Source organism: Fredinandcohnia onubensis, from assembly GCF_002734285.1.
In the GTDB taxonomy this organism is placed as follows: Bacteria; Bacillota; Bacilli; order Bacillales; family Bacillaceae_L; genus Ferdinandcohnia; species Ferdinandcohnia onubensis_A.
The window spans coordinates 57,672-173,014 of sequence record NZ_NSEA01000019.1 but is presented as its reverse complement, the minus strand read 5'-3'; the positions used below and the strand labels follow the sequence as shown (position 1 = coordinate 173,014).

Genomic DNA, 115,343 nt, shown 5'->3' with positions numbered 1-115,343 from the left:
AAGGTTAAATGTTTTTGGAAACCAATCTGGTGGCATTTTTACAACAGCAGCACTATTTTTTAGAGAACTAGTAATTAGCCAATACAGAGGAAATAAACTTAAGAGCGCAAAAAATATGACTATAATATTAGAGACTATGTCGAATGCATCTCTTTTGCGTTTATTCTTTCTTTTAAACATTGATTTCACCTCTATTTCTTAAACATAGATCTAAGCTGTGGAATTGATAATAAAAGTGCAATAACAAACATAATTACACCTACAGCAGATGCTATGCCAAGTTGATTGTATTTGAATGCATTATTGTAAAGGAAATACATTAATGTAGTGGAAGCATTATTTGGTCCTCCACCAGTTAATAGCTGAATAACTACGAATATCTTTAATACGGCAATAATGTTGATAATGATAATGTATAAAGTAATAGGCTTTACTAAAGGTATCAATATTTTAAAAATAATGGTACGACGGTTGGCACCATCAACTTCAGCTGCCTCAAATAATTCTTTTGGTACACCGATCATAGCTGCAATATAGAGAATAATAGCCTGACCAACGTTTGTTGCAAATGTTACAAAGATAACCACTGGTAATACTAAGTTCTTATCACCAAGGAAGTTAACAACTGGTAATTCCAGTTCCCTAGCAAAATAAGGGATGAGTCCGTTAGCAGGATTCAATAAAAAGCTCCAAATCATACTCATTACAACCATTGAGACCATAACAGGTATATAGTAACTTCCTCTAATAAACGATACATATTTAGAATTTTTATCAAAAATAGAGGCTGCAACAAATAAAGCAAATGTCACGGTTAATGCTACGATTGCAACAACAAAGACAACCGTATTTAGCGTAGCCTTCATAAAGACTGGGTCATTAAATAACGCAGTATAGTTATCAAATCCAACGAACGTCATATTTTGATAGTTAATTTTATATAAACTTAGGCGTATTCCTTCAAAAATTGGATAAACAAGAAATATACAAAAAAACAAAAGTTGTGGTGTAATAAAAAGGTAGCCAGTTAGATTGCGCTTTATTGCATGGTGATTTACTTTCATAAGCACCCTTTCCTTTCCAATAGGTAAGCCCCAAAAAACTGGGGCCTACTTATAGAAACTAAATTCGACTATTTATTAAAGATTACCGAGTCAGCTTTTGACTTTTCAATTACGTCATTACCTTTTTTCTGATAATCAGCGACTACTTCTTCAGGTGTTTTTTCTCCGATGTATAATGCTTGAAGCTCAGGATATAGTACTTGTCTTAATTCACTATAACCAGGTACGTTTCCTGTAAAACTAAACATGTACTCTGCGTTTGCGTCATATGCAGCAAATAATGGATTTTCGTCTTTATATTGATCAGCTACGCTCGTACGAACAGGTACACCATTTTTAGATGATTTCACAAGTTCAGGATCAGAAGAGAAGAATTTCACAAAATCCTTACTCACTTTCATTCTTGTTTCATCCCCTGTATCAAATACAGCAGCACCAGTTACATAAGTGAATGATAATGGGTCACCACTAGCTGATGGAATATTAGCAAGTCTTGCATCAAATTCAGGCACATTTCCGCCTTCCATATCTGCTTTTAAGTTATTAAATAGCACTGAGTTCGTAAAACTAACGCCAAGTTGTTGGTTTTGAAACATTGCATTTACATCATTTGATGATACAGATTCAGCACCTGGATTCGTTAGGCCTTCATCATAAATTTTCTTCAACCAAGCTGTGGCCTTGGCACCGTTTTCATCATCAAGTACAATATTGCCATTTTCATCAAAGAATTCATTTCCAAACATTCTTAAATATGCAAGATTCCAAGTGTCTCCTTGATTATTTAAAGCATATAGACCCATTGGGAATGCATTTGAATATTTATCTTTAGGTGTATTTTCTTTAAGTCCGTTAAGAATTTCTTCATACTCTTCTAATGACCACGTTTTAATCTCATCTTCAGATCCGATATATTTTTCAAGACCTGCGTCTTTGAACATATCAGCGTTATAGACTAACGTACCAGGCATATGTGAGTACGGATAGAAATAGATATCTTCCCCAAAAGTTACCGTATCCCAGTAGCTCTGAGCAATATCACTTTTTGCTTCATCATCCACAATATCATTTAAAGGAACTAGAGCACCTCTGTGAACATAATCTCCCATAGCAAATACACTTTCATAGAAAATATCTGGAGGTGTACCACCATTTAAATTAACGTTTAGCATTTCGTCCCTTTGGTCTGAAGCAATGACTTCAACGTTAATTTTTACATTGTATTCATCATATTCTTCAGAAAATCTCTCAGCCGCATGTTTAAAGAAGCTATCATAATCTGCGCCTTCTTCAGAACCATCTAAAACACCTTTCCATTGTGGTGTTAGCCATAAAGAAAGTTCAACTGTGTCTTTACCATTGTCTTTTTCATTTGAAGCATTTTCCGACTTTTTGTCACTACTACAAGCTGTTAAAAAAATCGAGAAAAGTAACATAAAACTTACCATGGATAATAAAGATTTTTTAAACATTATTATTTCCCCCTCCAACTATCTCTGTTATTTTGTTTTGGACTAGTTGTGCAGTAAGCTTGTGACCCACTTCATCTAGATGCATATAGTCAATGTTATTCATTGATACTTTTTTGCCTAAATTCAAAAAGTGAATATTTTCGCGGAGTAACATCTCTTCTAAATACGTTGGAAATTCTTCTGATTTTATGTCACAATGTTCTCCCATCGAATGTCTAACATTGCTACTATCATAACCTTTACCGATTGGTGGTGGTGCTACTACCAATACTTTCGGATAGCAACCATCAATTCCTGCTGCTGTTCTACTTGCCTTTTGTGCTAATCTAGTAATCCCTTGGGCGATATTAAATGCGGTTAGTCCAAACCTTTCTTTTGTATCATTTGTACCAAGCATTATAATCACAAGATCCAAAGGCGAATGACTCATTAGGCACGGATGAATATAGGTAAACGCATTCAATCCTTCAAATAATGGATCATCTACTACACTCGTTCTACCAGATAAACCTTCTTCTATTACTTGGTAATCACCCCCTAGATTCTTTTGCAAAAGGCATGGCCACCTAATCTCTTCAGAAAACCTAGTTAAATTTGCAGCATTAAATCCCCAAGTATTTGAATCTCCAAAGCACACGATTCTTTTTTTCATAGCTAGTTTTCTTCACTCCATTTTGAAATGGTAGAATAATAGATTAATCCGTAAACGCTTACGAACAATGTTTTAAAATGGCTTCATCAATCATCACTTTGATTTGTTCAACTTGTGATAATTCTTCCTCATGAACTACTTCTAATGGTGCACGTACACCTCCAAGTTCTAATCCTCTTAATTTTAGAACCTCTTTGATAACGGAATACATATTCCCTTTGAGTGAGGTTAAAGCGATAATAATGTCATTAATATCACTTTGAATGGCTCTAGCATTCGCAAATTGTCCGCTTGATACGAACTCCTCTGCCTTTAAATAAAGTTCTGGCATCGCACCATATGTTCCACCAATACCGCTATCTGCACCGATTAAACGACCAGAAACATATTGTTCATCAGGTCCATTGAATACGATAAATTCTTCTCCACCAGTCGTTTTAAATCTTTCAATATCAAGAACAGGCATGGAAGAATTCTTAACACCGATTACTTTTTCATTCTTTAGTAATTCTTTAAATAGATTCATTGAAAGATTATATCCGGTCGTCTGAGGTATGTTGTAAATAATAAACGGAAGATCTGTCGAATCCATAATGTCAGACCAATATTTATGAATGGAACTTTCCGGTAGACGAAAGTAAATTGGTGGAATGGCTGATAATGCGTCATATCCTAATTCGGCAGCATATTTAGCTAATTCCACACTATCCCGTGTTGATGGAGCACCAACATGGGCAATTAACGTCATTTCTCCTTTTACATGTTCCGCTACATATTTGAGTGTTTCTTTTCTTTCTTCAAGATTTTGATAGATGCACTCGCCTGAGCTACCTCCAACATATAATCCATTTACACCCTTTTGTTGAAAGTAATCAACCAAAGCTTTCGTTCTCTCTTCAGATATCTCTCCCAAATCAGTATAACAAGCATAAAAAGCAGGGAAGACACCTTTAAATTTATCCATTACCATCTTTTGTTGCCCCCTTAAATCGTCGAAAAATGTAATTTAAACGCTTTCAAGGTAAATATAACACTAGTTTTTGTTTTTGTAAATAATTTTCACCATTTTCAATAATTTTTGGGGGAAATTTTCATTTTTATTTGGCAATATGCTATTATGATTTGTGAGACTAGGAACCTATTAAAAAGGTGGTGCTTCTAAGTGAAAGTTAGGAAAACGTATAAAACAGATGTGTTGGTGGTTGGATCTGGGATTGCAGGAATAAAGGCAAGCTTTGATTTGTTAAATCAGGGAGTAGATGTTTTATTAACGACTAAAACAATTGTTGTATCTGGCTCCAGCTTCTTTCCATTAAAGGCTTCATTAGGTACTCAGGTGACCCGAGATGAAGCGGATAGAGAAATATTTATATCAGATATCGAGGCGGTCAGTCACGGCATGCACGATGATGAGCTTGCACGAGTGTATGTGGAAGAAATCCCTGAGGCAGTTAAAGAATATAAAGAAATAGGGATAGACGTCACTAAACTAAGTGGGACAAGGAAAGCATGTTTTGCAAATCATGAGCGAGATATCTACCTATTACAGGACTGGGAGAAGATACGTAAAAATGTAAATGAGATTTTCAGTCAGTATGATCGTCTTCAAACCATCGAAAACTGTCATGTTTTTTCGATAGTAAAAAAAGATGAAAAAATTGTTGGCGCTTTCCTAATTGATAAGGACGGAGAATTTGTTTTTGTTAACTGTAAAGCGATCATTCTTGCGAGTGGTGGATTTGGTAGTATTTATAAGCATAATCTAAACCCAAATGACGTGGATGGTTCAGGCCATATCCTTGCGTATGAATCCGGTGCAAAACTAGTAAATATGGAATTTATTCAATTTATTCCTGGGATTACATCTCCAAATTATAAAACGCTATTTGGAGAGCAAACACTCTCGTATTGTGTTGATATCGTGGATGATGAGGGTAAAAGTATACTGGATGAGCATCTACCTTCTGGAGTAGATAAGCGAGAAGTACTTGATGTTAGAAGTTCCCATGGACCCTTTACACATTCATTTGTGTCCAGATATTTTGACATTGCCATGATGAAACGAATTATCAAGGATCATAATGAAAAAGGCTATAGATTGCTTTATAGCAAGGAAATTTATGATAGCAAAGAGCAATTTTTTACCGTTTATTTAGATTGGTTAAAAGAAAAAGGGATCGATGTGGTGAAGGATGAGGTAAAGATTGCACCATTTGCTCATGCAAGTAATGGTGGGGTTGTGATTGATTCCTGCGGACGAACCGGAGTGAATGGATTATATGCCATTGGTGAGCTTTCAGCAGGAGTTGAAGGAGCGAACCGACTTGGAGGAAATTCAACGGGTTCATGTATGGTATTTGGAAAAAGAGCGGCAAGTGCTTGCTATGAATATATAAAGGAGAACGAATTCCAGCAAGTGAACCCACAAATTGAGCTTGATGAGATTAGCGCAGGATGGGCCATAAATGATGGAGTATATACCCCACGTCAAGTAATCGATGAAATACGAAACATCATGTGGTATCACGGCAATGTGATTCGTAACGAGGAAGGTTTATCCTTTGCTTTGGAAAAAATAGAGGAATTAAGAGCGAACTTTTCGGTAGCAACCTATATGAATCAACCTTCTCAACGAAAAGGGACAATGAAAGCTAGAAATTATATCGAGCTTGCAACCATCCTCTTAACAGCTATGAAAGAACGAAAAGAAAGCAGAGGCGCTCACTTCCGCGAAGACTTCCCTGAGGAAAGAATCGAATATAACAAGAGATTGTATATATCAAAGTGGGATATGAAGACTGTTTTCTAGTGTAGGATAACAAAATAATATTGTTCAAGAGTTATAAAAAAAGGCCTAACGTGCGGTTCTGAAACATCACGTTAGGCTTTTTGGTGTGGCACAAGGGACCTCCCTTTGTTCCAATGGTGGGGAATTGCGCGTTTTGTGATGATTTTTGAGTTTTAATTCGGGTAATTGTGTTTTATCGCAGGGGAATTGCGTTTTATTTTGAAGAATTGCACCTTAAGCAGGAATAATTGCGTGATAAGGTATTAAGCCTACGAACCGCATTTTTTTCTACATGCCAATCCAAAAAAACTAGCAACCAATTGCTTGATTGCTAGTCGTTTGGTTATATTTGGTGGGACAAGGGACCTGTGTCCCATTAGCCTTTGACTGCACCGAGTGTGATTCCTTGTGTGAAGGATTTTTGGAATAATAGGAATATGACAATCATTGGAATGGATGCAAGTGTGGCTCCCGCCATCATGACTCCGTAGTCTGTCTTATATTCGCCTTGCATCGTTGCCACTCCTAGAGGAAGTGTCATCATTTCTGTTGATCTCGTTATAACAAGTTGGCTAAAGTAGTCATTCCAGCTTAGCATGAACGTAAAGATAGCCAAAGCACCAATAGCCGGCTTAAGCATTGGAAGAACAATCGAGTAAAACGTTCGTATTTCACTAGCCCCATCCATTTTTGCTGCTTCTATGAGTTCGTTTGGTATGGTTTGGGCAAATTGTTTCATCAGGAATACTCCAAACGGCCAACCGATTGCAGGCAGGATCAATCCGTGATATGTATCCACCCATCCGAAGTCTGCTAGCATTGTAAATAGTGGAACTAGAATAACTTGTTTAGGTAATGCCATTGCGGCAATCAGAATACCAAAGATCAGCTTGCGTCCAGGAAACACTTTCTTTGCAAGGACATATCCCGCTGTTGCACTCACAAAACATACAGCCACCATCTCGCTGAAAGAAATAAAGAAACTGTTGAATGTCCAGCGCAATACCGGGTTATTAAATAGTGTTATCCAGTTATCAAGAACTGGCTGGAGCGGAAACCATTCAGGCGGTATAGTTGTCGCCACAACCTGAGGTTTAAATGCACCCGTAATGATCCAATAAAAAGGAAATATAAAGAATCCTGCCGAAAGGATTAAAATAATGGTCGAAAACACTTTAAAGAAACTCAATTCACTTATGTTCTTTCGTAACGCACTTATTACAGTGTGTTGCTTCTTTCCATTCCTATTCAACTTTCCATTCACGTTAATTTGTGTTTGAGCTTTCACACTTATCTCCCCTCTTTCTAATACTCAACATCACTGCCGAAATATTTAAATTGAATAATAGATATAAGACCTATGATTACTGCCAGAACTACACCCATAGCAGAAGCTAATCCAAAGTTACCAAGTAAGAAGGCTTGTTCATATACGCCATACATCACTGTCGAAGTACTATATACAGGACCACCTGAGGTTAGTAGTTGTATAAGAGCAAAAATTTGAAATGAATTAATCGTTGTGATGACAATGACATATAGATTGGTCGGCATTAAAAGAGGCCAAATAACTTTACGGAAGATTTGTCCCGATGTTGCCCGATCAATTTGTGCTGCTTCAATATAGGTGGTAGGAATATTCCCTAATGAGGCAATATATAAAATAATCGGCTGGCCAACAGACGTTGTAATCAAAATGACAGTAATCGCCATCAGTGCAGTTCTTATATCTCCAAGCCAAGAAATCGGTTCAAATCCAAAAAAACCGGTAATGTAGTTAAGCACACCATAGTTAGGATGATAAATCCAACCCCAGACAACCGTTACGCTAACAACAGAGGTGACTGCAGGTAAATAAAACACCCCTCGATAAAACGATCGAATAAATTCAGCCTTTTTATAGATGGCCATGGCCACAAAAATAGAAAATGCAATGATGATAGGGACTGCAACAGCTACAATTAAAACGGTGTTCCTTAACGATTTGTGAAATACCTCATCATGGTAAAGCGTAATATAGTTATCAAACCCAATAAATTTAAAACTAGTAATGTCATAGTCGAATAGGCTAATATAAACACCTTTTAACATCGGAAACAGTACAAAAATGATGAAAAACGTAAGTGCTGGCAATAAAAACAAATAACTCATGAACCAGTCACGATATACATTTTTCCTTGACTTGAGAGCTGAAGTTGCCAATTATACGAACCTCCTATTCTAAGAAAGGAGCAGCGTATGACCGCACGCTACTCCTTTTTTACTTACTTGTTTGATTTTCCACTTTCAATTGCAGCATTTGCTTTTTCCGCAAATTCATCCAGTGCTTCTTGAGGAGTTTTTGTTTCTAAAATGGCTTCTTGTAGCGCTGGGAACCAGAACGTACGAATTTCTGCGTAACCATCGGCAATTGTTGGTGGATCCGTTATGAACTTGCGGGCAAGCTCTGAATATTCATACTCTGATCCCTCATATAAACCTGTAATCGAGTTACGGGCAGATAGTCCACCTGTTTGAATTAAATTTTTCTTGCCCCATTCCGGATCATTTACAATAAAATCGATCAGTTTCTTCGATGCTTCAATTCTTTTTTCATCATCGTTATTAAAGATGGCTAGACCGCCTAGGAATGGTTCCAGCTTTGGTGCTGATCCATCCGGAGTCGGATAAGGTAGGAGCACATCTTCAAAGTCTTCTGTTTTATTTGGTGCAAAAAGAGATTTTAAAACAGCAGAATAGTTAATCGCAAAGGCCATTTTCCCCTGTAGGAATAAGTCATTATGATCGCCAGCATCTAATGATGCAGAACCTGGTGCGACCAATCCTTCTTTGTTAGCCTCTACTACCCATTCGAGCGCCTTAACGCCACCTTCTGAGTTGATTGCAACTTCGCTATAGTCTTCATTTAAAAATCTAGTTGCACCTAGGTTAGTAAGGTATCCACGGGTACCTTGATCCCCAGCTACACTCTTCGCATAAAAACCTGAAGGAATAACTTCAGGAGCTTTTTCTTTTACTGCACGTAAAGCCTTCTCGTATTCCTCAACCGTCCAGGTCCGGTCTGGTCGATCCAAAGGAAGTAAATCAAGCGCTCCAATCTCTTCGAACAACGTTTTATTAACTGCCATCATGAATGGACCTGTGTTGAATGGATACATGTAGATGGTATCTCCCACCATAGATTGCTTCATCAATGCCGGTGAAATATCGTTTCTTACCTCGTCTGGCATCATGTCATTTAATGGAGCAAGTAGCCCTTTTTTACCCCAATCAATGATTCGACCTGGGGCGTCGTAAATGACATCAGGTGCTGTATTTGAAGCGATTGCCAGGTTAAGCTTTTCAGGCCCACCTTCATAACTAATCATTTCTAAATTCACTTTGATGTCTGGATGCTTTTCATTGAATGCTTTGATGATCTCCTTTTCATACTTACCTAATTCACCATCTAATGGTTGGAAGTTCGGAAAAGTCCACCATGTAATTTCTACTGATCCATCGCTACTCTCTGCATTCCCCGAATTCGTGTTCGTTTTACCACTACAAGCAGACAATAATAGTGATAATAAAAGTGTAATTGCAACTAACAAGATGAGTCTTTTTTTCCTTACCATCCCATATCCCCCTTTAATTTTTCAATTTTAAGCGCTTTCAAATTCTATCATTATCATAGAATGTATTTCTATCAATAACAATCCCATGGATTTTACATTCATAGGTCATTTCTGACATGTATTTGAAGAATCTTATTTTTGATTAGAAGTAACAAAAAACTGTTACAAAAAGGAGATTACTAATCTCTTTGTAACAGTTTGATAGTCAAGGTATTTGCTTACTGTTTTTTGGCTGCTATACGAACCTTATCCTCTAATTTGATAGCTCCCTCATTATTTGTATAAGCTTCACCATATACATTGTAAATGGAAAGATCCTGGTCAAATTGTAGTTCAAAGTCGTATGCTCTAGGTAATAAATTTGGGATAGTTCCTTCAAAAACAAACTTATTTAAATCAACTTGCTTCACTAATTCGAATGGTAGCTCGGCACCTCCGATTAGGCCATGAAGACGTTTATTCCCCATCAACATAACAAAATCATCAAATACCACTTCCACTTGAATTTTATCCCCTGGACGATACACATTTGGAAGCTGCGATACAGCTTTGATTGATTCTAATTTAGGTTTCGGTGCTTGTTTAATCTTTTCCCATTTTAGATAATCGATATTAAACTTGATATAATCCATAACGGTATTTGCTGTACCCTCGTAAAACAGGCCAATTTCACCATTAGGCAGATTGGTTAGACTAGAGTAACCGTACGCTCCTTCTTTCACCAGTTGCTCGTACTTCCAGTCGAAAGTATATTTGGTGCGACCATTTTCATGAGTCCCGTTTTCTTCGATTAGACCTACTCTTACAGCACCATTAATACGGCTTCTTGAATCGCTCGCACTTGAGAATATAACTGCTTCCTTTCCATCAATTTGTCCTTCATAACGAATGGCAGACATTTGACTATAAGGAGCAATTAACGATTGTTCAGTAACAACCTCAGAATCCCATGTTTCTCCGCCATCAAAGCTTGTTGCTATTTGAGCATAACCTGAATGATTTCGCGCAAATAACTTAAGCTGGCCGTCTGGCATTTCCACTACTTGAGACTCTGTAATTTCGTAGGAAGTGTTCGTAAAGTCTTTTTCATTAATAACTTCTCCATCTCCGACTACTCTACCTTCATTCGGTGACTCTCCACGATGCCATGTTTCTCCGTTGTCATCACTGTAAATAACAGCACTTGCTTGCCTATTATAATCGTTTAAGAAATAGACTGGAAATACGAGTCTTCCTTCATAAGGTCCTTCGGTTAATTGAATGCCATTTCCAGGCCCTGTGCCTAAAAAGATCATCCATTCTTCTTTCACTTCATCATTCAAATCAATAGGACCTTCCCATGTTTCTCCCTCATCATCACTGTAGTACAATTCCAGGTATGATGTTTTAAAAGGTTTTAATGGAGAAGTCTGGCTGAAAATATTGTCAATTTTTTCACCGTTTTCGTATAGGTTGCGATCTTGATCAACTGTAAATGTCGTTAATTCTCCCGCATCATCATACACTTTTCCTTCTTCTCGGATTGTGTATTCTTTCCCACTCTCATCATTTAGGAACATATATTTTTTACCATCGATTGTCTTAAAACCAGTCCCTTTGTAGGCATTATTACCAAATCCGCCCATTAGACCGGCACCGTGAGGAAAACCATCAACTAAAGCAAAAATTCGTTCATTTGATTTATCTTGTAGTAAAGTCAGGTCGATATTTGATGCCTGATCAGGGTAATCATTGATGACAATTCCCTCTTCTTCCCAAGTCTTACCTTGGTCAAAACTTCTTCGAATAACCGCATCAATATTGTTAGGCGAATCTCCCCCATGAACTACGCGGCGGTCTATGCCTGCAATGAGTGTATTTTTCTCCGTATTAATCAGTGCAGGAATTCTGTAATTGTTTGAGTCCATAAATCCTGGATAGAAAACGGCATAAGGATCTGTAACATGAGCTGTCTCTGGCATTGGATTTAACAATTCTAATGGATCAGCAAACGTTTCACCAGTAATGTTTAGAAGCACATCATCTGCAAGTGGTTCGCTATAAACTTCTGCAAAGTCAATATCACCATTGAAAATATATTGATTTCCACCAGATGCTCGTTCCGTTTTTCCTAATTGTGCACTATTTGGTTCATAAATGTTACTTAAGAATTTCCTAGGAGACTGTGAATCTTCTTTTACTAATTTACCATCTAGAAAATACTTATACCCTACTTCCTTGTCCATTACCATTGCTAGAGTATGAACCTCTTTTTCTTTCAAAATTACCTGAGTGTTAATATGAATGTTTGTTTTAGGCTCACCCGGTTTTTCTAGACGATTTTCACTTCCCACTACTGATGGCGTAATATATAAATTAAAATGACCATCACGCACACGATTATTACTCAAAGAAAAAAGTGACATAACGGACGAACCTGTGTGCCTAAATCTTACGATAATCGTCCCTTCATCCAATTGTTTCAATTGATCCACCTTATCGCTAACATCATAACCATTTGTAAGACTCTGATTTTCAACGCGTAAAAGTGGTTCTGGTAAATCAGTGGAAGACGTAGCAGCAACAGGCAGCACCTGACTAAAGAAAAGGAAAGCTACAACAATTGAAACTACTATACTAAGCCTTTTTTTCATATCCTCATTCTCCTCCTTAAATATAATTAGTAAAGCGTTTTCAAACCTATCATAGGTTTCAATATCAAGTTTATCAATCCCACGGACTTTACATTAGTAGTCCTATTCTTACTTCATTCTCAAAGTCTATTACTTCACTTGAACTGTTCCTATTAAATTATCAGATTTTTTAGTACAATATGAAGTAAATCATTTTTTACCATCAAATCAATGGGGGACATGTCATGTATAAATTGATGATTACAGAGGATGAACCTCTTGTACGGGCTGGTTTAAAGCAATATTTTGATTGGGATGAGCTTGGAGTTCATAGTATTGTCGAAGCTGAGAATGGCAAAGAAGGAATGGAAGTCGCTCTTCGTGAACGTCCGGACTTAATCATAACTGATATTCGTATGCCTGAAATGGATGGACTAGAAATGATCGGAAACCTACGTCCTAAACTTCCCGACGTTCAATTTATAATTTTGACTGGACATAATGAATTTACGTATGCCCAAAAGGCGATTCAATATGGGGGAGTTCATGCTTACCTCCTAAAGCCCTTGCAATATGAAGAGAGCCTCCAAACGATGGTAAGCTGCATCGAAAAGCTACAAACAAAAAGGATTGAGGCTCAATCTCGTTCTATACCGGAGCATCATGCTAGCCCAAACGGAAAAATTATAAAAAAGGAAAAGAACAGCTCAGAAGACCTCAAACTTTTCAACCAAATTGAAGCCTTTATACTAAAACATATTAATCAAGAGCTCACGCTAAGTATGGTTGCAGAGCACTTTTTTTATAATCCATCTTACTTAAGTCGCCTATTCAAATCGAAATTAAATAAAAATTATAAAACATTTGAAGCGGAAATTCGAATTCAATACGCGCAAAAATGTTTATTACAGCCTCAGTTCTCAATCACAGATGTTTGCAATATGTGTGGATACAAGAGTTATAAACATTTCGTGAAAGTTTTCAAAAGCGTTACGCAAATGACGCCAACAGAATTCAGAAGAGAGATTCGGTATTGAACCTATGAAAATACTAAGGTGGGTATCAAAAAACCTTCAATTTAAACATGTGAATCATCAGATTTTTGTGCTTATGATTGTAACCATTACTATACCGCTTGTCATTATGTCTGTGGTTACTTATATATATTCAGTTAAATCCGTTAAAAATGAATTCCAAAATAGTTCGTATCTGATCCTAAACAATCTATCATTCAATATTGATCAGTATCTACACAGCATCGAAATGGGAACGCTTACTGCACAGATGGACCAAAAACTTCAGGATGCGCTAATACACTGGAATAATACTGAAGATAAAGAAGCCCTTGAAAGTATACAATACCAAAATGCCATCGAACATTTTATGAGTACCATTGAAATGACCATTAAAAATGTGGATAGTGTTCAAATTTTTGTAAATGACCGTGTATTTTATTCGACTAGTTCAAGAAGCGTTGATTATGATATTCATACCTTTTCAAATAAAGATTGGTATAAACAGACGCTTGAACGTAAAGGTGGAATCGTATTATTAGGGACTCATAAACCATTCCATCGAAAATCTTCAAGTGAATCAATTCTATCTGTCGCGAGGGTGATTAACAAAAAGGGTACAAGACAACCGTTAGGTGTACTACTTATAAACATTCGTTCAAAATCACTAAGTGAAATTCTAGATCTTTCAGAAAGCCATGACCGAAACTTCGTTATTCTTGATGAGAAGGGAGAACTAATATATCATTCTGAGGATACTCAAATTGAACTAACTAAGAAGAATGGATCTTTCCTTACCATTAAAGAAAATGAAACAGGTAGTTTTTATACACAGATTGATGGAGAAAATTCATATCTTAATTTTGTAACTTCACCATACTCTGGTTGGAAGGTTATTCAATATATAGATGAAGAAAAAATGACCAAACAGGCGGACTTACTTCGTAGGATCACACTGGGGTTAGCTTTGGGTTCACTTGTTACTGCCCTTTTATTTTTATATATATTGTATACTCGTGTCACCAAGCCTATAATTTTTTTAAGTGAGCAGGTTAAATTGGTAGGCAAAGGCAAATTCGATGTTAACCTTAGTAGCACCCGCCAGGATGAATTTGGTGTCCTTTTTCAAGGAATTCGAAAAATGGTCTCTGACATTCAGAACTTTATTGAACGCTCTTCTGTCTTAAAAGCCCAACAAAAAATAGCACAATATCGAGCGCTCAAAAGTCAAATCAACCCGCACTTTCTAGCGAATGCACTCGAATCGATTCAAATGAAGGCGGTGTTAAACAAGCAACGCGATATAAGTGAAATGGTCGGTTTACTAGGCCGTCTATTTCGAAGTTATATACAAACTGGAAAAGAAACAGTCTCACTGAATGAGGAACTAAATCATACCCGTCTATATGTTAAAGTACAACAAATGCGGTTTGGGGATAAAATTCAATATGTTGAAAACTTAGCTCCAACTAGTGATTCTGTAAAAATCCTACATTTTTCTTTACAACCACTTATTGAAAATGGAATTGTTCATGGATTGGAACGTAAAAATGGCCCTGGTATGCTCGAAGTAACCACTACATTTTCAGGCAAAGAGCTTCACATTATGGTGAAGGATAATGGAGTGGGTATGGATTCAAATCAGCTTCAAGAAATTAGACTTCGGCTCTCTCAGCCTTCAAATACCTTGGCCGAAGAGCATATTGGCATCAAAAATGTACACGATCAAATACAATACTACTTCGGAAACCAATACGGAATAGAGATTGACAGTAAACTTGGTGAAGGAACAACCGTCACTATGCGAGTCCCATCAGAATAGGAACAAAGGGCTCCTTCATGGTGTGGGTCGCAGGGACAGGTCCCCTGTCCCACTCCCACTAAAAACAAACAGGCACAATGAGTGGTATATCAGCCACTCGTTGCGCCTTATCTTTTTCTCAAATAATTTCACGTGGACTCTCCCCACTATAACAGCCTATTTTCACATCTCGAAATTCCGTCCAAACAAACGATTGATTGAATATCGTTCTTTAGGTTGCTATTGATTTAGAGTGCTAAACAAACGTTTGTTTGAAATTAAAATTCTTGATTAGTACAGATTTTATTAAAGTGGAATTTCACTATAGTGGAATAGGGTCGAGGGACCTGTCCCTCTGACCCACCTGCCTTTTCCCCGTTATGGGCTTACGCTTAAAATCTCAGATAATAGGTAGCCCCCGTCACTTGGGTTTTGCTTGGTTTGGTTCATGGCATCTAGATCGTTGAAGTGCCACCACTCTGATGCCAGTGGTGTGAGTCCAGCATTTGTTAGATATGTTTGGAGTGTTGTTGCTGACTCATTCATTGTGTCTGCTAGGACTGCATTTTTCCATGCTGTTGGAGATGATGATGGGACGGGCTTGGTAAATGTAATGGATGCCAAGCTTAATTCATGAATAGGAGTTGGCATCGTATACTCCGTGTAATCCGTGATGTCGGTAACTAAATATTCACCAATTGCAACTTCTTCCTTTGATTCAACCTTAGCCAAAGTTACATCAATCGCATATCCCATTTGGTGGTTCGAAATGTTTCTAGCGATAAACCAACCTGTGCTCCACGGAGCTGTATTTATGCCAGCCATCACAGCCATATCCTCATATGCGACAGAAGTCAATGCATCTACTACTGCTTTTTGAACTGAATACGGTCGATATCCTTCATAGATGACAAGCGTATCCCCATTCGCAAGTGCTTCTTGTTGTGCGAGATGTATTTTTTTTGACATGGAATACAAAACTGGCACTATAAATTCTTCTTTTCCAAGCCTCTCATTAAAAATGTTCCCCTCATACAAGGCTTGTCCCGTTATTCCTGGGATTTCAATTCCAGACGACACGAACTTAGAAGAATAAGTGTTGCTGCTATCATATACAATGGAAGGAATCACGTCGGGAAGGTTAATAAAACAATACGTACTATCAATCCAGCCTTCCGAGGTGGGGTCTTTCACGAACCACCAATTTCCTTCCTCTTTTATGATTGTAAAAGCTGTTCCAGCATTTAGTGTTTCAATAGTTTCAGAGTCTTGATTCGGAGAAGTTTTTAGGTTTAAATCGACCGATGTATATCCTGTAGCACCATTAATCGGCAACTCCAAATCCCCCTCATATTTTTCAGGAGTCGGGATTGGCTCTAACTCTTCCAGCGGAACGGTCTCTTGAACATTCGCCACTGCTTCTACGGACTCTTCAACAGTCGCTTCTTCTGTAACGTTTGAGCAAGCTGCAAGTACCAGTAAAAATGAAATAAATGCAAGTATCTTAAATCTGGACATATACCCTCCCCCTAAGCGTAAATCACGTATTTTATAATATATAAAACGATTAAATGTAATGGATAAAAGACATAAAAGCCCCATTTTAAAAGGTTTGATTTACGACCACGTCTACCTTTGTACATCAGTAACAACGGGATGGCTAAGAAAATTCCGATTTGATACGCATGATGCCAGCCCATATTGATGATTTGAGGTATGATATGCGCAAAAATCCCGATAAGTACAAAGCTGATAATTTGTTTTTTCAATTGGTCTCGATAGATCCCGAAAAAAACAATCCACAATACGGCCACGAAGTTCCAATCTGCCGGATACGCAAGCATACAGCATAAGAACACTAGGGCAAGTTTCGCATACATTGGGAGCTTTTCACTTTTTACAATCGTCAAAGCAATTAGGCCCAACGCGAGGCCCCACATGACGCTCGTCGTTTTCCACGGGGACAATTTAAAGTATAGTACATACGGAAAGTGAGAGATAGCTGCAAATATAACCAGTCTTTCGATATACTTTCTAATATTGGATGTGTAAAAATATCCCATAGCAATAAAATAGCAAAAAATCGGAGCTACAACCCTTCCCGGAATCCGCAAAACAAAACCAGCTACCGTTTCCTGAGGGATAAAACCTGCAAACAGATGATCAAAAAACATCGCAATAAGAGCTATGTACTTCAAAGCATTTGAAGTCAAATCCCTCTGAAAAATAGTATCCTGAAACATATCCTTCTGATAAGTAGTATACTGCATCAAAATTCCCTCACTTTTTGTGGATTGGGGTGTGGGTCGCGGGGACAGGTCCCTCGTCCCAAGTTCCGCAACTACATGCCAAAAAGGCACAACGAGCATTTTTATTACACTCATTGTGCCCTATTCAGTGAAAAATTATGGGAGGATGAAAAAGGCACAGAGCTTTTTTTACTCATGTGCCTTATCGATAAACACCTTATATAAACTACATTTTTAAGCTGTTTCATACTTATCAATACGGCTGGTTGATAGACAATTTGTGGGACACTGAACCTCTGCCCCGTAGGATTAGATCGGTGTGTATATGTTCGGATCCAAGCTCCTTCTGCAGTGCAGATATTGAAGGAGCGGATAACCTTTTTAACTTGTTATCTTCATTATAAAATTTAATTTCAAAGTGATCGGATAAAAAATCCAGATATGAATTCAGGTTTACTCCCGCTTTTTCTAGGTACCGACTGTCAAATTCAACAATTCCTTTGATTTCACGGCAGTTTTTTAGGAGATTTATCATTCCTTTTAACACGCTGTACTCATACCCTTCGACATCAATTTTAAATAAGAGTCTGTGATTTTCTAGAGTTTCCTGTTTAAAAAGAGAATCAACTGTGATCGCAGGTACTTCCGTCTTTTCAATGGTGTTTTTATCTGAGATTTGCACGCCTGATGAAGTACCAGACCAATGGGTATCAATAAAGAAAGCTTGGTCCTGATTTTCATTTTCTCCCGCAAAGGCATGAATGATGTTAATTTGATCCCGATTGACGTGTTGTTGGCGGGAACGCTCGATGTACTCCATCAAATATTTATTCGCTTCAATTCCAACAATTGTCGTGTCCTGTCCATACTGAGTAGAGAAAATGCACTCTCCGTAATTTACGCCAATGTCCAAAACGAGTGACGGCTTGTACGATTTCACGGCTTTTTCCCAGAATTCGGTCACTCGCGATTGCGTAATCCCATCACTTATTAAAAGCGCCCGCCCCCGGTTTTCAGCATTATTGATATAAATAATATTTCTAGAAGGAAGCGTAATTTTATTTGGAATGTTAGCCAATTTTAGCGTCTTATACTTTAGAAAAATACCAACATTAATGACTGCCTTTGAAAAAAGCGGATAATTCTCCCAAAGCTTCACAAAAACAGGCTTATTCAAAACACCTTTAGGAATAGCCATATTTGATTATCTCCCCTTTTGTGGGTCACGGGGACAGGTCCCTCGTCCCATGACTAATTTATCTTCCATTATAGAAGGGGATTATTGAGGGCTTGTTAAGGTTTGGTTACATAAAATATGATTTCATCGACAAAACCTGCATGTCACACGCACAAAAAATAGTCTAGTTTACTGATTGATCTCCGAAACTATTTTGTCCCTCGTCTCACATGAAAAAAAAAGACCAGGAGCTTGCCCCTAGTCTGTTAGTTTCCATTTTTCTTATCAATGGTTTCTCTTATTTTCTGGTTACCTTCGTCAATGTATTCACGTCGTTCTCGGTTACCGTTATCGATGGATTCCCTTCGGAGTTGGTTACTTGTATCGATCCCATATCGTCTTTTGGCATTCGTGTAGTCGATAACCATAGAGCGTACATCTCGGACTGGATGGTCATAATCCTCGAAACGTTTCTCAAGATACTCCTGTGCTGCTTTCATTTGCTCTTTTTCACGAAAGGCCTTTTCCTTCACGCTTTCTTTTGTGTCAAAAGCAATTTTCTTTTTTTCCTCTTTTATATCGAAGGCTTGCTTCTTCCCAGCTTCTTTCCATTCGAACCATTTCTTTTGGATCTCTTGATACTGCGCTCTCATATAATTTTTAAGATCCCGTTCGGAGTTAACATACGTGAACTCACCATTTCCAGCACTCGCTACTTCCTTAAGAAGCTTTTGACCTTCATTATCCACATCAAAACCAATAATATTGACGACTGTTTGGATATCGGATGAAACGAGGTTTTTCGCCTCTTGCACTGGATTACCGTTACAGGTCTCAATCCCATCACTTACGACATAAACCACAACATCGTCAGTTCCCTCTGGAATATCCCCCTTTACCATTTGCAATCCAAGCGCGATAGGCGTCCATCCAACCGGCTTCACTTGTGACAACGCATTTTGGAATCCTGCCGTTTCAAAACTACTATTAAATAAAACCTCCGTACTGTCACAAGACAGGCCTTTATCAGCATTAGAGTTTGAACCCTTGTGTCCGTATACACGGAGTGAAATCGTTGCATTCTCCGGTACTTGTTCCGCGAATTCCATTACAGCTTCCTTCGCAGCTTCCATTCTTGTTTTTCCACCAACCTTTGCCGCCATACTGCCGCTGGCATCCACTAAAATGGCGTAGTGAGCTGTTTTTAAGGTAGGAGAATCGACCGTTTCATCGGGGCGATCAATTTCTACTTCAATCGTCGAATCGAAAGTAAGGAGCGTCTCCACTTCCTGATGATAATCCTCTGTCAATAAATACTTCAGTTCTTCCATATACTGTTCCTTTGTAAGGTTATCCGGCAACTGGTCGAGTGCTTCATGAACTTTTGCCTCATCGTAGTTGTCACCACTAAAAATCCCTGGATGTTGCAGCATTTCTTGTTCAAGCTCTGTGAGCTCACGTTCGACACCTTCAATTTCATAGTAAGCAACTTCTTTCGGAGTATAAGTTTCCTCCTCTTGCTCCTCATCTTTTCCTGCCTTAGTTGTTTCCTCCGATTTTGGTTCCTCTGGTTCAGCTTGGGCCGGCTGACTCTCGTCCTTCGAACACGCCGACAACACAAGCATCAGCATAACCAAACTCATTAAAAGTTTCCTCAACTTTAATTCCCCCTCCAACAATGGGACACATGCCCTCTGTCCCTATCAAAATCACACCATTTACATACTACTACATTGATCACCCATATTTTCCTAAATTAGTAAAATTAGTTAATAAGTCTTATGTACAAAAGCACAAGTATAGGTTTAAGGACAGATGCCCTTTTTTGCCTGATTGATATCTATAACTATGGTAAAAGGGGGTTCAGAGTTGCTGAAAATAAAAATAATGGCTAGCAACGATATTCAGGAGTATTCACAGTTTTACGATTTTGAGGAATTTAAAACCAATATTGAAATTTGGCTTATCGATCATCAACAGAACTTCACACGAGGAGAAATGTACGGGTTAAATCAGTTAATTCAATTATCTTCAAGGGTTCCTGGGGTTTGCTTTGAAGCCATGAGAACGATCGTATGTTGCCCAGACAAGGGTTTGGGCGAACCAGCCTTTTCCCTCTCAACATTTAAGCGCGTGGTTTATAAGTGTATACGTCTTGGGATGTTAAAAGTCTATGAAACTGAAGACAAAGATGGTGCTCAAGGCGGTAACCTCTATGTATTTAATCCCTATCCTGGTTGGGATGCTGGGACAGGGTCCTCGACACACACTATTAGTAAGGTGGGACAGTGAACCTGTCCCACTGTCCGCGTAAATGTGTAATTTTACATATTTTAATAGAAAAGGAGTGATTCTTATGAGTTGGATTCAAGATGCTGGGCATGGTGGTAGTGATCCGGGTGCGGTAGCGAATGGGAATACGGAGAAGATATATACACTAGAAGCTGCACTTTATGTGGACAAACGGTTGGCTGAATTAGGGATTTCAAGTGAATTGACTCGTTCAAGTGATGTTACAATAAATCCCGAGCCGAGAACCTCGAAGGTGAAGAAATATAAAAAATGTATTTCCCATCATTTTAACTCAGGTGGAGGAAGTGGAGTTGAAGCAATCCATTCGATTTATTCTAATGGTAACTTTGAGCAAATCCTAATTGAAGAATTTAGAAAAGCTAGATATCCAGTTAGACCACGACCTGTGTATACCCGCAAGAATTCTTCGGGAGGGGATTATTACTATATGCATAGACTTACAGGAAATTGTCGTACTACTATACTAGAATATGAATTTGTAGATGGCTCACAATCAGAGAAAATCAAAAATAAGTCATATCGTGAAGGCATGTATGAATGTGTGGTCAGCGCTATTTGTCTTGATGAAGGTGTTAGTTATGTTGGACCTGAATCTGAACCAGTACCTAAAACCGAGCCAAAAATAGTTAATCCACCTAAAGAAAACTTAGTTGTTGATGGATATCTCGGTCCGAAAACAATCAGCCCCCTCCAAAGATATTTCGGAACACCCGTTGATGGTTACATTAGCAAGCCCTCAATCGTCATAAAAGCATTGCAAAAATGGCTCCGCGTTACACAGGACGGGTACCTAGGGCCAATCACAATCTCAGCCTTACAAAAACGACTAGGAACACCAGTTGACGGAGTAATAAGCAAACCTTCTCTAGTCATAAAAGAACTGCAAAGGCGTTTAAACAAAGGGAACTTGGGCTAAGGTTGCGGAGCACAGGGACAGGCCCCCTTGTCCCACCAGTTTTTTCCTGGTACGAGGGACCTGTCCCTCTGTCCCATTCGACAATCTTCGGGGCGTCACTGTGACCATTTCTACTCGGAAAATACCTTATTAATGATATCTCTTTCCTCTTTCTCCTTATATTCTCTATTGATCTGTTTAGCACTCGGTTTGCTATTTACATATCGTGCAATCCCTTTTTCTCTTACAAAGTCATCAATTTTCTTAATATTTTCAGCACGGTCCATTCCTCTCGCATCCCAGACATCTATGTAAGTTCCATCACTAAAATTCAAAAAGTAGGCTCCATTTGACTCACGCATTCCACCATCCCGAGCGGCAATGTTTACATACTCTACTTCATCCCAGCTGTACACCTCTGTTTTTCCGACTGACAAAAACGGGGACCAAGTAATTTTGTTTGGGCTAATAGATAGATAATGATCGAAACTGAGCACTAATATAGCTATGAAAACAATGGAAGGAATATAAATCTTAAAAATAGGCCTTACTTTTAGAGGAGGCATTTCACCTTTTAATAGACTCTTAATAGCGATTATTATCAGTAGAATCCCCAAAAACCCCATGCCTATGGTAACGTCGAGAGCTGCTGTTATAAACGCATCATGGTCAGAGAAAACAACCTCCTGCAACCAAAAAACGCCAAAAATATAAACAAAAACTAACCCTAGAAAGACGACTCCTATTAGCAGTTCCATTTTCTTGTTTCGCTTCTTTTCCCCTACCTTAGGTTCAGACATTGTAAAACTCACTCCCTACTATATAGTAAGTAATACGTTAGAAACCGGAAAATGGTTTCATTTTTGGGTCACAGGGACAGGTCCCGTGACCCACCATTTTTATCCGGGACAAGGGACCTGTCCCTCTGTCCCATTCGACAATCTTCGGGGCGTCACTGTGACAGAGAGGCCACAGAGGGGCATCCCCCTCTGCCCCACTATCTTTCGTAAAGTTCTAATGGTAAGTTGTCTGGGTCTTTAAAGAAGGTGAATTTTTTACCGGTTACCTCGTCAATTCGTATATCTTCTACTTTGATTTTTTTTGCTGTTAGCTCTCTCACCGCTTCTTCTATATCGTCTACCTCAAAGGCTACATGACGTAGACCTGCTGCCTCCGGATAACTTAGTCTTTTTGGAGAGTCCGGAAATGAAAATAACTCAATTTGATAGGTATCCCCGACAGCTAAATCAAGTTTGTACGAATCACGTTCAGCACGAAACGTTTCATTTACTATCGTAAAACCTAGTTTATTTACATAAAAGTCTTTTGACTTCTTGTAATCCGTACAGATAATTGCAATATGATGAATACGGTTGATTTTCATATTGTCCATCCTTTCTCTGTAATTGAAGAGTACAGTAAAAGTATAATAAAAAGAGAAGTGCTTGAACACACTTCTCTTACGGCAATTTATTCTCCAAAAATAGTAACTAGAGACAGGTCCTTGGCCCACGCAAAAGTGGGACGAGGGACCTGCGTTCCAAAGCTTTTTATTTTATTAGGACGTATTCGAGGTCAACTAGTTTGGCATAGGTTATGATTTGGTCTGTTGTTAACTTCAATGAAACAACTGTATGGTGGCCGCCGCCGTTTTCAATCCACGCTTTGACGCCATCTTGGAAGTTTGGCTTTACCTCCCAAAGCACACGCGCTACTGGAAGATTTGGGGCTGGAATGGATGGTTCAAATGCGCAAACTTCATTGATTAATAGTTTGTAATGGGTACCAAAGTCGGCCATCGAGACGACGACACCTTCTCCTGCCTTCCCGTCAAATACTAAGCGTGCGGGATCTTCTCGATCACCGATGCCGAGTGGTGATACAACAATTTTCGGTCTATTGGTTGCTAATGTTGGGTCTACTTCGAGCATGTGTGACTGGAGAACTGATTCCCTACCAGGAGCCAACTCATACGTATAGTCTTCCATAAACCCCGTTGATTGGTTATGGCTCATTACCTTTAGTAAGCGATCCAGTGCTGCCGTCTTCCAATCGCCTTCACCCGCAAACCCATAGCCTTGTGCCATTAAACGCTGAACTGCAAGACCAGGTAATTGTTTCATGCCATATAAATCTTCAAAGTTCGTTGTAAAAGCATTGTATCCACCGTCATCAAGGAAACGCTTAATCGCGATTTCATAGCTTGCTTGCACTTTTACGCTTGCTTCCCAGGCCTCTCTCTCGTAACTTCCATAATCAAATTCATAAAGCTCTTCATACTCTGCAAACAAGGCTGCGATTTCATCTTCCTTAACCTCATTCACATATCGAACTAGATCACCAATTCCAAAATAATCCACTGTCCAACCAAATTGAATTTGCGCCTCAATCTTATCCCCTTCCGTAACACCAACATTTCGCATGTTGTCACCAAACCGAGCTACTTTTATGTTAAAACTTTCATTATAAGCAACCGCTACATCCATCCAGTCTGCAATTTGTTTCTGAACTTCGGGTCGTTTCCAGTAGCCGACTACCACCTTATTTTGCTTTTTCAAACGGGCATTGATAAAACCATATTCCCGGTCACCGTGAGCTGATTGGTTTAAATTCATAAAATCCATATCAATAGATGCCCAAGGAATACTCTCATTATATTGGGTTGCCAAATGTAGGAGTGGCTTTTGCAATAATTTTGTTCCACGAATCCACATTTTCGCAGGTGAAAATGTATGCATCCACGTGATTACACCGGCAACCTCATCCCGGTAGTTTACTTCTTTCATTACGTTCGTAATTTTATCTGCACTAACTGCTAATTCTTGTAAAATGAGTGGATAAGGTAGTACACCATTTTCATTTAAGGCATCCGTCATCTCTTGAGCATGCGCTTTTACTTCTGCTAACGCTTCTTCCCCATATAGATGTTGGGAGCCTACGATAAACCAAAATTCCTTTTTCTCCATCCTAATCCCCTTCCGATCACTTTTGGCCGTAATATGCGTTTTTCCCGTGCTTTCGTAGATAGTGCTTATCTAAAATACGTTGTGGTAGGTCTGATGCGAGGTCATTTAGTCCCCTTGCAAACAGGTTCATTTTTGAAACTTCATCCAAGACAACGCTGTTCACCACTGCCCCTTTAACGTCTTTACCCCATGTAAATGGACCATGACCACGGAGCAAAACACCTGGAACCGCTAAAACATCGATACCACGTTCTTCAAATGTTTCAATAATAACCTGACCCGTCGCCGCTTCATATCCACGATCAATTTCCTCTTGTGTCAAAAAACGTGCACATGGGATTGCGCCATAAAATGTATCGGCATGAGTTGTTCCCATCGCCTGAACATCAAGACCTGCTTGGGCCCAAATTGTCGCCCATGTTGAATGAGTGTGAACGATGCCACCAATTTCAGGATAATGCCTATATAGCACGGCGTGAGTCATTGTATCTGACGAGGGGTTCATATCTCCTTCAACAACATTCCCATCTAAATCAACAACCACCATGTCACTTGGTTTCATCGTCTCATAATCAACACCACTAGGCTTAATCACAAATAAACCACGATCCTGTTCAAAGGCACTCGCATTTCCCCACGTGAATTTTACAAGGCCATGTTTGGGCAATTCTAGATTCGCCTGATATACTTCTTCCTTCAAATGCTCTAACACATTACCCCTCCCTCTTTCTTGACATACAGCAAATGTTCAACAGCTGCTCGCTCAATCTCAAGTCCTTTTTTATATCGCTCAATAAACACTTCAAATCCTTCTACGTCTTCAGGATCAGGATTGATTTCATCCCCAATCACATCTTTAAAAACTCTGTTATCAAGAAAGTCATCTAATCTTTCATTCTTGTTTTTATTCATCATAAAAGAAGCAAGGATAGCCATTCCCCAAGCACCACCATCACCGGCTGTAGCCATGACAGAAACAGGAGTATTCATTGCGGCCGCTACAATTTTTTGTCCCACGACAGGCGTTTTAAATAGTCCACCATGTGCTAGAATGCTATCTATTGCAACATTTTCTTTCTTCGTTAAAATATCCATTCCCATTTTTAAAGCACCAAAGGCTGTAAAAAGATGTGTCCGCATAAAGTTCGCAAGATTGAAAGTACTCTCCGGAGAACGAACAAATAATGGTCTACCTTGATCCAACCCAGTGATATTCTCACCTGAGAAATAACCGTAACTTAGCAATCCTCCACCGTCTCGGTCTGCTTCCAACGCTTTGTTGAACAACACGCTGAATAATTTAGCGGTATCAATCTCATACCCCATCGCTTCCGAAAATTCTCGGAACAATCCCAGCCAAGCGTTTATATCACTTGAACAGTTATTAGCATGAACCATCGCAACAGGACTCCCGTTCGGTGTCGTAACGATGTCAATTTCCGGATAAACGTTTGAGAGTTCTTTTTCTAATACAATCATGGAAAAAACGGAAGTTCCTACGGAGATGTTTCCAGTGCGTTTGCTTACACTATTTGTCGCCACCATCCCTGTTCCTGCATCACCTTCTGGTGGACAAATTGGAATACCAGGTTGCAATTGCTGTGAAGGATCTAGGATGTTAGCTCCCTTTTCTGTTAAAAGACCCGCTTGTTTTCCTGAGATATAAACGGTCGGGAGAATATCTCTAAGCTTCCAAGGATACTTTTTTACCCCAACAAGTCCATCAAATTGCTTAATTAGTGCTTCATTGTAATCCTTCGTTTCCTCATCAATCGGGAACATACCAGAAGCATCGCCAATTCCGATGGCCTTGTTGCCAGTCAGGACCCAATGAATGTAGCCAGACAACGTAGTGAGATAATCTATTCGAGGTACATGTTCCTCTTTATTTAAAATTGCTTGGTAGAGGTGAGCGATACTCCATCTTTCCGGAATATTGAATTGAAATCGGTTAGTTAACTCATTCGCTGCAGAACCTGTCGTTGTATTTCGCCAAGTTCGAAATGGAACCAGTAGCTCTCCCTTATTGTCAAAAGCCAAATACCCATGCATCATGGCCGAAAAGCCAATCGAACCAATTGTTCGAATCGTGATTCCGTATTTTCGTTCTACTTCACTTTTCATTCCACGATAAGCTGCTTGTAAACCAGCGATAACATCCTCTAAACTGTACGTCCAATAACCATTTTCCAACCGATTTTCCCACTCATAACTACCAGACGCGATCGTTTCGAAATGTTTATCAATTAAAACCGCCTTAATCCGAGTGGATCCAAACTCAATCCCCAATGAAGTCTCACCCTTCGCAATCGCCAACTGCATTTCATCATGATTCATCCTCACATCACATCCCTCCTCTAATGGGTCACGGGGACAGGTCCCGCGTCCCACCATTTTTTTCCTGGGACAAGGGACCTGTCCCTCTGTCCCACCTTTGGGGCAACACCATGGACCCATGGGACACCACGGCAGCGCAACGGACCCGTAGGACAACGCCCAACCCATCGGTCAACGCCACGGCCACTGTGCAACAACCAGGGACACTTCACCCCGCTACTTCCCAGCCCGATTTTTATTGTAGATATCAAACCCTACTGCAAGGAGTAAGACGAGTCCTTTGATTGCTTGTTGCCAGTCGATTCCGACGCCAATGAGTGACATACCGTTGTTCATGATTCCCATGACGAGTCCACCGACAATGGCACCGATGACAGTTCCTACGCCTCCTGCCATAGAAGCACCACCGATAAAAACGGATGCAATGGCATCAAGCTCAAGCATGTTACCCGCTGCAGGTGTTGCAGAGTTAAGACGCGAAGCAAACATTAATCCAGCTAAGGCTGCAATCACTCCGTTGTTCACGAATACCCAGAATACGACACGCTTTGTTTTAATACCGGACAAATCAGCCGCTTTCTGGTTACCACCTGTTGCATACACGTGACGGCCCATGACTGTGTTTTTCATCACAAAGGTGTAAATCACGATGAGAACAATAACAATGATTAACACCGTTGGAATTCCTTTATTCAACGCCAATTGGTACGCGAACCAGTTAATGACTGCAATTAGCAATGCCATTTTTGTAACAGATAGCCATAACGGGCTTGCTTCAAGGCTATATGTCAATTGCTTTTTACGGTTTCTGAACTCCATATAGATTAAGACGATAGATAGAATAATAGATAAAAGAATAGTAAGTAAGTGCAATTCTCCTGAACCTATCGCTGATAAAAAGCCCCCGCTTAACATGCCAAATGACTCAGGAAATGGTGCAAGTGATTTTCCATCTAAGAGATACAAGGTTAAACCTCGGAAAATTAACATGCTGGCCAAGGTCACAATAAAGGATGGTATCCCGACATACGCAATCCAAAAGCCTTGCCAAATTCCAATGATTGCTCCAACAACGAGTGATAGAATAATAGCCAGCCATACCGGCACATTATGATTAATCATTAAGACTCCGGCAATTGCCCCAACAATTGCAACGACGGAACCGACAGATAAATCAATATTCCCCGTAATGATGACTAAAACCATCCCAATTGCTAGGACGAGGATAAACCCGTTTTGCAGGATTAAATTGGTTAAGTTTAATGAACTAAAAGATATACCATCCGTTAAAATCCAAAATAGACCAGCAATGAACACAAGTGCAATGATCATTCCATATTCACGGATATTGTTTCGAAATAAATTAATTAGGGTTTCCACGTTTTGTCCCTCCTGTTCCCGTCATATAACGCATCACACTCTCCTGATTCGCCTCTTCACGTCCAAGCTCACCCGTTATACGACCTTCGTTCATGACATAAATACGGTCTGACAGCCCCAATACCTCTGGAAGCTCTGATGAAATCACTAGGACACCCATTCCTTCAGCCGCTAATTCATGTATGAGTGAATAAATTTCAAACTTTGCCCCTACATCAATTCCACGTGTCGGTTCATCCAAGATTAAAATATCGGGCTCGGTAAAAATCCACTTACTTAAGACAATTTTTTGCTGATTTCCACCACTTAAATTTCCCGCCAGTTGAGCCAATGTAGGAGTTTTAATATTTAAACGTTCTCGTAATATTTGAGCTTCCTGAACTTCCTTGGTTTCATCAATCACCGTATTCGTTGATATACGTTTGAGATTTGATAGAGTAATATTCCGTTTAATATCGTCAATTAAATTTAGGCCGTATGTTTTCCGGTCCTCTGACACATATGCAATTCCATGCTGAATCGCTTCACTTACTGTGTTTACTTGTATTTCTTCACCATTTTTATACAACAGCCCAGTAATTTTCTTCCCATACGTTTTCCCGAAAATACTCATCGCAAGCTCAGTTCGTCCAGCTCCCATTAAGCCTGCTAAGCCGACAATTTCCCCGCGACGAATATGGAGATTCACATTGTCAATCACTTTCCGGTCACGCTGTAACGGATGATAGACATTCCAATTTTCTACTTCAAAAATAACGTCGCCAATGTTCGGGATTCGTTCGGGATAACGGCTCGTCAACTCACGCCCTACCATCCCTTTAATGATTCGATCCTCAGATGCCTTTTCACCCTTCGCTTCGAACGTCTCAATTGTTTGTCCATCTCGTAAAATCGTAATGTTATCCGAAATACTAGATACTTCATTTAATTTATGAGAAATCAGAATGGAGGTAATTCCTTGTTTTTTTAGTTCGAGTAAAAGCTTTAAAAGGTTTTCGCTATCTGTTTCATTCAGGGCAGCCGTTGGTTCGTCTAAGATTAAGAGTTTTACATTTTTGGAAAGTGCTTTGGCAATTTCTACGAGTTGTTGTTTCCCAACCCCAATATCCATAACAGCTGTGTTCGGTGATTCAACTAATCCAACTCGTTCTAACAGCTTTTTTGCCTCTGAATAAGTTTCCTGCCAGTTAATAATCTTCTTGGATTGTCTTTCGTTCCCTAAAAAGATATTTTCTGCGATTGATAAAAAGGGACTCAATGCCAACTCTTGATGGATGATAACAATCCCAATTTGTTCACTTTGTTTAATATCTTTAAAATGACATTCTTCGCCTTCAAAGTAGATGCTTCCTTCATAGGTTCCACTTGGGTAAACACCACTTAATACTTTCATCAACGTTGATTTTCCAGCACCATTCTCCCCCACTAGTGCATGAATTTCCCCCTTTTTCACCTTTAAATTCACATTGTCTAGTGCTTTAACTCCTGGAAATGTTTTTGTGATGTTACGCATTTCTAAAATATACTCAGACATATCCTCACCACCTCGTTAAAATCCGGAATGAAGTAATTTAGTGGTGACACAAAAATCACCACTAAATCGGGGGTTCTTATTTCACATCGTCTTCAGTGTAATATCCACTATCAATTAGCAATTCTTTGTAGTTGTTGATATCGACTGATACAGGTTCAACTAAGTAAGAAGGAACGACTTTTTGACCATTGTCATATGTTTCTGTATCATTTACCTCTGCTTCTTCACCAGCTTCAATTGATTTAATCATTTTTACCACTACAGCAGCTAAATCACGTGTATCCTTGAACACCGTTTGTGTTTGTTCACCCGCGATAATTGATTTTACAGAAGCAGACTCAGCATCTTGTCCAGTTACAACCGGAAGTGGAAGATCAGCAGAACCGTATCCTACGCCTTTTAATGCTTGAATAACTCCGCGGCTAATTCCATCATAAGGTGATAAAACAGCGTCAACTTTTTCCCCACCGGAGTACGCTTTACTCAAAATGTTTTCCATACGTGATTTCGCGGTGTTTCCATCCCAACGCATCGTTGCTCCTTGTTCAAATTCTGTTTGACCACTTTGAACAACCAATTTCCCGCTGTCAATATGTGGCTTTAGAATGGACATCGCACCATCCCAGAAGAAGTAGGCATTGTTGTCATCTGGTGAGCCACCAAATAATTCAATATTAAATGGACCCGCTTCTTCCTTAAGATTCAGTGCTTCTTCAATATAGGAAGCCTGTAAGACACCTACTTGGAAATTATCAAATGTTGCGTAATAACTCACATTTGGTGTTTCCATAATTAATCGGTCATACGCGATAACTTGTATGTCTTGATCAGCAGCTTTTTGTAATACATTGGTTAAAGCCGTACCATCAATCGATGCTACAACCAAGATCTTTGCACCTTTTACAATCATGTTTTCAATTTGTTCAATTTGCTTATCGACATCATCTTCCGCATATTGCAAATCTGTTTTATATCCGAGTTCTTCTAATTGCTTCACCATATTATTTCCATCATCGACCCAGCGCTGTGATGACTTTGTAGGCATTGCGACTCCAATTAACGTATCCTTTGAATCCCCCCCAGAACCCGATGATTTGTCATTTCCACTACAAGCAACTAACGCAAATACCAAACTAACGATCAGTGCTAAAAAACCTAATTTCTTCATAATTGAAACCCCTTTCATTTATTTATTATCTAACTGTCTATAAAAATATCATCTTCGTTATGAAAGGGCTTTACATAAAATTAAACACTTTTTATAAATTTTTAAACTAGTCGAAATATTTGTCATTTACCCATTAAAAAAAGCACCTCTATTAAAGGTGCACGTTTTCTACATCATTCTTGAACTGCATTGGTGAAATACCGACTACTTTTTTAAAAGTGGTGCTAAAGTAATGTTGGGTATCATAACCAACGGTTTCTGCTATATCTCGTATCGATAAATCTGAGGTCTTCAATAAATCAACGGCTTTGTTAATTCGCATTTGGGTTAAAAGCCCAACATAGGAGATACCGAGCTCATGCTTAATCATCCGACTTAAATAGACACTTGTGATATGTAATTCTTCCGCTACCCTTTCTAACGTGAGGGAAGAATCCTGATAATGCTGTTGAATATAGGCTAGAGCTTGTTTCACAATGGGAGAGATTTTGATTTGCTGTTCCACCTGCCGTTTACATTGATCATAAACCTTATACAAATGAACAAAGTCCTGAATAGTGATATCTTCCACATGATAATAAATTGTGAGATTAAAATAGGTTTGCACGACTTCTTCTATTTTTGTGAGGAGTTCCCGGTTGATCGGCTCCCATAAGCAAACATTTAGCACATGAGATTGGTCCCAAAAGATAACACCCTTTTCCGAACCAATCATTTCTTTTACGATATTCTCTATCGCAAATAAGTACAATTGCCGGTCATTTTCTTGCATAAACGTTTGATTCAAATGATAATCAGGCCATTTAATCACAAGAAACTGAGTCGGATGTGCAACGGGCAGGTGTAAAAACTGTAATTGTTCCGTAATCTCTTCATTCGCTAACTGGCCTGCAATCCAATCCTGGAAAAAACGTTCCTTTAGCTGGGCATGATTTCGTTTGATTTGGATGGCCGCTTGTTTGATATATTTCTTTTGGTTGACTTCCAGATCAAGTTTTTGTTTAAGATCCATGATTAATGCTTCAAGTTTTCCTGGATTGATTGGTTTTAATAAATAATCTTCGACCTTTAACCGAAGGGCTGCTTGTGCATAACGGAAATCATCATATCCCGAGATGACCACCATTTTACAGTTTGGCAATTGCTCCTTAATCTCTTCCATTGCCTCTAGTCCATCCATGATCGGCATATTTAAATCGATTAGTAAAATATCAATCTGGTGTTCAATCGCTAATTCAACGGCTTCTTCACCATCCTCTGCTTCCCCAATGACCTCCATACTGAACTTCTCCCAATCAATGGAAGAATGGATTCCATCCCGAATAATATACTCGTCATCGGCAATTAAAACCTTCCATTTACGCATGTTGCTTCCGCTCCTCTTCCCATCCAATATCTTCTTCTAAAATAGGTAACACCAGCTCGAGCGTTGTCCCAACCTTTTCCCTACTCTCAATCGTAATCCCATAATGTTCTCCGAATGCAAGTACGATACGGGCTTGAACGTTCAAAATCCCATATCCTTTTTTATGCTTCGATTCACTTTGATTTTCTGTCCTTCTAACAGCATCCTTCAGGGCTACTCGAATTTCGTGAAGCTGTGATTCTGACATTCCTGCACCATTGTCTTGAATCACAAGTCGTAATTGCCCGTTACTTTGCTTAGCAGAAACAATGATTTGACCTGGCCCCCGTCGCTCTTTTATTCCATGATAGATTGCATTTTCGACAAGTGGTTGTAGAATAAATTTGAGAACGTATAGCGAAGCGACACTTTCATCCACTTCAATCTGATACTGTAATTTTTCACGATATCTCGTTTGTTGAATCTTTAAGTAACTTTCGATATGCTCGATCTCCTTATCGAGCGGTATCCGATCTCTTCCCTTACTTAATCCAATTCGGAACAATTTTGCTAACGACTCAACGACCTCCGCTATTTCAATCGCCTTTTGCTTTCGCGCCATCCATTGAATCGTATCAAGCGTATTATAAAGAAAATGAGGGTTGATATTGGCTTGTAAACTTCTAAATTCTGCTTCCCGTTTCTGCCTTTCATGCCTCTCCGTTAAGCGCAGCAATTCATTAATTTGTTTTAGCATTTTATTAAAACTTCGTCCAAGCATTCCAATTTCATCATCTCGTTTTTCCGTATACCGAACTCCAAACTCCCCACCTTCAGCTTTCCGCATAAACTTCATTAACTGACGAATCGGCTTAGAAATAGAATTGGATAAGAAGTACGATACCGGAATCCCAAATAAGAGAATGATAAACACAAAAACGACTAAATAAAACTGTATTTCCCTTATTTCGAGAATCGATTCCTCTGTTGGAAAGACGCCGATGGTGGTCCAGTTCGAGTAGGGCGATTCTTGAAAAATAAACTGCAACTTCTGTGAACCAATCTTCTTTGAAAACGTACCTGACCTTTTTTCATCCAGCCATTCATTCGGGATCGTTTCAATTAAAGGATCTTTTGGTTGATAAATCGGTCTACTTTGTTCATCAATCACCGTCAAATAGCCGGTTTTTCCAAGCCGCACATCGACTAACGTTTCTGCAACCGTCCTAACCTTTAAATCGATTAAAATGACCCCGATTACTTCCTGCGAGATTGGGTCTATGACGGCACGAACACCAGACACCACTTCATCATTTTTATAGCTGACCAAAGATGAAAGATGGCGGTCCTTCGGTTGACCAATCATTTTAAAGATTCCCTTATTTTCTACCGCCTCTTTATACCAAGCCTCTTCGGTTAAATTCTCTGTAGCTGGAGCATAAAGTTCATTACTCACATACTCCCCTGCGCTATTCACCACTAAAACCCCTGCTACTTCAGGCATTAACGTTGTAAAATTACGAAGATAGCGTTGAATCTCATATTGATTTGTTTTATATTGACCTGGTTGCTGACCATTATGATGAAAAAAGTCCTCAATCCGCTCATTATAGGAAATAAAGTAGGTAACACGTTGCATGTTGTTTATATAGAATTCAAGTGTTTCATTCACTTTACTAATAAGCTGTAAGGTATTCTGATTGACTTGCTCTTCCACCACACGCTCAACTGTCCAATTAATTAATAGCCCTAGGCATATAATTGGGATAATACTAATAATTAAGAAATGAGTAATAAGCTTATATCGAATTGGTAAATTATTTATTTGTATGAAATTCTTCAATTCAACCAATCCATTCCTAGAAGTTTATTGTGGATAGTAGGAATTCACATTTTCCTTTGTAACAATCGTCACACCTGTATCCACGTAACGAGGTAAAGGTGCATTTTTTCGGTCTTGTTCATGAATGCCATGTTGCAAGTGAAATAAAAATTGCAAGGACCAGTACCCCATTTCCCATGTTCCCTGTGCAATGGTGGCGGAAATCACATCGTCCTTAATCATATCGAGGGTACCCTTATCTGTATCAAAACTAATGATTTTAATAGAGTCTTTATGTTTATTGGCGATAATGGTTTGTCCAACTCCTACTCCACCATTTGCCTCCGTAACGAAGATGCCTGCTACATTCGGATTCTCGGCAATCATTGTTTCAGCTACCTCTTTTGAAATCACTTGATCGCCTCTTCCATCTTTGACAGAGACAACTTCCATGTCAGGATATTCCTTGAAAATCGTATCTTGAAAACCTTTGGTACGTTCCTGATGGTTTAACTGATTGGGGAGAGTAATAACCCCAACCTGTCCCTTTTCATTTACTAACTCTGCCATTTTGTGAGCAGCCTCTACACCTGCTTTGTAATTATCCGTTCCTAGAAAAGAATACGCCTTGCTTTCTGGAGCATCTGCATCGAACATGACTACTGGAATGCCAGCCTCGACCGCTTTATCAATCACAGGATTTAAAGCCTCTGGATCCATCGTGGATATTGCAATCCCCGCTGGATTTTTTGCAATTACCTGTTCAAGGACCGTCATTTCCTCATGTACATCATATTGCGTCGAACCCCGATACTCAATCGAAACATTTAACGCCTCTGCCGCATCCTCAAAACCTTTTAACGCTCGCTTCCAGTAATCAATCCCCACCATAAACGTGACCATTACATAAGTTTCGTCCACATCCCCGACCAGTTCATTCTCATTCCATGCACGTTTTGTCGAACTCTCCGCTTGATAGTTATATATATAAAGAACAAACAAACCAATGAGCAACAAATAAACGAAAAGCAGCTTTTTCAACTATGAAACCCCTTTCATAAAAAGAGTGGTTGCTAGATTCAATTTCAATATATGCCTATTATAGCGTAACTCTTCCAAAAATTCTCATTATTTTACAAGGAGTGGTGGGGTTGGGTCACGGGACCTGCCCCACTGTCCATTTCGACAAACTTCGGGGCGTCACTGTGACCAAACCTGACAGGGACCTATCCCTCTGACCCAGAAAAATATCCCCCGATGATATGATAAAAGCAGCTCGATTCTACAAAAAAAGGTTGCTCCTCTTAACACAAGGAGCAACCTTTTTTTATTTCTACCCTTTTAACTGATAACTATATTTCAAAATGAACAAGTTTTGCATGACTTATAAAACGAACATAGGAATGTGAGTAACTTTGCCTGAGAAATTCTGCTAGAAAACTTTTTCCTTAAATTGATTGTTCTAACTTATTACCGTACTCTCATCTTTTGTTAGTACCAAATGATCGACAGCCGATTTCTCAATTTCTATGCCTTTTTTATAGCGTTCAATAAATACTTCAAACCCTTTTACGTCTTCAGGATCAGGATCGATTTCGTCTCCAACCACATCGTTAAAGACTCTTCTGTCGAGGAAGTCCTCTAAACTTTCATTCTTATTTTCATTCATCATATAAGAAGCAAGTATAGCCATTCCCCACGCGCCGCCTTCTCCCGCTGTTGCCATGACAGAAACAGGTGTATTCATTGCAGCTGCCATTATCCTTTGTCCCACTATCGGTGTTTTAAATAATCCACCATGTGCTAGAATGCTATCTATTGCAACATCTTCTTGCTTAGTCAGAATATCCATTCCAATTTTTAATGCACCAAATGCTGAAAATAGATGTGTACGCATAAAGTTTGCTAGATTGAAGTTACTCTCAGGTGAACGAACAAACAACGGTCTGCCGTGTTCTAATCCGGTGATAAATTCGCCGGAAAAATAACCATAGCTTAGCAATCCGCCACCATCTGGGTCTGCTTCTAAAGCTTTGTTGAACATGACACTGAATAACTGATTAGTATCAACTTTATACCCCATCGCTTCCGAGAATTCACGGAACAATCCTATCCAGGCATTAATATCACTTGAACAGTTATTCGCATGAACCATTGCAACAGGACTACCGTTTGGCGTTGTGACCATGTCAATCTCTGGATATACTTTTGAAAGTTCTTTTTCTAATACAATCATGGCAAAAACAGAAGTTCCGACTGAGACGTTTCCTGTACGTTTTCTTACGCTATTTGTCGCAACCATTCCTGTTCCTGCATCACCTTCTGGTGGACAAATCGGAATACCAGGTTGTAAATCTTGTGATGGATCTAAAATGTTGGCCCCTACATCCGTTAATTTCCCTGCATATTCACCAGAAATATAAACTGGTGGAAAAATGTCTCTAAGCTTCCAAGGATAATTTTTCGTGGCAACAAGTTCATCAAATTGTTTAACCATTACTTCATTATAATTTTTTGTTGCATCATTAATTGGGAACATACCCGAAGCATCGCCAATTCCAAGGGCTTTGTTGCCAGTTAGTAACCAATGAATGTAACCAGATAATGTTGTAATGTAATCGACTTGTGGAACATGTTCCTCTTCATTTAAAATCGCTTGGTATAGATGAGCGATACTCCATCTTTCGGGAATATTATATTGAAAAAGATCTGTTAATTCTTTTGCTGCTCGACCAGCATTTGTATTCCGCCACGTCCGAAAAGGAACGAGTAGCTCACCCGTCTTGTCAAACGCCATATATCCGTGCATCATGGCAGAAAATCCAATAGATCCAATTGTTTGAATCGTGATTCCAAATTTACGTTCTACTTCACTTTTCATTTCACGGTAAGCTGCTTGTAGACCACTCTTGATATCCTCTAGGTCGTATGTCCAAAAACCGTTTTCTAGACGGTTTTCCCAATCATAACCTCCGGATGCAATTGTTTCAAAATGTCTACCAATTAGAACTGCTTTGATTCGTGTCGATCCCAACTCAATCCCAAGTGAAGTTTCTCCATTTATAATTGCCTTCTTAATATCTTCTATATTCGCCTTCACGTTACGACCCCCTCTAGTAGTTGGCGCGGGACAAGGGGACAGGTCCCCTGTCCCACCATATTTTTCCTGGGACAAGGGACCTGTCCCTGTGTCCCATTTAGTTGTTTACTTTTTTGTGTTGGCCGTAGTATGCGTTTTTGCCATGTTTACGTAGAAAGTGTTTATCTAGTAAGTGTTGGTCAATTGCTTCTAATTCTGGTGATAGACTTTGAGTATAGTAAGCAAATTTCGCAACTTCCTCCATGACAACCGCATTTTCTACAGCTTTCATTGGATCTTTGCCCCAGTTAAAAGGACCGTGGTTATTCACAATGACACCCGGAATAGACGATGGATCGATATCTTTAAAAGTTTCTACAATTACTTCACCAGTATTGTGCTCATAATCATTGTCGATTTCAAACGGAGTCATGTGTCGTGTACAAGGGATGTCTCCATAAAAGTAATCAGCATGTGTTGTTCCATATGCTGGAATCGCTCTTCCTGATTGCGCCCATTTTGTACACCATGGTGAGTGGGTATGCACCACCCCGCCTATTTCTGGAAATGCCTTATATAGGACTAAATGTGTTGCTGTGTCTGACGATGGATTTAGTTTACCTTCAATGATGTTTCCTTCTAAGTCGAGTACCGGTAAATCTTCAGCTTTCAAATCCTCATAAGCAACTCCGCTTGGTTTAATAACAACAAGGCCCTTTTCTCGGTCAATGCCACTTACATTCCCCCAAGTGAATATGACTAAGTTCCTTTTTGGCAGCTCTAGATTCGCTTCTAATACTTTCTGTTTTAATTCTTCTAACACAATTTTCACTCCGTTCTATAAAGAAAACTCGGCAAAAGCCGAGCCTTATTATTTCTGATTTACCCTTAAAGAAAGGGCGGACTCCTTTTTGCGAATCTTGCGTGTTGTTTAGCTTTGTATAGCCTACTCTGACACGTTTAATTCCGCTGAAGTCACCGCCCTTACTCACATCAAAAATCGCTTCATTAATCCGATCTTCTTTACACCCTAATTAAGGTTTTAATAATACTTTAATCGCTTCAGGATTATGTGCCATATCCATAGCTTCTACAAAGTCTTCTACTTTGTAGCTATGTGTAACAATTCCTTCAGCTGTTAATAAGCCACGTTCGAATAGGTCGATTGCAATTGGGTATGTGTATGGTCCTAAGTGTGACCCTCTAATATCCAATTCTTTTCTGTCCCCGATAACGCTCCAGTCAGTCGTTACTTCTGATCCAAATACGCTAAACTCGATAAATCTTCCAAGTCTTCTAACCATTTCTAGGCCTTGTGTAACACCGCTTGGATGACCAGTTGCTTCAATATATACATCACAACCGTAACCGTCTGTTAAATCTTTGACGATTTTAATTGCATCCTCTTTTAATGGGTTAATGACAAGGTCTGCACCTAATTTTTTCGCAACAGCTAGGCGGTTTTCATTTCCATCAAGTACGATTAATTTCTTAGGTGTTTTTAATTTAATGAGTTGAAGCATACATAAACCAAGAGTTCCAGCACCTGCTAGTACAACTACATCTTCAAATTCAATTGTTGCTCTTTGGATGGTATGAACAGCACAAGCCATTGGCTCAACTAATGCAGCTTCTTCAGGAGTAACTCCATCCGTAATTTTATAAATAGTTGCTGTGTCGCTGAATTTCATATATTCAGCCCAAGCTCCTTCAGCAATGTCTTTTTGGAAACCATAAATGTTGTGAACATCACACATCCAGTACTTACCTGTTTTACAGAACTTACATTTTCCACATGGATTAATTTGATCAGTTGTTACGCGATCGCCAAGCGCCAATCCGTGTTTTTCTGCAGCACCTACTCCTAATTCAGCCACAATTCCATAGAATTCATGTCCTGGAATAACTGGTGCTTTCATCCAAGGGTCTTCTCCACCCCAATACATTGCAGAACCATGATATGCCTTTAAATCACTACCACAAATACCACAAGCTTCGACTTTGATGATAACTTCCCCTGGTCCAGCCTTTGGAACTGCAACTTCCTCAACTCGATAATCCTCTGGACCATGTGCTACTACAGCTTTCATTGTTTCTGGTAATACTGACATTGTTCTACATCTCCCTGTATGTTTAGAATTTTAATAGAATAATAAAAACTTACATATTGTTAACCGTCAATGCGCGTTATTCTAGTATATTAGTCTTTTTGACGAGTACTACTATAGTAGATTGCACCAACGATAATCACACCTTTAAGTACACGTTGTACATATGGAGATACACCCATTAGGTTTAATCCATTACTTAAAACACCTAATAATAGAGCACCTAGTAATGTTCCAAAAATATGTCCACGGCCACCCGCGATGCTTGTTCCACCTAATACAACTGCAGCAATAGCATCTAACTCATAGCCTTCCCCAGCCATTGGTTGCCCAGAAGAAAGTCTTGAAGTCATAATCATTCCACTAATAGCAGCAGTAACACCACTGACTATATATACAAAAGTTTTGATACGTTTTACTTTGACACCAGATAATCTAACTGCTTCCTCATTACCACCAAGCGCGTAAATATAACGGCCGATTGGTAAATGGTTTAAAATGATATAAGCTGCGATAAAGACCAGAATCATAATAACGGCAGGCATTGGAATAACCCCAAATAAATATCCTCTACCGATAAAATTATATGAACTTGGTAGTCCTGAAAGTGGATAACCACCTGTATATAGAAGGGCTAAACCACGTGCAGCCTCCATCATGGCTAATGTAACAATAATTGCCGGTATTTTTGCATAGGCTGTAAATAGACCGTTGATATATCCAAGAACTGCACCTAAAACGATACCAATTAATACGGCTACAACTGGAGGTAATCCAGTATTAATCATCATACCCGCTATAATGGTCCCAGTAAGTGCCATTACTGAACCAACTGATAAATCAATACCACCTGTTAAGATAACAAAAGTCATCCCAACTGCTAATATCCCGTTTATCGAAACTTGTCTGATAATATTTGAGATATTATCTGCCGTTAAAAAGCTTTCTGCTGTAATGGAAAAGAATATACATAATACTAAAAATCCAATTAGCGTTAACATTTCAGGATACTTTAACAAGTCCTTAACGCTAGATCCTTTTCTCTTATAATCTAGTTCACTCATTGATCCGCACCACCCGTTGCAAAATACATTACTTTTTCTGAAGTTGCTTCATTTCCTAGAAGTTCTCCCTTAATTCTTCCTTTGTGCATAACAAGCACTCGGTCACTCATCCCTAAAATTTCAGGTAATTCTGAGGAAATCATGATGATAGAAAGTCCTTCATCTGCTAATCTTCTCATGAGTTTATAAATTTCTTCCTTAGCCCCTATATCAATTCCACGGGTAGGTTCATCAAAGATTAATATTTTACAATCTGTATTTAACCATTTAGCTAAGACAACTTTTTGTTGATTTCCCCCACTCAGATTTTTCACCAACTGTGTGCTACTTGGTGTTTTGATTAATAATTCTTGAATGGATTTCTCAACAATTTCGTTTTCTTTTTTCTTATTAATGATTCTTAAGAAGTTTGATAGATCTTTCAAAATTGGAATACTAATATTGTTCTTTATAGATTGACTAAGTACGAGACCTTGTGTTTTTCGACTTTCCGGAATTAGTGCAATGCCATGTGCTAGTGCATCAGTTGGGTTCTTAATAGATACCTTTTGCCCATTGATGTGAACATCTTTTTCTTGTGAATCATCAGCCCCGATCAATGCCCTTACAACCTCTGTTCGTCCGGAACCAACTAGGCCAGCAATTCCAATGATTTCACCCTTTTTCAGGTTAAATTGAATATCATGAATTTGTTTATTAGCCATTTTCTTAACTTCTAATAATACTTCTTCATTCCCTGTCTTCGCTGGTTTTTCAGGAAACGCATTGACTATTTCACGACCTACCATCATTTTTACAATATCTTGTTTGGTAGAATCCTTTACATCTCTTGTTCCAACAAACTCACCATCACGTAAACAGGTGAATCGGTCGCACATTGCTAGAATTTCCTCTAGGTGGTGCGATATATATATAATGGTTACACCATCAGCTTTCAATTTATTGATTAATTCAAATAACTTGTCGATTTCTTTACCAGTTAAACTAGCTGTTGGTTCGTCAAAAATTAATACTTTCGTATCGATTGCAATTGCTTTTGCGATTTCTATAAATTGTTGGTTCGCCACACTTAAATGTGCGACAGGTTTATTTAAGTCAATATCTGCATTTAATCTTTGTAATACTTCTTCCGCTTCCTTGCGCATCTTTTTTCTGTTTAATAATCCATTTGCTTGCTTTTTCTCACGACCTAAGAAAATATTATCTACACCACTTAAGTAAGGAATTAAACTGAACTCCTGGTGAATAATACTAACCCCTAATTGTTGTGCTTGCTTAGGATCTTTGAATGTTACTTCATTTCCATCTAAACGAATTTTTCCTGCAGTAGGTGTATACACACCAGAAAGGATTTTCATCAGTGTCGATTTTCCAGCACCATTTTCTCCAACTAATGCATGAACCTCACCGCGTCTAATATTAAAACTAACTCCTTTTAACGCTTTTACCCCAGGAAATTCCTTGGTAATATTCTCAATCTCTAGTATGTTATCCACAGCAATCACCTTCCTTCTTACACATATTTAGGAGAGGCGCCATGCAATTTTGCAAAAGCGCCCATTTTTAAAAATTACCAGCTAAAGTCTGCAGCGTTTTCTTTCGTTTGTAGTTCTACATCGATTGGAACTTCAGTAGGAACTACTTCTGCACCCCAAAGCTTAGCTAATGCCATACCAAGACCGATTCTCACTTGGTCTCTTGGGAATTGAGCAGTAGTTGCTTTGAACGGTCCGCCTTTTGTGATTGCTTCGATTGCTTCTGGGTGTCCGTCAACACTGTAGATTGATACATCTTTACCAGATGCTTCAATTGCACCTAGAGTACCTAATGCACCTTCATCGTTAACACTAAAAATTGCTTTTAAATCTGAATTTGCTTGTAACATGTTTTCTGTAACTTTCATTGCTTCAGCTCTGTCTTGTTTACCATTTTGTTTGTCAACAATTTCGATTCCTGGAGCCTCTTTAACAGCATCTTCAAAACCACGTACACGCTCTAGGATAGGTACAACTGGAATACCGTCAAGGATTGCAACTTTACCTTGTCCGCCTAAATCTTCTACCATTTGTTTACCAGCTAAATAACCAGCATCATAGTTTCTTGAACCTACGAAAGAATCGATAGGACCTTTAGCTTGAGCATCAATCGCAACAACGATTACGCCTGCTTCTTTCGCAGCTTCTACTGCACCTTCAACACCTTCACTGTCAGTAGGGTTGATTAATAGAATATCAATATCTTTCTGAAGCATGTCAGAAATATCGTTAATTTGTTTTGATACGTCATGTTGAGCGTCTGCAATAACAGTTTCAGCACCAATTTGCGCAGCTGCCTCTTCAAATGCTTCTTTCATTGAAATGAAGTAAGGATTGTTCATCTCTTGGAAAGACATACCGATTTTAATCTTTTCTTTCTTCGCTTCTCCGTCACCTTCGCCACCATTTGCGTTGCTTTGATTAGAACAACCTGCTGCAACGAATAAAAGTAATGCTAGTGCAAGTACAACTAACTTTTTCAAACTTTTCATTGGTGTATACCCCCTGTTTTTTTATTAAAAGTAAAATTTGTTAATAGAATATTGTAAACAGAATGATTATAAAGCGGTTACATGTTCATTGATGTCAAATCGAATAAACGATTACCTTCTTTATTCATCCCCATCACAACCAGTCGTTGTAACTAGTATTTTTTTGACACATCACCCCTTTCAATGGTCATTAGATAAAATCGCTTTCATTACTAACAAAAAAACAAAAGGGTGCCTTAAACACGCAATACTTTTTACGCTCTACAAAAAGAGAGAATAAAAGATTACGTATATAAGGCACCCATAGCCATCATAAATTTTACACCAGTCATAAGTATAAAATTTATATTATATTAAGTTTATTGAAAACGGTTGTAATTCGCTATACCACACATGAGTATAGTTATCAACTAATTTATATGTTTGTAATGTCTTTGTAACTATATTTATAGTATATTGTGACGATTTCTAATAGTCAAGTACTATTTTAAACTAACAATTTTACCCATTTGAACGGAATAAAGAATCTGCTTCAATGAGCTCTTTCGCAATTACAACTAACTTCTTATTTTTATCCCGACTCATTTTCTGTAATCGTTTCATCGCTTCTGGTTCCTTCAAGTTCATCCGATCCATGATAATCCCTTTTGCTTTTTCAATATGCTTTCGTGCTTCCAATGCATTCTTCGTACTTTGTAACTCATCCTGTAATTTCTTGAACTCCTCAAATTTGGCTTGGCTAATATTGATAGCAATTTTCAGTTCTTCTATATCAATAGGTTTTAGCAAATAATAGAGTACACCTTCATCTGTTGCTCTATTAATTAGTTTTTCATCATGATAACCGCTTACAATTATACTCGGAATAAAGAGGGTTTCATTAATCTTCCTAATGGCGTCGATTCCATCCAGGTTAGGCATGTTAATGTCCATAATAACGAGATCCGGCTTTTTTTCCAATGCAAGTTCAACTGCATTTTCTCCATCTGTAGCAACGCCGACCACTTCATGGCCTAGCCTTTCTACATAGGATTTTGTGGCCATTAATACTAGAAATTCGTCCTCGGCAATTAAAATTCGTAAAGACTGAGACAAGGTTATCACCACCCATTAAATAATGCTAAGATTTTGAGAATATATTATTACTCATATATTAGTAATAGTATATAGAATTTTCACTAATAAAGAAAGTAAAAACCGTAGATGTAATGTGATAATATTAGTATCACATTGTTTAACAAAAACTGAAGTGTTTGTCGTTATTTTAATAATGATTTATGATTCATAGCAAGGATATTAAACTATTTTGAAATAATATAAATTTAAACCTTTTTTATTATCATTTTTGGAGGCGTTTTGCTTGGGTGAGTTTATTTTGGAGTGTAAAAATGTAACCTTTACAAGTCCAGATGGAGATATTAATAATCTTAACTTTAATCTTAATTATTCAGAAATACATGCTTTTATTCTAAAAAATAGTTCTGAACAGAAGGTTTTCATACAGGCATTAAAAGACTTAATAGAAAACCCCAGTTCAAATGGGGAAATTACATTCAAAGACAAAGCGTTAGCGAATCATAAGCTCGTTAAAAATAAAATTGAAATTTTACAACAAAAACCATTGTTGATAAAAAACTTTTCCATCGCTGAAAACCTTAATCTATCCTCTATTCCTACAAGGAGATTTTTACCTTTTGTTGATTGGAACAAAGTGAATAAAAAAGCCAAAAAAGTTTTAACTCAACTAGACTTTCATTTTGATTATAAGAGGAAGGTAAAACACCTCTCAGAAGAAGAGAGAAGAATCGTATATATTGCACGCGGCTTTATGCAAGATCCCGAAATAATTGTACTTCAGGAACCGATGGAAGGGCTTTCTGATATCAATGCTTCAAAATTATATAACACAATGAAACAATTTAAAGTTGCTGGCGGAAGCATTATCTATATAACAAAACAATGGGAAGATGCCTTAAAACTTGCAGATCGAATATCCATTATATCCAACGGAAGACTTACTGCTGAAATGACAGCCGATGAAGCAAAAGCCGACCCTCAAAAATTACTAAAGAAAATTGAGAATTACAATTTTAACGATAATGATGAGTATAAAGATGACGAAACGAAAACAGTTCTTGACGCTGTCTTTAAGGCAGCAGAATTTTTGACGTCTGAATATGAGTTGAAAGATGTTTTGTTACTTTTAGCGAAAGAAGTTACTAGAGTTATGAATGCTGACAGTAGTTCGGTCAAATTAATCGATGAGTTCACGTGGAGTATTATTGATGATTTTGAATATAAAGATAAACAAATAGTAAGCGCTCAATTAACAAAAGAGGCCATTTTAAAAATTGCTAAGGGCAACGATATCTTTTACGTAAATAAAAATGATACCGTCTTTTCCTCTTTGTTTGAAAAAATAGAGAATGTAAAAACGATTATCTGCATCCCCGTGCTAATTCGTTCACAAGTAACAGGAATTATTCAGGTTTCTTATGAGAATCTGTATGTTCATTCAAAAGAAGAGACCAAGTTTTTATCAGCGTTAGCTCGACATGCGGCAATTGCAATTGAAGATACAAGATTACTGGGAAGATCGGCTCTTCTCCAAGAAAGCCACCATCGAATTAAAAACAATCTTCAATCCATCGTTGGACTTATTTCATTGCAGAAAATGTTTGTGCAAAATAATCCAGAGCAATCCGTTGATGAAATACTGGATAGCATTATTTTACGGATCAAAAGTATTGCTTCTGTTCATAACCTCCTTTCAAAGGATAAACTAGGTAGAAGTATCATTAACGTGAAACTAATTATCGAGTCGATTATTAGCATTATCAATAACAATCCGAAAGTAACAATTGAACTAGACCTCGATGACATTTTCATACCTTATAATAAAGCTACATCGATTGCACTAATCATTAACGAATTAGTCATTAACTGCTTTAAACACGCTTTTGCTGACGATGATATCGGAATGATTGTGATAAAATGCAAGAGGCTTGAAAATACAATCTATTTATCCGTGGAAGACAATGGCCGTGGTTTTCCAGAGAATTTTGACATGTCCAAGTCAAGTTCATTAGGATTATCCATCATCCAAGGAATCGTGACAAGCGAATTCCAAGGGCAAATCACTTTTGATAGTAAAAAAGAGACCACACTAGTTGAAATTAAACTCCCAACAGAGCGTATATTCTTGCATCAATAGGTGGGAGAAAATCTGTTGTCCCAATGGCTGGGTCGCGGTGGGTCTCATTTGGCCCGCTGTGGGCTGGTGCGTGGGGTTGATTCACGTTTATTGTTTTGGGACGAGGGACCTGTCCCTCTGTCCCATTCGACAAACTTCGGGGCGTCACTGTGACCTACATGCCACACCCAATATATTTTCCCTAGTTTTGTAGAAATCCACCAGAGAAGTCTGTTCATATGCGTAGGCGGTATGTAGTAGGATATCTTCCCTGTGGTGGTTTGCTATTAGTTGAAGCCCTACTGGAACCGATTCTGGAGTCACCCCACCTGGAATTGAGATAGCAGGATGGCCTGTTATATTAAATACACTCGTAAATCGAATTAAGCATTCACCAACTGAATCTATTTCACCTGCTAATGCCACTTCTTTTAATCCGATACTAGGCGCAGGTATTGGTGTTGTTGGTGTTAGTATGACATCAATTTCCTCAAATAGTCGGCTAATGTCATTGGTCATTTGGGCACGTTTGTTCAAACCTTCAATATACGTATGGGCAGAAATCGACTTACTCTTTTCAAATGTCTTTTTAGCCCCATCACTATATTGATCGAGTGACGTCGAAATCAACTCCCTATGAACATAGCCTACCTCTGAAGTAGCTATCGCATGGGCCACAGCTCTTGGATCATCCATCTTAGGGATATCGATATCAATCAGAACGGCACCCAAAGACTCAAATGTTTTCAAAGCTTTATTGTATAAATCCGTAACATAACTATCCAATCGCTCATTAAAATATTGTCTTGGTACCCCAATTCTCATTCCACGGACATCCGGGATACAATTATTACTATATCGTTTCCTAGTAATAGCCTCCAAGATAAAGGCTAGATCTTCAACAGTTCGAGCTATCGGACCAACATGATCAAGTGTATTTGATAGACTAACACCACTCTTATTAATTAAATCCAAAGTAGGTTTAAGTCCAACCACTCCATTAAACGAGGACGGAACACGAATGGAACCTGCTGTGTCGGTACCAATAGATCCCATGCAAAGGTTTGCCGCAACCGCAACCGCTGAACCTCCACTAGAGCCCCCTGCAGTCACATGTGCATTCCATGGATTTAATATATCTCCGAAAAATGGGTTCTCTGCTGTAATTCCAAATCCAAATTCATACATATTCGTTTTCCCAATATTAATAGCACCCTCGTTGCGTAACATGTTAACAACATGTGCATTACTTTCAGGTATTCGGTTTTTATGAATTTGAGAACCGCTGGTTGTGACAATTCCTTTCGTATCGATACTATCTTTATAGGAAATAGGGATGCCTTCAAGAACTCCCAAGTCATCACCAGCTAGAATTTTCTTCTCCGATATAAGGGCTTGCTCCAAAGCCTTTTCTTCATTTACAGTAATAAAAGCATTAAATTTGGCGTTATGAATTTTGATTTGGTTTAAATATTGCTCTAGTATCTCTACAGGCGAAAAGTCTCTAGCTCTATAGCCATTTATCATTTCCTTAATGGACCTATTTACTAACATTCAACGGCTCCCCCCTCATCTAAAAATGTTTCAAACCTTCCCCTATAAAATGTTGCTAAATCGCAGTCCATCCCCCATCAACTCTTATCGTTTCACCTGTTATTGACTTGGCAAGTTGAGATGCAAGGTATAGAACTGCTCCTGCAACATCAGATGAATCTGCTAATCTTCCAAGTGGTATCCGCCTAAAAACATCTTCTTTGAAGGCCTCGTCCTTAAACATATTCTCGGTTAATTCCGTTTCAATGAATGTTGGGGCGACTGCATTGACATTAATATTAAAATTGGCCCATTCAATCGCTAGCGCTTTAGTCAACTGAACAATTCCACCCTTACTGGAACAGTATGCAGCCCGATCCCAATACCCAACAAAAGACATCTGGGAAGCAATATTAATAATGCGTCCTCCTCCGTTGTCTTTCATATATTTTGCAGCTTGTTGGCTACAGAAAAAACTAGCCTTAAGATTCGTATCAAGAACACGATCCCAATCTGATTCTTCCACTTCTAATGCTGGTTTTGCGATGTTTATACCAGCATTATTCACCAAGATGTCGAGTCCTCCCATTTGTTGCACAGCTTTTTCAATAACCTTGGGAACCTTTTGTGTCTCATTTAAATCGGCAGCAACAAAATCACAATTTGCATGATATTGCTTCAATTCATCAACAGTTTCTTCAAGTGCTTCTTGATTTCTACCAATAATCACTACGTTTGCGCCACTTTTCGCAAAAGACAAAGCAATTTCTTTCCCAATCCCTTTGCTTCCACCTGTAATTACGACTGATTTATCAGCTAAGTCTGGAAAAATACTCATCATTTTTTTCCTTTCTTTCTTACAATTTTGACTGAATGCTCGTTAACCTATTAATCTTTTGTTCGTCCCAACTTTTTTTATAGGAATTAAAAGATTGATTAATGAGAGAGTTAGCAACGGCAACCACATACTGTGTTCCATTTTCAAAGGCTTCCTCAATATCCTTTGATGTCGGTGCAATCGTTCCAACGGCAATATCTTTTTTGACACCTAACTCATGAAGCTGTTTAATCGTATTTTTTATTTCAGGGTGGTGAATGCCTTCTTTTCGGTACCCAGAGTTAATCGCAAGATCAAGCGGTCCTATAAATGCTACATCAATACCCGGCACACTTACGATTTCCTCGAAATTTTCCACTGCCTCTGGAGTTTCAATCTGGACAATAATGAGAACACTATCATTCTCGTTATCTAGGAATTCTTCCCCAGACAACCGCCCATATTTTGCTGGCCGAATCGAATAGGTAGTTCCTCTGTTTCCTAGCGGAGGGTATTTCGCTTTCTTCACGATTTCCTCAGCCTGTTCTTTTGTGTTGACCATCGGAACTTGAATTCCTCTCGCCCCGCGGTCTAGCGCCTTTTGAATAGATGATGGATCATATGAAAGTCTAACAATTGGTACGATATCCGCACATTCTGCAGCCCTAATTAGGTTTTCGAGTTCTGAATCTGAGAAGCTACCATGTTCATTATCTATAATGACAAAGTCGAATTCTGCATACGCTATCATTTCCAGTAAAGCAGGTGAATACATATTTAGGAACATCCCTAATGCCCTATCTCCACTTCTTAACAATGATTTTACGTTATTGTTCATATTTTGCCCTCCGTAAAATTAAGATAATAACCACTCACGCATTGCTTGAGTGACATCTTCCTTTTTTTCAAGACTACTTAAATGACCACAATCTTCAATAACTACCAATTTAGAATCCTGTATTTGTTCAGCCATTTCCTGATGCAACTTAACCGGACACAATACGTCTTTATCCCCAGTTAAGACTAGAGTCGGGCAATCAATCTTACGTAAAGTTTCAAGATACCCCTCTCTATTTTTCAAAGCCGTAAGTTGATTGATATATGATTTTGGTCCAATGTCAGATGCCATTGACTCTACGATTGGGGCAAGTTCAGCATTTTCTTTACCTTCTTTAGTAAGTAGATTCGGAAAAATATAGGTAGAAAATACCTTTTCAAAATCTCCCGCCTGACACATATCGATATTTCGCTGAAAGTTTTCTTTTTGTTCAACCGTAGGTGGGTAGGGATTTGTATCAAGAAGAGCCAGTCGGTTTACCCGCTCTCCTCCTTGCTTCATGATTTCAAGAGATACCATTCCACCCATCGATAATCCCGCAACAGAAAATTCCCCCTCTACTTGATGAAGTATGGAGGATGCTAACTTTTCAATCGAATCTTCGCTTTGTATTTCTGCCACTACTAGATCTGCTATGTCATGTAGGTGTTCAAGTTGGTGCATCCAAAGCCTTTCGTCGCAAAGCGTTCCTGGAATTAGAACGAGTTTTTCTTTCAAGTGTTTTCCCCCCATTTCCAGCCTGTTCCGTTCAACAACGACTCCGTAACAATCGCTAATATTTAGTTCAATCCTTAACAGGACCTGTTGTACTTCGTATTTTTAATTGTGGTTCGATCACTAATTGGAGATTTTTCATATCAGAGTCTTTGCCTTCTATAACCATAAGTAAATGGTGCAAAGCTGTTGTGGCCATTTCCTCCATATTTTGAGAAACAGTCGTCAAATTAACTAAGTGATTGGAGGATAACGAGATATCATCAAAACCAATGACAGATATATCATCCGGAACTTTTAACCCACTCTTTAAAATGGTATCAATTACAGTAAGAGCAATCTGGTCGGATGCTGCAAAAATTCCCGTTGGCCGATTGGTTCTCTGAATGAGTCCTTCTACAAATTGAGCAATTTTAGTTAGATCTAGACTATCTTGAAAAACAATACTGTCATCCATTGGTATCTTATACGCCTCTAACGTCTTCTTATATCCGGAAAAACGGTAAAATAAATTGAGAAAGGATAAGGGTCCTGAGATATACGCAATGTCCTTGTGCCCTAATTGAATTAAGTGCTCTGTTGCCATATAGGCACCTTTTCCATTGTTCACCACTACGAAATTTGATTGCTCCAGGTCGTCAATTTGAGCATTATATAAGACAATAGGAAACCCTGAACGGTACAATTCCGTGATTTTCTCATTGGACCGTTCAGTGGTAGCAATAATAATGCCATCGACCCGTTTTCCGATCATGGTTTGGATAGATGTTTCCATATTTGTATCTTGATAATCTGTGTATCCTATAATCACATCATAGGCCTTTTCATTTGCCTTTTTCATAATAATTTTAGAGGACTCTGCATAAAAGGGGTTTGCAATGTCCCCGATAATTAAGCCAATTGTCCTCGTTTTCTTCTCAGCTAGACTTCTTGCAATTTCGTCACGCGTAAAATTTAATTCCTCAATTGCCTTTAAAACTTTAGTACGTGTACTTTCTTTTATATAAGGATAATTATTTAAAACTCTAGATACTGTTGACTGCGAAACTCCTGCCTTTTTCGCAACATCATAAGCATTTGTTCGATTATTATTCATCATGTACCTCACTGGTATATAAAATTTCGAATGCGGATTCAAAATTAATATACCAGATTGATAGAGGGATAGCAAAAAACTACTTGTTCAGACTGGCTTCCAATCGAACGGTTGCAGACAATTTGTGACCTTCTAACCCTTCAATTTCTGATTGCTTTTCTGCATGTGATGCCAAATATTGAACACCTGGACCAAAAATCTCCTGATGAGTCAGCACCTTCACATAACTGCCCACCCATAATCCACCAGTGTATCTTGCTGCTTTTTGTGTTGGTAGTGTATGATTTGTCCCTGAAACCTTATCAGAAAAGACAACGGAACTATCTTCATTAATAAATAGAGAACCATAGTTAGATAGTTTATCTACTAAATCGCGACTATTTTTCACATGTAAATGCAAATGTTCAATAGCATAATCATTACAAATCTGAATTGCTTCTGAAACTGAATCTGCAAAGATTATTTCTCCACTTCTTTCCCATGAATCATGAGCCGGTGAAGTTGGAGAAAAGCTCTTTAATACCTCATTCACTTCTTCTATCGTTTCCGTTGCTACTGTACTTGAAGTTGTAACTAAAATGGCTCTTGCAAACGGATCATGCTCTGCCTGTGCCAATAAATCGGCTGCTATTTTTTTCGGCGAGGCTGTTTCATCTGCAAAAACCATGACTTCACTTGGTCCGGCGATTAGGTCAATACCCACTTTTCCATACACCTGACGTTTTGCTTCTGCTACAAAACGGTTTCCTGGTCCAGCAATTATATCGACTTCTGGCACTGATTCCGTACCGTAAGCCATTGCAGCAATTGCTTGTGCTCCACCTATAGCGAAAATATCAGTTGCCCCAGAACGAATTAATCCGTATAAAACGGCAGGATGAATTCCACCCTTATAATTCGCTGGACTACATGCAACAATTTGCTTTGCCCCTGCGACTTTTGCTGGTGCGACAACCATCGGACCAGAGGATAATAACGGATATCTTCCGCCTGGAATGTATGCACCCACTTTCTCGATTGGAACAATTCGATGCCCCATACGAATTCCTTCACCGAATTCTTTTTCAAAAGGTGTCAGAGTTTCCAATTGTGCTTGGGCAAATGATGATACGCGATCAACAACACGGTCTATTAATTCTTTCACATCTGCTGGAAGAGTTTTTAAGCACTCTTCAATTTCTTCTTCACTAACCCTTAATGGACGATCAGAGTTTCCAAATTTCATCTCAAAATTTCCAACCGCCTCATCTCCCTTTTCCCTAACAGAAGAAATAATATCCTTTACCGTTTGCTCAACTTCATTAGAAAATGTTAGTTCGATATTTTCAGCCTTTTTCACATATTCCATGATTCATGTCCTCCTTATTTATGAGTTAAAAAAGAGGCAGGCATAAGACTGCCTCTACTTCTTATGAAACTCCTGTGAAATTCCCGTCTTCACTATCTGCCTCGTTTTGAACATTTTCATCTTCATCAGGTAAATGGATTTGTCGTAGCACTTCCATTCCATCAAATAACAGCCACTCTTCAGCAATTTTTTCATTACGAACTTTATAATGACTAATACCATGAATATCAATCGGCTTCCCGCTCGGAGCACCGAAATAACCTGTTCCTTCATGAAGGCCTTGGATTCTCCATCTTACGGCTACATCCCAATCACTATCTGATCCTCTCTTGTTACAGGTCACACGCTCTAAAATAACCTTGCCATTAGGAACAGATGCAAATAGGCTTATAAACATCCCTTGAATCTCACTAATCCCCGTAATATCTCGATTACAAACATAGTGAATAACGGCATTATCCTCATAATACTCTCTAACATAATTAAACGAACGTCTTGCCCAAATCCGATTAAAGACCAGCTGCATGAATTCTCCAATTTCGAACTCATCTGATGATGGCTCATAAATTTTTGGTGGAAGTCCGATCTCTGCTGTTTCGTTATTCCCAAATGGTAGAGAAGGGGCAAGTTTTTGTGTGCTCTTTGCGATTTTCTTCGCGATATCAACAGGGTCTAATCCAAGTTGTTTCACTAGATGATACGTGTCCATGACCAACCATTCTTCATAAATTTTATTATTCAAAATCAAGCAATCGGCGCTCGTACGAAAAACGACTTTTTTACCTGTTGGTTTGCCATATAATAAGCTATCACCTAAATGAGTGGCATTGGATCTTCCTCGGTGAGATGTAAAAAATCCATCCACGTCATTACCGGACCAAATGACACTCCATCCTAATCCTTTTCTATCAGGGAAAGTATGTAAGGTTTGAAGGGTTCCTGAAATGACTTCATTCACTCCATGGCTATTTACAAGACCCTTATGTACACTCACACTCGTGCTGTACGTATCATAGATCAACCCAATATCTTTCTCTTTCCAAATTTGGCGAGTAATTTTCACAATATAATCAACGATGTTGTTATATTCTGGGTTAAATCCTCTCATGCTTTGCTTTTTTTGTTCAGATTCTTCTAGATGAATGTAATCAAAATCATCCTTCGTATCGATCATATTCACTTCATTTGCATCCGCATAATGAATGAAGTTTGGTGATTTTGATAAAGAAAGATCCATTTTGATTTTTTTAGTTGGAGTTACATTTCTTACTTCTGTTTTTGTTTCAGCCATGGTAACCATCCTTTTTGTAAATATTTTTTGCTATAAATCAGGGTATTTTAAGTATTCTGAACTATCAATTCAGAAGATGTCTTACGGATAATTAATTCTGGTTCAATGATTAATTGAATGGGTTTCTTAATCAAGTCCCCTTTTTCAATCAATAATAATAATTTTTCTAAAGCAAGGGTTGCTAGTCTCTCTTTATGATGAGAAACCGTTGTTAGTGAAATATATTGATTCGAAGATAAATCCATATTATCAAAACCAATTACCGACAAATCCTTCGGAATATCCATACCTTTATAAGCTGCAACATCTAATATGGTTAGTGCGATATTGTCTGAAGAGGCAAAAATGGCAGTAGGTCGGTCATCAGTTGATAATAGATTATCTACAAAATGATAGACATTTTCATACACTAGCTCGCCATTATAAATGTTTCCATCCTTGACTGGAATATCGTGTAAGGCTAAAGCTTCTTTGTACCCAAAATACCTTTGAGAAATAGCCGAGTATTTAAAAGGCCCGGATATAAACGCAATGTTCCTATGTCCGATATTGATCAAGTATTCAACGGCGATTTGTGCACCCTTCTTATTGTCTAAAACAACATAGTTGACATTCTCACCTTCGATGTAATTGATAAATAAAAGGGTTGGTATCTTTCCATTGCAGAGATTTTGAATATGCTCCTGGTTATGCGAACTTACGGATGTAATTAACAGTCCATCCACTCTTTTGCTTAATAATGTTTCAATCGCTGTTTCCAGGTTTTGATCATCATGATTTGTGTTACTGATAATCACGTTATAGCCTTTACTTTGAGCTTTCTCAATGATGATTTTTGCTGTTTCCGCAAAATAGGGATTTGAGATATCTCCGACTATTAAACCAAGCGTATTGGTTCTTTTAGTAATCATACTTCTAGCAACTGCATCAGGTGTAAAATTTAACTCTTTTATGGTTTTCATTACTTCCTGTTTTGTTGATTCTTTTACGTTGGGATAACCATTTAATACTTTTGAAACCGTAGATTGCGAAACATTCGCTAATTTAGCTATATCATTAACGGTTATTCTCATTAAACAACTTTCCTTTCCATCCTCCTTTTCGGAAAAATCCCTTATTTTACACTGCCTGATGTCATACCAAGTATGAATTGTTTACGTACAATCATCATTAAGACTACAGTTGGAAGTACAAAGATGATTCCTGCTGCCGCCATTTCATTCCAAAGTACACCCTTTTCTCCATTAAAGAAGGATAATGCAACTGGTAATGTAACCGCATCTTGTTGGGTTAGGATCAGGGCAAACATGAATTCGTTCCACGTAATAACAAAACAGAAAACAGTTGCTGTAATAATTCCCGGTTTTGCAAGCGGAAGTAGGATATGCCATAAAACTTGGAGACGGTTTGCACCATCAATGGTTGCTGCTTCTTCCATATCAACCGGAATACGGTCAATAAAACCTTTTGTTAACCAAATCGCATAGGGTATGGTGTGCCCCAAGTTAACTATGATTAAAGCAAGTGACGTGTCTAACATCCCCCAATCGCGAAACATTGTAAAAAACGGAATGACATTTACGATTAATGGAATAAACTGTGTCGCAAGGATAGCAAACAAAAAGAGTTGCTTACCTGGAATCCGAAAGCGTGAAAGACTATAAGATGCTAACACACTGACCGGAACGGTTATGAAAAGCGTCACAGCTACAACAACCAAACTATTAGAATAGTATTTTCCTAAATTGAAAGAGGAACTGAATAAATTTGTAAAATTATCAAATGTCGGCTGAAATAAGATGCTAGTTGTGTAAGCTTCTGCCTCCGGTTTAAAAGCCGTAATTAAGATCCATAGAATCGGGAGAAATAAAAAGGCACAAACAAGAATGACACCTATGATTTCTAATAAGAATCCTAGTTTCATTGATTGTTTCTTTTTTGTCTTCTGAAATACAAGTGGATTAATTGGATTTGGTGTCGATAATTCCTTTTTTATCAATTCCATTCATCTCCCTTCACCAATCTTCTCATGTATATAATGACAAATAGAATTGTTATGAGTGCCAAAATATACCCAAGCGCAGAGGAATAACCCATATCAAAGAATCTAAATCCAGTCTTATAGATGAAAAAGTTTAATACTTCAGTTGATCCACCAGGTCCACCCTGTGTCATAGTAACAACCGGATCAAATGCTTTAAGGGAAAACATTGTCATTAGGATAGTAGCGATTAGTATAATGGGTTTTAGCATTGGAAGGGTAATTTTGAATAAGGTTTGAAGAGAAGTAGCTCCATCAACCTGTGCTGCTTCAAATACTTCCCTTGGCATTCCCATCACACCACTTATAAACATCAAGCTCATGAACGGGAGCCAGATCCAGACGACAACTGAGATAAGTGCAATCATAGCGGTAAGTCCAGTACCTAACCACACAACATCTGAGAATGCTGGAATGAAGAAATCGATAATCTTGTCAAACAGACCGTAGTCAGAGTTAAGCATAAATCTCCAAGAGTAACCAATTAATGCCGGGCTCATGGCAAATGGGATGATAAGGACAACTCGTAAATAGGAGAGATATGTCTTTTCCTTACTCAATAACAAAGCAACCATAATACTTAAAACGATGGTAAAAAGTACGGTAAATCCTGAAAATATAACAGTGACACCAACACTATTCCAAAATTGTGAATCCGTAAACGCCCTTATGTAATTATCAAAACCTATAAAAGGGCCCATCTCTGCAGAAACTTTTAAATCCCATTTATGTAAACTAATCCAGAATGATTTCAACAAGGGATAAAAAGTGGTAGCTGCAATTAATAATAAAGCCGGTGCCAATAATACATATTTAAATAGCTTATTACTCACTTTAGCTTCCCCCTAATGTTTGAGACAAACATTGATTTTTTTAGGCTATTCATTTCATTGTGATTTTAAATCACACCTATCTTATTCGTATTTTGCTTGTTTACAAGATACACACTATGAGAATGTTGTTAACTCCTCATAGTGCATATCGGATTTAAATCCTTACAATTTTTTAGTATCCCGCGTCTTTTAATAGCTTTTCAACTTGTTCAGCTGCTTTATTTAAAGTTGGTTCCACAGGCTTTCCAGTTGCCATATCAGAAATGGCTTTACTAATAATATCCGCTACTTGTGGCCACTCTTTAATGTTTGGTAAAGTTTTCGCATTTTCAAAGTTTTCAGCAGCTGTGTTATAGAAATTATCGGATAACTCGTTTAACTCAGCATTTTTTAAATTCTCAACTTGCGTAATAACAGGTGACTTCTGGTCTGAAGGACTTTCATTTTTCAATGATTTCAGTACTACATCTAGTTCCTCTTCAGGCTCAGATAACCACTTTAATACTTCCCATGCTGCTTCCTTATTTTTAGATCCCTTCATCATGGCAATCGGGAATGTTGAAACGTTCACGCCTTCATACGATTGTCCTTCCCAAGTAGGGACAGTTGCGAAATGTACATTGCCTACAACATCTTCAGCAGATGTTCCTGCATCATTGAACTCTGAGTACACCCACCACCAGCCAAGCCACATTGCTGCTTTACCTTGTTTGAAGTATGTTCGTGAATCTTGTTCACCAAAGGTTACAGATTCAGGTGGTGCAACTTTGTCTGTTACTAGAAGGTCCAAGTATCTTTGTGTTGCCTCAAGTCCTTCTGGGCTATTAAAAATAGGTTTCATGTTTTCATCAAAAATGTCTCCACCGTTACTCCATAGATACGAAGTCCACATAAACAAATTCTGACCATTATTTCCAGCACCATAATATGGAGCTATTGCATATAAATCTGTTTCTTCCGTAATCTTTTTGTTAACCGCATCAAATTCTTCCCACGTTTTCGGAACTTCCAATCCTAGTTGGTCGAAGATATCCTTTCTATAGAAAAGCATTTGAACATGTGCTCTAACTGGTAAGCTATATACCTGATCATCAAAAGTAGAAAGTTCAACTATAGAAGAAGGCCAGCGATCTGTATTAAAATTATCCTTCTCCATATATTCATCAAGAGGCTCTAAAAATTGTGTAATGGAAGAACCCATTGAATCTAGGAAAACGACTAGGTCATATCCCCCACCATTTGCAATTCCGTCGGCCGTAATATCCTCTAGTAAGTTGTTGTATGGTGTTTCCATAAACTCGATTTCAATCCCAGACTCCTCGGTGAAATCCTTACTCCTAGCTTTCCATGCGTTAAACTGTCCAACATCTCCAGCAGATAATAATACTTTGACTGGTTTTCCTTCTGCATTACCATCCCCAGAACCATTGTTAGAGCTTGAATTACTGCATCCTGCAATAAGAAGTGTTAGCATTACTAGTAGAATAACGGCTAAACGAAAGTTTCTTCTTTTTCCCATTCTCATGTTCCTTTCTATATTTGGTTTTTCGATTTCACGAAAGGGCTTACTAAAATGTTGAATGCGGATTCAGGAATACGTATTCCAAAATCAATAAAAATTAAAAGTGGGTACATATCAATTACCACTTATTTATAGGACATTGTTTCGGAATACGTATTATTTTGTTGATACTATAGTAACCTCGTAAACTCGGGCTTGTCAATCAGAGTATTTAGATTTTTCGAAACAGATACAATTAGTGAAATCTTATTTTTCACCCATTTTTAGCTTTTCCGCCATTTCTTTTTCCAAAAATTCAAAGTTATCTGGTTTGATCATTTTGCCTAATTCATCAGCTTTAAAACCATACTTGGCAGCCTCTTTGATAACCTTCGGAGACCAATAAGGATCCTTTCCTTCGAATACCTCATGTTGTTCTAGCACCGCGAAAATCCATGCATCTTCATCACTAATATTTTCAAAACCTCTCCATAAGCCTGGTGGTAAAGAAATTAAATCCCATTGTTCAATAATTGTTTCTCCCTCAATCTCATCTGGGCTGTTTCCCCAATAAAAACGCCATTTTCCAGTTAACGGAAGGAATGCTTCAATGTAATCATGTGTATGATAGGCTGGACCATTTCCCTTTGGTGCTTTAACCATTCCAATTTGAAAGCCATGTGGTTCTGTAATGTGTGGTGTAAAATTATCATTTTCACTAGCTGTATCACCGATTAATGTATAGTTTAGACGTTGATGACCAGGAATGATACTATCGATAAACATTAAAGGAATAGCCTGTGTCTTCATATTGTCAAATCGTACAACCCAGTTGTTTTCCATCTCTTCATTTGTATATCTTTTTACCTCAGGTTTTTGAACAGTCATAATAAATCTCCTCCATATTTATTAAATTTATTGATTAATAGATTTTTTAAATGTTAAATACAGCTAACTTTAGCTCTGTCATTTCTTCCATTGAATACTTAATCCCTTCACGACCGGTTCCGCTGTTTTTCACTCCACCATATGGCATATGGTCTACTCTAAAAGATGGAATATCATTTACAATAACCCCTCCAACTTCTAAGCTATCAATGGTGTGAAATGCCTTTTGCACGTCCGTCGTAAAGATACCTGCTTGCAGCCCATAAGAAGAGTTGTTTACCAAATTAATAGCTTCGTCAAAGGTTTTATAAGGGTTAATCGATACAATTGGTGCAAATGCCTCTTGGCAGCTTACCTCTTGATTTGAGTCTACGTTTGTTATAACCGTTGGCTGTAACAAGGCACCTTCCCTTTTACCACCATAGATGACATTACTTCCTGATTTTCTTGCCGCTTCAATCCAATTTTCAACACGCTCTGCTTCTCTTTGATGGATTAAAACGGATAAATCAGTGTCTTCTTCTGCAGGATCTCCAACAGTGAGTTGTTTTGTTTTTTCTACAAATCTCTGAACAAATTCATCAAATAAGTCTTCTTGAACATAGATGCGTTGGATGGAAATACAAACCTGACCCGCAAAGGCAAAAGAGCCTTCCACACATCGTCCAACAACATGATCCAGGTTGTTTGCGCTATCAACAATGACTGCTGAATTTGATCCAAGTTCTAGTGTCACTTTCTTTAATCCAGCCTTATTTCTAATTCCTAACCCCACATCAACACTTCCAGTGAAGGTTACCATTTTAATCCGGCTGTCAGTAACCAGAATGTCGCCTATTTTACTCCCCTGTCCTGTAACTACATTAAGAGCTCCTTTAGGTAAACCAGCCTTTTCAAAAATTTCTGCTGTCATAAAGGCACTTAGTGGAGTTTGTGAAGCAGGCTTCAAAATAACCGTATTTCCAGTGGCTATTGCTGGTCCAAGCTTATGAGCTACTAGATTAAAAGGAAAGTTAAAAGGAGTAATAGCCGCAATGACCCCAAGTGGTTCACGCTTGGTAAAAGCAAATTTACCTGCTCCATTTTTGGCTGCATCCATCGGGATTGTTTCTCCATGTATCCTTTTTGCTTCTTCTGCTGCAAACTTATATGTCTCAATCGTTCGAGTAATCTCAGCCCTAGCTGCTTTTAACGGTTTTGCATTCTCTTTTGTGAGAATAAGTGCACATTCTTCAAATCGTTCTTTAAAGATTTCAACGACTCGTTCCAAAATCTCTGAGCGTTCAAGGGCTGTCAGTTTTCTCATTTCCTTTTTTGCTTGCTCTGCAGAATCGATAGCTTTTACTACATCTTCCTTTTCTGCTATTGGAATTTGTGCGATTACTCTATCTTGATAAGGGGATTTCAAATCAGAATACTGATTCGCTTCCTTCCATTCTCCACCAATAAATAGCTTTTCTTTATCTGCATGTACCGTTTTCATTTTATTTCCCTCCTTTCCCTTTAAAAGCATTTTGATAAATTTTTAGGATTTTTTGTTCGCCTAAATTGTATGGTGTATTTCGTAACAAACGATCGATCTTACTAGCTTGTTCTGCCAGTGCTGGTAAGGATTCCTCTGGAACACCTAATTGTGATAATGAGGTTGGGAGATCTAAGTCAACCAAAAGGTCATATAAGTAATCTACAAGTACTTCCAAAGAGTCTTGTTGTCTTACATGGGAATCTCCAATTCCTAAAAATGCTGTAATATCCTTTATATCTTCTAAACAAGCCGTACCGATGACTTCAAATACAAATGGCATTAAGAGAGCATTCGCAACACCGTGTTCAATATGGTATTGTCCACCAAGTGGATATGCAAGCGCATGAACGGCACCTACACCAGCATTCGCTAAACCTACACCTGCTAACGAACTTACCCAACTCATGCCAGTACGGGCTTCAATATCATTGCCATAGTGTACAGCCTTTGTAATATGAGAAGGAAATAGTCGAATTGCTTTTTCTGAATAAATTCTAGTTAAAGGAGTTGCTTTCGTTGAAATATACGATTCTATCGCATGTGTTAGAGCATCTACTCCCGACGCTGCTGTCACTCTTGGTGGACATGAAAGGGATAATTCTGGATCGATGATAGCTACATCTGGAAGTAAAACCGGGCTAACGATTCCCCTCTTTACTCCTTGGGTTTCATCACCGAAAATGGCATTCATTGTCACTTCAGAACCTGTTCCAGATGTTGTTGGTAAAAGAATACAATTGATTGTGCGGGCTTCAATTGTTTTTTCTCCGCTTATGTAGGGTGATAAATCTTCTTTTCCAGATAAAGCAGCTGTTGCCTTTGCTACATCAAGTGCACTCCCACCCCCAATACCGACGATTAAATCACAATTCTCACTTTCAATGACTTGAACTGCATCCTGTAACATTTGAAACGTCGGCTCTCCAGAAATATTCGTGTATGTAACAAGTGAAATAGGTAGTGGCTCAAGAAGCGCAGTCACTTTATTTACTAAGCCAGCTTTTTCAAGTCCTTTGTCACTTATGATGGCAACTCTTTTAGCATCAAACTTTTCTATTGAATCTACTAAGGTTGACAAGGAACCTACTCCAAATCGAAAGACATCTGGCATTCTGAAATCAGTACCGACTGAAACGACACTTTGTTCTTTTATCATGATTCACCTCTTCCTTTGAATGCGGATTCAAAAGGTTGAAAAAATTTTTGAATCCGCATTCAATATGTATGTGGCTCGAATAAAGAATACGTATTCTTAATCACTATCTTAATAGTGAAAAATAATATTGTCAATAAAGAATATTCTAAATTTTAAGAGTGGTCGACATTTGGGTTGAGGATGAGTCCCTGTCGGGTCGCGGCCTGTCACTGGGATCAAGTCTTTTGGGGTGGGTCACGGGGACAGGTCCCTTGTCCTACCATTTTTTTCCTTTTGGGACGAGGGACCTGTCCCTCCGTCCCACTCGACAAACTTCGGGGCGTCACTGTGACCGCTACATCCAATAGATTACAAACGGAATTGAAATCAAGCTAAGCAAAGTTGTCACAAGAGTTGTAAATGAGATTAAATCTGGCTTGCAATCGAATTGAACAGCTAACATGGTTGTGTTCGCTGCAACTGGCATGGCGGCCAAGAGAATAAAAACATGTTTAATGAGCTCGCTAACGGGCATGATTTGAACTAAAGCTAGAGCAAGTAGCGGTGAAACCACCATACGTAATAGTGTAATACTACTCACATATTTTAAATTAAATTTTTGCGGTTTAATTTCAGCCAACTGCATTCCCAGAATTAACATTACGACTGGAATGGATGCACTTCCTACCATACTGATTCCATCTATAATCGTGGAGGGTAATGGTATATTAGCAATCTGGAAGATTACCCCTAATACAGCCCCGTACATGACTGGCATTCTAGTCAACCGAATTAATGCTCCTTTTAGTCCAGTTGAATTTGCCCCACCTAGGGATGCAAGAAAAATGCCCAGTGAATTGATTAAAAATGCATGAATCACCATAATAATAATGGCATAATCAAAAGCAATCGCACCAAATGCAAATAATGCCACTGGCGCTCCATAATTCCCGCTGTTCGGAAAAATACTCCCTAGCTGCAAGGCAGACATATGCGGTCGATCTACTTTTAATAACTTCCCAGTCAAGAAGGTAAAAACGACTAACATAACAGTAAGCAATACTGTAAAAACAAACATATAAAAATAATCCGCGTTTAATTGATTCGTATAAAACGTATCAAAGGTTAAAAAAGGTAATAACAAATATAGAGATAACTTTGAAATCGATTTAATATCAAATTTGAGGGCCTTTTGCCCAATAAATCCTGTAGTGAATATTAGGAATGCAGGTAAGACAATTAATAATAACTCCATCTGAGATTTCCTTCCATATTTATACTAATATCTTATTCTACCACAGTGGGTCAAGCATGGATCGCAGCGCTTTTGACTATCATTGGGTGGTGGGCTCCGTGGGTCGCGGGGACAGGTCCCTTGACCCACCATTTCCTTACAGGTACGAGGGACCTGTCCCTCCGTCCCAGAAATAAGTTACAATAAAATTATAGTTTTGATTCGAAATTAGAGAGGAGATTAGCGATGATAAGTGAACAGCTAATAGCTAAAGTAGAGCGTTTTCGGGCTCTACATAAGGGGCCGAACACCATGATTCTACCGAATGCATGGGATGTAATTAGCGCAAAAATGTTCGAGGAATGTGGATGTAAGGCAATTGGGACAACTAGTGCGGGGATTGCGATGTCGCTTGGGTATCCTGATGGACAAGAGATACCATTTGAGACAATGTTAAGTGTAATCAGAAATATGGTCAACGCGGTTGACGTACCAGTAAGCGCCGACATTGAATCAGGTTATGGAAAAACGACGAAGGAAGTTTTACATACAATCGAACAGCTAATAGCCGCAGGAGTGGTCGGTATTAATCTTGAGGATGGGACTGGTGACGCTAGTTCTCCGCTTTATGACCCTCTACTACAGCAGGAAAAGATTTCAGCCATTAGAGAGTACTGTGATTCAATTGGGTTTCCTTTGTTTATCAATGCACGCACGGATATATTCTGGCTGAATATAGGCGAACCAGAATCTCGTATTGATGAAGCCATTCATCGCGTAAAACTATATGAAGAAGCAGGTGCAGATTGTGTCTTCGTCCCTGCTCTGAAAAATCTAGACGAAATCAAAAAACTACGAGATACGGTCAATTGTCCAATTAATCTATTAGCAGTCCCAGGACTCCCATCAATAGGGGAACTATCGGAATTTGGAATTGAAAGAGTAAGTACTGGCTCAAGTCCATTCCGCGCCAGTGTATCCCTACTGAAACAAATCGGCGACGAAATCGTAAACCAACGTACATTTAACAAAATGACAGACAATGTGCTCTCTTATGGTGAGGTATCCGGTTTAGTGGAATAGTGGGTCAAGGTGATTTGGGTCATGGGGACAGGTCCCTTGACCCATTATATTTTCACCTAGGACAAGGGACCTGTCCCTCCGACCCTATGCTAGAATAACAATTTGATAGTATAACAGTTTCACTTTCAAAACCCATTCCCTTACAAAGACAATTCAAACAAACGATTGAATAAATTTATAGTTTCACGCCACATCTGATTTAGATCGTTAAACAAACGTTTGTTTGAAATCGATATTTTCAAAAATATCCCGATTAGTACAGATTTCTGCCAATCGGGATTTTTATATTCTGTTATAATATGTCTTTTTAACCCTTTGATCCCTCATCCCCTTAGTATAAAAGATGTTTCAAAACGAAAAAGAACCCCCAAATAACTAAAAAATAAACAAAACTACAAAGTTTCCGAGCAAACAGGAATGATTATGAAGAAAAGTAGCACACTCTTATATAGATATAAAAAATAATTGGAATTCTAAACGGACCATCAAAGGAGTGATAAAAAAAATGGATGTAATGCAATGGTGTCGAAATTATTTGTTTATTACTGAAGGAACTACTGAAAAGGTAGAAAAAAAGGTGGAGCATCTACTTAACACCGTTTTGGATAAAAAAGACGACTATCAAAAGGAAAAATTTATCAAGACGTTTTGTGATCATCTGTCTTGCTACGAGGGACTTCTTTTATATCAACGGAGAATTCACCCTGATCAGATACCTCACAACAGCGCCGCTTTTGCTCAAAATAAGGACGACAACCTGCGGAAATTAAATGAGGTAAAAAACAGGATGGAGTCACAAATCGAACGTCTAGCCTCTCATTTTACTGAATTTATGAGTTTTCCTTACTAGAACTAGAACATCCAAAATGGAAAACCACCTTCCCGTATGGGTTGCCTACACATTTATGCATTTCTTTAATAGAGTACTAAAAGTCTCCTTTTGTAAGCCTTGATAATCTTTTATTGGTAAGTATAGAAAAAAGCCCACTTGGGCTTTTTTCTATACAATAGTATTCGTATTTTAAGTTGTGGGACAAGGGACCTGTCCCACTGTCCCATTCGACAAACTTCGGGGCGTCACTGTGACCGCAATACAAGTTCTTCTTTTATTTGGTTTGCATATTTCTCTTCAATCATGCCGATGAAGGGTTCGACTAGGGTTGGGTCAAATTGAGTTCCTGAGCATTTTCTTAGTTCTACGATGGCTTCTGTGAACGTTTTTGTCTTTTGGTATGGGCGTTCTGTTGTCATTGCGTCAAAGGAATCGCACACACATAGTATTCTAGCCAGCTTCGGTATTTTTTCACCTTGCAAACCATGCGGATAGCCTTTTCCATCGAAACGTTCATGATGCAACTCGACTAATGGAATCAAAGGCTCCAATTTTTTATTGGTCGAGATAATTTCTTTCCCCCAGGTTACGTGTTTCTTCATCATTTCCCATTCATGGGGTTCGAGTTTTCCTTTTTTATTGATAATATCACGAGGAATTTCTAGTTTACCAATATCATGAATAAGAGCACCTAATATTAACGTCTTCTTTTCAGATTCACTTAAATCTAGTCTACTACTGAAATCAACCGCATATTGGAATACGCGCTTACTATGACGATAGGTATACACATCTTTCGATAAGAAGATTTTCAGCTGTTGTTCAGCTTCGTTTAACTCATTATCGAGATTAATCGCATTTTGAGCAAAGTATTGAGAGTTTTCATCGAATACCTGAACAATGTTTTTCCCTTGTGCTTTCGCATAATACATCGCTTGGTCAGCTTTATTCAATATTTCGGCTGCGTCATACATCCCTTTTTCCCACTCCACAACGCCTGCTGAAAAAGATAGACAGCTATATGGAAGTGCTTCTACACCTTTGAAATAGCTGTTATTAACTTTTTTTCGGAATGAATTAACGAATGCCAATCCGTCGTCCACCGTTGTGTTCGGCATGACAATTGAAAATTCTTCCCCACCGTATCGCCCAACGATATAGTCATGTATATTCGCTTCATTTTCTAGGATTGAACCGAAAAATGTTAGTAAATGGTCACCCTGAATATGACCATACAAATCATTATATTTTTTAAAATCATCTATATCTAAAAGCGCTATGCTAACAGGCGTTCCATTTTCCCTAGCACTTGATATTTCTTCATCAAATAATTCTTTAAAATAACCATGATTATTTAAACCTGTTAAGAAATCCTTATTCGCCTTATCTGAAATCTCTTGATAGAGCTTAAAATGCTGATCGAATGCAGCTGATAACAGTAAAGCAATACATACGAATAGAAAGAGGCCAAATATCCCTTCTGCTTTTAGCAAGATTCCAAGAATCAAGGGTAGTAACAGCGTCGTGAAATAACTAATCACAAATGTTTTATCAGTAGTGACCCCTTTAATGACGTTCTCAATACTACCGCTACCATAAAGAAAGAAATAAGAAATAATAAAGAGCATATTGCAAATAAAATAAGTACATAGAGATAGAATATATGGCAGCATGTTGTGTGTATCGATTTCTCCTAATGATCCTCCAGCAAAAACAAGTGAAAAATAGGAGGCAATAATCATAATGGTGTACATTGAGAAATTAAATAAATGCTTCCACCAGACAATTTTCCGTTGAACAAATACATAAATAATACTTGATAATGCCAATACAAAAAGTGTTAAATCTAGTCCATACATAAACAAACTAGCAAGATAAATCGAAGAATCTAATGAAAGTGTATTATCTTTTGGTGGGATATAGATAACATGATAATTTAACAGAGTAATGGAACCGATTAATGTAAAAATAATTACCCAGTCCGATAGGGTGATGTTGTTATAATCATAAAAATAGAGGAATGAAAACACCCCTACTATGGAGATAACGCCCGTATATATATTTATTGGTTTGAAGTTTAATTTCATTTTTTATCATCTCTTTAGGTAAAATGGTAGTTAGAGGAGGAATTGATTAGATAGCAATCTCTTCCTCCTTAATTCATTGTTTATCCTAGTTTCCAACCAGATGTAAAAGCAAGTACTACAGATCCAAGGATAATTGTGTTTAGTAGAATACGAGTTACTTTCGTTTTCATGACTTCACCTCCTTCAAAAAGGAGGTCTCACCTTCTATTGGTGCATCCTTACTTTTATGTACCATTAGATATTGGATATATTGGAAGATACCAATATTCATCACAACATCTCCAATACTAATGACTTGAGAACGAGGATACGGATTTGTTAGAGGTATTATATCACCTAAAAATCCTAATCTACTACTCTCTGTGAGGAGTGTATGCTTCGCATAAAGTTCATTTTTTAATGTATCTAAGTAATGTGGATCTAACAGAGCTGCAGCCGACTCTAAAACTGGCATTCTTCCGCCGTTCAAAGCCATAACAAGAAAATTCAAGAATGTCCCGATTAAAATAAGAGTAAAACCAGAATTATGCCGGTTCACCCAAAGAAACGCCATCCCAATCACATAGACAAACATAAAAATATAGCCACTAAGAAACCCTAGCAATTCATACTTATTCTGTAGAAAATAAATAAAAAACTGTAGAAAAACAAGAATCGGAAAAATCCATCCGTATTTCAACTGCAAATCAGCTAATCCTCTCAAACTACCTTTTCGAAAAAAGCCCACAATAATTGATATGAGAATTCCATCAAAAACCATCGTTTTTACCCACCATTTATTAGAATTAAGATTTCATAAGCCATACTTTCCTACTACCAAAGAGGAAAAGTCTACATATTTCACCAATATACTACAAATTATATCAGAAAGTTTCAACATTTACGGGAAAAATTTGACGAAATTGGTGAACGTGTGGGTTATGCGGGTGTGTTCGCGGGGCTACTGGGTTGGGGCGTGTTCCTAGGGCGGTTGTGTGCTGGGTCACAGGGACAGGTCCCTGATATGAACGAAACTGTCAAGTCCACTCCGTATCCCTGGTAATAGTCGCCGTTTTTGGGCGCACTTAAGAAGAGAAGCGTTTTAAGCTTCTTTTCTTTTTTTGTAAATCTTTGAGACATTTTATGTCTAGGGATTTCCCTTCTTAGCTTACAGACTACTTCTCATTCTAAGGATTGTCTGTCAAGTGCTCTCCTTGACTGGCAATCCTTAGAATGAGACACTCTTTGAAGCTAAGAAATAAATTCCTCCTTTATTCAGAAGTTAAAAACACGGCACGAAGGCAAAAATCTAGCTACGGTTAGCACTCTGATATTCGTGGGTTTTCACATTTTATCTTTCCGTATAAAGGACCTTCCACTAACTTGTAACGTGCGTTAGCCTATTTAGACATAGCACAAAGGGACCACGTGGATAATCCTTTCCGGTGTTATTCTTTGCCTTCGGGCCCTATTCTTAAAATCACATAATTTAACATTAGTATTTTATAAATGAATTTTTATCAATAGATTAAGATTCAATTAAAGCTCTAGAGTTCGTATCTATTTCCTGAGTGACTGCCCAGATAAAACCAGCTAGTTCTCTTGCCACTGCCGTTACGGCTTTCCCACTTTCTTTACCCCTTGATAATAAGCGGAAATACTTTTTATGAAGACGATTTTGTGCTTTCCATGATATAGCTTGAACAACGGCCGACTGACCTTCTTGTCTTCTTTTTAATTCTCCTTTTACTGCAGGTTGATATCGATAACTCCAGGCTGCTTCTATCAGAAGACGACGAACGTGTTTATTCCCTGTTTTCGTAATCTTACCTTGCCTTCGACTCTCACCACTAGAATATTCGCTTGGGATAAGACCTACATATGACATAAATTGTTTAGCCGAGGTAAATCTTTTAAAGGATCCAATCTCTGCCACTAAACTTGTAGCTGTAATAGTTGCCACACCTCTAAGTGATTGAAGAGCTTGAATTACAGGTGCGTGTAAACCTTCGGTTGCTTGAATATCTATTTCTTTCTCTAATCGTTTTATCCGTTGTTCGATCTCTTGGAGTTGATAGTAATATTCTTGGAATACAATTCTAGACGTAGAACGAGTAAATTTTAACTTGTTTAACCAATCCCGATACTTTAGGGTCCATTTGCGAACACCGGTAGGCGGCTTAATATTATGTCTTAATAAAAACTTAGTGAGTCTATGTTTTGCCCTTAATTCATCCTCTTTCGCATCTTCACGAGCACGAACTAAATCTCGAAGAGCTTCATCGTCTTCAGTTGGTACATAAATTGATGTTAATTCACCAGCACGGAATAATTGAGCAAGCCTAACCGCATCCCTTCGGTCTGTTTTAATCCGTTCTCCTGGCTTAGAAGGGATTAGGGACGGTGCGATTACAAAACACTCTATTCCTAAACTTAAGAAAAAACGGTACAATGGGTAACCTGTCGGGCCGGCCTCATAACATACTTTTATCTGTTTTTTATCTCCTAATTTCTTAACTAATTTTCTAATAGCTTCTAAGGAATGTGGGATCATTCCATAATATCTAGGTGCTTCTCTGCCTTCTTCAGCGATCGCAACTGCAATTTTTTCCTTTGAGACGTCTAAACCTACGTATTTTATGGTATCCTTCATAATATAACTAGCTCCTTTCGTAATGTAGCTCTGATTTGGTTTGATTTTTTAATCTCCGTTAAACAGTCTAACCAAATTAACCTACGGGATTACGATAAGGGGCTAGTTTCGTTCATGATAACTTGTCCCAAGGCGTGGCGTGGTGGCAACCTTAACCAAGTAGCCAGTTCATCGCCTATCACATTTCCATTAAGCTTTCCTTTTTCTACTACTGAATAAAAATGTTTAAATAACACACCCTAATAAAAAATTTTAGGGTGGTTACTTTCATGGCAAACTTTTTTAGAATTGCAAATGCAGTTGTGTTGTGGGCTATTGTTATATACTTTCTCCCAAAACAGTCCTTTAAAAGGTTTTTGCCTGTTACTTTATTTTGCTCTTGTATTTTGTTAATACAAACACTCCTAAATCCAATTTTCAACTGGTGGAAGGTTAAAGGAGGTACCAAATATATGGTATTTGATGCCTTAGCCTTTATATTCGGCCCGTTTTTTACAATTAATTTGTGGGTGTTTCATTTTACTTATGGTAAGTTCTCGTTATATGCAGTATGTAATTTAATAATGGATTTAATTTTTGCCTTTCCCTTAAGTGCAGTCTTTCAAAAAATCGGTCATTATAAATTAAAAAAGTTTAATTCTAAAACAATCTTTCTTATTTCCTACTCACTATCTTTATTGAATTATGCTTTTCAGAAATTCATTGAAAAAAATAACTCTGATTTAACTAAACCTGAATCCAGTAGATAAACTGGATTTTTTTAGTATGGTCTTATTCTCATGTTGTAATGTGGTCATACTCTTTAAAGTTTGAGATTCAAAACTTACTTAAAAAATGGCAACCATATAGGTTACCATTTTAGTCTGCATCAATTTATCTAATTCTGTATTAGTTCTTCCCGAACAAGTTCTACAGGAAAATAGGTAGGACGAGCAGTAAACTTTCGACAAACTTCGGGGCTGGGACGAGGGACCTGTCCCTCTGTCCCACTATTTTTGTTCCAGGACGTTAATGAATTCTCTCATGTAATCTGGTAGGTCTGGTGGACGGCGGCTTGAAACAAGATGTCCATCGGTTACAACAGGTTCGTCATACCAAATCGCACCTGCGTTTTCCATGTCATCCTTAATTCCTGGAGTACTCGTAACTTTTTTTCCTTCCAAGATCTTAGCTGAGATCAATACCCAACCTGCATGACAAATCTGTCCGATTGGCTTTTTGGCATCGTTCATTTGCTGAAGCATAGTTAATACTTCAGGAAACCTACGAATTTTATCTGGTGCCCATCCTCCCGGCACTAAAATCGCATCGTAATCTTCTGCTTTTATATCAACATACGCAAATTCGGAAACCGCAGGGACGCCATACTTTCCTATATATTTCTGATTCGCTTCTTCACCAACAAGATCAACAATCGCCCCTTCTTCTCTAAGCCTCATAACTGGGTACCATAGTTCTAAATCTTCAAAGTCGTGATGAACAAGACCGATAATCTTTTTTCCCTTTAAACGCATTACATAACCATCCTTTCAGTTTTTGTTTCATTAATTATACCATTTCAACATGTACCAATCATAGTTACAGACTCGGTCCAAGAGGAGCGATGAAAAAAGTAAAAGGGTACAGGCGGGCTTCTCCTTTCTTATTCTAGGATAGTAATTTGTTAATATAACAGGTTAACGATGTGCTAATTTCCCCTCATAAAATCAATTCAATCAAACGTTTGATTGAATTGAAAATTTCACAGGTGCACTTGGCTGAGCCGTCAAACAAACGTTTGTTTGAAATCGACATTTACAAAAAAAGCCCGATTAGTACAGATTTCTACTAATCAGGCTTTTGGTATTCTATTATAATTTGTAGTTTAGCCTCAATTTGGGACGAGGGACCTGTCCCTCTGTCCCATTGTCGACAAATTTCGGGGCGTCACTGTGACGCTTCAACAAGGTTGTTTTTGTGCAAGTTTCTTCCAGAGGTGAATTCTGGTAATAAATCTCCATGCGCATCGATTAATTCTTTTGTCATATCCCAGATTTCATCAAGTGAAAGAACGGATGCCGTGTGTGGATCCATCATGACCGCTTGATAAACATAATCGATATTTTTAGTGAGAACAGCTTCAACTGTTAGTTGTTGGACATTGATATTTGTCATGTTCATCGCAGCTAATTGTGGAGGTAGTTCACCAACATAGCACGGTTGAATTCCTCCCTTATTAACTAAGCATGGAACTTCGACACATGAATCATTAGGCAAGTTTGTAATCAAACCTGTATTTGCGACATTTCCCCAAATAACACGGTCAGTACCTGTTACGATGGAATGGATAATTGGTGCACCATATTCATGGCTTTTCTCTGCCTCAATGATTTCCCCATTTTCCACTTTAATCTTGGTTTCCTCAAACCTTTTCAGGTTATTTTCGCTTCGACGAATATATTCATCGATAGGAATATCAAACCGTTGAACAAGTTCATCTTTTTTAATAAAGTATGGAGTGTATTCTGACATATGCTCACTTGATTCTGTAACAAAATAATTCAAACGTTTCATCATTTCAAAACGAACTTTATCTTGGCTATAAATTTCTTCTTTCTCCATAGCTTCAAATAGTTTAGGATATAAATCCTCACCATTCTGCTTTAACTCTAAAAACCACGCCATATGGTTAATTCCAGCAACCTTATAATCTAGTTCCTCAACTGGAATATTCAAATAAGACGCGAGATCATCAGCCGTATTTTGAACACTGTGACATAGACCAACCGATTTAATGGATGTTGCCTTAGCTACAGCATGCATTAACATGGCCATAGGATTTGTATAGTTTAATAGGTATGCGTCTGGACAAACCTCCTCCATGTCTTTGCATATGTCTAGCAAAACTGGGATTGTACGCAATGAACGAAATACACCGCCAACACCAAGAGTGTCGGCAATCGTCTGGTTAAGTCCGTATTTTTTCGGAATTTCAAAGTCTTTAACAGTTGCTTCATGCATGCCTACCTGAATTAAATTCAATACAAAGTCTGCATCTCTAAGCGCTTGCTTTCTATCCAATGTAGCAAATACTTGGGCATCTTTCCCTTTGATAAGGTTACTAGCCATTTTTTTTGCGGTATCTAGTCTTTCTTCGTTAATATCTGTTAACCAAAAAGTGGTGTCTGATAGTTCTGGATAAGAGATAATATCGGATATTAATCGTTTCGCGAATACAACACTTCCAGCACCAATAATAGTTACTTTTGTCATAATAAATCTCTCCTCAAATCATATTTATTCCTTCATTCCAGAACCGACAAAGCCCTGAATAAAGTAACGTTGGAAGAACAGAAATACAAGTAAAATTGGGATAATCGATAATAAAGTGAGTGGCATTATTTGAGTCCACTCAATATAATGTTCACCTTTTACCATAGCTAGACCTAATTGGACAGTGTACATACTCTTTTCAGAGACAACAATAAGTGGCCATGCTAATTCATTCCATCTCCACATAAATGTAAAAATAACGAGTACTGCAATTAGAGGCTTTATATTTGGCAAAATCACCTTCGTAAAAATTTTAAATTCACTCGCTCCGTCAATTCTTGCAGCCTCGATTAATGAGTTAGGAATATTTAAAATGTACTGCCTAGCTAAAAACAGCCCAAATGCCTCTGCTGCTCTAGGTACGATTAGACCAGCGTAACTATTGATCCAATCTAATTCTTTTAAAATAAAGAAGTTTGGTACCATTGTGATCTGAACTGGAATCATTAATGTACTAAGTACCATTAAGAATAAAAAGTTTCTTCCTTTGAAGCTGTATTTTGCAAATGCATAGCCAGCCAAGCAGTTGATAAACACAGTAAGCGCCACAGCACAAATACTTACGATTAAAGAATTACCAATATAACCAAGGAAAGGAGCTGCATCTAGTGCATCAATAAAATTACTCCATCTTAGCTCTTCAGGAAAAAGAGTAACATTTTTTGAACTTACCTCTTCAGGAGACTTTAGAGAGGTAGACAACATCCAAAAGAAAGGCAAGATAAATAATAAAGCCATAAAGCTTAAGGCGATAAAGGCAACTGTCTTTTTTACAGAAAATGACCGTTTCCTTCTTCTCTTAGGTTGTACATTTGGAACTTTCCGTAAGTTTCTTGGTGGGTTCGTTTCTGGATGTTCTTCATGAGAAATAGGCGTAGCTGTCGATTTCATGAATCATCCCTCCCTATCCGAAGCTGTATAGCAGTCAATACCATAATCATTAAGAAGAAGACGGTACCAATAGCGGATGCATAGCCCATGTCACCTTCAACAAATGCCTTTTGGTAAATATATTGAACGATTACTGTTGTTGAGAAGCCTGGACCACCATTTGTCATCGTATAGATGAGATCAAAGACCATGAAACCATGAATAACTTCCATCACGATGATGAAGACGGTTGTTGGTTTAATCATAGGAAGTGTAATACTCCAGAACTTCTGCCAATCATTTGCTCCATCCATAACCGCTGCCTCATAAAGACTATCCGGAACAGCTTGGAGTCCTGCTAAATAAATAACTAAACAATAACCAATTCTTAGCCATAGTGTTGTAATGATGATGGCTGGCATTGCCCAAGTCGTTGAAGTTAACCAGTCGACTGAACCAATACCAAAGTAAGAAAGAATTTCATTAAACAATCCATAGTGTGGATTGAACATCCATGTCCAAATGAGCCCTGCTGCTGTCATGGAAACAACAACAGGAGCAAAGAAAATCGTACGAAAGATTGGTCGAAGAGGAATCTTGCGGTTAAGCAAGATTGCCCCTAACAAACCGAATGCAGCACTCAAAGGAACAGTGGCGGCAGTATAATAGACGGTATTGCTAAGCGATGTCCAAAATACTTTATCCGAAAACAGTTTTACAAAATTTTCAAATCCAATGAATATTGGTGCCCCAAGGATACCCCAATCATGAAAGCTAATGTAAAATGTGAAAATGATTGGAATAATCATAAAAACTAAGAATAACAAGACATTTGGTGCTATAAATATATAGGGGGCAATTGCTATTGAGTTCTTTTTATACCAACTTTTCATAAAATACATAGCTATAACCCCTTTTAGTTTTCTTCAAGAATAGCGTTTATCCTATCATTGAAACTTTTAGCTGCATCCTCAGGTGTTGTATTGGATATAAATAAATCTTCTAATGTGTCTGCTAAAGCTTGGTTTATCTTAGAAAAATTAGTGCTCGTCACTGTTTGAGCTAATTCCTCAGGTACTGTCTGTGATTGTTCGATAAATAGGTTAAGCATTTCAGGATCCTTAACAGCATAATTGAAAGGCTCAGCTATATCTGTACGAGCTGGTAAGAATAAACCTTTCTCTACAAACGCCTTCATAACTTCCGCTTCACCCATATAAGCTAAAAATTTCTTAGCAGCTTCACTATGTTCTGAGGCAGCCGGAATTGCTATACCATTACCACCTAAATCAGATGCTGCCGACTCCTTGACTGGCATGTATGTAACGCCCCATTCAAAATCTTTCATATCAGATTCGTATTTCGGAATCATCCAGTTTCCTGAGATTAACAGTCCAACATTTCCAGAAGAAAATAACATATTGAAATCATCTGACCCCTTCATACTGTTACCTTGAGACATATGGTTTTTAAACATATCCTGTAAAAATCTTAAAGATTCAATAGCCTCTGGAGTTTCTACATTTCCTTTTGTTGCATCTTCATTAAGTATGGTTGCTCCATTTTGGAAGAAAAATGGTAGAGAACGGTATGAGGAACTCTCTGCCCAGTTAACTGCAATTCCACGATCAGCTAGTCCAGCATCCTCAATTTTTGTTGCTACATCAATAAATTCTTCCCATGACCATGCTTCTTCAGGTGTACTTGGAGCCTCAATTCCTAGTTCATCCAAATAAGTCTTGTTATAGAATACAGCTAAAGTATCTGTGTGATGTGGTAGACCATAAATCTTATCTTCGAAAGTAACTGCAGTTAATAAACTAGAATTATAGTTTTCTTTATCTGATTCAAATAAATCAGTAACATCTAGTAAAGCACCTTTACTAGCAAATTCTCCAAACTTTTGGTATTGAATACGGAAGATATCTGGTGAGTCATTAGCAGCGATTCTTGTTTGGATTTTGGTGTAATAGTCACCAGAAGATGGAGGTGGTACTTGGTTTGGTTTAACATCAATATCAGGATTTTTTTCCTCAAAATCCTCAATCATGTCTAAAAATGCTTGTTCCTCACCGCCCGCAGCAGCCCAGTAAACAAATTCTACTGTTTCTTTTCCACCACTCTCCGCCGAATCTGATTCTCCATTACTACTACTATCAGATGATCCAGCACACCCTGTTAATAAAAATGCAATCATAAGGGATACAAAAAGAATAAAACCAGTTTTGTTAAACGCTTTCATTTTACTTCCTCCTTTTTTAAACGCTTTCATTTAAATCCCCCTCCTCTTATTGACTTTGCTAGAATAATAGTTACTAGACTAATACCTCCTTTTATTTATTTTTTATTGTTACCGCAACTTTTGCGGACAATTAACTCAGTTGGTAAATAGGTCGTTAATGGAAGTGTAATTTCATCTTTTATTCGTTCTGATAGTAATTTAACAGATATCCTGCCTAGTTCCTCTTTATGTACACGAACTGTAGTCAAAGGCGGGTTTATAAATGGCGACATTTCTAAATCATCAAAGGAAATAATAGATATATCATTTGGTATGGTTAAGCCTTTTTCCTGAATCGCCCTATAAGCACCATAGCTCATCCTATCACTGGCAATGAACAAAGCTGTAGGAGGATTATCTTTAGACAAGATTTCCTTCATAGCATGGTACCCACCATTAACTGTAAAACTACCATTTTTAATCCATTCCTCTTTTATAGGAATATGAGCGTTTTTTAGAGCTTGTTCATATCCTTTATACCTTGATTCCTCTGTTAAAATGCTTCCAGAGTGTTCATTTGACCCAATAAAAGCAATGTCTCGATGACCAAGTTTCAAGAGATAATCAACCGCATTAACGGCACTCTTTTTAAAATCAAGTGTGACATAATCAATTGGTATAGAGGGGTTACCTCCAACAGAGATGATGATTGAAACCTGTTCTTTTATCATTTGAAGATATGAATCCTTAAGTGGACCAACAACAATAATAGCAGTGTTATCTCCAGTAAACCTAGACGGCAGCAAGCCATCCTGCAATTCCTGTTCATCTAGGGTAAATTGTATATTTAATCCCTGGTCCATCAATTCCTGTTCAATTCCATAGATAATTTCTGAAAAGTATGGATCCTTGTATTTATTTTTTGAATCATTTAACAATAAACCAATCTGCACTTCAGAAATATTTCTGCCTTTTTCTGTTGGTTTCATATGCTTTTTATATCCTAACTCTCTAGAAATACTAAAAATCTCATTTCGTGTTTGTTCATCTATTGATGTCGGTGTATTGTTCAGCACTCTAGATACAGTTGATACCGAAACATTAACCCTTTCAGCTATATCTTTTAATGTAACTTTCATGACTTGCCCTCCAGTTATTTCAGAAAAAACTCAGAAATTTTCTGTAAACTCATTGTATATTATTCAGAATTTAAAATCAATACGAATTATTAAAATATTTTGTGTTTAACATCAGGGAAACAGAGCTGATATCTAATCTGCCCATAATTAAAGCTATAAAACTAGCTGCAAAAATCGGTTTGCAGAGTGTTGGAAAAGAAGGTAGAAACGTTTCTAGATGAATAGTGGATAAAAGGCTATTAAACTATTGAAAATTACCCAATTCAAAAATGGCGCGATTAGTACAGGTTACTGTATAATCGCGCCAATGGTATTTCAATATAATTTGTTGTTTAATCCTATATTCTGGGACAAAGGACCTGTCCCTCTGTCCCACCAACCCTGTTTCCCACATCCATGTCTTTCTAGTCCATGCCGATGTCGATGTAGAAGTTGACGCGGCTGGCGAGTAGGTAGTATTTGGAGTAGTGCACGGGTTCGTCGTTTTCGCCTTGTATTACTTTGGTGACTTGGACTAATGGATCAATTCTTGTGATGTCCATTAAATTGCTTAATTCGCTTGTTGGCATGACGACTTCTATGTTTTTCTGTACGCGTTTGAATTCGATGCCATAGTCGTTATGAATGAGCTGAAAAGTTGAGACGTTATCTTTAATTTTTTCAGAAATTCCTTTATAGATGTCGTTTGGAAGATATGCATAATCAAGACTAAAGACACCGTTTACATCATGTACGATACGTACTAACTCGACGACTTCAAAGGCTTCGTTCCGATTGAAGATTTCCATCAAATGACGATCTGCGGTGATGATTTTATTGGAGATAATCTTTTTTGAAAAATTGTTCTCTTCCCCTGCCGAAAGCCCTTCTGTAAATCCTTTTAGATTTAAGATATGAAGGGATTGCTTGATACTTTTGACAAAGGTGCCCTTTCCATGCAGAATTTCAATGACTCCTTCGTTCTCAAGCTCTTTTAAAGCTCTACGGACGGTAATTCTGCTTGTATCAAACAGAGTACATAGTTCTTGTTCATTGGGTAATTTTTGTCCTGGCTTGATCTCTCCATTAGCGATCATATCTTTGATTCCAAGCATGACTTGTTCATATAATAGGACGCGACTCTCTGAACTAACGGATTTGTCATTTTTCATAAGCTACCTCTTTTACAAATATTCCTACAATTTAAATATACCTAATGTTTAACTGTCTTTCAAACATATCCTCTTTAGACTTTTTGACCAAACCAAGACCTTTCAGTTTGTTTGTACCCTCTACCTACTCCAATTTATTCGGATAACCGAAACCACCGTAAAATGTACAGGTAGTACTTGCACTTTGGGCTGCTGCATATAATGAGTCTTCCATACTATTATGATTGTAAAAGGAAGTTAAGAATGCACCGATAAAGCTGTCACCCGCTCCCATTGTGTCCACAACTTCTGTCTTCAGTACCTCTTGTTTATAGAGCTTGCCATTATGCGCGAAGATCGCTGGTTTGGAACCTCTCGTGATTCCAACTACTTTCAGATTATACCCTTCTAGTGTTGCAAGAAGATTCTCGATTTCTTCATCACGTAAGTCTGCTCCTGAGAAGAAGCCGATGGAAATGTGCGGGCAGACCTTTTGCAAGTATTCTGGGTCTCTATTTTCCGAGAAGTCAAACGAGACATCGATTTGTTTTGAAAGGGTTGGTAACTCGTCCTCAAGCCATGAATAGCAGCTTGTATGGCATACATCAAAGGATTTTATATAGTCATAATCTCCCTCTACTAGCCTCATTTTAACGAGATGTTGAACAGTATCCTTCGGGCTAAATACGAAAACTCGGTCGCCTTCTTCTGTTAGGTTGACACGTGGTTGCCCACTTTTACCCTCTACCACTCTTGAGCGGTGGTAGCGAATACCCTCCTTCGTAAGAACTGCTTTAAGATGTTGGGCTTTATCATCTGTTGCAAAAACACCAATATAGCCTACCTCTTCTGCACCTGAGCGCTTGCCATTTACTGCAACATTAACAGCATTTCCACCTGGGTAGTATAGCCCCTGATCCAAATAACAATCTACTACATTATCACCAATTGCGATTAGTTTCATCATAACTCACCTTTCTATTAACCTTTTACAGAACCCTCAGATAGCCCTCTTACTAGATATTTTTGAAGGAAAATAAGCAGTAAAACCATTGGAGCAGCAGACATAACCATACCTGCTAGAAGAACACCCCAATCCGTACGTAACGCATCTCGGAAGTTCATCAATCCTGATGGAATCGTCTTTAAGTCGTTTGATTCGATAAAAATGGTAGCAAATAAGAACTCATTCCAAGCATAGTATGAAGTTAATACTATAACAGTAATGATAATTGGTACAGACATTGGAAGATAGATTCTGCGATAGATTCCAAATTCACTGCATCCATCGATAATCGCTGATTCTTCTAGTTCACGAGGTATACTCAAGAAATAAGCACGCAGTAGTAAAACCGCCAAGGGAAGTCGGTAGGAAATATACGTAAAAATGAGTGCCCAGTGCGTATTGATTAATTCCAAACTACTAAGTATATTAAACAACGGTATCAAGGCAACCTCTGGGTTCATCATCATGCCACCAATGATAAAAATCAAGGCAAAATCGATCAGTTTTGTCCGATATCTTGCTAATACAAATGCCGCCATTGACCCAATCAATACAACGGAAATCACTGTTATGGCTGTAACAAATAAGCTATTTACGAAATAGCTTGATATTCCCTTCGACCAAGCGGTTGCATAGTTTTCAACGAGCCACGTACTTGGAAATCCCCAGACATTATTATAGATTTCTTTATAGCTTTTCATGGAGGAAATAACCATCCAGAAAAGAGGATAAAGGATAATAACCGCATATACAATTAATCCGATCGTGATAAAAAGTTCACCAAGACCGAATCTCTGGTATCTACGAGTGGATTTTACTATATTCCCCATGTTAATCACCCTTTCCTGTACGCGACAATCGTATTTGGATAACTGCAAGAATGGCCGTAATCATAAAAATAACAATGGCAATCGTCGAGGCGTACCCCATATTATCCTTCACAAAACCTTGTTGATACATATGAACAGACATCGTGATAGAACTAAAACCAGGACCACCGTTTGTCAAAATGTATGGTTCATTGAACACGAGCATCGATCCTGTTACCGTGATGAGGGTGTTAACGAAAATAGTCTCTCTAACTTGGGGAACCGTAACACTTATAAACTTGCGAATTTTCCCCGCCCCATCAATATCAGCGGCTTCATATAATTCTTGAGGTATTTTCTGAATTGCCACGATGAATAGCATCATGATAAAACCAATACTTTGCCATTGTGACATTGCAATTACTGCATATATCGCCGTACTAGAATTACCCAACCAAGGCTTGGCCCATTCTTCTAAACCAATTAATTCTAAAAAACTATTTAAAATACCCATTTGTGGATTATAGATAAACCCGAATAGCAATGCGATTACAGAAATAGAAACCATAACCGGCATAAAATAGATGACTCTCAAAATTGGAGCAGCTTTTCGAAAGATTTTATCCTCTAAGATATACGCCAACACTAGTGCAAACCCGACCTGTAGGAAAACGGAAATGATCATATATTTAAAGTTATTACCAATCGCGGTAAGAACGACTTTGTCACCTAATAAATTTTTAAAGTTCTCAAACCCTACAAAAGTCTTCTTTTGTGAAAAAACGGAAAAGTCGAAGAAGCTATTGTAGAAATTCTGAACGAGAGGAAAATAGACAAAAGTGGCAAGAAAAACAATACTCGGTAGTAAGAAGAGTACAGGGATCAATATACTTCTCTTTCTTAACATACGCTTCACCCCCAACAATCAATTTAGCCTGGAATATTCTCTAAAGAATCATTTTATCTACTATTTGAAGTGAAACTTAAGACTCAGAGTTACGATACTGAATCTTAAGTTTCGATATAAAAGCGCTTACTATTTTAATTTAGCTGCTTCAGCTTGAACTTCTTTCATGATATCTTCCGGTGTTGCATCACCAGTTGCTAACGACTGTCCGCCTCTCATAAAGATATCTGCAATATTAATATTGACCGCATTATCAAACCATGGAGCAGTTGCGCTTGCGTTTAGGACGATATCGTATGCTGCCATGCTTGTCTCGGATGAATTTTCAGCATCTACAGCTCCTTTAATTGCATTCAATTGACCATCTGTTTTTGTAAAATCGTACGCCGTTTCCTCAGAGGTTAGGAATTTCAAGAATTCCACTGCCTCTTTTGGTGCGTTTTTACTTAACATCCAACCTTCTGGTGCACCTGTTAGAGCTTTAGAATCCCCTTTTCCACCCTCAATCGCAGGGAAATCAAAGAAACCAATGTCCGTTAAACCCATTTCTTCTACCATTTTGATTTCAGCAAATTGCATATATACAATTGGAGCTTCTTCATTACCAAACATATTACGTGCAGCTTCATGGTCAATCGCAGTTGAAACGTCGCCCATGTAAGATGTGAGTTCTTTAAAGATTTCTAACCCACGGATATAACCAGGATCAGTAAATTCGCCTGAACCGTCCACATAATCAGTAGCGGTTACGGCAGGGTCTAATACCCGTTGAAAAATCGTTCCTAGATAATGAGAGATTGCCCAACCATTTGTTAATCCCTCAACAAGTGGTGTTTCATAACCAGCAGCTTGAAGGGCATCTAATACATCAATTAGTTCATCATAGGTTGTAGGTGCTTTGAGATTGTGTTCCTCAAAAATCTTTGTATTGTAGAAAAATGCTTTTCCATCAATTGTAAATGGAATACCATACGTTTTATCATCAAAAGTGAAACCAGAAAATTGAGATTCAATAATCTTTCCCGACCACTCCGTATCCTCATTAATGATTTCGTCCAAAGCCATAATACGTTCGGAAGATACAAGATTCATAGCAAATGAATCAGACCAAGATGTGAAAACATCTGGAAGGTCATCGTTTGAAACTAGGACTCTAATTTTTTCCTTATAGGAATCATTTAAGACGGCATCAACATTGATTTTGACATTTGGATGAGCAGCTTCAAACTCTTTAATTTTTTCATCATAAAAAGATTTACGAGGTTCGTTTGGCCATCTGTGAAAAAAGTCTATCACAACCTTATCTCCTTCTGCTTCTTTTGTAGATGATGAATCAGAGCAAGCTGCTACTACCGGAACTAGAATTAGCAAAATGGCTAAAAGCGACAGAAACCTTTTCATCTATATTCACTCCCTTTAAATTATTTATCTATTCAGATAATTCAAGGCAGGAGTGAGTTCATTAGCTGTCTATTCCAGTCATACCATCGTCACTCGGTATGTATGACCACGATTGTAATGTCTCACAAGGAACTACTCCTATGAATCACAAGTGTATTGAATCATAATGCTAGCAATCTATTATTCTAGAAAACTCTAATACCGCGCTATTAATATTCCATTTTCCACATATATCTACGTACTGAAAGTGGGTGACCTGTATGTTCAGCTAGACCGTCCGCATATTGGCGTAATACGGCACCTACAATGGCTGGTCCAAAGTATTCTTTAAGATCCTTATCTATCCCAGTGAAATCCAGTTCTGCCACATCCACGACTTCTACATTTTTACTAAACTTTTGAGCAAACGTAATCGCTCTTTCATCCAATGGGCGATTGGCTCCTTCACCTTTCACAATTAGGAACGGAACATTATCATCCGTGATTTCGAATGGTCCATGGAAGAACTCCCCAGTGTGAATAGCATTTGAATGAATCCAGAGCATCTCCATTAATAAGCAGCTAGTAAAGGAATAGGCTTGGTGAAAGTATACACCACTACCCATGGTATAGATTAGCTTTTCTCTCTTATTTTCCTTGCCCCACTCAAATGCACGATCAATCGTTTGTTTTTTATTTGTATCTAAAAGTGTTTCTAAATTCTCTAACTGTTTTAACACTCTTTCATATTTTTCATTCGGAGAAAGCGCTTGTAAAAGTTGAAAAACAAGACTGAAATAGATTCCAACTTCCCCATCAATTGCATTTGAACCATCTTTGTAGTTGTAATGTACGGTGTATTCAGCAGCTTTACAAAGTGGAGATTCAACATCCATAGAAATAGCAATTGTTAATGCACCTTGTTCCCTTGCAAATCTCGCAGCTTCTACTGTTTCAGGTGTAGTACCAGAATGCGAACGTAGGATAACCACACTACCTTTTCCTAGTCCTTTAGGAGCACTGTGAACAAATTCATTTGATGTATAGAGTCTAGTTGGTATATCAAGTTCACGATCTACGAAGTAATCTCCCGTTCCTAATGAGGCCATTGAACCTCCACAGGCTACAAAATAAAAATTCTTAACCTCGATTTCCTTTACCGCTTTTACCACATCAGAAATTTGCTTAACATGTTCTTGTTTCATTTCTAGCACCTCCGTTTTATATAACATCATATGATGTCTTAATAAAAATATATAACCTCCAATATCGAATGTCAAATACTTTTTAAATTTTCTGTTACTTTTTTTATTGAGATGGGTCACGGGGACAGGTCCCTTGTCCCACTTCTCCCCAATCGTCTTTTTCCCTTTTGTACTTTTCCTCATTTAAGTTTTTAGCGTATGATACACTAGATACATAGCTGGATAAAGTGCTTGTCTTGAACATTTGGAGGCGTGACCGATATGAATTTAGGTCGAAAGTTTAAATATAATCTTGTGCGTATACTTAGAGTTAACGATAGCCCTCATCAGGTGGCACTTGGGTTTACATTGGGGTTTATACCAAATTGGTATCCAACCTTTGGACTTGGTGTGATTCTCTCGGTCGGCCTAGCAAAATTAGTTAAGAGTAATACAGTGGCAGCCCTTGTAAGTGGTGTTCTTGGAGCTCCATTGTGGCCAGTGTTATTCTTGTTAAATTATAAAGTTGGTAGTCTTCTATTTGATAAGAGTACGAAGGTAGACGAGCTCGAGGATGTTGCCTACGCAGATGCTCTGGAACATACGTTAGATGGAGTAAATAGCTTTTTTTCAAAAGGCTTTACATTTCTGGAGGGGGCTTTGATCAATACCCTTCTTTTCTCTATTTGCATTTACTTTATCGTCAAATTTCTCTTTAAAATGTACCGTAAAGGATTATTACGTAGGATCAGAGGGAAGTTATAAGAACATATCTATGCCTACTCCTGTTGTTCTAAAAAGCTGGGTTTCCCTCCATCCAACGCCTCACACACCTCTTGAGGGGCTGCGCCCTAAGTTTAGAATAGTAATTCACCTCGTTTCACCACTATAACAGCAGCTCTTATCCACCTAAAAACTCGTCCAATCAAGCGTTTGATTGAAAATGAAAAGGCTTGGTACTGTAGCGTTAGACCACTAATCAAACGTTTGTTTGAAATAAAATTTCGCGATTAGTACAGGTTGGAGTAAATTAATAGTACCGTAATAATTTCTTTTTCTTTAAAATGGTTCTGGGACGAGGGACCTGTCCCTCTGTCCCTAACAAAAAAATAAGTCCGGGACTCTCTATCGAGTCCTGGACTTATGCATGATGATTCCCTGAAAAATCTTGTTCAAACCGTTTATTTTTCATTTTTGCTGTCACAAACAGTAACGTTAGAAAGAGAATACCGACCGAAGCAAAGATTGGGATAAACCCCATTTTTGTTCCGATTAAGCCAAATAGGATAGGAACAACAAATTGGACACCTTTATTAATTGAAATTCGGAGCCCTAATACTTCTCCCGTTCTACCTTCTGGAGAACTATTATAAGCCATATTAATTGTAAGTGGTTGTGCGCATCCTATTCCTAGTCCCAAACAAAAACTGATTATCATCAAGATGATAAAACTATTTGTGAATGGGATAAGTACAAAGCATAGACCCGATACCAAAAAGCAACTCGAAATAATAACAGATTCACTATATCTACTTGAAATCATAGGCATAAATAAACGAATAATATAGTAGGCAATTGCATTCATACTAATAATGATTCCAATGGAAGTCGCACTAAGTTTAATGAACTCCCCATAAATTGGGAAGTAAAACTCATATAACCCTACCCCAGTTAGAACAATTGCACTAATTAAATAGATTTTTCGTAACCCTGGATGTGTTAATAGTTCAAAGCGATTACCTGTATTTATTTCGACTTGTTGAACGTTTGTTTCTGGGAAAGGAATCATATTCAATACAATCAATATTCCACATATAAAACATAGCAATGTTAAAATTAAGAAAGTAAGTTGATACCCTACTTCATCAATCCCAACTCCAGCAATAAGTGGCCCAATAAACCCCGCAAGTGAAATACTTAACCCATTCGTAAAAAAGTTTTTTAATCGATTCTCTTTTGAACTGATATGCCCTACTAAATTTTGCGTTGTGACTAAAACAAAAATGTATGCAATACCAAAAAGCACCTGAGTAATAATTAGAATGGTAATATTACCTTGAAAAACAAATGGTATGAAAAGAGATAGCCCTCCTAAAAAAGAGCCGAATACTAATAAGATTTTATATCCATACTGATCTGATAGTCTACCTACCCATACCGCAAACAGCATCGGGAACAAAGAGCCAGCTGATATAATTATACCTAATTCAAACGCGTTAGCTTCAAGTGACAATGCATACAAACTAATTAGTAAAATATTTGCACGATAACTAATGTGGATTAACATTAAAATACCGACAATTTTATAAATCAAATAAACCCCATCCTAGATAAGAAGCATCTATTGAAACTTAGTTATTCAACTCGAATCCTATTCCTCTTTCATGAGCTATTTCGGATAACTCTTCTACTGTCACTGTACTGAGCGGTATTCCATTTTGTAATCTGCTTTCCATTAAATCGTATTCCATTTCACCTGGGAGTAAGATCTCGTCTACCCCGTCAGCTTTAGCCAAATTTTTTATTTCCGTCTTTAGCTTTTGAATGCTATTCTTAAATGCATCTAATTCAACAAATAAATCAGGGCGCATGGCAAAGAAAAAGTGCCCAACATTTTGTTTCCTATCATTCTGTTTCATGCTACCAACAGCCGTACCAAATGCTGCCCCAGTAACGATCCCTGATAATATATCTACAAGTAAGGCCAAACCGGATCCCTTCGGACCTCCAACTGGTAATACACTTCCTTCTAGCGCATCTTGAGGATTTTCCGTCATTTTCCCATGCTTATCGATTGCCCATCCAACCGGTATATTGAGGTTATTTTTTAGTGCGTATGTTATTTTCCCTCTAGCAACTACACTTGTCGCCATATCGAAAACAATATTTCGGCTTGTAAAAGTAGGGATAGCATATGAGAGTGGATTCGTACCAAAGTACATCTCCTTTGCTCCCCAAGGTGCCATACTTGAAGGTGCATTTGAAACTGCAAAACCAATATAGCCTTCGTTCGCAATTTTACTGGTGTAATCTGCTAACATCCCACAGTGATTTGAGTTAGATACACCTACACATGCTAATCCCGTTGCTTTAGCCTTGTTTATCACAAGTTCGACAGCTTTTGAAGCAACAATAATTCCTAAATTATTTCCACCATTTACTTTACAGAATGAAGGAAAATCTTTTTCGATTTGGATGTGATTTTCACTTTCAACTAAATTCAATTTTAATCTATCAATATATGACTTTACTCGAACAACCCCGTGGGATTCAACACCCCTTAAGTTTGCTAATACAAGATGTTTTGCAACACGGATGGCATCTTCATCTGAAAGATTATATGCTCTAAAAATAGCTGAAACTACCTTTTCCAACTTTATTGAGTCAACGGTAACTTTCTTTTCTAAAGCTATCATTTTTACATCTCCACATCTTCAACTTTTTACTTTTTTTACCTAGTAGTTACTATCAATCAGTTGAATTAATAAACCATAATACTAACTGTGTATTACATTTCAACATCTTCATTGACAATACTTTTACCTTTAATGGTTGCCACTACGCTAAAGATAATAGAAATTAGTGCAATAACTAAAATTGTTCCTGAAAGTGGACGCATAAAGAACATGAAGAAATCTCCTCTAAAAATGGTTAGAGATTGTATTAACGTTTGTTCCATCAACCCACCTAGTACAAAGGCTAAAATAATTGGGGCAAGCGGAAAATCTGCTTTTTTCAAAAAGTACCCAATAATTCCGAATACCAACATGGCTCCTACATCAAACATACTATTATTTAATGAATATGTACCTACAATCGTAATGATCAGAATAATCGGAAAGAGTATTCTAAACGGAACCAATGTAATTTTTGCCCATAAGTTAGCCATTGGTAAATTCATCATCAATAAAATGGCATTACCTATGAACATACTAGCGATTACTGCCCAGACAAAGCTTGGGTTATCTTGAAAAAGAGCTGGACCTGGTGTCAGTCCATGCATGACAAATGCGCCAAGTAATACTGCAATAGTCGGAGAACTTGGAATACCTAGTGTAAATAGTGGAATTAGTGCCCCACCAGAGTATGAATTGTTTGCCGTTTCTGGACCTGCAACTCCCTCCAATGCTCCTTTTCCGAAACGTGAGGGATCCTTAGCTAGCTTCTTTTCCATCGAGTAGCTTAGTATCGTTGGTATTACTGAATTTGTTCCAGGAATTAACCCAATAAAAAATCCTAATATACTTCCTCGTCCAATTGATTTCATTGTAGGCTTCCATTCCTCTCGTTTAGGAAAAAGCCCTTGAACCTTAGGCGGTTTTTCTGCATTTGCACTTAATTTCGTTTCCGCATTTAGAAACAATTCAGATAAACCAAATAAACCCATGGCTATTGCAATAAAATCAATTCCACTCATTAAATGTGTTTGTCCAAACGTAAACCTCAACACTCCAGAACTTAAATCTTGTCCAATAAACGCTAAGCACAATCCAAATAGTGCTCCTATAAGCCCCTTCACTAACGATTTCCCCATCAAACCTAGGAGCAGAGCTAATCCTAAAAAGACCATTGCAAAAAATTCTGGCGGTCCAAAGTTAAGGGCAAGCTTTGCTAGAGGGGGACCAACTAAGACCAATCCAATAATGGATATACATCCACCAATAAATGACCCTATCCCTGCAATTCCTAGCGCTACACCTGCTCGGCCTTGCTTTGCAAGGGGGTGCCCATCAAGGCATGTTATTAAAGAAGCCGATTCACCAGGAGTATTAATTAATACCGATGTAATGGTTCCACCGTACATAGCCCCATAATATATTCCGGATAACATAATAATGGCGGAAATGGGCTCAAGCGCAAAGGTTAAAGGTAGCAGTAAGGCTGTTCCTGCTGTTGGTCCAAGACCAGGTAGGACTCCGATAAACATGCCAAACGTAACTCCAATTAGACAATATAAAAGATTTGTCCATGTAAGCGCAGTCTCAAATCCAGAAAGTAAATACATAAGTGTGTCCATAAAAACCTCCTACCAACCGTATTGATTAACAGGCAAAGGTATATCTAATGCTACACCAAATACGAAAAAAATGATTAATATCACCAGTGAAGATAATCCCAATGCCGAATACCATTTGTAACCTCGTTTAAATAGAATAAATAACGTGATGATCCCTCCACAAACAAAGCCAACAAAAGGAACAATGATCATAAAAATAATGAATGACCCCATACAGGTCAAAACATTTACCATTCCTTCTCCTTTTGGCATTACATCTTCTATCTTGATAATTTCTTTTTTTAGGGACAATACAATGCTAAGAAGTGACAGAACGATAATTAGCCCCCCTGCCCAGCGTGGCAAAAGGCCAGGTCCTGGTCCATAGTCGCTGTAATATTCCATCGATAACGATTGCCAAAAAATGATTCCACCAAATATGAGAAAAAACAAGCTAACATAAACTCCTAGATTTTTCAAAAGACATCAGTCCTTTATTTCTATTTATTGATTTTGGAAGAATTGACCGCTTCTAGTAAGCGGTCAATTCTTCCAAAATATCGATGCATATACATCTGGCTCAATACCTTAATCAATGGTTCAATCCCATCCAAGTAAGCTCTTAACCCCAATTAATTCCTGCTCGATTCCTTTCATCTCTTCTAAGTAAGCATCGCTTCCTTTATAATCTACCGCAAGACCAGATTGAGCTTGCTTTTCAATATGTTCCTTATTTGTAATTGCTTTTTCAAACGCTTCATCTAATACTTTCAACACTTCTTCGTCAAGCCCTTTTGGTGCTGCGAAACCACGAGTTGCACTTGAAAGTACTCCTTCGTAACCACTTTCTTTTAAAGTTGGAACATCGTCAAAAAATGAAGTCCTTTCTTCAGACATTACAGCAATTACATTGATATCATTACTCTTTTTTAAATTGATAACATCAACCACATTCGCAAACATTACATCAATGTGTCCACCCATTACAGCAGGTGCAGCCTTTGCAGACCCCTCCGTATGTACTGGAATAAATTTCGTACCAAACGCCTCATTTAGCTTTAATGCCACAATATGATCGTCGCTTCCTACACCTGTAGTTGTAATCGTGACCTCATGCTTTTTTGCATATTCCATTAATTCTTTAACATCTTTAAAACGAGTTTCATCATTTCGTATCGCAATAACACCTGGATCAGAAAGATGGCTGGCTATTAGAGTAAAACTCTCTAAGTTTTCTTTCCTTTCTTGTTTTGGATCGAGATATCCAGTTATGATATTTGGCGTTCCAAGATATCCAATCGTATACCCATCAGGCTTTGCATTAGCTAATTCTGACCATCCAACCCATCCAGCTGCGCCTGGACGATTTACAACTGTGACTGGTACACCGAGTTCTTTTTCTAAATATGGTGCTAATATACGTGCTCCCGTATCCATACCTCCACCCGCTGCAAAAGAGACAATCAATGTAATAGGTTTATCAGGATACTTACTTTTCGCACTTGAAGTTTTAGTAGAAGTACCTCCGCAAGCTGCTAGGACAGTAATTAACATTGTGATAATTGAAAAGACTACTAGTTTCTTCATTTTATTACCCCCAATATAAAAGTATTTTTAAACTAAACTCTCACTTAAAAAAATAGACTTCCCTCGATTAATATAATAAGTTGGCTTGTAAAGTACATTGCCGTTTATGGTTTCTCCTATAGAATCTGCATACTTTATCGGAGCAAGATTTGGTTCTAATACAACAAGGTTTTCATTTGGGTTTATTGAGAGCCCCAACAATTCTAATGGTTTATCAAGAGCTGAGGTTATGACCTCCTCTTTTGTAAAACCAGCAGCTAAAAATCTAGATAGGACATAGCTCAAATCATTAACCGGATCCTTTTTCCATGTCTTCCTTACAAGGTCCGTGCTAATTGTGTGTGGCCTAATTCCCTCTGCTACAGCCTTCTTAAATATACTCCACGAAAAATGCTTACTCCCTTGTGCAACATCCAATATCAAACCTGATTCTATCGAATCTTTTAAAGCGTTCGAAACATTTCCAGAATTATCTAATATATTTCCTCTGTTACCGTGATATGGATGAGTCAACACATCCCCTGGTCGTAGGTTTTCTACAACTTCATCAATCGATAAATTGGAATCAGTAATATGTACCATGACCTTTAAATTACTTTTATCTGCAGCCTCACGTGCTAGTTTTAGTAAACCCCGGTCATTTGCCTCATCCTTTTGACCAAGACGGACTTTATAACCAAGAAGTCTACCATTTGATATAGCGGCTGTTTCTAATAATCTTTCTAACGATATATTTTCAGGTTTAGTCGGATTAGGATTAGGATATATAGTTAATCCCTCTGGTAGAACAGACAACCATGATCGAACTTGCAATAAACTATTTTGCCATAATCTATCAGCCTGTTCCCACCCGTCATAGCCGAATGTCCCAGCATCTCCACACGCAGCTATTCCTGAAGAGAGATATTCCGTATCTGTAACTCCAACGGCAGAGGCTCCCGGCGCCCAAAGATGACAATGGAAGTCAATTAAAGCAGGTACGAGCAATGCTTCTTCAGAAAGGAAAACTTCTTGTTCACTTTCATTTTCGATTTGTATTTCCAATACTTTATTTGGAGAAAAACTAGATTGTTCCCAAACTAATCCCCCATAAAATCGTAACGTTCCCATTTTTCAACCTCCAACGAGTTTATAAATACAGTTTTAAAACGTCCTTCCAATTAGAAGGTTTTTCGCCATTTAACTTTTCTTTTAAGTTTAGGTTCGCAAAATACTTTAGTTTTTCTCTTGCAGAACTTGTCATTTTAGAATCCAAATCCACTTCAGTAAGCATTTCTACCGATCCATCTAACTCGACTGCCCTTCTTGCTGCATGAATAGCATTTCCAGTAACAAGTCGATTCATGGTTTCTTCAAAATTAAAAGCGTCCATCGTTTTTGAAACGGATTTTAGTACGATATCGTCAACCTTATATGTATAAGCGGCTTCAAGTAACTCAATATAAAGTGCTGAAACACCTTTCATAAAAATACTTCGTATTAACTTCACTGCAGATGCCATGCCAGGTTCAATACCGATATTCTCTAATACCATACCGTATTTTTCCATCTTTTCCGTAAAAAGATAAGCACCTGAACCACTTAAAACAATCGGTACTTTATGTTTGTAGACAGGTAAAGACCCTAGCATCGCAACATCAACAAATAAACTACCCACTGAAGTAATATGTTTACTAATTTCCGTCTTCGTTTTAGGTGTGGATGCAGATACGTCTACATATAAAGTATTTGGTTTTAAACTATTCTTAACAGTTTCAGCTACTTCTAAAGCATTATTGGCAGGAACAGCTACAAATACAATTTCAGATCGATTTAACACTTCTTTTACATCTGGAACTAATTCAATGCCGATTTCTTCTGCTTTCCCTTTTATTTTCATTCCCCAAACTTCATGGTTCATCATGACATCATAAGCTGCAATTTCATTTATCCCTTCGGATAGGAATCCCCTTGCTAGTTCTGATGCAGCTTCCCCAAAGCCTATAAATCCAACCGAAACCATGTAAACACCTCAATATTCTTTATCTATTTTTCAAAAAGCTAGGTTTAATTCTTTCAATCGTTTCATCATCTATATTTCTACCAGAATAGCTAACTAATAGTTCTAAACGATTTTTCTCATCGTTAGCCTTCTTTTCCGCTAATTCAATAATTTCGAGGACTTTTTCTTTTGCTACAACCATTACTCCATCTTCATCACCAATAATTAAATCTCCTGAATTTACTTCTACCCCACCACAATTGATTGGAGTATTTAAACTTCCAGGTCCATTTTTAAAAGGTCCATTAGGAATGAATCCTTTTGCAAAAATAGGTAAATGAGTATTCTCCAAATGACTTCGGTCTCGTACTAGACCGTCAATTATTATTCCTTCCACCCCTACTAACTCAGCAGCACTGGCCATTAGTTCTCCAAGATAAGCATTTTGCTTGTGATCTTTACCATCTGCAACGATCACATAACCTGGTCTACTCAAATAAATTGCTTCATGTAGATATAAATTATCTCCAGGCTCTAAGTCCACGGTTACCGCAACACCAACCACTTGTTTGCCCTTTGTAACTGGTTTAATGTTGGAATCCATAGCCCCTGTACGTCCCATAACATCTGATAAAAGTGATGAGCTTAATTGTTTAGCTCGTTCAATTATTTGTTGATCATATAAATCTGGTAAACTCAATTTATTTCACCCCTTTTAGAAGTGTAGTAAATAATACCATTAAATATAAATATGGATTATTTTTTACTACAATTAAAGATTATCACCTTTCATTAACCGTGTAAACACTTACATTTAAATTATTCTAAAAATTGAGTGATTAATTGAAGATAGACCCAGTTATCCTTCTGAGGCTACATCTTACTTTTCATGATGGTAGTTCATACTGAGCAATATAGAATTTACTTTGTCTAACCTTTCCTTTGTACTTTTTGGGTATTTAATCGCAATCGCGCTAATAATGTAATCAACTAAAATCATTGCTGAAATCGGAGAATTATGAAACGCAATGCTTTCTGAACTTGTTGGTACAACTAAGTCCGCATATTTAACGATTGGAGATGAGTAACTATCTGTTATTGATACAATTTTGCAATTATTCTCCTTCGCGACTCGTGCATAATCTACCACTCTATTTGCATATCTTGGATAACTTACAGCAATTAATAGATCCTCTGAAGTTAAGTTAACCGATTTATCTACCCAATCACTAACATCCGCTATAATTAACTCACAATTACCAATAAGTCTATTGATACCTTGTGTTAAGTACTGCGCTACAGGCAATCCACTACGAACGCTTGTACAATATATTCTCTTAGACTGCATAATCAGTTCAATAAATTCATTCAGCGCGTCTTCAGAAACGCTACCTAAAGTATTTTTGATATTTTGAATTTGAGTTTCGGCAAACCTCTCCCATAGTTCACTATTATTTATTTTCTGTATGTTTATTTCTAATCTTGTCTGTGGGGCTGATTGGTTTCTTAATAACACCTGTAGGTTTTTTTGAAATTCGCTATACCCACTGTATCCTAAATTAAATGACATACGCATAACAGTTGTTGTACTGGTCCCAACTAATTGTGCTAATTGATCTAAGGTTAAAAATGCCACTTCGGTCTGATTATTAATAATATAATCAGCAACTTTCCTCTGCGATTTTGGTAAATCAGCTACCTTTTCTTTCAAAACTGTTATTGGGTTCAAATCCATTCCATTTGCTCCTTTCATCTTGGAAAACTCCTACTATATCATATAAATTCTTAATAAATATACGTTTACTATAAGTTTGTAGCTACTTTCTCAATTTTATTGATGCAGTAGCATTAAAAGTCAGAACTATTCTTAGAATAGTATAAAAAAATACTCTCATGGTATTCGACAATTTCCTGCAAATCTCCTTCTTGTTTCTTTCGGGTGCATCTATCATGTGGGTGTCATAGTGAACAAACACAACCAATTACACTTCGCACACTCTTAGTAAATCAGACCATCATATTACCTTACACATCTTCGACAAATTCCGGGCCGTCACTGTGACCACGTTTGAGCTTGAGAATAAATATTAAATAAGCTTGAAAACCATAGTAACGAATATAATATTAAAGTAAGATAATTGTACAATTGATAAGGAGGCGTCTGCCCAACAAGTCTTCGACAAACTTCGAGGAATTTCGGGGCGTCACTGTGACGATTCTAGGAGGCGAAAAAATTGCAACGAACAAAAAAGTGGATACTGCCAGTGGTCTTGATTACGATCATTTCTGCTGCTTTTATAATTTCGATTCCATTCCTTCAACAAAATAAAGGAACACAGTCTGAATCAATAATCGTTTCTAATATGATTAAGAGAGAGCCTCCAGTAAAGAAAATCAGAACTATTGATATAAACGAGAATCAGATATTTCAAGGAGACTTACTATTAGCCAACAATACATACCCGATTAAACAAACCAGTATAAAGGAAGATATTGTATCATTATCTGCAATAGCGGAACTGGGAAAACAATTCGGGACACGTATAGATTCTATTTCTATATCAAAAGAGGCAGGACTACAATTCTCAAAGATGATGGTGGCTGCAAAAAAGGATGGGCTACTTCACTTTTCGGTGAATAGTGGGTTTCGTGACTTTGAAGAACAAGCAAAACTCTATAAAGAGATGGGATCTAGTTACGCCTTGCCACCTGGGTATAGTGAACATAATCTCGGATTATCACTTGATGTTGGTTCGACCCTGATGAAAATCGAAAGTGCCCCTGAAGGAAAATGGATGGCAGAAAACGCCTGGGAATACGGGTTTATCCTCCGGTACCCAAAGGACAAAACAGATATTACCGGAATTGAATATGAGCCTTGGCACTTCCGCTACGTAGGCTTGCCCCATAGTGCGCTTATGAAGGAAAAGAACTTCGTTTTGGAGGAATACATAGATTATCTGAAAAAGGAAAAGAGCGTGAAAATAACGGTTGACGAAATAGACTATTTCATCTCCTACCATCCTGTTTCAGAAACACTCGAAATAGTCGAACCCATTTTTTCTCAATATGAGATTTCTGGGAATAACGTAGATGGGGTCATTGTGACGAGGTATCAGTAGTCATTCAAAAGGCTCTCGGCCGATCAAAAAAATAGAGATGCCTGTAAAATTACGGGCATCTCAGAAAATCAATAACTATCACTTTACCAATGTAAAACTATATCTTGGCAATTTTCTGGCCTCAAGCTAGAAAGTGGGACAAGGGACCTGTCCCTGTGACCCACAGCTGGAGGAAAATCACCCGGCCCTTCGACAAAATTCGAGGCGTCACTGTGACCCTTTAATCAATCATTTTAGCCAATTCGGTATTGTCATAGAAATTTCTGGAATGAAGGTAACTAGTAATAGAACGATAACCATAACCACAACCCATGGGCCTATCGCTCTAGCTAACAAATCAAATTTAATTCGGCTGACTTGACTTGCCATAAATAAATTAGCTCCTAGAGGAGGAGTGATAAATCCTATGGCTAAATTAAGTATCATGATTAATCCAAAATGAATTGGATCAACACCCAATTCTATTACAACCGGTAAAAGGACTGGAACAAGTATAATAATTGCAGCGTTCGTTTCCATAAACGTCCCTACTACTAAAAGTAAAAGATTAATTAGCAATAAAACTAGGATTACGTTTGAAGTTATGCTAAGTATGAAGTTTGCAATAGTTGTTGGAACCTGCGTAATTGTTAAGATATGACCAAATCCCGTTGAAACACCGATAATAATTAATACCCCAGCAGAAAGCAGGCACGCATTATAGCCTATAAAGGGTAGTTCAGAAATTTTAACTTCCTTATAAACAAAAACACTTATAATAATTCCATACACACATCCTACTGCTGCAGCTTCAGTAGGAGTAAATACTCCTCCATATATTCCACCAAGAATAATAACAGGCAGCAATAAAGCAGGTATTGCATTAAAAAATAGAAGTAAAAATGACTTAAATGAATATTCCTTTCTCTCACCTGTATATTTGTGTTTTCGAGCATAATAGATAGTGTAGATGGATAAGGCAATTCCAACTAATATTCCTGGTCCTATCCCTGCACTAAACATGCCAGTAACGGAGACACCAGCTGCTACAGCATAGATAATCATCGTAATACTAGGTGGTATCAATGTACCTACTGTTCCAGCTGTCGCAACAAGTGCTCCTGCAAAAGGTTTATTATAATTTTTAGCCACCATTGCCGGGATCATAATAGTACCAATAGCAGCCACTGTGGCAGAACCCGTTCCAGAAATTGCTGCAAAGAATAAGGAGGTGACAATTGCAACAACACCCAAACCACCGGTAAAACGATCAAAAAACACACTTACTAAATCAAGAAGGCGTTTAGAAATTCCACCTCTTGCCATGATGTCTCCTGCGAATGCAAAAAGAGGAACTGCCATTAACGGGAAAGAGTTTAGTCCCTGAATTGTAGTTTGTGTAAAGGATTCTAAGCTTATTGGATTTAGAACTAAAATCGTGATAACTGAAGCTAACCCCAATGAAATGGCAATTGGTACAGAGATAATTAACAGAAGGATAAATGAACCGAATAACAGTAAGGTTGTCAACGTTACTCCTCCTTTTCTTTATTCTTTGGAAGAAGGAATAGCTTATCTGCTCCTGTGTAAAAGGACCCTTCATTTTCAAATACTTCAATAGAATCTGAAAACTTTTTAATCTTCCAAATTAGTCGCTGAACTAAACGAATTGTCATGAGCAAAAAGCCAATTACCCCTGCACCATATACCACATTCATCGAAATATTAATCGTTACAGCTTGGTCACCATATTCAAAAATGGATTGACAAATCTGAATTGCTGACAAAAGTAAGATAATAGAAAATGCAAGAAACAACAGATCAACAATGATCATCATGACTTTTTTTAACTTAGGTGACAAAATATCGAGGAAAAATGAAATCTTTATATGGCTACTGTTCCGGGTTGCGTATGAAAAACAAAAATACATTAACCAAATAAAGATAAATCTTGAAGCTTCCTCTGACCAAGCAAATCCAGAATCAAACCCAAACCTTAAAATCACCTGCATTGTAATCAAAACCACAACACTATAAAATAACAAAACTATTATTAATGGCTCAAAATTTCTATCCAACCAAGGTAGAATGTTTCTCATTTATCATTCTCCTTTCTTTTAAGAAAATCTAATGACAAACTCGTATTTATGAGTTTGTCATCGATTATAACTATCTTTCCTTGTCTACTTCAGCCTTAACTAAATCGTATAATTCTTGACCGGTTTGTTTAATGATGTCATCTTTAATTGCGTTATTCATAGATTCACCCATTTTATGTCTTTCCTCCAATGGCAAATCATTTACCTTTACACCTTCCTCGGGTAACTTCTCTAGAGTTTCTTCTTCAAGTTGGGCCATCAGTTCTCTTTCTAACGTTATAGCGTTTTTGATTTCCTCTTGAATGATTTCTTTATTTTCACCAGACAAGCCGTCCATGAATTTACTATTTGTATACCATAGATAGTTTGTGTACACATGTTTTGTTAATGTCCAATACTCCTGAGCTTCGTAGAATTTTTCGTCATAAAAACTAGTTGTAGCACTTTCTTGGCCATCAATTAAATTCTGTTGAAGTGAAGTAAATAATTCTCCCCAAGCTAAGTTTGTCAAAGACACCCCCAACGATTCCCATGCTTTTATTTGCAATGGATTATAACCTCTTATTTTTAATCCATTGAAATCCTCAATCGTTTCAAGTGGCTTTTTATCATTAGAAAAGTTTCTAAAACCAATTTCCATATAACCAAGACCTGTTAATCCATTTGAATTTAATGCATCTAAAGTTTCCTGACCAGCCTTTCCATCTAATACTCTGTGGGCATGTGCTGCGTCATCAAATAAATAAAAGCTTTCCCACACTGCAAGTTCAGGAAATGTTTTTGTAAAGTGTGTTGAAGCTCCTAAACCCATTTCTACATCTCCACGGCGAACCTGCTCCATTATTTCAGAAGCATCACCAAGTTGACCAGCTGGGAACAGTTGAACATCTATCTTATTTTCAGACCTTTGTTCTACCGTTTTCTCAAACTCTTCTAAAGCTGTATGCGATGGGTGATTTGTACTGCTATCATGCCCAATCCTAATCACAACTTTGTCTCCACCTTTGCCATTCGCTTCGTTTGCACCCCCACTGCATCCTGCTAGAAAAAATACAATCAAAATACCAATCGATACAAAAAAGCTACTTTTCTTTTTCATTCCGCACCTCCGAAATTTTTAGTTTAAAGTTGGTAATTGTAACTTAATAGGCAATCAAATAATCTCTTAATTGAGTAGTATAAACCTTGGCTTGAAGTCCATCCTGTGAATCATTAACTTCCTCATATCTTGGTTCAATTCAGTCGGTAAAGTATAAATAATTCCCCTCCTGACACTTTGAATGCGCATTCAAAATATGGTACAACTTAACTTCCATCTACGCCAAGTGCATAACCAGGTACCATGTCTGATGCGCTTGAAGTATGAAAAACGTATGCTGCCCCATAAAGATTTAAACTAATCTCCCCTTTTAATTAAGCGAAATTTATTAAAGCCAGTTGATTTGCGGAGTACTAATTTTGGGGAAAGTATGACACTAACTGAATCCTTTTTGTCATCCTTATCTTCAATAAGTGATATTAATTTCTTCAAAGCAAGTGGTGCCATTTTTTCTTTCTGTTGTGATATGGTGCTTAATCCAATGAAAGGATTACTAGCAATATTAATATCATCAAAACCTATAATTGAAATATCATACGGAATATGTAAACCACTCCGTGCTGCTGCGTCCATAATTGCGAGTGCAATATAATCAGTTGAAGCAAAAAAGGCAGTTGGTGGATTTTCATTCCTTATTAAGCCGATTGAAAAGTCAAAGACCTTTTCATACGAAATAACCCCTTGATAAACAATGTTATGATCAAACGCTATTTTATTTTCCTCGAGCGCCTCTTTATAGCCTTTTAGTCGATCATTAAATGTAGAGTAGATAACTGGTCCAGAGATATAAGCAATCCTTTCATGCTTCAAATCGATCAGGTGATTTACAGCAATCTTCGCACCAGCTCGATTATCGACTTCAATATTTTGGATACTCCCATTACCTTCTATTTTCCTATTGTATAAAATAATAGGCAGTCCCTCTGCAGAGTATTCTCCAATTTTTTTATTGTCTTTTCGGATACAAGCAACAATAATGCCGTCGACTCTCTTTCTAATCAAGCTAGAAATGGCTCTTTCAAAACTATCTTCGTCAGTTTCTGCGTCTATAATAATAACCTCATAGTCTTTTTTTTGAGCCTCCCTTAAGATAATGTGTGCAGTTTCTGCATAAAAGGGATTTGAAAGATCTTCTACAATTAGCCCTATGGTGTTAGTCTTTTTATTTGCCAAACTTCTTGCAATTTCATCTGGAGAAAATCCTAGTTCACTTATTGCAGCGTGTACCCTTTCTTTAGTCTCCTTTTTAACGTATGGATAATTATTTAAAACTCTCGATACCGTTGACTGAGATACCTTTGCTAGATTAGCAACATCATAGGCGCTTACTCTCTGTTTCATTTTTCAATGTCCTTCCTCCTTTTGAATCCGCATTCAAAATTTATTTCAACTATTTTGTAGAACTTTAAACTTTCATGAATTGTCTTTTTGAATCCGCATTCAAAAAGTAATTTATCATACTATTCCTAAAATTACAACACATAAAATTTATATTTTTATTGTATTAACATTTTCTTAACAGAGAACCTTAGAGTTCAAATGTTACATGCCCCTGAAGAGGTATCTCGCCTTTCGACAAACTTCGAGGAGTTTCGGGGCGTCACTGTGACCAAAATACGAATGTTTCCTTTGCTCACATCATAGGAATAAACGTGGTACTACTTTTGGTGTAGGGCATTTGCGAAAAATGTACGGTTTAAAGGGAAAGGTGATGTGAGTATGAATGTGTTAGAGGTTCGGAATTTGAAGAAATCCTTTGGTTCCATTCAGGCCGTTAAAGATATTAGTTTTTCTGTAAAAGAAGGAGAGATTTTTACCATCATCGGACCAAATGGGGCAGGAAAAACAACAACACTCGAAATGATAGAAGGCTTGGTTACGCCGGATCAGGGAGAAATACAGTTTGGAGAATTGAACTGGAATAAGCATGCACTTACGATTAAAAGAAAAATAGGTGTACAGCCTCAATCGAGTGCCATGTTTGATTTATTGACACCTGAGGAAAATTTGAATCTATTTGCTACCTTTTATAGGAAGGCGCGGTCCACTGAGGAAATTCTCAAATTGGTTAATCTTACTGAGCACCGTAAGAACCAGGTTAAGAAACTATCTGGCGGTCAGCGGCAACGACTTGCCATTGGGCTAGCGATGATTAGTGATCCTGATATCGTGTTTCTGGATGAGCCGACAACTGGCCTTGATCCTCAGGCACGACGAAATGTGTGGGACATTATTCTTGAGCTTAAGAAATTAGGAAAAACAACTATTCTTACCACTCATTATATGGAAGAAGCTGAAAAACTAAGTGACAGGGTGTGTATCGTTGACCAGGGGTTGGTCGTTACTTTGGATTCCCCTTCCGGTTTAATCGAAAAATTAACGAATGAAAGAGAGGTTCGACTATCTTTCCTTGATGGAGAGATAGCCGCCCAGGATGCGGAGCTTTTTGCAAACGCTCTTGATTCTGTAACACGAACAGAACGTGAGGGCACTACACTTAATCTATGGACAGTTAAACCCGAGGATTCACTGTTTGACCTCTTTAAATTTACAAAAGAAAAGGAATATCAAGTCGAACAAGTTTCCATTCACGAAATGAGTCTTGAAGATGTCTTTATCGCCTATACCGGTAAGGAGTGGAGGGATTAGGATGAATAATCTCAAGCAATTTAAGCAAATGTTCCTTGCCCAGCTAAAATTAACCTTCCGTGAAAAACAAGCTTGGTTTTGGGGGATTTTCTTCCCGGTTATTTTAATGGTTATCTTTATGACGATTTTTAGCGGTGGTTCAAGTGATGATTTCAACACGAAGGTTGTGATTGTGAATGAATCTCCACATGAAACATCTACGATGATGGCGAAACAACTACAACAAGTTCCGATTATCGAAGAAAGCGGAGATGGTTCTGTTAGTGAAGATAAAGCAAAAGATTTAGTAAAAGCAAAGGAAGTAGATGCTGCCATCATTTTGCCGGAATCGGCACAGGCCACATCGATAAAACTGATTGTTAACAAAGAGAATGAACAAAGTGTATCAACGCAAGTCGTTTCGGGGATTCTGGATAATTTTATTCAGCAGGCAAACCTACAAGCTGTTGGTGCTACCCCAACTTTTAAGCAACAATTCGAGACGGTTTCCTCTGGCGATCCGGAATTAGATTATACGGATTTTCTCTTAACTGGAATGATTGCTTTATCAATTGCCCAGGGTGGCTTATTTGGAATGGTTGACTTAGTGGATATGCGCAGAAAAGGATTAATAAAAAGGTTGCGGATGACCCCGGCAAAAATGGGTATCTTTGGCCTTAGTGATATGATCATGCGCCTGTTATTTAGCATCATCCAAATCACTCTGTTATCCATAATTGGGGTATTCCTATTTGGGGCTAATCTGTTTATTAACTTCCCTAGTTTACTGTTAGTCTTCTTAATGGGTGCTCTTGCCTTTAATGCAATTGGCTATTTTATTTCTTCTTTTAGCAATACAAATGAGGCCTATATGGGAGTAGCAAACATCGTCAGCTTTCTCATGATGTTTGTAAGTGGCATTTTCTTTCCAATTGAAACAATGCCCGAATGGCTGCAGCCTATATCAAACATTCTCCCGCTCACCTATTTTGCAGATGGCCTAAGAGACAGTATGGTCTATAATACTCCTATTCTTTCATCCCCTCTCTGGCTTGGTTTTGGGAACATGCTCCTTTGGGGTGGGGTCGCCTTTATCTTGGGTTCCTTGTTATATAAAAGACAATCAATTGTATCAACTAGGTAAAATGATAAAAAAGGAGGGCAGGTACCTACCCTCCTTGATGTTCTATGACTTGGAAGTGGGACAAGGGACTTGCCCCTGTGTCACAAGTTCATGGCCCTTCGACAATATTCGGGGCGTCACTGTGACATCCGACTACTGTCTCCCCTCAGTCAACGGAATAGATTCGTATTCTTCAGGATCAATATCGTACACAGTCCCATCGGCTACACCATTGATAATACCGTATAGACCTCTTTCAACCGCCTTTACTAATTCACCCTTTTTCTTTTGGCCCATGCTGTGTGTTTGGCCTCTTACTTCAAACAACACGGAGCCACTGCCATTTAGCGCAAATGTTCCTAACGCTGTTCCTGGTAAGTCAAGGCCTTGTGGATATAGGGTGATGTTTGAGTTCCCTTTTTCTTGTAGTGCATCAAACACCGCAACGTTCAGCTGGCGCGCAAAGTCATAGTCATATGTATCCGCATATTCCGCATATTTTTGCCCTTCAGGTGTTGATGGATGTGGAACGAATTGGCCGCTGATTGAGAATGTTACGAGATCATCTGTGCCATCCACCTCATAGTATGGTGCTTGATGGTGCAAGTCTACAAATACATCCACCTTGCCAAACTCAGCTTGAAGGTCCTTATATACGTCACGAACGACCTGGGATTCAGGTGTAATGAACCATCCTGGTTGAGATGAATTCCCTGGGAAGTCCTCAGGCTGCGGGACATAATCAAGGTTTGGATTAAAGTCCCGGTTTACATCAAAACCTGGCTGTGATGCATAATCAAATGTGCGATTCTGATATGTATAGTAGTTCCATGTTGGTTCTACGCCTGCTAATTGTGGGAAGTCCTCTACTACCTCTGCCCAAGTTAGATCATTTCCACGTCGATTTAACTCAGACGAGTCTGGGTTCATTTTCGGTAACGCTACAAACGTAACCTCCTCACGAATCTTTTGTGCTTCAGGAGAATTTGAACCTAAGAATTTTAAAATGTTTAGTAGTGCCTCCGTTCCAGTCGGTTCATTTCCGTGAATTTCACTTTCCATTAATATGACCTTATCTCCGTGGCCAACAGTTGCCTTGTAGATTTCTCTACCACGGTTTGAGTAACCCGCTACCTCAACTTGAACCTTTCCTTGGCTGCTCTTTGCAATTTGCTGGAGTTTTTTCCCTAGTTGCTCATGATTCGTGAACCCCTCTACTGATAATACCTGTTGCTCTGGTGTCCCAGGTGATGTTTCCGGTTGTTGTGCAAACACTGGTGTAACCAAACTTGCCGATAACGCAATAACCCCTAACGTCGAAATAACCTTTTTCTTCTTCACTACCACCACTCCACTCTCTACTATTTTATCTATGAATACAACTAGATTGTATGAGTTTAGTAGATTTGGATTTGTCTTTTTTCACTGTCGAAAACGCACTAGTTTTGGCTATTTCTATCAAATTCCTTCGAAAACCGAAGTTTCTATTAAAAATGAATAGTAGGTCCTATCTACTAAAAATGAGGAAATACCTAGTTTTTTGGGTTGATTGTAACTTTTGGAGTATGGGGTTTATGATTTTCGTTGTGATCTAAACCTTCGACAAACTTCGAGGAATTTCGGGGCGTCACTGTGACTGTTCAACCTCACCACAATACCTTCTACGTTTCTCCAACGACGTCCCCTCGTAGTAATCTAGCAGACAATTGACATTCAAAAACGCCGGAGTAACTATATTCTCATTCTTATAACACCTATAACTGCTCCATGGGTAATTTACCGGAAGTGTCACCATTTTGGCCTCAATAGGGTTTAGATGAATGTAGTGGCTGACCTTTAACATGCTTTCTCTGGTGTTAATCGCTTTATCGAAAAAACGCTTCTCATACACATGTCCCGTCAGCTGATACTTTGTATTATGGTAATTGGCATAGCGCTTATTCATAAGCCCCATAATCTTAGAAATAGGAGTTTCAAAGGATCGTAACTGTAGGTGGTAATGGTTGTTCATTAGGCAATAAGAGGCCATTTCAAAAGGGTATTTTTCGTAGATTTGTTGGATGATATGAAGAAATGCTTGAAAATCACTAGCATTTCGAAACAAAGGATCACGTCGATTTCCCCTGCTAACAATATGATAAAACTGTCCTGGTACAAAAATTCGTTTCTTATATGGCAATACGCATCCCTCTCAAACACTTGTAATATATTTAGTTCCCGTCTTGGATTCCAAAGTCTGTTGCTCCAGAATGAATATAAGAATAAGAATGAGTGAAGAAAATAAAGAAGAAAACATCGAAGATAGTAAAAGAATTCTGAGCGTAGATAATATGAAGGACTTCCCCATACATAATTTCACTATTCTCCAAAATAGCACAAAATCCTGCAAAAATATCAAAAATACTTATAATGAAAACCCACCATTCATTGACCACACAGTCCTCCCTTTATTTCAAGGTTTATTTCAGGTATACTAAGAATATAATAAAAAGAGAAGTGCGCTAACACTTCTCTTTTGCAACCTCTACCGTCAGGGTGGTGGTTGTCAAAACCTATTTTGTTTTTCGAGAACCACCCTGCTTACTACGGCGAGGGGTGGTTTTCTTGTTCTCTAGTATGTTTTTCTTAAAGAAGAAAGCGCTGACTTCACGCACAATCCCCTTCAGAACTTCTCGTAGAAATTCAAGAAATGTTTCCATGATTATCACCTCCTTTCCGATCCACAAAAGATCAAGAAAGAAGATCAACAACCAACCACCCTCACAATATTCAGTTGCATTTCTAGTTTATCATATCCTACTATTCTTACTTGCTTCAGTTTTCGACAAAACTCGGGGCGTCACTGTGACCACTTGGGCTGGGACACGGGACCTGTCCCTTCGCACCCATGCGATGCAAGAGTTTTCTATATCCTACTATAAATTTTGGATTCATTTAAATTTGGAATTAAATGTATTCATTTTTGGTAATATCATGGTAAAATAGTCCTTATCATTTATTGAGGAGGATAGTTCTTTTGATTCATTTCATACCATTGATCATTTCACTTTTAATATGGGCATTAGGCGAATTGTATGTTTATGTAAAGCTAACGAATAAAGACGGACAAATACAAGATAAAGGTTCCTCTAGAGCATTAGAACTTGGCACCATCATTATGCTTAGCCTATCAATCTATTTTTACTTTTGGGAGATCGGTAATCTTAATTCCATGTTTTTAGAGTATTTAGGTATTGCTGTTACCCTTTTAGGTGTTTCTTTTAGACAATACTCTATATATGTTTTAGGAAAATTTTTTAGTGGATACATAAGAGTGACAACAGAGCACACGTTAATACAAAATGGACCTTATAAATATTTTAGGCATCCAAGTTATTTTGGTTCAACCATTAGTTATCTTGGAATAGGTTTAACTACTTCAAATATTTTCAGTATTATCGTATTACCTCTGGGTATCTCAATATTATATTTTTATAGAGTCAAGGTTGAGGAAGAACTGATGTTAAATACATTTGGGGATCAATATCTTACATATAAAAGTAAAACATGGGGATTTCTCCCCTTCATTAAATAAATCCGGGGGTAATGAATGTTACAAATCGTAAATTCGGAAGAACTTCAAGACGCTTTTGATAAGATTTGGATGAAAGTTTATTCCGAAAAAAACTATGATCTAGAACCCTATCAAGGGAAAGACGTTTATCGTTTTTTAGTACAACACAAACAAAATAACTCTTATGTTGGAACTATTGAAATCATTTTAAACTACTGTAAGAATGGGAACTCTTACGAACAACTCTTCCCTTTTTCAAAGTTAGATGAAGTATCAGAACACATAAATAAAGTGATTATTATTCAAAAGATCTCAATTAAATCGGAATTACAAAGGGAAGGTTATCTGGAATTTCTATTGTACACTTTGTATATTCTGACTAAACAATACAACTTAAAATATGGTATTGCTTTTATTGAGCCGAAACTTTACCTGGCGTTAAAAATGATATACTCCATTTCTGTTAAAAAGGTGGGTAATAAATTTCTTTATAAAGGCGACGTTGTTATCCCAGTCGTTATTGATCTACATAATACCCTAAACCGTGAAAACGAAATAACTTGGTTAAAAAACACCAAAAATATTATAGAAAGTAACTTCAAACCTGATCAAATTACACACTTTGTAGATTAAAACACAGATGAAATTGTTAACTAGCTTGAAATGACTCAACTTGTGCTTTGACACAGGCAACGCCATGTCCCTACGACAAATTTATATACGTCACTATGACCTAAAATGTGTGAAGAATGACGTCGAAGACGGCGAGTTTTCATTAAAATGTGAATCACTGCACAATACACGAATTAGGGCGAGGGCATTTCCTTATATCTACATCTTCGGGGGGACAATATAAATATTTTGACTGGGACGCGGGACCTGTCCCTCTGTCCCATATTAGTTTACTTGTTTTATGTGATAATATTTTGGTAGAAATCTAAATTTACATATCATACGTAGCGAAAGTAGGAAGCATAATGGCGACAGGAACTCATACAGTAGTTATTCCAGTAGATGTACAAGCAGTTTGGGATTATGTCAGTGATCTTGAAAAATGGGCAACAACAGTACCAGCCTATAAAGAACATGAAATCATAAATGACAAGCAATCGATTTGGACATTTGAAGGAAGTGTGAAAGGTATTAAAAAATCGATAAAAGCACAGGTAGATATAACCGAGTGGAAAGAACCTTCAAATATCAAGTTTGAACTAAAAGGGTTATCAGATAACTTTACAGGAAGCGGTCACTTTACTGCAGAAGAAGGTAATGGGAAAACAACTATGACATGTACCGTGGAAGTCCATGCAGGCGGATTATCAGGTGCGGTGTTAACACCGATTATCAAATGGGCTGTTCCAAAAGTAGCCACTCGTTTAACAGAATCTATTGCACGTAAAATTCCAGTATTCTCATAGTTTTCGAAGGTTGAAAGTTGGGACGAGGGACCTGTCCCTCTGTCCCACTATGATACATCCGCTGTTTTTCTGTTCATATAACGTTGAAGCAGATGAGTCTTTAATTCGATGATTGGTTGTGCGAGTGTAATGATTGGTTTTGAAGCTAAAATCAAGGTTACAATCACAGCCAGGACGAATAACACAAAGTAGTTTCCGGACTCCTCTACGAAGTCATTAAGCGGTGAAAATTTGAACAATTGCACAATAGATCCATGTAATAGGTAGACATAAAGTGTTCTCGCCCCTAGATGGGTTATGAACATCTTCCTTCTCGGAACGATAGCCATGAAACTGAACGTAGCAAGAGCCATCAGTCCGTACATCGATAGACGGATAAACCACGCTTGCCCCAATTCAACACCCATGTTTTCATAAGAGGATGACGCAAGCAACCACCCTTTCGCCTCCTGCGGGAAAAAGGCAAAATAACTGACAAACATCCCCACAAATATTATTCCCGCTGCAATCCGTATGTCAGGTCGCAAGAATTTGGAAAAGTGTTCTTTTCTCAACAGGTACCCTCCAAGGAATACTGGGAAAAATACAAAAGTCCTCGATAGACTGAAATAGGTCCCGATATCTTGGATATAACCTGCATAAACACCAATTGTCATCGCTACAATTATCATGATCGCTGGGTGCTTCAGCTTAATGAATAGAAGAAGCAGGATATTCCAGAGCACCATACTCAATAAGAACCAAAGCGTCCAATATGGTTGGAAAAGAGTAAACGTTTCCGTTCCATTCCAAATTCTAAGAATGACAAAATTAATAAGCTGGAAAGTAAAATAAGGAATCAATAGTCTCTTAAAAACCTTGATTAAATACCCCTTCTTCATAATACCCTTTGAGAAAAATCCGCCTATAAGAATAAACGCAGGCATATGGAAGGTGTAGATAAAGTTGTAAACTGTATATAAAGCTTCATTTTCCTCTTTATGTGGACTTATAAAGTGTCCAAACACCACAAGAAAAATGAGTATGAATTTAGCATTGTCAAAATAGGATTCACGTTCTTTACTCATGATACGGGCCTCCTAGTTGCAAAATGTTTCTCTAAAACACATACATAACAAGTATGCTGATAAACTATCTTACACCTTAAAAGGCATATCGAATCAGTTGTCATCGAAATTATAAGGATATGTTAGATGCTTTTGAAGAACCGTAAATCCGTTGTAATAGATGAAAAAACATTGTAAATAAAAAAGAAGATGAACACTACATATCGTAGAGATTCATCTTCTTTTCCGTTTGAGTTGGCGGTTTTCGCCAGCCCTTCAACCTGTTCATTTCCGTGTGTATCATCTTAACCTTCGTAAATCCATATACCCTTGATATTACTCAATGCGTACCAACCTTCGACAATATTCGGGGCGTCACTGTGACAGTGTATGTGTCGACAAAATCCGGGGCGTCACTGTGACCATACGCCCATACGCCCTAAGTATTATATATATCCCCCATTCTGCATATGGTGTAGTAAGGGGGTGAACGAATGAAGAGATTTACAGGGGGATTACTGCTATTTATTTGTTTTTTTATCGGGGCTTCTGTCACAGAAGCAGATTCCAACCAGTTAATTATCATTAATAAACAGACAAACCAGCTTGCGTTTTTTGAGAATGGACAGCTGGTGAGGACGTTTAAGGTAGCTACGGGCAAATACGATCGCCAAACACCCGTGGGTACATTTCCTATCGTGAATAAAATAAAGAATCGTCCCTATTATACAGATAATATCCCTGGGGGCGATCCACGGAATCCATTAGGTGATCGTTGGCTTGGCCTTTCTGCAAGAGGAACCTATGGAACCACTTATGCCATTCACGGAAACAATAATCCAGCTTCAATCGGCACATATGCAAGCAAGGGCTGTGTGCGCATGTATGATGACGAGGTGCGTTGGTTATTTGATCGAGTCAACCTATATACAAATGTCATTATCACAAACTCGTCGAGCTCCTTTGAAGCGATTGCTGCCTCAAATGGCTATAGCGCATATAGTAAACTTGAGGCCGTTAAGGTAAGCCACTCAAGTCCGCAACCTGAGGACACTGCCATAACAGTTACTGCAACCACATCCTACAACCTCCCGACCTCCTACCAGTTTGAAGTATTTGATGGAGAAAAGTGGTCCAAATTACAGGATTTCTCTCAATCTAACAAACTAGTTTGGACACCGAAAACAGCTGGCACCTACAATATCCGAGTCCGAGTAAGAAGTAATCACTCAGATAAACCCTTTGATGATGAAAAAGTCATTCCTTATACGGTTATCAAACCCGCAAAGTTACAATCGGTGAGTGCTGAAAAAGAAAGCCCGCAACCTGTACAGACTAGTATTACATTCAAAACGAAAACGAACCATCCAAATGATAATCTCGTAAAATTTTTAATTCAAACAGGAGATAAATGGGAAACTATTCAGGACTATTCAGAAGCAACTGAACTTTCCTGGAAGCCTACTAAGCCAGGCACCTACAATATTAAAATTCAAACAAAGCATAAACTCTCGAACAATGAATTTGACGATGAATCATTGATCAACTATGTGATCTTTCAACCAGCATCTATAGCTTCCATTTCAAATGATAAAGAAGAGCCTCAGCCCATTTATACAGCAATAACAATCAATGCCGCAACCAACGATGACTCTTCTAATCTATTTAAGTTCACCGTCTACGATGGTGAACGCTGGAGCACACTCCAAGATTTCTCAAGTACAAAGACTGCTGTTTGGAAGCCTAACAAATCAGGAATTTATACAATAAAAGTACAGGCAAAACACCAACTTTCTAAGGAAGACACTGATTCAGAAAAGGAACTAACCTTCATCGTATTTAAACCCGCTACGATTCAAAACATAAAGACCAATGGAAGTAGCCTACTCCCTATGAAAAATAAAGTTGAAATTACAGCGTTAGCACAAAACCAAGAAGATCTCGAATATCGGTTCTTCATATTCAAAGGAACACACTTAATTGAAAGTAACAGCTACTCAAACGTGAACAATGTAACCTGGAACCCTACGGAACCTGGTTCATACAAAATTAAAGTACAAATAAAACACAGGTTATCAAGCAACCAATTCGATGACGCACACGAAATCCCATACATCGTATTCCGGTCAATACCACTTGATGCTGTTCTACCATCATCAGTGAGAATCAAAAAAACGGGTACAATCATGATAAAGAAAATACTATAGGACCAAAATGTCAGCAAAAAAAGTGGGTCATGGGACCTATCCCTCCGACCCTCTACTGTTAAAATAAAAATTGTCCGAGAAGGGTATATAGAACCCACCACTCCACCACTATACAAAAATACTAAATTCACATCATAACAGCCTCACTCACAAACCCCTCCCCTAAACAAAAACAATTCAAACAAACGTTTTATTGAAATCGCCAAATTCAAAAAAGCCCGATTAGTACAGATTTCTACTAATCGGGTTTTTTTATTGTATTATAGCATGTCGCTTTATCCTTATACTTTGGAACGAGGAACACTGTGCCTCGTTCCCTCTTAATCTTTCGACAAACTTCGGGGCGTCACTGTGACCAGATGTTCCCCAAACCACTTCCTACCTAGACCCCTTATACCCCCTCGTCGGCTCCGCAAACCCAAACGAAGTTCCATCCTTATGCACAACCTCGTCCTCCCAAGGTAATCGGTATTCGCCATTGACCATATCATGCATGTAGGTATAAGGGCAGTCATTGGCGCCACCCTTTACAGCTACATATCCACGATGGCCAAATTGGTACATATTATTCTCTACTCCCCATAGACGTCGTGCTTCACGCACGAGTTGTGGACGTACTTCACCCGTAATAATCTCATCAGGTCTTCCTCCTCCAGTAACGAGTGGGACTCCATCAAAGTTCACGATCATTCCTTCACCCATGGAGTCGAACGTACCATCGCTGCCACACATACAAACAGAGGCTGTATAAATTAAGTTGCAAAAGGCATTTGCTTGATTTGTGATCTGCCAAGAGTGACGAATTGGGGCTGTATATCCGGCCGTACGTATCAGAATGTCGGCACCTTTATATGCAACTTCACGAGCCATCTCCGGGAACATCCCATCATGGCAAATAATTAAGCCTAACTTACTGCCATTAGGGCCATCGCATACCGGAATGCCATTGTCTCCCGGCTCCCATGGTTCTACTGGGACCCAAGGATGAAGCTTTCGATAGTTCAGCTTAATTTCACCTGTATCATCAATAATAAGCCCTGTATTATACGGATTCCCTTCAGGGTTATACTCCATGATTGAAAAACATCCCCAAATCTTATTGTCTCTGCAGGCCTTTTGGAATGCCTTGACTTCAGGGCCATCAATCGAACACATGATTTCAGGATTCATATCCATCGATAGACCATGCAGGCAATATTCAGGAAAAACGACTAGATCCATGGTCGCCATGTTCCTACGTGCCTTTGCAACCAAATCGCATACCCTTTGCGTTTGTTTTGCCAAATCTTCCTTGGTTACTACATTCGGTAGTTGTAATTGTACCAATCCTAGTACGACTCCATCAGGTGATTTATTTAGTCCACCTAATCCACTCATCGATCATTCTCCTCTCGTTGCTAAGGTTTATAAAAATCACAAGAAAAGTACCGCTTTATCCAAAGTAGTTCTTCTTGTAACTTTCTATCTTTGCAAAGCTTGTCCCTATCCTACACCTCGTCCATCTCTTACTTTGATGTTAAATGTCAATTCACCCTAGCACCTTTACGGTGATAATTACTAGTATTTTACTAGAGTGATAGAGGGGACTAGCATTACTACATCTTATTCAACATTTACCTAATAATTCCTCTAAGTATTACTAGGGAAATGGGAAATTATACAAGCGCTAAAATAAATTAGTGTAGCTGCCAACCTAATCTAAAAAAAGCCCACAAGCGATGCAAAAAGAAAAACTATTCATTCTCCAACTCTAGTAATTAGTACTTAACACGTTAAAACCTTATCTTAGCTGGGAATCTGGCTCGCTATTCCTTTACGGTCTAACACTTCGACACACTTCGGGGCGTCACTGTGACCTAGATACTTTTGTAATTTTTCTTTCCATTCATTCGGACTTACATAGTTTCAAATTGATCATAAAAAGTTGCAGAGTACTTTTGATCACTTTCTGAAAGGAACTTAGCTATTTTTTCCTTTGTATCTACCGTAATCTTAACCTCTTTCTCTTGTGCTACATATTCAATAAAATCTTTAACACGAAATATCGGGCACCTTTTATCTTGTCTTCCTTTCCACTCTCCGTAAGGATTTGTCAAAATTACAACTGGCTTAACCTCAACTGAATATCCATGGCTCTCGATAAGTTTCTTCAGGTGATTGGCGTGATATATAGACTGATGTTGAGGATTTTTAACAACAGTTTTTTTACGCACTTCTCCTCTACTAGAAGTAGGGTACCACAACCATCCATCTTTATGAGGATAGAATTTTCCGGTTATGTCTTTGGTTTCAATGCAATAAATCTTATCTAGACCAATTAATACATGGTCAATTTGTGTTCCATTACGGCCATTTGGGATTACAAGGTCATTCAATAATAAAAAGTTATCTGGTAGTAGTGTTTCAATGGTATCAGATACTTTATTTTCTCCAGCCTCACCTAACTGAAGTTTTATCTTTTCGTTAACCCTTTCTAACTGTCGTCTTTGTTCTTTACATAATTTTCGCAGGGCATATTCACGCCCAATAAACCATCCACCTACAAATCCTAAAGGGAAAATAAAAAATAGAAATGCTCCCAACAGGGTCATCCATATTAGCGATTGCTTCATAATCTCTTTTTTATTTTCTTGCTTTATCTTCTCAATCTCTTTTTGTAGTTTATGTTTAACCACTAATGCATCTTCTCTTTTCTTTTGTACTACAGTTTGTCTTTTTACAACTACAGCCATATTTACTCCCTTATCTCACATTTTTTTATGAATAAAACCATATAAAATAACTACGACATGTAGGTATAAATACCTTTAAATTTTTACATTTTTCAACAAACCTTCACATCCCAATAATAAATAACCTACCAAGTAGCCATATGGTCACTCCATACGTTAACTTGATAGGTTATCAGATTACCTCTATTTGCTCTTCCAATGTATCAAAACGGCACATGGAACGCACACTATTTACTATTTTTTGCTATAATTAGACTATTACTTACAAAAAGTTACATATGTATTTTCGTAGAATATAAATACTCGAAAGTGGGGTAAAAAAATGTCTTTCCTAAAAAGTGTTTTCAATGCCTTAATAGATAAAAGGGAAATAAAAGAACCAGAAATTTATAAAGAATTTAATGAAAAGTCCCCTATAATAACAAATCTAACTAAGTTGGCAGAAAGTAAAGAATCAAACATCGATATGAAAAAGGTAGAAAGACATTTAAAATTATTTTCCAAAGGTCAAACAGGAGAAAAAAACGTACTATTTGAACTTCAAAATTCAATGCTGCCCTTGGTCGTTCTACATGATGTCTATCTTGAGTATGAGGATTATCACGCTCAATTAGATTTTGTAATTATTACTCATAAGTTCATTATGGTTCTAGAAGTTAAAAAGCTGTTTGGTAATATACATATTACTGATAAAGGTGAATTCCAACGATTGATTACTAAAAATAATAGAATTGTGAACAAAGAGGGCATGTATAGCCCAATAAACCAAGTAGAAAGACATGTAGCAATTCTTGAAAAACTCCTTAAGGATAAAGGAGTAATCGAAAGTTGCCCAGTCAAATATGCTGTTACTTTTGCAAACCCTAAAACCATTTTAGACATTTCTAAAAAGGCACCAGCGAGCATACAATCTAGTGTCATTCGACATGATCAGATTAAGACATTCATAAAAAGTGAATTAGAGAAAAAGCCACCTGTATTAATGAGTGATCAGAAACTCTACGAAATTGCTGATACCGTCCTAAAATTTAGTAAAAAAAAAGCATTTAACATTGAGGACTACAAGTTAGACCCGCAACAAACATCACTGAAGAATTCAATAACCAAAAATACTACTACTTCGAGTATAAGTAGTCATATTGATAGTGATTTAAAGACATCACTATCAGATTTTCGTTTAAGACGTTCAAAAGAACTCAATGTTAAACCTTACTATATCTTTACTAATAAAATATTAGATAGTCTTCTAAATAAAAAGCCTCTCACAATAGACCAACTTTTAGAGATTGAAGGTATTGGTCATAAAAAAGCAGATGAATTTGGGGAGGAAATATTATCTATTATAAAAGGAAACTATGCCGAGGATTCCCAAGTCAAAAAGCCATTAACTAAAATAAACACAAAAATTCAGTCAGAAGATAGAAGCAGAGAAGAACTAAAATCAGCTTTAACTGCATTTAGAACAAAACGTTCAAAAGAGCTAAGCGTTAAGCCATATTACATTTTTACAAATAATACCTTAGAATCTATTCTTGATAAGAGACCCGGCACTATTAATGAACTTTTAGAAATAGAAGGTATTGGACCAAAAAAGGCTGAAGAGTTTGGTCAAGAAATTTTAAGCATTTTAAAAATTTAAAAGAGTAGTATTGAAAATTTAATAGTATTTTAAAACTAAAAGCCCACCAAGTAGCAAAAACAATACGCTACTCAGTGGGTTATTTTATTTTTTTTATTTACTTCTTCTTTTTACGAGGCTTGCCATTCTTGCTCACATAATTGCCGTATGACTTTTGCAGCCTCTACGCTTTTAAAGGGAGACGGTGGAACCGCCCCCTACAAATTGCTGGGACAAGGGACCTGTCCCTCTGACCCTCCTAGTAGTATATTCCTCATGTAACCAGGATATTATTTACTAAAATATCCATTTAGTGGTAATATAGTCCTACACGAGAGGGGTAGAGTAATGTACGAAATTGTTGATTCAGAAAATAAGTTAAAAGAGTTTAATAGGATATGGATGGAATGCTGGAAAGAAAAAGGTTATGAAATAGAACCAGTAAGGGGGGAAAAGTTTTTATTTAAAAATGATAAGGTTTATGTGGGAACTATGGAATTAACCCCGATTCACAATGATTTTCCGTTCAAAGAACATCCATCAGTAAAGGGGAAAGTTTTTGAGATTGACAAACTTGCTATTTTACCGGAACATCG

At 37.9% G+C, this 115,343-nt stretch carries 99 protein-coding genes (2 of these 99 cut by a window edge); 18 read left to right on the top strand and 81 right to left on the bottom strand.

Going from position 1 to position 115,343, the window contains the following annotated elements; translation table 11 throughout:
- The 5 genes from CKJ95_RS18070 to CKJ95_RS18050 form a co-directional block, all read right to left on the bottom strand.
- Nucleotides 1–180: the beginning of a carbohydrate ABC transporter permease gene (locus CKJ95_RS18070; RefSeq protein ID WP_099354827.1), read on the bottom strand. The gene continues 663 nt to the left of window position 1, outside the view; the window shows 180 of its 843 coding nt (coding positions 1–180); the start codon lies at nucleotides 178–180; its stop codon lies beyond the left edge, outside the window.
- 11 nt (nucleotides 181–191) lie between these two features.
- The gene (locus tag CKJ95_RS18065; protein WP_099354826.1) at nucleotides 192–1,064 is read right to left on the bottom strand and encodes a carbohydrate ABC transporter permease; all 873 of its coding nucleotides are present in this window, start codon (nucleotides 1,062–1,064) and stop codon (nucleotides 192–194) included.
- A 68-nt stretch (nucleotides 1,065–1,132) separates the two neighbouring features.
- Entirely contained in the window at nucleotides 1,133–2,536 is a 1,404-nt protein-coding gene (locus CKJ95_RS18060; RefSeq protein WP_099354825.1) for an ABC transporter substrate-binding protein, read from the bottom strand.
- On the bottom strand, nucleotides 2,529–3,188 hold the full coding sequence (locus CKJ95_RS18055; RefSeq protein WP_099354824.1) for a GDSL-type esterase/lipase family protein: 660 nt from the start codon (nucleotides 3,186–3,188) through the stop codon (nucleotides 2,529–2,531). Before CKJ95_RS18055 ends, CKJ95_RS18060 begins: the two co-directional genes overlap by 8 nt.
- Nucleotides 3,189–3,246: 58 nt before the next feature.
- Nucleotides 3,247–4,158 (bottom strand): dihydrodipicolinate synthase family protein, encoded by a 912-nt coding sequence (locus CKJ95_RS18050; protein ID WP_099354823.1) that lies wholly within the window; start codon nucleotides 4,156–4,158, stop codon nucleotides 3,247–3,249.
- 192 nt (nucleotides 4,159–4,350) lie between these two features.
- Between CKJ95_RS18050 and CKJ95_RS18045 the strand changes: the two genes are divergently transcribed.
- Nucleotides 4,351–5,997 (top strand): FAD-binding protein, encoded by a 1,647-nt coding sequence (locus CKJ95_RS18045; protein ID WP_099354822.1) that lies wholly within the window; start codon nucleotides 4,351–4,353, stop codon nucleotides 5,995–5,997.
- A gap of 355 nt (nucleotides 5,998–6,352) precedes the next feature.
- On the opposite strand, the gene CKJ95_RS18040 is transcribed toward CKJ95_RS18045, so the two are convergent.
- The 4 genes from CKJ95_RS18040 to CKJ95_RS18025 all read right to left on the bottom strand — a co-directional run bounded on the left by CKJ95_RS18040 (nucleotide 6,353) and on the right by CKJ95_RS18025 (nucleotide 12,223).
- The gene (locus CKJ95_RS18040; protein ID WP_257215847.1) at nucleotides 6,353–7,264 is read right to left on the bottom strand and encodes a carbohydrate ABC transporter permease; all 912 of its coding nucleotides are present in this window, start codon (nucleotides 7,262–7,264) and stop codon (nucleotides 6,353–6,355) included.
- Nucleotides 7,265–7,281: 17 nt separating this feature from the next.
- Nucleotides 7,282–8,178, bottom strand: coding sequence for a carbohydrate ABC transporter permease (locus CKJ95_RS18035; protein WP_445079849.1), 897 nt, complete (start codon nucleotides 8,176–8,178; stop codon nucleotides 7,282–7,284).
- Between the two features lie 62 nt (nucleotides 8,179–8,240).
- A complete protein-coding gene (locus tag CKJ95_RS18030; RefSeq protein ID WP_099354821.1) occupies nucleotides 8,241–9,590 on the bottom strand; it encodes an ABC transporter substrate-binding protein in 1,350 nt (449 codons plus the stop codon).
- Between the two features lie 218 nt (nucleotides 9,591–9,808).
- Complete coding sequence (locus tag CKJ95_RS18025) at nucleotides 9,809–12,223, bottom strand: sialidase domain-containing protein (RefSeq protein WP_099354820.1); 2,415 nt, start codon at nucleotides 12,221–12,223, stop codon at nucleotides 9,809–9,811.
- A 224-nt stretch (nucleotides 12,224–12,447) separates the two neighbouring features.
- Between CKJ95_RS18025 and CKJ95_RS18020 the strand changes: the two genes are divergently transcribed.
- Nucleotides 12,448–13,239: a response regulator transcription factor gene (locus tag CKJ95_RS18020; RefSeq protein WP_099354819.1), complete on the top strand. Its 792-nt coding sequence runs from the start codon at nucleotides 12,448–12,450 to the stop codon at nucleotides 13,237–13,239.
- Between the two features lie 4 nt (nucleotides 13,240–13,243).
- The gene (locus CKJ95_RS18015; RefSeq protein ID WP_099354818.1) at nucleotides 13,244–15,037 is read left to right on the top strand and encodes a cache domain-containing sensor histidine kinase; all 1,794 of its coding nucleotides are present in this window, start codon (nucleotides 13,244–13,246) and stop codon (nucleotides 15,035–15,037) included.
- Between the two features lie 357 nt (nucleotides 15,038–15,394).
- On the opposite strand, the gene CKJ95_RS18010 is transcribed toward CKJ95_RS18015, so the two are convergent.
- From CKJ95_RS18010 to CKJ95_RS17995, 4 genes are all read right to left on the bottom strand, one after another.
- Entirely contained in the window at nucleotides 15,395–16,534 is a 1,140-nt protein-coding gene (locus CKJ95_RS18010; RefSeq protein WP_099354817.1) for a M15 family metallopeptidase, read from the bottom strand.
- 11 nt (nucleotides 16,535–16,545) lie between these two features.
- Nucleotides 16,546–17,286, bottom strand: coding sequence for a TraX family protein (locus CKJ95_RS18005; protein WP_099354940.1), 741 nt, complete (start codon nucleotides 17,284–17,286; stop codon nucleotides 16,546–16,548).
- 232 nt (nucleotides 17,287–17,518) lie between these two features.
- Nucleotides 17,519–18,463, bottom strand: coding sequence for an FkbM family methyltransferase (locus CKJ95_RS18000; protein ID WP_099354816.1), 945 nt, complete (start codon nucleotides 18,461–18,463; stop codon nucleotides 17,519–17,521).
- Nucleotides 18,464–18,708: 245 nt separating this feature from the next.
- Nucleotides 18,709–20,100, bottom strand: coding sequence for a VWA domain-containing protein (locus CKJ95_RS17995; RefSeq protein WP_099354815.1), 1,392 nt, complete (start codon nucleotides 20,098–20,100; stop codon nucleotides 18,709–18,711).
- 211 nt (nucleotides 20,101–20,311) lie between these two features.
- On the opposite strand from CKJ95_RS17995, the gene CKJ95_RS17990 reads away from it, so the two are divergent.
- Nucleotides 20,312–20,734 carry a hypothetical protein gene (locus CKJ95_RS17990; RefSeq protein ID WP_099354814.1) on the top strand — a complete coding sequence of 141 codons (423 nt, stop codon included), beginning with the start codon at nucleotides 20,312–20,314 and terminating at the stop codon, nucleotides 20,732–20,734.
- A 64-nt stretch (nucleotides 20,735–20,798) separates the two neighbouring features.
- Nucleotides 20,799–21,671 carry an N-acetylmuramoyl-L-alanine amidase gene (locus CKJ95_RS17985; protein ID WP_180271575.1) on the top strand — a complete coding sequence of 291 codons (873 nt, stop codon included), beginning with the start codon at nucleotides 20,799–20,801 and terminating at the stop codon, nucleotides 21,669–21,671.
- A 110-nt stretch (nucleotides 21,672–21,781) separates the two neighbouring features.
- Here CKJ95_RS17985 and CKJ95_RS17980 read toward each other — a convergent pair whose 3' ends face one another.
- The 18 genes from CKJ95_RS17980 to CKJ95_RS17895 all read right to left on the bottom strand — a co-directional run bounded on the left by CKJ95_RS17980 (nucleotide 21,782) and on the right by CKJ95_RS17895 (nucleotide 44,075).
- The gene (locus CKJ95_RS17980; RefSeq protein ID WP_099354812.1) at nucleotides 21,782–22,450 is read right to left on the bottom strand and encodes a hypothetical protein; all 669 of its coding nucleotides are present in this window, start codon (nucleotides 22,448–22,450) and stop codon (nucleotides 21,782–21,784) included.
- Nucleotides 22,451–22,647: 197 nt separating this feature from the next.
- The gene (gene gloA2 / locus CKJ95_RS17975; protein ID WP_099354811.1) at nucleotides 22,648–23,034 is read right to left on the bottom strand and encodes an SMU1112c/YaeR family gloxylase I-like metalloprotein; all 387 of its coding nucleotides are present in this window, start codon (nucleotides 23,032–23,034) and stop codon (nucleotides 22,648–22,650) included.
- A gap of 166 nt (nucleotides 23,035–23,200) precedes the next feature.
- Complete coding sequence (araA, locus tag CKJ95_RS17970) at nucleotides 23,201–24,616, bottom strand: L-arabinose isomerase (RefSeq protein WP_099354810.1); 1,416 nt, start codon at nucleotides 24,614–24,616, stop codon at nucleotides 23,201–23,203.
- 16 nt (nucleotides 24,617–24,632) lie between these two features.
- A complete protein-coding gene (locus tag CKJ95_RS17965) occupies nucleotides 24,633–25,328 on the bottom strand; it encodes an L-ribulose-5-phosphate 4-epimerase (RefSeq protein WP_099354809.1) in 696 nt (231 codons plus the stop codon).
- A complete protein-coding gene (locus CKJ95_RS17960; protein WP_099354939.1) occupies nucleotides 25,322–26,953 on the bottom strand; it encodes a xylulokinase in 1,632 nt (543 codons plus the stop codon). Before CKJ95_RS17960 ends, CKJ95_RS17965 begins: the two co-directional genes overlap by 7 nt.
- Before the next feature lie 216 nt (nucleotides 26,954–27,169).
- A complete protein-coding gene (gene mmsB, locus CKJ95_RS17955) occupies nucleotides 27,170–28,333 on the bottom strand; it encodes a multiple monosaccharide ABC transporter permease (protein WP_099354808.1) in 1,164 nt (387 codons plus the stop codon).
- Nucleotides 28,317–29,867: a multiple monosaccharide ABC transporter ATP-binding protein gene (mmsA, locus tag CKJ95_RS17950; RefSeq protein ID WP_099354807.1), complete on the bottom strand. Its 1,551-nt coding sequence runs from the start codon at nucleotides 29,865–29,867 to the stop codon at nucleotides 28,317–28,319. The genes mmsB and mmsA overlap by 17 nt, the downstream gene beginning before the upstream one ends.
- A 76-nt stretch (nucleotides 29,868–29,943) precedes the next feature.
- A complete protein-coding gene (gene chvE / locus CKJ95_RS17945; RefSeq protein ID WP_099354806.1) occupies nucleotides 29,944–31,035 on the bottom strand; it encodes a multiple monosaccharide ABC transporter substrate-binding protein in 1,092 nt (363 codons plus the stop codon).
- 151 nt (nucleotides 31,036–31,186) lie between these two features.
- A complete protein-coding gene (locus CKJ95_RS17940; RefSeq protein ID WP_099354805.1) occupies nucleotides 31,187–32,401 on the bottom strand; it encodes a response regulator transcription factor in 1,215 nt (404 codons plus the stop codon).
- Nucleotides 32,394–34,223, bottom strand: coding sequence for a cache domain-containing sensor histidine kinase (locus CKJ95_RS17935; protein WP_099354938.1), 1,830 nt, complete (start codon nucleotides 34,221–34,223; stop codon nucleotides 32,394–32,396). The genes CKJ95_RS17940 and CKJ95_RS17935 overlap by 8 nt, the downstream gene beginning before the upstream one ends.
- A gap of 24 nt (nucleotides 34,224–34,247) precedes the next feature.
- Nucleotides 34,248–35,243 (bottom strand): substrate-binding domain-containing protein, encoded by a 996-nt coding sequence (locus CKJ95_RS17930; protein ID WP_099354804.1) that lies wholly within the window; start codon nucleotides 35,241–35,243, stop codon nucleotides 34,248–34,250.
- A gap of 421 nt (nucleotides 35,244–35,664) precedes the next feature.
- Nucleotides 35,665–37,302 carry a xylulokinase gene (locus CKJ95_RS17925; RefSeq protein ID WP_099354803.1) on the bottom strand — a complete coding sequence of 546 codons (1,638 nt, stop codon included), beginning with the start codon at nucleotides 37,300–37,302 and terminating at the stop codon, nucleotides 35,665–35,667.
- Between the two features lie 97 nt (nucleotides 37,303–37,399).
- A complete protein-coding gene (gene araD / locus CKJ95_RS17920) occupies nucleotides 37,400–38,104 on the bottom strand; it encodes an L-ribulose-5-phosphate 4-epimerase (protein WP_099354802.1) in 705 nt (234 codons plus the stop codon).
- Nucleotides 38,105–38,315: 211 nt separating this feature from the next.
- Entirely contained in the window at nucleotides 38,316–39,392 is a 1,077-nt protein-coding gene (locus CKJ95_RS17915; RefSeq protein WP_099354801.1) for an alcohol dehydrogenase catalytic domain-containing protein, read from the bottom strand.
- 89 nt (nucleotides 39,393–39,481) lie between these two features.
- The gene (locus tag CKJ95_RS17910) at nucleotides 39,482–40,390 is read right to left on the bottom strand and encodes an ABC transporter permease (RefSeq protein WP_257215858.1); all 909 of its coding nucleotides are present in this window, start codon (nucleotides 40,388–40,390) and stop codon (nucleotides 39,482–39,484) included.
- Nucleotides 40,391–40,449: 59 nt separating this feature from the next.
- A complete protein-coding gene (locus tag CKJ95_RS17905; RefSeq protein ID WP_099354799.1) occupies nucleotides 40,450–41,949 on the bottom strand; it encodes a sugar ABC transporter ATP-binding protein in 1,500 nt (499 codons plus the stop codon).
- Nucleotides 41,950–42,023: 74 nt separating this feature from the next.
- On the bottom strand, nucleotides 42,024–42,980 hold the full coding sequence (locus tag CKJ95_RS17900) for an ABC transporter substrate-binding protein (protein ID WP_099354798.1): 957 nt from the start codon (nucleotides 42,978–42,980) through the stop codon (nucleotides 42,024–42,026).
- A 501-nt stretch (nucleotides 42,981–43,481) separates the two neighbouring features.
- Nucleotides 43,482–44,075 (bottom strand): ANTAR domain-containing response regulator, encoded by a 594-nt coding sequence (locus tag CKJ95_RS17895; RefSeq protein ID WP_099354797.1) that lies wholly within the window; start codon nucleotides 44,073–44,075, stop codon nucleotides 43,482–43,484.
- A gap of 265 nt (nucleotides 44,076–44,340) precedes the next feature.
- On the opposite strand from CKJ95_RS17895, the gene CKJ95_RS17890 reads away from it, so the two are divergent.
- On the top strand, nucleotides 44,341–46,194 hold the full coding sequence (locus CKJ95_RS17890) for a histidine kinase dimerization/phosphoacceptor domain -containing protein (protein ID WP_180271574.1): 1,854 nt from the start codon (nucleotides 44,341–44,343) through the stop codon (nucleotides 46,192–46,194).
- A 144-nt stretch (nucleotides 46,195–46,338) separates the two neighbouring features.
- On the opposite strand, the gene CKJ95_RS17885 is transcribed toward CKJ95_RS17890, so the two are convergent.
- The 15 genes from CKJ95_RS17885 to CKJ95_RS17815 form a co-directional block, all read right to left on the bottom strand.
- On the bottom strand, nucleotides 46,339–47,727 hold the full coding sequence (locus CKJ95_RS17885) for an amidase (protein ID WP_099354795.1): 1,389 nt from the start codon (nucleotides 47,725–47,727) through the stop codon (nucleotides 46,339–46,341).
- 55 nt (nucleotides 47,728–47,782) lie between these two features.
- Nucleotides 47,783–48,544, bottom strand: coding sequence for an SDR family NAD(P)-dependent oxidoreductase (locus CKJ95_RS17880; RefSeq protein WP_099354794.1), 762 nt, complete (start codon nucleotides 48,542–48,544; stop codon nucleotides 47,783–47,785).
- 19 nt (nucleotides 48,545–48,563) lie between these two features.
- A complete protein-coding gene (locus CKJ95_RS17875) occupies nucleotides 48,564–49,361 on the bottom strand; it encodes an HpcH/HpaI aldolase family protein (RefSeq protein ID WP_099354793.1) in 798 nt (265 codons plus the stop codon).
- Between the two features lie 18 nt (nucleotides 49,362–49,379).
- Nucleotides 49,380–50,078, bottom strand: coding sequence for an alpha/beta fold hydrolase (locus CKJ95_RS17870; RefSeq protein WP_180271573.1), 699 nt, complete (start codon nucleotides 50,076–50,078; stop codon nucleotides 49,380–49,382).
- A 67-nt stretch (nucleotides 50,079–50,145) separates the two neighbouring features.
- Nucleotides 50,146–51,171 carry a LacI family DNA-binding transcriptional regulator gene (locus CKJ95_RS17865; RefSeq protein ID WP_180271572.1) on the bottom strand — a complete coding sequence of 342 codons (1,026 nt, stop codon included), beginning with the start codon at nucleotides 51,169–51,171 and terminating at the stop codon, nucleotides 50,146–50,148.
- Nucleotides 51,172–51,250: 79 nt separating this feature from the next.
- A complete protein-coding gene (gene hisD / locus CKJ95_RS17860; protein ID WP_099354790.1) occupies nucleotides 51,251–52,519 on the bottom strand; it encodes a histidinol dehydrogenase in 1,269 nt (422 codons plus the stop codon).
- 61 nt (nucleotides 52,520–52,580) lie between these two features.
- Nucleotides 52,581–53,810, bottom strand: coding sequence for an ester cyclase (locus CKJ95_RS17855; RefSeq protein ID WP_099354789.1), 1,230 nt, complete (start codon nucleotides 53,808–53,810; stop codon nucleotides 52,581–52,583).
- Nucleotides 53,811–53,857: 47 nt separating this feature from the next.
- The gene (locus CKJ95_RS17850) at nucleotides 53,858–54,883 is read right to left on the bottom strand and encodes a LacI family DNA-binding transcriptional regulator (protein ID WP_099354788.1); all 1,026 of its coding nucleotides are present in this window, start codon (nucleotides 54,881–54,883) and stop codon (nucleotides 53,858–53,860) included.
- A gap of 41 nt (nucleotides 54,884–54,924) precedes the next feature.
- On the bottom strand, nucleotides 54,925–55,815 hold the full coding sequence (locus tag CKJ95_RS17845; protein ID WP_257215846.1) for a carbohydrate ABC transporter permease: 891 nt from the start codon (nucleotides 55,813–55,815) through the stop codon (nucleotides 54,925–54,927).
- A complete protein-coding gene (locus CKJ95_RS17840; RefSeq protein WP_099354787.1) occupies nucleotides 55,806–56,684 on the bottom strand; it encodes a carbohydrate ABC transporter permease in 879 nt (292 codons plus the stop codon). The genes CKJ95_RS17845 and CKJ95_RS17840 overlap by 10 nt, the downstream gene beginning before the upstream one ends.
- A 172-nt stretch (nucleotides 56,685–56,856) precedes the next feature.
- Complete coding sequence (locus CKJ95_RS17835) at nucleotides 56,857–58,203, bottom strand: ABC transporter substrate-binding protein (RefSeq protein ID WP_099354786.1); 1,347 nt, start codon at nucleotides 58,201–58,203, stop codon at nucleotides 56,857–56,859.
- 249 nt (nucleotides 58,204–58,452) lie between these two features.
- Nucleotides 58,453–59,073, bottom strand: a complete 621-nt coding sequence (locus tag CKJ95_RS17830; RefSeq protein WP_099354785.1) for a hypothetical protein — start codon at nucleotides 59,071–59,073, stop codon at nucleotides 58,453–58,455.
- 46 nt (nucleotides 59,074–59,119) lie between these two features.
- Entirely contained in the window at nucleotides 59,120–60,556 is a 1,437-nt protein-coding gene (locus CKJ95_RS17825; protein ID WP_099354784.1) for an aldehyde dehydrogenase family protein, read from the bottom strand.
- Between the two features lies 1 nt (nucleotide 60,557).
- Nucleotides 60,558–61,754 (bottom strand): iron-containing alcohol dehydrogenase, encoded by a 1,197-nt coding sequence (locus CKJ95_RS17820; RefSeq protein WP_099354783.1) that lies wholly within the window; start codon nucleotides 61,752–61,754, stop codon nucleotides 60,558–60,560.
- Nucleotides 61,755–62,088: 334 nt separating this feature from the next.
- Nucleotides 62,089–62,988 carry an AEC family transporter gene (locus CKJ95_RS17815; RefSeq protein WP_099354782.1) on the bottom strand — a complete coding sequence of 300 codons (900 nt, stop codon included), beginning with the start codon at nucleotides 62,986–62,988 and terminating at the stop codon, nucleotides 62,089–62,091.
- A 225-nt stretch (nucleotides 62,989–63,213) separates the two neighbouring features.
- Here CKJ95_RS17815 and CKJ95_RS17810 point away from each other — a divergent pair, with 225 nt between their 5' ends.
- Complete coding sequence (locus CKJ95_RS17810; protein ID WP_099354781.1) at nucleotides 63,214–64,050, top strand: isocitrate lyase/PEP mutase family protein; 837 nt, start codon at nucleotides 63,214–63,216, stop codon at nucleotides 64,048–64,050.
- 505 nt (nucleotides 64,051–64,555) lie between these two features.
- Nucleotides 64,556–64,900: a hypothetical protein gene (locus CKJ95_RS17805; protein ID WP_099354780.1), complete on the top strand. Its 345-nt coding sequence runs from the start codon at nucleotides 64,556–64,558 to the stop codon at nucleotides 64,898–64,900.
- Nucleotides 64,901–65,127: 227 nt separating this feature from the next.
- Here CKJ95_RS17805 and CKJ95_RS17800 read toward each other — a convergent pair whose 3' ends face one another.
- From CKJ95_RS17800 to CKJ95_RS17725, 15 genes are all read right to left on the bottom strand, one after another.
- Nucleotides 65,128–66,969, bottom strand: a complete 1,842-nt coding sequence (locus CKJ95_RS17800; protein WP_099354779.1) for a bifunctional diguanylate cyclase/phosphohydrolase — start codon at nucleotides 66,967–66,969, stop codon at nucleotides 65,128–65,130.
- Nucleotides 66,970–67,135: 166 nt separating this feature from the next.
- Complete coding sequence (locus CKJ95_RS17795; protein WP_099354778.1) at nucleotides 67,136–67,729, bottom strand: DUF5317 domain-containing protein; 594 nt, start codon at nucleotides 67,727–67,729, stop codon at nucleotides 67,136–67,138.
- 747 nt (nucleotides 67,730–68,476) lie between these two features.
- Nucleotides 68,477–69,601: an IS110 family transposase gene (locus CKJ95_RS17790; protein ID WP_099354777.1), complete on the bottom strand. Its 1,125-nt coding sequence runs from the start codon at nucleotides 69,599–69,601 to the stop codon at nucleotides 68,477–68,479.
- A gap of 989 nt (nucleotides 69,602–70,590) precedes the next feature.
- The gene (locus tag CKJ95_RS17780; RefSeq protein WP_099354775.1) at nucleotides 70,591–71,115 is read right to left on the bottom strand and encodes a type 1 glutamine amidotransferase domain-containing protein; all 525 of its coding nucleotides are present in this window, start codon (nucleotides 71,113–71,115) and stop codon (nucleotides 70,591–70,593) included.
- Between the two features lie 412 nt (nucleotides 71,116–71,527).
- Nucleotides 71,528–72,853 (bottom strand): alpha-glucosidase/alpha-galactosidase, encoded by a 1,326-nt coding sequence (locus CKJ95_RS17775; RefSeq protein ID WP_099354774.1) that lies wholly within the window; start codon nucleotides 72,851–72,853, stop codon nucleotides 71,528–71,530.
- Nucleotides 72,854–72,877: 24 nt separating this feature from the next.
- Nucleotides 72,878–73,804, bottom strand: a complete 927-nt coding sequence (locus CKJ95_RS17770) for a carbohydrate ABC transporter permease (protein ID WP_099354773.1) — start codon at nucleotides 73,802–73,804, stop codon at nucleotides 72,878–72,880.
- Nucleotides 73,801–74,685 carry a carbohydrate ABC transporter permease gene (locus tag CKJ95_RS17765; RefSeq protein ID WP_099354772.1) on the bottom strand — a complete coding sequence of 295 codons (885 nt, stop codon included), beginning with the start codon at nucleotides 74,683–74,685 and terminating at the stop codon, nucleotides 73,801–73,803. The genes CKJ95_RS17770 and CKJ95_RS17765 overlap by 4 nt, the downstream gene beginning before the upstream one ends.
- 14 nt (nucleotides 74,686–74,699) lie before the next feature.
- The gene (locus tag CKJ95_RS17760) at nucleotides 74,700–76,055 is read right to left on the bottom strand and encodes an ABC transporter substrate-binding protein (protein ID WP_099354771.1); all 1,356 of its coding nucleotides are present in this window, start codon (nucleotides 76,053–76,055) and stop codon (nucleotides 74,700–74,702) included.
- 65 nt (nucleotides 76,056–76,120) lie between these two features.
- The gene (locus CKJ95_RS17755; protein WP_099354770.1) at nucleotides 76,121–77,143 is read right to left on the bottom strand and encodes a LacI family DNA-binding transcriptional regulator; all 1,023 of its coding nucleotides are present in this window, start codon (nucleotides 77,141–77,143) and stop codon (nucleotides 76,121–76,123) included.
- 404 nt (nucleotides 77,144–77,547) lie between these two features.
- On the bottom strand, nucleotides 77,548–78,294 hold the full coding sequence (locus CKJ95_RS17750) for a GntR family transcriptional regulator (protein ID WP_099354769.1): 747 nt from the start codon (nucleotides 78,292–78,294) through the stop codon (nucleotides 77,548–77,550).
- Nucleotides 78,295–78,418: 124 nt separating this feature from the next.
- Nucleotides 78,419–79,237 carry a PfkB family carbohydrate kinase gene (locus tag CKJ95_RS17745; RefSeq protein WP_099354768.1) on the bottom strand — a complete coding sequence of 273 codons (819 nt, stop codon included), beginning with the start codon at nucleotides 79,235–79,237 and terminating at the stop codon, nucleotides 78,419–78,421.
- 17 nt (nucleotides 79,238–79,254) lie between these two features.
- Entirely contained in the window at nucleotides 79,255–80,109 is an 855-nt protein-coding gene (locus CKJ95_RS17740) for a carbohydrate ABC transporter permease (RefSeq protein ID WP_099354767.1), read from the bottom strand.
- 1 nt (nucleotide 80,110) lies between these two features.
- Entirely contained in the window at nucleotides 80,111–80,995 is an 885-nt protein-coding gene (locus CKJ95_RS17735) for a carbohydrate ABC transporter permease (protein WP_099354766.1), read from the bottom strand.
- Nucleotides 80,996–81,124: 129 nt separating this feature from the next.
- Nucleotides 81,125–82,396 (bottom strand): ABC transporter substrate-binding protein, encoded by a 1,272-nt coding sequence (locus CKJ95_RS17730; RefSeq protein ID WP_099354765.1) that lies wholly within the window; start codon nucleotides 82,394–82,396, stop codon nucleotides 81,125–81,127.
- Nucleotides 82,397–82,605: 209 nt separating this feature from the next.
- Nucleotides 82,606–83,580, bottom strand: a complete 975-nt coding sequence (locus CKJ95_RS17725; protein WP_099354936.1) for an SIS domain-containing protein — start codon at nucleotides 83,578–83,580, stop codon at nucleotides 82,606–82,608.
- Between the two features lie 261 nt (nucleotides 83,581–83,841).
- Between CKJ95_RS17725 and CKJ95_RS17720 the strand changes: the two genes are divergently transcribed.
- Nucleotides 83,842–84,324 (top strand): DUF2062 domain-containing protein, encoded by a 483-nt coding sequence (locus tag CKJ95_RS17720; RefSeq protein ID WP_099354764.1) that lies wholly within the window; start codon nucleotides 83,842–83,844, stop codon nucleotides 84,322–84,324.
- A gap of 376 nt (nucleotides 84,325–84,700) precedes the next feature.
- On the opposite strand, the gene CKJ95_RS17715 is transcribed toward CKJ95_RS17720, so the two are convergent.
- The 9 genes from CKJ95_RS17715 to CKJ95_RS17675 form a co-directional block, all read right to left on the bottom strand.
- A complete protein-coding gene (locus tag CKJ95_RS17715) occupies nucleotides 84,701–85,873 on the bottom strand; it encodes an MFS transporter (RefSeq protein WP_099354763.1) in 1,173 nt (390 codons plus the stop codon).
- Nucleotides 85,874–85,910: 37 nt separating this feature from the next.
- Nucleotides 85,911–86,975, bottom strand: a complete 1,065-nt coding sequence (locus CKJ95_RS17710) for an Ldh family oxidoreductase (protein ID WP_099354762.1) — start codon at nucleotides 86,973–86,975, stop codon at nucleotides 85,911–85,913.
- 92 nt (nucleotides 86,976–87,067) lie between these two features.
- Nucleotides 87,068–88,576, bottom strand: coding sequence for a tripartite tricarboxylate transporter permease (locus CKJ95_RS17705; protein ID WP_180271571.1), 1,509 nt, complete (start codon nucleotides 88,574–88,576; stop codon nucleotides 87,068–87,070).
- A gap of 9 nt (nucleotides 88,577–88,585) precedes the next feature.
- A complete protein-coding gene (locus CKJ95_RS17700) occupies nucleotides 88,586–89,008 on the bottom strand; it encodes a tripartite tricarboxylate transporter TctB family protein (protein ID WP_180271570.1) in 423 nt (140 codons plus the stop codon).
- 147 nt (nucleotides 89,009–89,155) lie between these two features.
- On the bottom strand, nucleotides 89,156–90,142 hold the full coding sequence (locus CKJ95_RS17695) for a tripartite tricarboxylate transporter substrate-binding protein (RefSeq protein ID WP_099354760.1): 987 nt from the start codon (nucleotides 90,140–90,142) through the stop codon (nucleotides 89,156–89,158).
- Between the two features lie 27 nt (nucleotides 90,143–90,169).
- Nucleotides 90,170–91,252 carry a hypothetical protein gene (locus CKJ95_RS17690; protein WP_099354759.1) on the bottom strand — a complete coding sequence of 361 codons (1,083 nt, stop codon included), beginning with the start codon at nucleotides 91,250–91,252 and terminating at the stop codon, nucleotides 90,170–90,172.
- A 19-nt stretch (nucleotides 91,253–91,271) separates the two neighbouring features.
- Nucleotides 91,272–92,144, bottom strand: coding sequence for a DUF1932 domain-containing protein (locus CKJ95_RS17685; protein WP_099354758.1), 873 nt, complete (start codon nucleotides 92,142–92,144; stop codon nucleotides 91,272–91,274).
- A 19-nt stretch (nucleotides 92,145–92,163) separates the two neighbouring features.
- Nucleotides 92,164–92,823 carry an RraA family protein gene (locus CKJ95_RS17680; protein ID WP_257215845.1) on the bottom strand — a complete coding sequence of 220 codons (660 nt, stop codon included), beginning with the start codon at nucleotides 92,821–92,823 and terminating at the stop codon, nucleotides 92,164–92,166.
- 180 nt (nucleotides 92,824–93,003) lie between these two features.
- Nucleotides 93,004–93,876 (bottom strand): MurR/RpiR family transcriptional regulator, encoded by an 873-nt coding sequence (locus CKJ95_RS17675; RefSeq protein ID WP_257215844.1) that lies wholly within the window; start codon nucleotides 93,874–93,876, stop codon nucleotides 93,004–93,006.
- A gap of 481 nt (nucleotides 93,877–94,357) precedes the next feature.
- Here CKJ95_RS17675 and CKJ95_RS17670 point away from each other — a divergent pair, with 481 nt between their 5' ends.
- On the top strand, nucleotides 94,358–95,245 hold the full coding sequence (locus tag CKJ95_RS17670) for a M15 family metallopeptidase (RefSeq protein WP_306475370.1): 888 nt from the start codon (nucleotides 94,358–94,360) through the stop codon (nucleotides 95,243–95,245).
- Between the two features lie 228 nt (nucleotides 95,246–95,473).
- Here the strand turns inward: CKJ95_RS17670 and CKJ95_RS17665 are convergent, their stop codons facing one another.
- The 4 genes from CKJ95_RS17665 to CKJ95_RS17650 all read right to left on the bottom strand — a co-directional run bounded on the left by CKJ95_RS17665 (nucleotide 95,474) and on the right by CKJ95_RS17650 (nucleotide 99,763).
- Nucleotides 95,474–96,754 carry a TRAP transporter large permease gene (locus CKJ95_RS17665; protein WP_099354757.1) on the bottom strand — a complete coding sequence of 427 codons (1,281 nt, stop codon included), beginning with the start codon at nucleotides 96,752–96,754 and terminating at the stop codon, nucleotides 95,474–95,476.
- A 2-nt stretch (nucleotides 96,755–96,756) separates the two neighbouring features.
- Nucleotides 96,757–97,323, bottom strand: coding sequence for a TRAP transporter small permease (locus CKJ95_RS17660; protein WP_099354756.1), 567 nt, complete (start codon nucleotides 97,321–97,323; stop codon nucleotides 96,757–96,759).
- A 70-nt stretch (nucleotides 97,324–97,393) separates the two neighbouring features.
- Entirely contained in the window at nucleotides 97,394–98,422 is a 1,029-nt protein-coding gene (locus CKJ95_RS17655) for a TRAP transporter substrate-binding protein (protein WP_099354755.1), read from the bottom strand.
- 297 nt (nucleotides 98,423–98,719) lie between these two features.
- Nucleotides 98,720–99,763 carry a LacI family DNA-binding transcriptional regulator gene (locus CKJ95_RS17650; protein ID WP_099354754.1) on the bottom strand — a complete coding sequence of 348 codons (1,044 nt, stop codon included), beginning with the start codon at nucleotides 99,761–99,763 and terminating at the stop codon, nucleotides 98,720–98,722.
- Nucleotides 99,764–100,141: 378 nt separating this feature from the next.
- On the opposite strand from CKJ95_RS17650, the gene CKJ95_RS17645 reads away from it, so the two are divergent.
- Entirely contained in the window at nucleotides 100,142–101,071 is a 930-nt protein-coding gene (locus tag CKJ95_RS17645) for an ABC transporter ATP-binding protein (protein ID WP_099354753.1), read from the top strand.
- A gap of 1 nt (nucleotide 101,072) precedes the next feature.
- A complete protein-coding gene (locus CKJ95_RS17640) occupies nucleotides 101,073–102,194 on the top strand; it encodes an ABC transporter permease (protein WP_257215843.1) in 1,122 nt (373 codons plus the stop codon).
- 132 nt (nucleotides 102,195–102,326) lie between these two features.
- Here the strand turns inward: CKJ95_RS17640 and CKJ95_RS17635 are convergent, their stop codons facing one another.
- From CKJ95_RS17635 to CKJ95_RS23535, 4 genes are all read right to left on the bottom strand, one after another.
- Nucleotides 102,327–103,514, bottom strand: coding sequence for a M14 family zinc carboxypeptidase (locus CKJ95_RS17635; RefSeq protein ID WP_257215842.1), 1,188 nt, complete (start codon nucleotides 103,512–103,514; stop codon nucleotides 102,327–102,329).
- 286 nt (nucleotides 103,515–103,800) lie between these two features.
- Nucleotides 103,801–104,352 (bottom strand): transposase, encoded by a 552-nt coding sequence (locus tag CKJ95_RS17630; protein WP_099354752.1) that lies wholly within the window; start codon nucleotides 104,350–104,352, stop codon nucleotides 103,801–103,803.
- Between the two features lie 31 nt (nucleotides 104,353–104,383).
- Nucleotides 104,384–104,608 carry a hypothetical protein gene (locus CKJ95_RS17625; protein ID WP_099354751.1) on the bottom strand — a complete coding sequence of 75 codons (225 nt, stop codon included), beginning with the start codon at nucleotides 104,606–104,608 and terminating at the stop codon, nucleotides 104,384–104,386.
- A gap of 117 nt (nucleotides 104,609–104,725) precedes the next feature.
- Entirely contained in the window at nucleotides 104,726–104,872 is a 147-nt protein-coding gene (locus CKJ95_RS23535) for a hypothetical protein (protein ID WP_099354750.1), read from the bottom strand.
- Nucleotides 104,873–105,189: 317 nt separating this feature from the next.
- Between CKJ95_RS23535 and CKJ95_RS17615 the strand changes: the two genes are divergently transcribed.
- The 3 genes from CKJ95_RS17615 to CKJ95_RS17605 all read left to right on the top strand — a co-directional run bounded on the left by CKJ95_RS17615 (nucleotide 105,190) and on the right by CKJ95_RS17605 (nucleotide 107,144).
- Nucleotides 105,190–105,747: a methyltransferase family protein gene (locus CKJ95_RS17615; RefSeq protein WP_099354749.1), complete on the top strand. Its 558-nt coding sequence runs from the start codon at nucleotides 105,190–105,192 to the stop codon at nucleotides 105,745–105,747.
- 15 nt (nucleotides 105,748–105,762) lie between these two features.
- Nucleotides 105,763–106,359 carry a hypothetical protein gene (locus CKJ95_RS17610; RefSeq protein ID WP_099354748.1) on the top strand — a complete coding sequence of 199 codons (597 nt, stop codon included), beginning with the start codon at nucleotides 105,763–105,765 and terminating at the stop codon, nucleotides 106,357–106,359.
- Nucleotides 106,360–106,703: 344 nt separating this feature from the next.
- Nucleotides 106,704–107,144 carry a CoxG family protein gene (locus CKJ95_RS17605; protein ID WP_099354747.1) on the top strand — a complete coding sequence of 147 codons (441 nt, stop codon included), beginning with the start codon at nucleotides 106,704–106,706 and terminating at the stop codon, nucleotides 107,142–107,144.
- A gap of 47 nt (nucleotides 107,145–107,191) precedes the next feature.
- Here the strand turns inward: CKJ95_RS17605 and CKJ95_RS17600 are convergent, their stop codons facing one another.
- Entirely contained in the window at nucleotides 107,192–108,211 is a 1,020-nt protein-coding gene (locus tag CKJ95_RS17600) for an acyltransferase family protein (protein ID WP_099354746.1), read from the bottom strand.
- A 473-nt stretch (nucleotides 108,212–108,684) separates the two neighbouring features.
- On the opposite strand from CKJ95_RS17600, the gene CKJ95_RS17595 reads away from it, so the two are divergent.
- Nucleotides 108,685–110,397, top strand: coding sequence for a triple tyrosine motif-containing protein (locus tag CKJ95_RS17595; RefSeq protein WP_099354745.1), 1,713 nt, complete (start codon nucleotides 108,685–108,687; stop codon nucleotides 110,395–110,397).
- Nucleotides 110,398–110,775: 378 nt separating this feature from the next.
- Here CKJ95_RS17595 and CKJ95_RS17590 read toward each other — a convergent pair whose 3' ends face one another.
- Nucleotides 110,776–111,774, bottom strand: a complete 999-nt coding sequence (locus CKJ95_RS17590; protein ID WP_099354744.1) for a formamidase — start codon at nucleotides 111,772–111,774, stop codon at nucleotides 110,776–110,778.
- 518 nt (nucleotides 111,775–112,292) lie between these two features.
- Nucleotides 112,293–113,129, bottom strand: a complete 837-nt coding sequence (locus CKJ95_RS17585; protein ID WP_099354743.1) for a nuclease-related domain-containing protein — start codon at nucleotides 113,127–113,129, stop codon at nucleotides 112,293–112,295.
- 322 nt (nucleotides 113,130–113,451) lie between these two features.
- Here CKJ95_RS17585 and CKJ95_RS17580 point away from each other — a divergent pair, with 322 nt between their 5' ends.
- Nucleotides 113,452–114,768 (top strand): HRDC domain-containing protein, encoded by a 1,317-nt coding sequence (locus tag CKJ95_RS17580; protein ID WP_099354742.1) that lies wholly within the window; start codon nucleotides 113,452–113,454, stop codon nucleotides 114,766–114,768.
- A gap of 327 nt (nucleotides 114,769–115,095) precedes the next feature.
- Nucleotides 115,096–115,343 carry the start of a GNAT family N-acetyltransferase gene (locus tag CKJ95_RS17575; RefSeq protein ID WP_099354741.1) on the top strand. The gene runs 271 nt beyond the window's last position, so only the first 248 of its 519 coding nucleotides appear in the window; the start codon lies at nucleotides 115,096–115,098; its stop codon lies beyond the right edge, outside the window.

What these genes read in the sequence shown, in the direction of transcription:
- CKJ95_RS18065 (WP_099354826.1), bottom strand. Translation starts at nt 1,064, where the DNA reads ATGAAAGTAAATCACCATGCAATAAAGCGCAATCTAACTGGCTACCTT.
- CKJ95_RS18060 (WP_099354825.1), bottom strand. Translation starts at nt 2,536, where the DNA reads ATGTTTAAAAAATCTTTATTATCCATGGTAAGTTTTATGTTACTTTTC.
- CKJ95_RS18055 (WP_099354824.1), bottom strand. Translation starts at nt 3,188, where the DNA reads ATGAAAAAAAGAATCGTGTGCTTTGGAGATTCAAATACTTGGGGATTT.
- CKJ95_RS18050 (WP_099354823.1), bottom strand. Translation starts at nt 4,158, where the DNA reads ATGGTAATGGATAAATTTAAAGGTGTCTTCCCTGCTTTTTATGCTTGT.
- CKJ95_RS18030 (WP_099354821.1), bottom strand. Translation starts at nt 9,590, where the DNA reads ATGGTAAGGAAAAAAAGACTCATCTTGTTAGTTGCAATTACACTTTTA.
- CKJ95_RS18025 (WP_099354820.1), bottom strand. Translation starts at nt 12,223, where the DNA reads ATGAAAAAAAGGCTTAGTATAGTAGTTTCAATTGTTGTAGCTTTCCTT.
- CKJ95_RS18020 (WP_099354819.1), top strand. Translation starts at nt 12,448, where the DNA reads ATGTATAAATTGATGATTACAGAGGATGAACCTCTTGTACGGGCTGGT.
- CKJ95_RS18015 (WP_099354818.1), top strand. Translation starts at nt 13,244, where the DNA reads ATGAAAATACTAAGGTGGGTATCAAAAAACCTTCAATTTAAACATGTG.
- CKJ95_RS18010 (WP_099354817.1), bottom strand. Translation starts at nt 16,534, where the DNA reads ATGTCCAGATTTAAGATACTTGCATTTATTTCATTTTTACTGGTACTT.
- CKJ95_RS18005 (WP_099354940.1), bottom strand. Translation starts at nt 17,286, where the DNA reads ATGCAGTATACTACTTATCAGAAGGATATGTTTCAGGATACTATTTTT.
- CKJ95_RS18000 (WP_099354816.1), bottom strand. Translation starts at nt 18,463, where the DNA reads ATGGCTATTCCTAAAGGTGTTTTGAATAAGCCTGTTTTTGTGAAGCTT.
- CKJ95_RS17985 (WP_180271575.1), top strand. Translation starts at nt 20,799, where the DNA reads ATGAGTTGGATTCAAGATGCTGGGCATGGTGGTAGTGATCCGGGTGCG.
- CKJ95_RS17980 (WP_099354812.1), bottom strand. Translation starts at nt 22,450, where the DNA reads ATGTCTGAACCTAAGGTAGGGGAAAAGAAGCGAAACAAGAAAATGGAA.
- gloA2 (WP_099354811.1), bottom strand. Translation starts at nt 23,034, where the DNA reads ATGAAAATCAACCGTATTCATCATATTGCAATTATCTGTACGGATTAC.
- araA (WP_099354810.1), bottom strand. Translation starts at nt 24,616, where the DNA reads ATGGAGAAAAAGGAATTTTGGTTTATCGTAGGCTCCCAACATCTATAT.
- CKJ95_RS17960 (WP_099354939.1), bottom strand. Translation starts at nt 26,953, where the DNA reads ATGAATCATGATGAAATGCAGTTGGCGATTGCGAAGGGTGAGACTTCA.
- mmsA (WP_099354807.1), bottom strand. Translation starts at nt 29,867, where the DNA reads ATGTCTGAGTATATTTTAGAAATGCGTAACATCACAAAAACATTTCCA.
- chvE (WP_099354806.1), bottom strand. Translation starts at nt 31,035, where the DNA reads ATGAAGAAATTAGGTTTTTTAGCACTGATCGTTAGTTTGGTATTTGCG.
- CKJ95_RS17940 (WP_099354805.1), bottom strand. Translation starts at nt 32,401, where the DNA reads ATGCGTAAATGGAAGGTTTTAATTGCCGATGACGAGTATATTATTCGG.
- CKJ95_RS17915 (WP_099354801.1), bottom strand. Translation starts at nt 39,392, where the DNA reads ATGTCAGTATTACCAGAAACAATGAAAGCTGTAGTAGCACATGGTCCA.
- CKJ95_RS17910 (WP_257215858.1), bottom strand. Translation starts at nt 40,390, where the DNA reads ATGTTAACGCTAATTGGATTTTTAGTATTATGTATATTCTTTTCCATT.
- CKJ95_RS17900 (WP_099354798.1), bottom strand. Translation starts at nt 42,980, where the DNA reads ATGAAAAGTTTGAAAAAGTTAGTTGTACTTGCACTAGCATTACTTTTA.
- CKJ95_RS17885 (WP_099354795.1), bottom strand. Translation starts at nt 47,727, where the DNA reads ATGTTAGTAAATAGGTCCATTAAGGAAATGATAAATGGCTATAGAGCT.
- CKJ95_RS17880 (WP_099354794.1), bottom strand. Translation starts at nt 48,544, where the DNA reads ATGAGTATTTTTCCAGACTTAGCTGATAAATCAGTCGTAATTACAGGT.
- CKJ95_RS17875 (WP_099354793.1), bottom strand. Translation starts at nt 49,361, where the DNA reads ATGAACAATAACGTAAAATCATTGTTAAGAAGTGGAGATAGGGCATTA.
- CKJ95_RS17865 (WP_180271572.1), bottom strand. Translation starts at nt 51,171, where the DNA reads ATGAATAATAATCGAACAAATGCTTATGATGTTGCGAAAAAGGCAGGA.
- hisD (WP_099354790.1), bottom strand. Translation starts at nt 52,519, where the DNA reads ATGGAATATGTGAAAAAGGCTGAAAATATCGAACTAACATTTTCTAAT.
- CKJ95_RS17855 (WP_099354789.1), bottom strand. Translation starts at nt 53,810, where the DNA reads ATGGCTGAAACAAAAACAGAAGTAAGAAATGTAACTCCAACTAAAAAA.
- CKJ95_RS17850 (WP_099354788.1), bottom strand. Translation starts at nt 54,883, where the DNA reads ATGAGAATAACCGTTAATGATATAGCTAAATTAGCGAATGTTTCGCAA.
- CKJ95_RS17845 (WP_257215846.1), bottom strand. Translation starts at nt 55,815, where the DNA reads ATGGAATTGATAAAAAAGGAATTATCGACACCAAATCCAATTAATCCA.
- CKJ95_RS17835 (WP_099354786.1), bottom strand. Translation starts at nt 58,203, where the DNA reads ATGGGAAAAAGAAGAAACTTTCGTTTAGCCGTTATTCTACTAGTAATG.
- CKJ95_RS17830 (WP_099354785.1), bottom strand. Translation starts at nt 59,073, where the DNA reads ATGACTGTTCAAAAACCTGAGGTAAAAAGATATACAAATGAAGAGATG.
- CKJ95_RS17825 (WP_099354784.1), bottom strand. Translation starts at nt 60,556, where the DNA reads ATGAAAACGGTACATGCAGATAAAGAAAAGCTATTTATTGGTGGAGAA.
- CKJ95_RS17820 (WP_099354783.1), bottom strand. Translation starts at nt 61,754, where the DNA reads ATGATAAAAGAACAAAGTGTCGTTTCAGTCGGTACTGATTTCAGAATG.
- CKJ95_RS17815 (WP_099354782.1), bottom strand. Translation starts at nt 62,988, where the DNA reads ATGGAGTTATTATTAATTGTCTTACCTGCATTCCTAATATTCACTACA.
- CKJ95_RS17810 (WP_099354781.1), top strand. Translation starts at nt 63,214, where the DNA reads ATGATAAGTGAACAGCTAATAGCTAAAGTAGAGCGTTTTCGGGCTCTA.
- CKJ95_RS17805 (WP_099354780.1), top strand. Translation starts at nt 64,556, where the DNA reads ATGGATGTAATGCAATGGTGTCGAAATTATTTGTTTATTACTGAAGGA.
- CKJ95_RS17800 (WP_099354779.1), bottom strand. Translation starts at nt 66,969, where the DNA reads ATGAAATTAAACTTCAAACCAATAAATATATATACGGGCGTTATCTCC.
- CKJ95_RS17795 (WP_099354778.1), bottom strand. Translation starts at nt 67,729, where the DNA reads ATGGTTTTTGATGGAATTCTCATATCAATTATTGTGGGCTTTTTTCGA.
- CKJ95_RS17790 (WP_099354777.1), bottom strand. Translation starts at nt 69,601, where the DNA reads ATGAAGGATACCATAAAATACGTAGGTTTAGACGTCTCAAAGGAAAAA.
- CKJ95_RS17780 (WP_099354775.1), bottom strand. Translation starts at nt 71,115, where the DNA reads ATGCGTTTAAAGGGAAAAAAGATTATCGGTCTTGTTCATCACGACTTT.
- CKJ95_RS17775 (WP_099354774.1), bottom strand. Translation starts at nt 72,853, where the DNA reads ATGACAAAAGTAACTATTATTGGTGCTGGAAGTGTTGTATTCGCGAAA.
- CKJ95_RS17770 (WP_099354773.1), bottom strand. Translation starts at nt 73,804, where the DNA reads ATGAAATCGACAGCTACGCCTATTTCTCATGAAGAACATCCAGAAACG.
- CKJ95_RS17765 (WP_099354772.1), bottom strand. Translation starts at nt 74,685, where the DNA reads ATGTATTTTATGAAAAGTTGGTATAAAAAGAACTCAATAGCAATTGCC.
- CKJ95_RS17760 (WP_099354771.1), bottom strand. Translation starts at nt 76,055, where the DNA reads ATGAAAGCGTTTAAAAAAGGAGGAAGTAAAATGAAAGCGTTTAACAAA.
- CKJ95_RS17755 (WP_099354770.1), bottom strand. Translation starts at nt 77,143, where the DNA reads ATGAAAGTTACATTAAAAGATATAGCTGAAAGGGTTAATGTTTCGGTA.
- CKJ95_RS17750 (WP_099354769.1), bottom strand. Translation starts at nt 78,294, where the DNA reads ATGAAAAATGACAAATCCGTTAGTTCAGAGAGTCGCGTCCTATTATAT.
- CKJ95_RS17745 (WP_099354768.1), bottom strand. Translation starts at nt 79,237, where the DNA reads ATGAAACTAATCGCAATTGGTGATAATGTAGTAGATTGTTATTTGGAT.
- CKJ95_RS17740 (WP_099354767.1), bottom strand. Translation starts at nt 80,109, where the DNA reads ATGGGGAATATAGTAAAATCCACTCGTAGATACCAGAGATTCGGTCTT.
- CKJ95_RS17735 (WP_099354766.1), bottom strand. Translation starts at nt 80,995, where the DNA reads ATGTTAAGAAAGAGAAGTATATTGATCCCTGTACTCTTCTTACTACCG.
- CKJ95_RS17730 (WP_099354765.1), bottom strand. Translation starts at nt 82,396, where the DNA reads ATGAAAAGGTTTCTGTCGCTTTTAGCCATTTTGCTAATTCTAGTTCCG.
- CKJ95_RS17725 (WP_099354936.1), bottom strand. Translation starts at nt 83,580, where the DNA reads ATGAAACAAGAACATGTTAAGCAAATTTCTGATGTGGTAAAAGCGGTA.
- CKJ95_RS17720 (WP_099354764.1), top strand. Translation starts at nt 83,842, where the DNA reads ATGAATTTAGGTCGAAAGTTTAAATATAATCTTGTGCGTATACTTAGA.
- CKJ95_RS17710 (WP_099354762.1), bottom strand. Translation starts at nt 86,975, where the DNA reads ATGATAGCTTTAGAAAAGAAAGTTACCGTTGACTCAATAAAGTTGGAA.
- CKJ95_RS17705 (WP_180271571.1), bottom strand. Translation starts at nt 88,576, where the DNA reads ATGGACACACTTATGTATTTACTTTCTGGATTTGAGACTGCGCTTACA.
- CKJ95_RS17695 (WP_099354760.1), bottom strand. Translation starts at nt 90,142, where the DNA reads ATGAAGAAACTAGTAGTCTTTTCAATTATCACAATGTTAATTACTGTC.
- CKJ95_RS17690 (WP_099354759.1), bottom strand. Translation starts at nt 91,252, where the DNA reads ATGGGAACGTTACGATTTTATGGGGGATTAGTTTGGGAACAATCTAGT.
- CKJ95_RS17685 (WP_099354758.1), bottom strand. Translation starts at nt 92,144, where the DNA reads ATGGTTTCGGTTGGATTTATAGGCTTTGGGGAAGCTGCATCAGAACTA.
- CKJ95_RS17675 (WP_257215844.1), bottom strand. Translation starts at nt 93,876, where the DNA reads ATGAAAGGAGCAAATGGAATGGATTTGAACCCAATAACAGTTTTGAAA.
- CKJ95_RS17660 (WP_099354756.1), bottom strand. Translation starts at nt 97,323, where the DNA reads ATGAGAAACATTCTACCTTGGTTGGATAGAAATTTTGAGCCATTAATA.
- CKJ95_RS17655 (WP_099354755.1), bottom strand. Translation starts at nt 98,422, where the DNA reads ATGAAAAAGAAAAGTAGCTTTTTTGTATCGATTGGTATTTTGATTGTA.
- CKJ95_RS17650 (WP_099354754.1), bottom strand. Translation starts at nt 99,763, where the DNA reads ATGAAACAGAGAGTAAGCGCCTATGATGTTGCTAATCTAGCAAAGGTA.
- CKJ95_RS17645 (WP_099354753.1), top strand. Translation starts at nt 100,142, where the DNA reads ATGAATGTGTTAGAGGTTCGGAATTTGAAGAAATCCTTTGGTTCCATT.
- CKJ95_RS17640 (WP_257215843.1), top strand. Translation starts at nt 101,073, where the DNA reads ATGAATAATCTCAAGCAATTTAAGCAAATGTTCCTTGCCCAGCTAAAA.
- CKJ95_RS23535 (WP_099354750.1), bottom strand. Translation starts at nt 104,872, where the DNA reads ATGGAAACATTTCTTGAATTTCTACGAGAAGTTCTGAAGGGGATTGTG.
- CKJ95_RS17610 (WP_099354748.1), top strand. Translation starts at nt 105,763, where the DNA reads ATGTTACAAATCGTAAATTCGGAAGAACTTCAAGACGCTTTTGATAAG.
- CKJ95_RS17605 (WP_099354747.1), top strand. Translation starts at nt 106,704, where the DNA reads ATGGCGACAGGAACTCATACAGTAGTTATTCCAGTAGATGTACAAGCA.
- CKJ95_RS17600 (WP_099354746.1), bottom strand. Translation starts at nt 108,211, where the DNA reads ATGAGTAAAGAACGTGAATCCTATTTTGACAATGCTAAATTCATACTC.
- CKJ95_RS17595 (WP_099354745.1), top strand. Translation starts at nt 108,685, where the DNA reads ATGAAGAGATTTACAGGGGGATTACTGCTATTTATTTGTTTTTTTATC.
- CKJ95_RS17590 (WP_099354744.1), bottom strand. Translation starts at nt 111,774, where the DNA reads ATGAGTGGATTAGGTGGACTAAATAAATCACCTGATGGAGTCGTACTA.
- CKJ95_RS17585 (WP_099354743.1), bottom strand. Translation starts at nt 113,129, where the DNA reads ATGGCTGTAGTTGTAAAAAGACAAACTGTAGTACAAAAGAAAAGAGAA.
- CKJ95_RS17580 (WP_099354742.1), top strand. Translation starts at nt 113,452, where the DNA reads ATGTCTTTCCTAAAAAGTGTTTTCAATGCCTTAATAGATAAAAGGGAA.